The organism is Sphingomonas spermidinifaciens, from assembly GCF_002351485.1.
Taxonomy (GTDB): domain Bacteria; phylum Pseudomonadota; class Alphaproteobacteria; order Sphingomonadales; family Sphingomonadaceae; genus Sphingomonas; species Sphingomonas spermidinifaciens.
This window is the reverse complement of sequence record NZ_NWMW01000001.1, coordinates 281,376-393,751: the sequence shown is the minus strand read 5'-3', so window position 1 is coordinate 393,751 and position 112,376 is coordinate 281,376. Positions and strand designations below refer to the sequence as shown.

Below are 112,376 nucleotides of genomic sequence, written 5' to 3'. Positions count from 1 at the left end.
AAGGCCGGAGCATGAGTGGCGTCATGCAATGATCGGAGCAGGTTGACGTCAATGGTGCCCGCGGTCGGCTTCGAATCGTCTCGGGAATCATCGCCTGCGGGGATTGTCGCTGTGAACGCGCATCTGAAAGCGTCACGGCGACGCGCGCCGCGGACGAAGCGGCGGCGGCGGATCGCCTGTGCCGGTCGCGCGCGGCTCGCCGCGATGCACGGCACAGGGCATGCAAAGGTTCGGCCGCTCTACGCGCTCTGCGCCAAAGCCGGGCTTTGAGGATGGGGGCGGCTCGATAGCCGAACTCGGTTGCGAGCGTCCGATCGAGGCGGCGCCGGCCAGGACGCCCCTTGCGTTTACCCCGCGCTCGCCACGACTAATCGTTCCGATTATCTCGTCTAAGCGTTTCGCGGAGCGCGCCGCGTGCTTTGCGATGCCACAACGCTGATCGGGAAAGACGATGACCATCGACCGCATCCATACCGGGCCGCTCGGCCCCATCGACCCCGCCGGCCGCGACGGGCGCAGCCCCGCCAGCGTCGGCGAGGCGAGCGTGCGCAGCGTCGCGCTGGCGGTGGTCGGGCGGATTGTCGACGAACTGGGGATCGGGGTGGGCGGCCGAGCGCCCGCCGCCGACCCCTATCGCCTGCGCGAGGTCGCCGACATGGCAACGCGCGCCTTTCCCGGCAGCGCGCCGGCCGCGGAGGGCGAGCTGATGCGCGCGATCGAGGCGCTCGCGGGCACGATCGCCGCACATATGGCGGCGCGCGTCGACGGGAGCACGCTGGAGCGCGTCGACGACGCCCTCGCGGGGCAAGCCCCCGCCCGCGAGGGCGTCGAAGGCGTGACCGAGTTTCTGGACCAAGTGACCATCCGGCTGGAAGCGTCGCGCTGACCAGCGCGTCGTCCCGGCCATTCGACTGCCAAGGGAACGGGACGATGATCGACAACAGCTTCAATGCCGCCTTCTCGATCGCCGCGGGTGCGCGGCTGGGTCAGGCGGCGGGACTGATGATGGGCGGGCGCATCGCCGCCAGCTTCGCTGACCGGCTGGAGGCGAGCGCATATGCCTTTCGTGAGCTGGCCTCGCTCTATCAGGTGCAGGCCGGACTGCTCGCGGGTGGCGAATTCGCGCCGCTTCCCGAGGCGAAGTGGGAAGCCAAGCTGACCGGCGAGCATGGCGGCGATATCGACCTGGGCGACGGCTACACCCTCCAGCTCGACGAGCGCAATTCGGAGATCACTATCCGCAACGCCGCGACCGGCGAGACCACGCGCATCTGGGGCGACCCGCATGTCGAGGTCGACGGCCAGCATGTCTATGACTTCTGGGGCACGACGACCTTCACGCTCGAGAACGGGACCAAGATCACGATCGGGACCGAGCCGTTCGGTGACAATCCCAATGCCTATGTCGCGAGCTCGCTGACGATCACCAAGGACGACCGCGCGATCCTGGTCGAGGGGATCAGCCAGAACCAGCTCGGCGACCTCAGCATCTCGATGTCGAACGATGGCGAGGCGCTAGACGCGGCGACGCGCGACGGGTTCGTGCTCAACGAGAATGCGACCGGTTCGGGCTGGCGCTCGGAACTGACGGGCGAGGTCGCGACGCAGGCAGATCTCGACGCCACCCGGCCCGGCGCGCTCTATGGACCCGACAGCACGATGCCGAGCCTGGGCGAGCTCGGCCAGCTGTTCGGCGCGTTCCTGCTGTTCGGCTTCGCGATCGACCTGGCGGCGGCGACGAGCACGCCGGTGCGCACCGTCCCGGCCGATCGGCCGCCGCTGTTCGCCTGAGCAGTCAGCGGGCGGGCGCGCGCTGCGCCCGTTCGCGGATCAGGTCGAGGACGTGGGGCGGAATGGGCGCGGCGCCATTCGCTCCCGTCGGGGGCCAGGCGCCTTCCAGCGCGAGCTTACGGATGGCGCGCGGATCGGGGGCGGGGCGGGGCCAGCCGAGCGCCTCGACGCGGGCCAGCAGCCGCCTCTGTGCCTTCGCTTCAGCTTCGTCCTTGGTCAGCATCGGCGTCGCGGCCGACGTGGCGAGATTGGCACCGCCCGCATCGATCGCCCAGGGATCGGCGCCGCGGTCGAGCAGCAGCTCGGCGATACGAAACCGCTCCATGTCGAGCGCCTGATGCAGCGGCCGATTGCCCGTATCGTGCGCGGTGTCGCGCTGGCGCGGGCCGTCGGGCGACGCACCGGCGTCGAGGAGCATCGCGACGCGATCGGGCTGGTTGAGGCCGATCACGGTCGACATCGGGATCGTGGGGTTGCCGCGCGGCTCGGGCGAGGCGCCCGCCTTGAGCAAACGCTCGGCGAACCAGGTGTCGCGGGCGCGAAGGGCGAGGATCAGCGGCATGCCGTCGTCGCCGCCGTTCACCGGCGCGCCGGCGGCGAGCAGCGCATCGACCGCGCCGCGCCGACAGCTGGCCACCGCGAAGCTCAGCATATCGTAACGCTTGCCGAGCGGCTGGCGCGCCAGCTGCGGATCGGCGTTGAGCAGGCTCGCAACTTGCGCTTCGTCGCCCGCGGCGAGTGCCTCAATCAGCGACCGGGCGCTGTCTCCGACCCCCGCCGAGCGTATGGCGGCGCCGGGATCGGGCAATTGGGTCTCGGGATAGAAGCAACCCGCCGCCGGAGCCGCTGCGCACCCCATCAGAAGCGACGCGGCCATGGGCGGAAAGATGGCACGACGCACATCACGCACTCCCGTCGGGGTGCCGCGCCGGGTCAGCGCAGGCCGGTGGTTCCCGCGACCACCCAGTCCATGCCGTGCCGATCGACCGGGTTCAACCCGTCGAAGAAGCCCTTACCCTCGGGTCGGATGTCGGGAAGCGCGCGCTGCGTGCCATAGGCTTCCGGCGCGTCGGCGACCAGCGCGCCGGGAATGCCGCCGAGCAGCCCGCCCAGCGCGCGGTCGCCGCCATTCTGGACGAGATGCAGGATCTCTCCGGGCACATACCAGGCATCGACCGACGCGGTGCCGCGCCCCGAACTCGCCGCGATGCCGCGTGCGGCGGCGATCGTGTCGTCATGAAGGCCGGCCGCGTTGAAGGTGTCGGCGGTCCGCCCGCTGGCGACCGCCGCAGCCGAGGCGAGCCCGCCGCCGAGCGAGTGGCCGGTGAAGCTCACCTGCTCGTCGCTTCGCGCGATCTGGCGGCCGATCTGCAGCGCCTTCGCATAGCTTTCCGAATTGAGGCCAAGCGCCTGCTGCGCATTGTTCGCCCAGTCCTCGCCCGCCGAAGATCCGCGAAAGGCGACGACATATTCGGTGCCGCTGATCGTGTCCGTGGCATAGACCCGCGCCCGGAACGACGAGCCGGGCATTTCGAGCATCGCCGGGGTCAGCCCCAGCGCCTGAAGGTCGTCGGCGGACGCCACGCGATAGCCCGCGGGCGGCGTCGGTTCTGCGCGGTAGACGTCTTCGGAGAGGAGCGCATTGGTGCGCACGTCGTCGGCGGTCGAGACGTCGTTGGCGGCGATGCGCGGGATCGCGGGCGCGGCTGTGGGCTGGATCGACAATGTTGCGGCAGAGGAAGCGCCGACGAACGGCACGACGCTAATTGAGTTTTGGACGGGCAGGCTGCGCGCGGCGGCTTCGATCATGACGGTCGCTCCCTGATACTGGGGCGACGCTACGCGCCGCGGCGGGCGACCGACATAAGCGTTTCGATTAGGCCGGTTTCAGGCCGCGGCGCGTTCACCCTCGCGCAGGGTCAGCACCTCGACGCCCGTCGCCGTCACCGCGACGGTGTGCTCGAACTGCGCGGACAGACGGCCGTCGCCCGTTACCACGGTCCATCCGTCCTCAAGCGTGGCGGTCCGCCGCGTACCCTGGTTGAGCATCGGCTCGATCGTGAAGGTCATGCCCTCGCGCAGCAGCACGCCGGTGCCAGGCCTGCCGAAGCCGGGGACCGAGGGCGGCTCGTGCATCTCGCGCCCGATGCCGTGGCCGCAATAGTCGCGCACCACCGCATAGCCGTGGCGCTTGGCGTGGCGCTCGATCGCATGCCCGACATCGCCGATCCGCGCGCCCGGCCGGACCGCGCCGATCCCTTTCCACATCGCCTCCTGTGCGACCCGCACCAGCCGCCGCGCCCCAGTGCTGGCATTGCCGATGACATACGTCTTGCTCGAATCGGCGATGAACCCGTCCTTCTCAAGAGTGATGTCGAGATTGACGATATCGCCGTCCTTCAGGATCGCCCCGGCATCGGGCACGCCGTGACAGACGACATGGTTGATCGAGCAGTTGAGGACGTGGGCATAGCCATACTGTCCCTTGCTGGCGGGACGCGCGCTGAGGTTGTCGACGATGAAGCGCTCGACGATGGCGTCGATCTCGAGCGTCGATTTGCCGGCAAAATCCTGCTCGTCGAGCATCTCGAAGACGCGCGCCAGCAGCCGCCCGGCGGTGCGCATCCTCGCCAGCTCGTCGCGAGTCTTGACCATCGTCAGGCGGCGGCGAGGTCGGGCAGGTCGATATCGGCCGCGGCGAGCTGGATCCGAACGATCTCGTTGAAGGAGAGCGTAGGGTTGGCTTCCGCCAACATACCCATCTTCATCCAGAACTCGGCCTGCGCGTTGATCGAGCGGCACATGACGGCGCTAGCCCGCCGGATCTCCGCGTGGAGCGTTTCGTCGATCTTCACGATGCCCACCGGCGTTCCTCGTCGCGGCCTGTATATGCAGCGTATATGGAACGTATATAGCCTGGTCAATCGGCCTCGAAGCGAAAACTCCCGCAAAGGCGGAGCCCAGAGCCCCAAGCGCCATCGACTGCCGCCCTGGGCTCCCCCTTTAGCGGGAGCGCGTTTTTCGAGTTTGTATCCCGGCGGAGGCCGGGGCAGCTATGGCGCCGCTGATGTCGCGCCATCCATCGCAGCCGTAATCCCGGCCCTCGCCGGGTTACGGCCGGCTCACTGGTCGAGGAAGGAGCGCATCTTGCGCGACCGCGACGGATGCTTGAGCTTGCGCAGCGCCTTCGCCTCGATCTGGCGGATGCGTTCGCGTGTGACGCTGAACTGCTGGCCGACCTCTTCGAGCGTGTGGTCGGTGTTCATGCCGATGCCGAAGCGCATGCGCAGCACGCGCTCCTCGCGCGGCGTCAGCGATGCCAAGACGCGCGTCACGGTCTCCTTCAGGTTCGCCTGAATCGCGGCGTCCACCGGAATGATCGCGTTCTTGTCTTCGATGAAGTCGCCGAGGTGCGAATCCTCCTCGTCGCCGATCGGCGTTTCGAGGCTGATCGGCTCCTTGGCGATCTTCATCACCTTGCGAACCTTCTCGAGCGGCATCGACAGGCGCTCGGCCATTTCCTCGGGCGTGGGCTCGCGGCCCTGTTCGTGGAGGAACTGGCGGCTGGTCCGAACGAGCTTGTTGATCGTCTCGATCATATGGACGGGGATGCGGATCGTCCGCGCCTGATCCGCGATCGAGCGGGTGATCGCCTGACGAATCCACCACGTCGCATAGGTCGAGAACTTGTAGCCGCGGCGATACTCGAACTTGTCCACCGCCTTCATCAGGCCGATATTGCCTTCCTGGATGAGGTCGAGGAACTGCAGCCCGCGGTTGGTGTATTTCTTCGCGATCGAGATGACGAGGCGAAGGTTCGCCTCCACCATCTCCTTCTTGGCAATGCGCGCCTCGCGCTCGCCCTTTTGGACCATGTTGACGATGCGGCGGAACTCGCCGAGCGCCATGCCCGTCGACTGAGCGATTTCCGCGATCTCGACGCGGATGCGGTCAACCGCGCCCGCTTCGTTGTCGGCGAACGCCTTCCACTTCTTGTCGAGCCCGCCGACGCTTCCCAGCCACTGCTCGTCGAGCTCATGGCCCATATAGCGGTCGAGGAAGTCCTTGCGGTTGACCTTGTGCCGCTCGGCCAGGCGCAGCATCTGGCCGCCCAGCGCGGTCAGGCGCCGATTGAAGCTGTAGAGCTGATCGACGAGATATTCGATCTTCGCCTGATGGAACTGGACGCTCTCGACCTCGGCGGTCAGGTCCTCGCGGAGCTTCTGGTACTTCTTCTCGTCGGCCGCGCTAAGCTCGCCGCCCACCGCCATCGCGTCGAGGCGCTTGGCCTGCATCTTGGCGAAGGTCTTGTAGAGCGCGGTGATGTTGGCGAACTTCTCGAGCGCCTGCGGCTTGAGCGTTTCCTCCATCTGCGCGAGGCTGAGCGTATTGTCCTCATCGTCGTCGTCCGACGGGCGCGGGGTGCGCCGCTCGGTCATCGACTCCTCGTCCTCGTCGGCAGACGCCTCCTCGGGCTCCTCCTCTTCCTTGAAGGAGGGGCCGGCGTTCTTCTCCGAGATTTCGCCATCGTCCTCGCCGTCCTCGGACAGCGATTCGGGCGCAGGATCCTTCGACAGCATCGCATCGAGATCGAGGATCTCGCGCAGCTGCATCGTGCCTTCGTTGAGCGCGGTCGACCAGTTGATGATGGCGTTGAACGTGATCGGGCTCTCGCACAGCCCCAGGATCATCGTGTCGCGGCCCGCCTCGATCCGCTTGGCGATCGCAATCTCGCCCTCGCGGCTCAGGAGCTCGACGGCTCCCATCTCGCGCAGATACATGCGGACGGGATCGTCGGTGCGATCGACCGTCTCCTTCTTCTTGGGCGCTTCGAAGGCGGGGGCGCTGTCGTCCTGACTGTCAGCAGTCTCGGCATCGTCGGCGCTGTCGTCGTCGGGCTCGGAATCCTCGCCGGCTTCCTCGTTCTCGACAACGTTCACGCCCATGTCGTTGAGCGCGGCCATGATGTCCTCGATCTGCTCGCTGGACATCTGGTCCTGCGGCAGCATCTCGTTCAGCTGATCGACGGTGATGTAGCCGCGCTTCTTGGCGCGGGCGATCAGCTTCTTCATCGACCCTTCGTTGAGGTCGATCAGCGGCGCGTCGCCTACCTCGATCGTGTCGTCGCCGCCGCCACCGTTCGCCTTCGCCATCAACTGCCCTCGATTACCCGATGGCGCATTATACAAGGGAATGCGCCCCTACATGCCGATTGATATGGATTTTGCAACTCGCATGAGCGCGCCGCTCCACGATTGTGACAGCGATATGGGGATTGGGCCACAGGGATCAAGCGGCTTCCCTGAACTGCTCCAGCCATGTCGAGAGGCGCTGATGCACGCTGTTGGTTTCTAGGACGGCCGCACGTTGAGCGGCGAAGCTCGCCTCGGTCATCTCGCGAACAGCCTCGGCGTTCCGTAGCGCAGCCGCCCGCCGCGCAACATGCTCCTCGATGAGCAATTCCAGCAGCCTTCGCAGATCGTCGGCCGGTTCTGTCGACTCCGAGCGCTCGAAGTAGAAGCTGAACGCCAGGTCCTTGCGATAGCAGCGCCTCTCGATCTCGAGCCCGAAATCACTTCCGAGCATCTCATGAGTGAGTTCAGCCAGTTCCGGCGCTGGCCATTGCAGCGCCCATTCGACGAGAATGTCACGCCACTCCCGAAGTTTCCTGTGAACGATAGGAAGACTCGAGACCTCGTCGCTTCGCTCAACAAGCACTTCAGGGTAGCGCATCAAGCCCAAGAGCACTGCGCGATGCAGCGTGAATTGCAGGCCACGACGCTCCTCGTGAACGGGACCGTCCGCCGCGGCCTGCACGACCGACATGCGCTGCGCCCGGCTGCCGAAGACGCCGTAGAAGCGCTCGCGTAGCGCGCTGCGATACTGATCTCTGATGATCGGCTCGCGGATCGTGTCGGCCGCTTGCTGAAGCCGGTGAAGCAACGCCGCACGCTCGTCTGGCCCAGCTTGCGGTGGAAGCGTCCCGAACTCGCTCGTCCAGATATGGTCATCGAGTGAGCGCGCGCGCTTGATGATGCTTTCAAAAGCCTTTGCGCCGCCAGCACCGACGATATCATCGGGATCGAGGCCGTCGGGCAGCGTCGCAATCTCAAGGCTCTTGCCCGGCGCCAGCATCGGCAGCGCGCGCTCGGCGGCGCGGATGGCGGCCTTCTGGCCCGCGGCGTCACCGTCGAAGCAGAGGATGGGCACGTCGGCCATCCGCCACAGCCGTTCGAGCTGCGCCTCGGTCAGCGCGGTGCCGAGCGGGGCAACCGCCTCGCCAAAGCCCGACTGGGCGAGGGCGATGACGTCCATATAGCCCTCGACCGCGATCACGCGGCCGGCCTTGCGCGACGCGGCGCCGGCGCGGTCGAGATTGTAGAGCGTGCGGCCCTTGTCGAAGAGCGGTGTCTCGGGCGAGTTCAGATATTTGGGCTCACCCGCGCCGATGATGCGGCCGCCAAAGGCGATCACCCGGCCGCGCGCGTTGCGGATCGGGATCATCAGCCGGCCGCGGAACCGGTCATAGGGCTCCTTGCCGTCGACCTGGATCAGCAGGCCGCATTCGACGAGCATCGCGTCGCCGAACTCGGCAAGCGCCTTGCGCAGCTGTCCGCGGCTGTCGGGCGCGAAGCCGAGGCCGAAGGCGCGCGCCGTGTCCGGCCGCACGCCGCGCCGGTCGAGGAGCGCGCGCGCCTCCTCGCCGCCGAGGCCCCAGAGCTGGTCCTCGTACCACTTGGCCGCCGCTGCCATTGCATCGTGCAGCGACCTGGCGCGCTCGGCCTTCTGCGCGGCGCGGCGGTCCTGTTCGGGCATGTCGAGCCCGGCCGCCTGCGCCAATTCCTTGACCGCGTCAATGAAGGGCAGGCCCTGCTGCTCGGTCATCCAGCGGATCGCATCGCCATGCGCGCCGCAGCCAAAGCAGTGATAGAAGCCCTTGTCGTCGTTGACGTAGAAGCTCGGGCTCTTCTCGTTATGGAAGGGGCAGCAGGCGCGATACTCGCGGCCCGCGCGCTGAAGTTTTACGGTGCGACCGACCAGCGCAGACAGGGTGGTCCGTGCGCGGAGCTCGTCAAGGAAGGCGGGCGTGAGGCTCATGACCGGCCCGCCATGCCGGGCCGGCGCATCAGCGCGCCACCAACGCGAAAATTGAACGAGTCGGCCATCGGTTTCTCATGGCAGAACCCGCCGGAGGATCGAAGCCGAAATGCCGGCCCCGACGCCGGCGAGGACCTCAGTAGCGACGCAGCAAGCCCGCGAGCCGGCCCTGTACGCGCACCTGATCGGGCCGATAGCGCTGGGGATCGTAGCTGCGGTTGGCGGGATCGAGGCGAACCATCCCGCCCTCATGCCGGAAAAATTTGAGCGTCGCTTCACTGTCGTCGATCAACGCCACGACGATCTCGCCGTCGCGCGCGACTTCCTGGCGGCGGATCAGCGCATAGTCGCCGTCGAGGATCCCTGCCTCGACCATCGAATCGCCCGACACTTCGAGCGCATAATGCTCGCCCGAGCCGAGCAGCGCCGCAGGGACAGGGAGCATCGTCGCGCCCTCCATCGCCTCGATTGGCACACCGGCGGCGATGCGGCCGTGCAACGGGATCTCGATGACGTCGTTGGCGGGGGTGGGCAGGGGGGCGGAGACGCTCGGTGCGACCGTGGGCGCGGCCTTCTTCGCGGCGGCCTTCACCTCGGGCATCTTGAGCACTTCGAGCGCGCGGGCGCGGTTGGGGAGGCGGCGCAGGAACCCGCGCTCCTCGAGCGCGCTGATCAGGCGGTGAACCCCCGACTTCGACTTGAGTTCGAGCGCGTCCTTCATTTCCTCGAACGAGGGCGAGACGCCGGTTTCGGCCAGTCGGTCGGCGATGAAGCAGATGAGTTCGTGCTGCTTGCGCGTGAGCATCGCGCCTCTCCTATGGGAACAGACGCTGAACGTTTATGTCTTGTTCCTCTTGCTGTCAAGCGAGGTCGAGGATCTCCACCGAGTCGCCCGCGGCCGCGGCCGGTTCATGCGCCTGACGCAATACTAGGCAGTCGGCGCGCGCGAGCGTTCGCAACATCGAGCTGTCCTGGATCGCGGCGATGTGGACGCGCCCGTCGATGCGTCGACCCCGCAGATAATCGGTGCGCTCGCCATTGGCGGGCAGCGGCTCCCCGAGGACGGCGGGCGCCGTGGCGGGGAACGGATCGGCGGCGCCCGAGAGATGGGCGATCAGCGGGCGAACGAACAGCGTCGCCGTGACGAAGGCGGAGACCGGATTGCCCGGCAGGCCCACGACGACGCCGTCGCCCAACCGGCCCGCGAGCATCGGTTTGCCGGGCCGGAGCGCGACGCGCCAGAAGTCGATCGCCGCGCCCGCGGCCTCCAATGCCGGTCGCACGAGGTCGTGGTCACCCACCGATGCGCCGCCGGTGGTGACGAGCACGTCTGGCCTCGCGCCCGCAAAGGCGTCGCGCAGCACCTCGAGCCGATCGGGCAGGATACCGAGGTCGAGGAGATCGACCGGCAGGTCGGCGAGCAACGCCGACAGCATGACGCCATTACTCTCGGGCAGGTCACCGTCACCGAGCGGCGCACCTGCGGGGCGAAGCTCGTCCCCGGTCGCGGCGATCGCGACGCGGACGCGGCGGCGAACGGGCAGCGTGGCATGACCCGCGACCGCGGCGAGCGCGATCCGCGCTGGGGTCAGGCGTTCGCCCGCGGCGATCAGCCCGTCGCCCTCGCTGAAATCGAGTCCGGCGGGGCGGACGTTGCGGCCGGGATGGCCTGGTCCTTCACCCGCAAGGTGGACGAGGGTGCCCTCGACACGCGCTTCCTCCTGCACTAGCACACAGTTCGCGCCTGCGGGCATCGCCGCGCCGGTGAAGATACGCACCGTCTCAATCGCGCCGACGCGGCCCGCAAAAGGGCGTCCGGCCGCGCTCTCGCCGATCATTCGGAACGGGCCGGGCAGGTCGGCATGGGCAATTGCAAAGCCGTCCATGGCCGACAGGTCGCGTGCGGGCTGAGTCCGCTTCGCCGTCACCGCCGACGCGGCCCAGCGGCCCGCCGCGAGGCCGAGCGGCGCGTCCTCGATCGAGAGCGGCGGCGCCAGCGCGAGCAGGCGCGCCTGCGCCTCGGCAACCGGCAGCAGCCCCATCAGGCGGGGGCGTGCCAGTCGCCGGACTTGCCGCCCGCCTTCGACAGCAGGCGAATGTCCTGAAGAATCATGGCTTTATCGATGGCCTTTGCCATGTCGTACAAGGTGAGGAGCGCGGTGCTCGCGGCGATCATCGCCTCCATCTCGACGCCGGTCTGGCCCGTCGTCGCCGCCGTGGCGGTAACGGTGACGCCGTCGTCCTCGACCGCGAGCGCCACCTCGACGCTGGTGAGCGGGAGCGGGTGGCAGAGCGGGATCAGGTCGGCGGTGCGCTTCGCCGCCATGATGCCGGCGACGCGCGCCACGGCAAGCACGTCGCCCTTGGCCACCGCCCCGTTGCGGATTGCGCTGGCCGCCTCGCGTGACATGGCGATGCGGCCGGCGGCGACCGCGCGGCGTTCGGTCGCTGACTTGTGTCCGACGTCTACCATCCGCGCCGCGCCCGCCTCGTCGAGGTGCGTGAGGCCGCTCATCCGACCAGCGCGCGGGTTGCCGCCTCGACATCGGCCTGCCGCATCAGCGCCTCGCCGACCAGGAAGCAGCGGATGCCGCGCTCGGCCATCGCGTCAAGCTCGACGCGGGTGTTTAGCCCGCTTTCTGCGACGAAGGTGCACCCCTCGGGCGCCAAGCCGACGAGCTCGTAGGTCTTGTTGAAATCGACGTCGAACGTCTTGAGATTTCGGTTGTTGACGCCGATCAGGCGGGAGCGGAGGCGGGCGGCGCGTTCCATCTCGGCGGCGTCGTGGACCTCGACCAGCACGTCCATGTCGCGCTCGAACGCCGCCGCCTCGATCTCGGCCATCGCGCCGTCGTCAATCGCCGCGACGATGATGAGCACCGCGTCCGCGCCCATCGCGCGCGCTTCGGCCACCTGCCAGGGGTCGACCATGAAATCCTTGCGCAGGACGGGTAGGTCGCAAGCGGCGCGGGCGGCGATCAGGTAATCGGCATGACCTTGAAACCCCGGCCCGTCCGTCAGTACCGAAAGGCAGGTCGCACCGCCCGCTTCATATGCGCGGGCATGAGCGGGCGGATCGAAATCGGCGCGGATCAGGCCCTTGGAGGGGCTGGCCTTCTTGATCTCGGCGATCAGCGCGTGGCGGCCCGACGCGGCGCGTGCGTCGAGCGCGGCTTTGAAACCGCGCGGCGGGCTCTGCTCGGCGGCGCGGGCGTCGAGATCGGCGAGCGAGGCGCGGGTCCGCCGTTCGATCACCTCATCATATTTGCGATCGATGATCGCGGTCAGCATGTCGCTCATACGCGCTCGATCCAGCGGCGGAGCAGCGCGGCGGCGCGGGCGCTGTCGATCGCCTCGGCTGCCTGTGCCGCGCCGCCAGCGAGCGTCTCGACCCGGCCCGCGACGATCAGTGCGGCGGCGGCATTTAGCAGCACCGCGTCGCGATATGCGCCGGTGCCGCCGGCGAGCAGGTCCTTGAGCGCTTCGGCGTTTTCCGCCGCCTCGCCGCCGCGGATCTTGGCGAGCGGGTGGCGGGGCAGGCCCGCATCCTCGGGAATGATGGCCTCTGGCAGAGTGGCGCTGCCGACATTCGCCGCGACGCTCGGGCCGGCGCAGGAAAGTTCGTCGAGCCCCTCTTCGCCCGCGACCACGGCGGCGGCGTCGGCGCCCAGCAGGGTCAGCGCCTCGGCATAGACGGGCACGTAATCCGGCCGTGCGATCCCGACGAGCTGGCGCCGCACCCGCGCCGGATTGGCGAGCGGCCCCATCAGGTTGAAGATCGTCCGCCGTCCGATCCGGCGCCTCAGCGGCGCGAGCCGCGCGAGCGCCGGATGGTGGTTGGCGGCGAACAGGAAGGCGATGCCGAGCTCGCCCAAAGTCGCCTCCGCACTCGCGGTTGCGGCGTCGAGGTCGAGGCCCAGCGCCTCGAGCGTGTCGGCGGCTCCCGCTTTCGAAGAGGCGGCACGGTTGCCATGCTTGGCGACCGGTACTCCGCATGCCGCGACGACGATCGCAACTGCGGTCGAGACGTTGAGCGTGTGATGCCCGTCGCCGCCGGTGCCGCACACGTCGATGGCATTGTCGGGCGCGTCGAGCCCGATCATTCGCTCGCGCAGCGCGCCGGCCGCGGCGGCGATCTCGACCGAAGTCTCGCCGCGTTCGGTCAGCGCGATCAGGAACCCCTCGATCGCGGCATCGTCGGCACGCCCGTCGAGGATGTCCGCGAACGCGCGTGCGGCGCTGTCATTCGACAGCGGAGTCGAAGGATCGGGAAGGAGGGTGGTTACGCTCATGCCGCCAGCCCCCTCGGCAGATTTGCCGGCATCGTCGCGGGCAGGCCGGCGTCGCGCAGGAAATTTGCGAGCATCGCATGGCCATGCTCGGTGGCGATGCTTTCCGGATGGAACTGGACGCCGTGGATCGGCAGGTCGCGATGGCGAAAGCCCATGACGCTGGCGTCGGCGGCGGTGGCATTGACCACCAGCTCGGACGGCACATCGGTGACGATCAGCGAGTGGTAGCGCGTTGCCGTGAAGGGCGAGGGGAGGCCCGCAAACAGCCCGGTGCCATCATGCTCGACCGGACAGGTCTTGCCGTGCATCAGCCCGCCGCGCACCACCTTGCCGCCGAAATGCTGGCCGATCGCCTGATGGCCAAGGCAGACGCCGAGCAGCGGCTTCTTCAGCTCGGCACAGGCGGCGACGAGGTCGAGGCTGATCCCCGCTTCGGTCGGCGTGCAGGGGCCCGGCGAGATCAGAAAGGCCTGCGCGTTCGTCTCAATCGCGTCGCGTGCGGTCAGGGCGTCGTTGCGCTCGACCCGCACCTCGACCCCCAGCTCCATCAGATAGTGGACGAGGTTCCAGGTGAAGCTGTCGTAATTATCGATGACCAGAAGCATATCCTGTCATCTAGCCCTCGTTCAGCCGCGCGCAAGCTTGGGCAGCGGATGAGCGGACTAACTGCCGGAGAATTGCCATGCGTCGCCTCACCCTGGGCCTGCTCCTCTTGCCCCTGCTGGCGACGCCCGCGCTATCGCTGGCGCAGGAGGCGCGGCAGGGCGGGACGCCGAACCGCATCCGCAATATCATGCTGAAACAGGGTGAGAAATGCCCCGAGGCGACAGGCGACGAGGTCGTCGTCTGCGGCAGGATCGACCCCGAGGAGCAGTATCGCATCCCCAAGGAGTTCCGCGATCAGCCCGTGGTCGCGGGCAACCAGTCGTGGACCAACCGCGCGCAGACGATGATGGAGGTCAACCGCGCGGGCCTGCCCAACAGCTGCTCGCCGGTCGGCACGGGCGGCCAGACGGGCTGCAACCAGCAGATGATCGACCAATGGTTCGAATGGCGCCGCGCCCAGCGGGCCGAAGCGGCGAAGCTGCCATAGGGCTTTGGTCACCCGGATCAGGTCCGGGGTGACGGTTGAGTGAGGAAACGTCCGAGGACCTGCCCGGAACGGGGCGGTGTCTTCACCCTATTGTCCGAACCCGGCCTCGCCGGCTCTCGCCACCGCCTCGCGTGCGGCGGCCAGCAGCGCGCCGGCCTTCGCCTCGCATTCGCGCTGTTCATAGGCAGGGTCGCTGTCGGCGACGATGCCGGCACCCGCCTGGACGTGCATGACACCGTCCTTGACGATGCCGGTGCGCAGCACGATGCACGAATCCATCGACCCGTCGGGCGAGAAATAGCCGACACCGCCGGCATAGGCGCCGCGCGCCTCGGGCTCGAGTTCGGCGATGATCTGGCAGGCGCGGACCTTGGGCGCGCCGCTGACCGTCCCCGCCGGGAAGCCCGCGAACAGCGCGTCGATCGCGTCACGCTCGGGGTGCAGCCGCCCGACCACGTTCGAGACGATGTGCATGACGTGGCTGTAGAGCTCGACCGTATAGCTGTCGGTCACGCGCACGCTGCCCGCCGCCGCCACGCGGCCCACGTCGTTCCGGCCGAGATCGAGAAGCATCAAGTGCTCGGCGCGCTCCTTGGGATCGGCGAGCAGGCTCTCGCGATTGGCGGCATCGGCCTCGGGCGTGGCCCCGCGCGGCCTCGTGCCGGCGATCGGGCGGATCGTCACTTCGCCGTCGCGCACGCGTACGAGGATCTCGGGACTCGATCCCGTCAGCGAAAAGCCAGGCAGGTCGAGATGGTAGAGGAACGGCGAGGGATTGATCCGGCGAAGCGCGCGGTAAAGCTCGATCGGCGGTAGCGCGAAGGGCGCGGTAAAGCGCTGCGCCAGCACGACCTGAAAGATGTCGCCAGCGGCGATATAGTCCTTCGCCGCCGCGACCATCTCGCCATAGCGGCCGGGTTCGAGGACCGGGGTGAAGACCGGTGGCTCCGCCTCGCTGCGCGCCGGCGCGGGGAGCGGTGCGGCGGCAAGGCGGGCGCTCGTCGCCTCGATCGCCTCGCACGCGTGATCGACGGCCTGCGCCCCATGCTCGGGCCAGGCCGGGGCGACGACGAACAGTGCGTCGGCCAGCCGGTCGAAGACGAGCAGGACGCTCGGCCGCACGAACAGCATGTCAGGAATGTCGAGCGCGCGCGATTTAGGCGCCGGCAGCTTTTCGACCAGCCCGATCGTCTCGTAACCGAAATAGCCGACGAGGCAGGCGAGCGCGCGGGGCAGTGCGGCGGGCACGTCGGCCCGGCACGCCTCGACCAGCGAGCGGAGCGCGGCGAGGCTGCCGGCTTCGCACGGCTCGAACGCCGCGCGGTCGGTCAGCCAGTGGCGGTTGACCTCCGCGCGCTCGCGAACCGCGCGAAAGACGAGGTCTGGTGCGAGGCCGATCAGGCTGTGCCGGCCGCGCACCGCGCCGCCCTCAACCGACTCGAGCAGGAAGTCGCCGCGGCCGGGCTCGATCAGCTTGAGCGCGGCGGCGACGGGCGTCTCGGTATCGGCAAGCTGGCGGCGCCAGACGAGCGCCGGCCGCCCGGCGGCGAGCGCAGCGCGAGCGGCGTCGATCCCCTCGATCACTCGGCGACAGCGCCCTGGCCGGCGAGGTCGGCCTTGAGCTTGGCGAGGCCCGCGGCGTTGCGCGTGGCGCCGAGCTGCTTCTTGGCGGCGTTGGTGAACTGCTCGGCATATTCGCGACCGACGACCGAGCCGAGGCCGGCGCGCGTCGACTGGACCGCGCCCGGCGCCTTGCGGGCGTCGCCGGGGGTGATGCCGGTCACCGTGACGACGAACCAGCCGCCATTGTTCGGCGCCTCGAGCAGCTTGGCGGTCCCCTGCTTCAGTTTGAACATCAGCTCGACGGGCGGCGGCAGCTGGATCTGGCGCGCCGCCAGCTCGGCGCGCGAGACGTCGACCGTCTGCACCGCCGGCGCGCCGGTCACGCCGGCCGCACCCAGCGCCTGCCGGAGCGCGGTGCCGCGGCCGACGTTGGCGACGACCGCATCGGCGATGCGCCGGGCGGCGAGCTTGGCCTGCTGGCGGCGCCAGTCCTCCACGACCGCCGCGCGGATCGACTGGAGCGGGCGCGCGGCGGCCGGAACGATGCGGCCGAGCGCGACGATGGCGAAGGTGCCGTCCTGGCCCACCGGCACGATCTGCGGCGCATCGCCGTCCTGCGCGGCGAAGCCCGCCTGCATGATCGTCGCCAGCCGCGGATCGGGCGCTTGGCCCGGCGCATCGGGATTGATGCCCTGTGCGGTGAGGGCCGGCGTCGTCTGCGCCTGAAGCTTCTGGTCGGCGATCAGCTCGTCGAACGTCGCGCCATCGGCGATGCCGGTGTCGAGCTCCTGCTGCGCATCGGCCAGCGCCTCCGCCTCCTTGCGCTTGCGCACCTCGGCGGTCAGTTCGTCGCGAACGGCCGCGAGCGGACGTCCCGCCGACTGGCTGATGCCCGTGACCTTGATGATGTGGAAGCCGAGCGGCGAGCGCACCGGGCCGACGACGCCACCCTGCGGCGCGGCGAAGGCCGCCTTTGCGACATCGGCCGAGGTTTGCGTCGCGAAGGCCGACTGCCTGATGTCGGTCGCAGTCGTCGCCTCAAGCCCCGCGGCGCGCGCAGCGGCGGCGACGGCGGTGCCGCCCTTCACCTGACCCGCGATCTTCGATGCAAGCGCCTGATCGAGGACGACGACCTGCTCCAGCGTGCGCGTTGCCGACGGGGCGTATTTGTCGCCCGCCGCCTTGTACGCTGCTTGAAGGTCGGCGTCGGTCACCTGCACCCGCGCCGCATAGGCGGCGGGCGTGACGACCGCGTAGCGGACCACGCGCCGCTCGGGCACGGTATAGCGCTGGCGGTTGTTGCCGTAGAAGGTCGAGAGCTGCTGGTCGGTCGGGTTGGCCGAAGCATCGACGCGCGTCGGCACCAGCGCGATCTGGCCCTTGCGCCGCTCGAGCAGCAGGTTGGCATAGGGGAGGGCCAGCTGGTCGCCGACCTGGCTCGCGCCGATCGTCGGCGTCAGCAGCCACTGGGCATAGGTTTCGCGCGCGATATCGGTGCGCAGCTGCTCGGGCGTGATCTGCCGCTGGGCGAGCGCGCGCTCGAAGTTGGTCTGGCTGAACTTGCCGTCGAAGCCCTGAAAGGCGGGGATGCTGGCGATCTGGCCGTCGACCAGCGCTTTCGACGCGACCATGCCGCTTTCCTCGGCGAAGCGTTCGAGGGCGAGGCCGTTCTCGACCCGCGCGACGACGCTCTCGAACCCGCCGGCGTTGAGGAAGCCGGGCATGTCGAGCCCTTCCTGCTGCTGCCGCACCGCATCGAGGGCGAGGCGCGTGCGCTGGCGCAGGTCGTTCTCGCCGACGCCCTCGCCCGCGACCTCGATCAGGGTGGCGCCGCGCGCGCCGCCCGGCTGGCTCAGGCCGTTGATGTCGGCCAGGCCGAAGCTGATCGCGATGATCGCCAGCGCCGCGAGCGTGAACAGCACGCCGAACTTCGACTTGACCATCCGGCGGAAGAAATTGAGCATCGAAGCGTCCGTTCGTTCGCGAAGCACTGAAATCAGGAATGGCGCGCTTTAGGGGGCGATGCCGGCCGCGACAAGCTTGTGCGCGCGCGGCCATGCTGGCATCGGCTGCATACGAATGCAGTTCAAGAGGAGTTCGGATGACGAGGCGCAAGCTGGTGGCGGGCAACTGGAAGATGCACGGCCTTCGCGATGCCGTGCGCGAGGTCGAGGCGATCGCCGCCGCCGCCGCCGCGCATCCGGATGTCGATGTCGCGCTCTACGTGCCGACCACGTTGCTGGCGCTGGCGGCCGAGCATGCCGGTACCCTCGCGATCGGCGCGCAGGACGTGCACGAGCGCGATTCGGGCGCGCATACCGGCTGCATCTCCGCCCCGATGCTGCGCGAGGCGGGGGCGACGACGGTAATCGTTGGGCATAGCGAGCGGCGCGCCGACCAGAACGAGACCAGCCACGACGCCTGGGCCAAGGCCGCCGCGGCGCGCCGCCACGGCCTGTCGGTCATCCTCTGCTGCGGCGAGACCGAGGCCGAGCGCGACGCCGGCCGCGCCGAGCGCGTCGTCCAGGCGCAGATCGAGAAATCGGTCCCCGAGGATGCGAGCGGCGACTGGTTCACGCTCGCCTATGAGCCGCGCTGGGCGATCGGTACCGGCCGCACGCCCACGGTCGAGGAGATCGCCGCGATCCATGCGATCGCGCGCGCCAAGATGCGCCAGATGGTGGGGGAGGCCGCGGACGGCATCCGTATCCTCTATGGCGGGTCGGTGACGGGCGCGAACGCGGGCACGATCCTCGCAGCACCGCATGTCGACGGCGCCCTCGTGGGCGGCGCCAGCCTGACGGCCGAGAAGTTCGTGCCGATCATCGAGGCGGCGGCTGCGCTTTGAGGCGGCGAGCGGTCCTGGCCTTTACGGCTGCGCTGCTCACGGCGGGGTGTGCGGGCACGCCCGCGCCGCAGACGATCTACGTCATCCGGCACCTCGACACGCCCGAGGGGGTGAAGGACGCGCGGCTGACCTCGACAGGTGAGGCGCGGGCGCAGGCGCTCGTGCGCTGGTTCGGTGGCAAGAAGCTGGCGGCGATCTACGCCACGCCCTTTGCCCGCACGCGCCAGACCGCGGCGCCGCTGGCGCGCGAGCGGGGGCTTCAGCCGATCGACTATGATTGGACCGACGCGGCCCGACTGGTCGAGGCGGTGAGGGTGCAGCCCGGCGATGTGCTGATCGTCGGCCACAGCAACACCGTGCCCGAGATCGTCGAACGCTTTGGCGGCCAGCGACCGGCGCCGCTGGTCCACGTCGATTTCGGCGACCTCTGGCTCGTTCGAGAGGGTAGGAGCGAGCGGGTGAAGATCGAGCCCTAAGCCATAACGTCATGCCAGCAAAGGCTGAGATCGCCCGGTGGCAGGCCCCCGGCCCGCGCTGGGGCGCCGGTCGAGATCAGGGCCGGACCGGCGTCGCCGCCAGCGCACCCACGACCGTCGTCCAGGGCTTCAGCGTCCAGTCGAGCACCAGCCCCGCCGCCACATAGGGGTCGGCGCCAGCGAACGCCTCCGCCGCCTCGCGCGTCGTGAAGACCAGCAACCCCTCGTCCGGCGGATCGCCCGCCGCTCCGCCGAGGATCAGCGTGCCCGCATCCGCCGCTTCCCACGCGATGCCCAGATGCTCGGCGCGAAACGTCGCCCGCCGCTCGAGATAGTCGGGCGCGAAGCGGTAGCGGAGCAGCCAGTGGGTCATTCGCCGTACCGCGACTTGAGCATCGCCCATGCCGCACGCAGCCCGACGGCGTCGCCCCCCTTGGGCCGGCCCGGGCGAGTCGCCGGACGCCAGGCGAACACGTCCAGATGCGCCCAAGGCACATCGGCAGGGACGAACCGGCGCAGGAACAGTGCCGCGGTGATCGCGCCCGCGAACGCCCCCTCGGCTGCGTTCACCATGTCGGCGACATCGGACTTCAGCATCTCGTCATACCCGTCCCACAGCGGCATCCGCCACAGGGCGTCCTCCACCCGCTCGCCCGCAGCGAGGAGGTCTGCCGCCAGCGCCTCGTCATTGGCGAACAGGGGTGGCAGGTCGGGGCCGAGCGCCACGCGCGCCGCGCCGGTCAGGGTCGCATAGTCGAGGATCATCCCCGGCTTGCCCTCGACCGCGCGGGTCAGGGCATCGCACAGGATCAGCCGTCCCTCGGCATCGGTATTGGTATTCTCGACCGTCAGGCCCTTGCGCGTCCTCAGCACGTCGCCGGGGCGGAAGGCAGCACCCGACACGGCATTCTCGACGGCGGGGATGAGGAGGTGCAGCCGCACCGGCAGGCGCGCCGCCATGACAAGCTCAGCAAGCGCCAGCGCGTGTGCCGCGCCGCCCATGTCCTTCTTCATCAGCCGCATCGCCGCCGACGGCTTGAGGTCGAGCCCGCCGGTGTCGAAGCACACCCCCTTGCCAATGATGGCGACGCGTGGATCGTCGTCGCGACCCCAATCGAGCTCGATCAGCCGCGGCGCGCGCTGCGCCGTCGCGGCCGCGCCCACGGTATGGATCATCGGATAGCCGCGCTCGAGGTCGACGCCCTTGGTCACTGTCAGACGCGCACCGTGGGCCGCGCCCACGTCCACTACCTCGGCCTCGAGTTCGGCGGGGCCGAGGTCGCCGGCGCCGGTGTTGACGAGGTCGCGAACGCGCATCGTCGCCAGCGCCTCGCGCAGCACCGGCTCGATCCGTTGTGGCTCGCCGGTCAGCAGCGTGCGGACGCCCGACGCCTCCTCCTTGCGATAACGATCGAAGCGGTAATGGGCGAGCGCCCAGCCGAGCATCGCCTCGGCCGGCTCGCGCCCGTCGAGGCGATAGCTGCCCTCGGGCAGCATCTCCGCCGCGCGGGCAAGGCACCAGGGCGTCAGCACCCCGGCGTCCTTGACGCCGAGCACCGCCGACCATGCCTCCGCCGCATCGCCGGGCAGGATCGCGAATGCGCCCGGCGTCGGCTTGAACCGCTGGGCGATCAGCGCGGCACGGTGGCGGGGCGGCTGCTGGCGGAGCCAGTCGTCATGGCCCGCTGCATCGACGAGGTGGAGGGCGCGCGCGGGCTGGCCGCGATCAGGGGCGAGAATAGTCTTGAAATCGATCATCACGCGCGACGCTAGGGGCTCGTGCGACCCCGCGCCAGCGCCTCTCGCTTTTTGGACCTAAAGACCTTATCTGCGCGGCCGATCATGGCAACGCGACTTCCCGACTCCCCCAAGGTGGGGATGGTGTCGCTCGGCTGTCCCAAGAACCTGGTGGACAGCGAGCGCATCCTGACCAAATTGCGATCCGAGGGTTATCGGATGTCGGCTGACTATGCCGGCGCCGACGTCGTGCTCGTGAACACATGCGGCTTCCTCGACAGCGCCAAGGAAGAGTCGCTGGAGGCGATCGGCGAGGCGATCGCCGAAAATGGCCGCGTCATCGTCACTGGCTGCATGGGCAAGGAAGCCGAGGCGATTCGTACCCGCTTTCCGCAGGTCCTCGCAATCACCGGCGCGCACGAATACGAGCAGGTGGTCGAGGCGGTGCATGAGGCTGCGCCGCCGATCCCGTCGCCCTTCGTCGATCTGGTGCCCGAAGCCGGCCTCAAGCTCACGCCGCGCCACTACAGCTATTTGAAGATCTCGGAAGGCTGCAACCACCGGTGCAGCTTCTGCATCATCCCGTCGCTGCGCGGCGACCTCGTCAGCCGCCGTCCCGACGCGATCCTGCGCGAGGCGGAGAAGCTGGTCGCGGCGGGCACGCGTGAGCTGCTGGTCATCAGCCAGGATACTTCCGCCTACGGTATCGACATCCGCCGTGAGCCGCGGATGTGGAAGGGGCGCGAGGTCGTGCCGCACATGACCGATCTCGCCCGTGAACTGGGGCAACTCGGGGCGTGGGTACGGCTCCACTATGTGTACCCGTACCCGCACGTCGATCAGGTCATCCCGCTGATGGCCGAGGGGCTGATTCTCCCCTATCTCGACATCCCGTTCCAGCATGCCGCGCCCAACGTGCTGAAGCGGATGAAGCGCCCCGCCAACGAGGCCAAGGTGCTCGAACGGCTGAAGGCGTGGCGCGCGATCGCGCCCGATATCGCCATCCGCTCGACCTTCGTCGTCGGCTTTCCCGGCGAGACCGACGCCGATTTCGAATATCTGCTCGACTGGCTCGACGAAGCGCAGCTCGACCGCGTCGGCGCGTTCCGCTTCGAACCCGTCGAGGGCGCGGCGGCGAACGATCTGGACGGCGCGGTGCCCGAGGCGGTCAAGGAAGAGCGCTATGCCCGGATCATGGAGCGGACCGCCGCGATCTCCGCCGCCAAGCTGCAGGCCAAGGTCGGGCGCGAGATCGACGTCATCCTTGATGCCGTCGACGACGAAGGCGGCGCGACTGGCCGCTCGATGGCTGACGCACCCGAGATCGACGGCGAAGTCTTCCTGCGCGACGTGATCGGCCGCGAGCTCGGCGACATCATCCGCGTGCGCGTGGAGGACGCCGACGAGCACGACCTGTACGGAGCGCCGGTCGGCTGACCGCTGCCACTCTTTCCCGTTGGTTTTGAGCGAAGTCGAGAACCGCTGGCGAGCGCAGCCGAGGCGTTCTCGACAAGCTCGAACCAAACCGGGAAGGGCGGTGGGGTCCCTTACCAACCTGTCACCCAGACTTGATCTGGGGGTCCCCTTCTAGGTTCGGCCGGGCAAAGCAGCGGGATCTCGGATCAGGTTCGGGATGGGGTAAATCGTGGGGCGTTTGCTGTGGATAACCCGCTCGTCTGCCTTTCCCCTCGGCCCTGCAACGCCTAGCCTCATCCCATGCCGCACGCCGAATACGTCCCGCTTCGCGTCTTCTCCTGCTATACGATGCTCGATGGCGCGATTGAGCCGAAGGCGATCGCCAAGCAGGCACGCAAGCTGGGCTTCCCCGCGGTCGCGCTGACCGACCGCAACGGGCTCTATGCGGCGATGGCCTTTTCCGACGCGTGCAAGGCGGAGGGGGTGCAGCCGATCATTGGCACGATGCTGTCGGTTGCTCGCCCCGGCACCGCGGACGGGCGCGCGCCGACGCTCGACTGGCTGGCGCTCTATGCACAGGACGAGCGCGGCTACGACAATCTTTGTGCGCTGGTGTCGGAGGCGCATCTCGGCCGCCCGGTCGAACTCGACGCGCACGTGCCCATCGAGGCGCTGGAGGGGCGCACCGACGGCCTGCTCTGCCTGACCGCGGGCGGCGAGGGCGGGCTCACGCGCCTGCTGGCGGAGGAGCAGGCGGGCGAAGCGGCGGCCTATCTCGACCGGCTCCAGCATCTGTTCCCCGACCGCCTCTACATCGAACTCGCCCGCCGCGGCGATGCGGTCGAGACGGCGGCAGAGGCGGCGCTGATCGACCTCGCCTATGCCAACGACCTGCCGCTCGTCGCCACCAACCCAAGCTGCTTCGCCGAGGCCGATTTCCACGACGCGCACGACGCCATGCTGTGCATCGCGCATTCGAGCTATGTCATGTCGGAGGACCGCAAGCGCTCCTCGCCCGAGGCGTGGATCAAGCCCGCGCCTGTCATGAAGGCCGACTTCGCCGACCTGCCGGAGGCGATCGCCAACACCCTCGTCGTCGCCCAGCGCTGCGCCGTCGCCGCGCCCAAGCGCAAGCCGATCCTGCCCAGCCTCGCCGGCGATCGCGAGGGCGAGGCACGCATGCTGCGCGAAACCGCGCGCGAGGGCCTCAAGGCGCGTCTCCGCCGCATCGCCGAGCTGGAGGGGCGCGAACTCGCCCCCGGCTGGGACCGCCCGCACCATGGCGACGTGTCGCCCGATCAGGTGGCGCCGACGCCCGAAGAACTGGCGAATGCCGAGGACTGGACCGCGATCTACTGGACGCGGCTCGACTATGAGCTCGACATCATCATCAAGATGGGGTTCCCGGGCTATTTCCTGATCGTCGCCGACTTCATCAAATGGGCCAAGGACCACGACATCCCGGTGGGGCCGGGGCGCGGTTCGGGCGCGGGCTCGGCTGTCGCCTGGGCGCTGACCATCACCGATCTCGATCCGATCCGGCTGGGCCTCCTCTTCGAGCGCTTCCTCAATCCCGAGCGCGTGTCGATGCCCGACTTCGACATCGACTTTTGCGAAACCCGGCGCGGCGAAGTGATCCGCTACGTTCAGGCCAAATACGGCCACGACACGGTGGCGCAGATCATCACCTTCGGAAAGCTGAAGGCGCGCGCGGTGCTGAAGGACACCGGCCGTGTGCTCCAGATGAGCTATGGCCAGGTCGACCGCCTCGCCAAGCTCGTCCCCAACCACCCGACCGATCCCTGGACGCTGGACCGCGCGATCAACGGCGTCAGCGAGCTCCACCAGATGTACGAGCGCGAGGACGACGTTCGCCGCCTGCTCGACCTCGCCATGAAGCTGGAGGGGCTGCCGCGCCACTCCTCGACGCACGCGGCGGGCGTGGTGATCGGCGACCGGCCGCTGGCGCAGCTCGTGCCGCTCTATCGCGACCCGAGATCGGACATGCCGGTCACCCAGTTCGACATGAAATATGTCGAGGGCGCGGGCCTCGTGAAGTTCGACTTTCTCGGCCTCAAGACGCTGAGCGTCCTGCGCAAGGCGGTCGATCTGCTCGCCAAGCGCGGCATCTCGATCGACCTCGACGGTCTCGCCTGGGACGACGAGGAAACCTACGCCCTTCTCCAGCGCGGCGACACGGTCGGCGTGTTTCAGCTGGAATCGGAGGGGATGCGTCGCACGCTGTCCGCCGTCCGCCCGTCGAACTTCGGCGACATCATCGCGCTCGTCTCGCTCTATCGGCCGGGTCCGATGGACAACATCCCGAGCTTTGGCGCGCGCAAGAACGGGCGCGAGGCGGTGACGTACCCGCATCCGCTGCTCGAAGGCATCCTGTCCGAGACCTACGGCATCTTCGTCTATCAGGAACAGGTGATGCAGGCGGCGCAGATCCTGGCGGGCTACTCGCTCGGCGGCGCCGACCTGCTCCGCCGCGCGATGGGCAAGAAGGTGAAGGCCGAGATGGACGCGCAGCGCGCGATCTTTGTCGCCGGCTGTGCCGAGCACAACGCGATCCCGGCGGCCAAGGCCAATGAGCTGTTCGACTTGATCGACAAGTTCGCGGGCTATGGCTTCAACAAGTCGCACGCCGCCGCCTATGCGCTTCTCGCCTATCAGACCGCATGGCTGAAGGCGCATTACCCGCACGAGTTTTTCGCCGCGTCGATGTGCTTCGACCTCGCGCTCACCGACAAGCTGGCGATCTTCGTCGACGACATGAAGCGGCTGAACATCCCGTGCCTGCCCGCCGACCTCAACGCTAGCGAGGCCGAGTTCGACGTGCAGCCGCACGAGGGCGGGTTCGCAGTCCGCTATGCGCTCGGCGCGCTCAAGGGCGTGGGCGAGCGGGCGATGGAGCAGGTGGTCGACGAGCGGAAGGCCAAGGGGCCGTTCAAGAGCCTCGACGACTTCGCCCGGCGCGTCGACCCGCGCCTCCTCAACAAGCGGCAGGTCGAGACGCTGGCGGCCGCGGGCGCGTTCGACGCGATGAATGACAACCGCCCCGGCGTCCACGCCGCGGCCGAGACGATCCTCGCCACCGCACAGCGTATCCATGCCGGGCGCGCGAGCGGGCAGGGCGGCCTGTTCGGCGACGGCGAGGCGAGCGAGCCGCCGATCCGCCTGCCGTCGAGCGCGAGCTGGACGCTGGCCGAGCGCATCAATGCCGAGAAGGAGGCGTTCGGCTTCTACTTCTCGGCCCATCCGCTCGATCGCTACGCCCACCTCGCCAAGGTCCATGCCGCCAGGCCGATCGCGGCGCTGGGCGAGGTTCAGGTTGCCGAGGGCGCGCGGGCGGGCGCGACGATCGCCGCGCTGGTCGAGGATGCGCGCTGGCGCACCTCCGCCCGCGGCAAGCGCTACATGATGGCGACGCTGTCGGACGCCAGCGGGCAGGTGGTCGCCACCTGTTTCGAGGACATGACCGCCGATGCGCTGGAGGAGGCGGCGCGGGCCGGCGGCTGCGGCCTGATGCAGGTCGAGCTCGACCGCCGGCCGGGCGAGGACACGGCGCGCGTCACGGTCAAGACGATCCAGCCGTTCGAGACGCTCTCCAACAATGCGCGCCTCGTCCTCACCATCTGGGTCGACGATCCCGCGGCGATCGCACCGCTCGCGGGGTTGCTGCGCGACGAGCGCGGCGGGCGCGCGCGGGTCCGCATCGTCACCCCGATCGAGGGCGGTGAGGCCGAGGTGTCGCTGGGCGAGGATTTCCTGATCGACGGCGAGCGCGTCGATGCCATCCGCGCCATCCCCGGTATTCGCGAGGCCGAGCTGATGGCGCCGAAGCTGCAGCTCGCTGGTTAGCCGCTGCGGCCGGCCGTTCCTTCTCACCGTCGGAAGGACACGGGCGTGACCCGAGGAGGCGGACGCATGGCGCGTTGGCGGCAAGGTACATAATGGGGCCGCGCTCGTGATGCTGGGCATTCTCCCGGCAGGGTGCGACGCGGTGGACGCGAACAGCGGCGCAATGGCGACACCCGATCGCGCGGCGGCGCTGTTCGCGCTGCTCGATCTGGCGAGCGAAGCCGATCCGCTGGCGGCGCTGGCCGACTCCTGTTCGAGGTGCCGGGCGTCGCAGGATTGGGGGCGACGGTTGGCGGCGCTACCGGGACAAGGGTGGCGCATCGAGGATCGGACGGGGGATTGGCGGACGATTGTCACCTATTCGGCGTCCCCCCGATCCCACCAGCGCCCTCGTCCGGATCGAGCGGCGCACGAACTGACCTTGAACCGCGGGCCTCGCTTGCGCATCATCGGCTTCGAAGATCGGGCATGGAACTGACCCGACGCATTGGAGACGATGATGCTGGGCAAGATGCAGGAGTTCGAGTTACGGGTACCGCACCTGGTCGAGCACGCCGAGCGCGAGTATCCGCACCGCGAGATCGTCACGCGCTGGTTCGATGGCAGCGAGACGCGGACCAACTGGGCGCAGATCGGCCGGGACTCGCGGCGGCTGGCGCAGGCGCTCGAGCGTGCGGGGCTGAGGCCCGGCGACCGTGTCGCGACACTGGCGATGAACCATTCGCGCCACTTGGTCGCCTGGTACGGGACGATGGGGATGGGCGGCATCCTCCACACAATCAACCCGCGGCTTTTCCCCGACCAGCTCGCATTCATCGCCAATCACGCGAACGATCGCGTGATGCTCTACGACCGGATGTTCGCGCCCGTCGTCGAAAAGATGAAGCCGCACTGGACGACGATCGAGCACTATATCTGCTTCGATCCCGCGCCCGGCGAGAAGGGGTTCGAGGACTGGATTGGCCGCGAAACCGGCGACTATGCCTGGGTCGAGGGGAGCGAGCGCGAGCCGTGCATGCTATGCTATACCAGCGGGACGACGGGTAATCCGAAGGGCGTGCTCTACTCCCACCGCTCTTCGCTGATCCACGCGATGTCGGAGGTGCAGCCCTCGGTCTTCGACCTGTCCACGCGGGCGGTCGGCATGCCGATCGTGCCGATGTTCCATGCAGTAGGCTGGGGCATTCCCTTCTCCGCGCCGATGGTGGGAATGAAGCTGGTCTTCTCCTGCGTCAACGAGCCCAGCGTCCTGTGCGAGCTGATGAACCGCGAGAAGGTGACGCATTCCGCTGGTGTGCCGACGGTCTGGTTCGCGATGTTCCAGCATATGGACGCGACCGGAGCGGCGCCCGAGCACCTCGAGCTTGTGACGATCGGCGGATCGGCGGCGCCGCGATCGATGATCGAGCGGCTGATGAAGATGGGCATCCGCGTCAACCATGCCTGGGGCATGACCGAGACCTCGCCGATCGGCACCGTGGGCGCGCGCAGCCCCGACTGGGACGAGCTGACCTTCGAGCAGCAGGTCGATCAGGTCTGTCGCCAGGGCCGCGCGCCGTTCGGCATCGACATGCGAATTGTCGACGACGCGGGCAACGTCCTGCCCCGCGACGGGGAAACGTCGGGCCGGCTGATGGTGAAGGGGCCGTGGGTCGTAGATCAATATTTCGAAGAGGCCGAGCGCTGTGTCGATGCGGATGGCTATTTCGATACCGGTGACGTCGCGATGATCCATCCCGACGGCACGATGCAGATCACCGATCGAGCCAAGGACGTCATCAAGTCGGGCGGCGAGTGGATCAGCTCGGTCGACCTCGAGAATGCCGCGGTCGGCTGTCCCGGCGTGGCAGAGGCGGCGGCGATCGGCGTCCATCATCCGCGCTGGGAGGAGCGGCCGATCCTGCTCGTCGTTCGCAAGCCCGGCGCCGACGTGACCGCCGACGCGATCCTCGCGCATCTGGCGAAGCATGTGGCAAAGTGGTGGCTGCCCGACGAGGTGCATTTCGTCGAGGAACTGCCGCATACCGCGACAGGCAAGCTCCTCAAGACGGCGATCCGCGAGCGGTTCCGGGGCTACAGCCTCAAGGCCGCTTGAAGGCGAGAGTGGCGATCACCGGGAAGTGGTCGGAGGGATAGCGCCCGCCGACTTTCTGCCGGTCGATCGTGGCGCGCTTGTTTTCGAACCCGCGGCTGAGCACCCAGTCGATCCGCCTTTCGGCCATGCCGGCGAAGCCGTGAAAGGTGCCTGCCTCGGGTCGGCCCAGCGCAGTCCAGCTGTCGGAGAGCGTGGCGGTGAGGGTGCGGTACGCGGCGCTGCCCGGCACGTCGTTGAAGTCGCCGGTCACGACCACCGGCTCATCCTCGGGCAGCGCCGCGACGAAAGCAGCGACCCTGGCAGCGGCCTTGACGCGCGCGGCGCCGTCTTCTGCCCGGTAGGGGAAATGCGTGTTGACGAGGGTGAAGCGCCGGCCGTCGGTCAGGCGCTCGAACCGCCCCCATGTGACCATCCGCGGGAAGGGGTGGCCCCAGCTGATGCTGCCCGGCAGCTCGGGCGTGTCCGAAAGCCAGAAGTCGCCCTGTTCGATCAGCTTCAGCCGGTCGCGGCGATAGAAGACGCCCATATGCTCGTCGGCGTGCCCGCCGCGCCGGTCGCGCCCGAACCAGGCGTAGCGCGGGTCGGCGGCAACGATGGCGTCGCCCTGATGCTGGAACAGCTCCTGCGTGCCGACGATATCGGCGCCGATCCGCCGCCACGTCGAGGTGAGGCGCGCGGCGCGGCTGTCCCACTTGTCCGGACCGTCGCCCTCGGCCGGATAGCGGACGTTGAAGCTCATGACGGTGAGTGGGGTAGGGCTCTGCGCCAATGACGGAACGGCGAGCAGAAGCGCGATGAGGGCGATCAGGCGGCGCATGGTTCCGCCTTGCCGGGACGGGGCGGTCAGAACAACTCCCCCTGCGCCCCGGCCGGTCGCCGAAACAGGTCGGTTCGCAGCTCGATCCGCTCGCCCTCCAGCCCGTATTTGCGGCACGCCTTGTGAAAGCGGGTGCGCAGCAAATCGGCCCACGGGCCTTGCCCCTGCATCCGCGTGAAGAAGCCGGGATCGTTGTCGCGCCCGCCGCGCAGCGACTGGACGATCGCCATCACCTTGCCCGCGCGCTCCGGATAATGGGTGTCAAGCCAGTCGCGGAACAGCGGCGCGATCTCGTGCGGCAGGCGGACGGGGATGAAGAAGGCGCGGCGCGCGCCCGCTTCCGCCGCGAGTTCGAGGATATGCTCCATCTCGTGATCGGTGATCGCGGGAATGACGGGTGAGATCGAGACGAAGGCCGGCACTCCCGCTGCCGCCAGCTCGCGTATCGCGCGCAGCCGCCGGATGGGTGCCGCCGCGCGCGGCTCGAGAGACATCGCGATCTTCGGATCGAGCGTCGTGACCGAGATCATCACCGCCGCCAGCCCCTTGGCCGCCATCGGCGCGATCAGGTCGAGGTCGCGCAGCACCCGGTCGGACTTGGTGGTGATCGTGATCGGGTGGTTCGTCTCGGCCAGCACCTCGATACAGCTGCGCGTGATGCGCCAGTCGCGTTCGATCGGCTGATAGGGATCGGTGTTGGTCCCGAATGCGATCGGGCGAGGGACGTAGCCGGGCTTGGACAACTCGGCGCGGAGCAGGGCAGCGGCATCGGGTTTGGCGAACAGCCGCGTCTCGAAATCGAGGCCGGGCGACAGGTCGTGGAACGCATGCGTCGGCCGCGCGAAGCAATAGATGCAGCCATGCTCGCAGCCGCGATAGGGGTTGATCGATCGGTCGAAGGGCACGTCGGGCGACTGGTTGCGCGCGATGATCGTGCGCGGCTGCTCGATGGTGACGGTGGTGCGCAGCGGCGGCAGTTCGCCATCGACGGCCTCGCGCGCGTCGAGCCAGTCGCCGTCCGCCTCCCTCGCGGGCAGGTTGAAGCGCGCGCTCGCGTCGTTGCGCGTGGCGCCGCGGACCGGGCGGGTGGCTGGCATGACACTGACATAGCAACTGTGCAAGAACAAATAAAGAACGAACTTGCCTCGCCGTTTCAGTCGGCTAGGTTTGGATCGGGGACAAGATGGGGGCCGACATGAAGAAGACGATCGCTTTGTTCGCGCTCGGACTGGGAACGCCGGCGGCGGCGCAGGATGTGCTGATCGACGCGACCGATCCCGCCGTGATCGCACGCGCGATGCAGGCCGAGGGCTACAAGGCCGAGCTGACCACGAACAAGCAGGGCGAGCCGGTCATCAAGAGCGGCGCCAACGGCGACAATTTCACCGTCGAGTTTTATGGTTGCAAGGGTGTCACGGGCTGCACCTCGTTCCAGTTCTTCAGCTGGTACAAGAAGGAAGCGAACTTCACCCCCACGCTCGCCAACGAATGGAATGCGAGCAAGCGCTTCATCAAGGCGGCGATCGACAAGGACGGCGACCTGTCGATTTACATGGACGTGACCGGCGTGGGGAAGATGACGCAAGCCAATTTCGCCGATGCACTCGACTGGTTCGCGGTCATGCAGGGCGAAGTGCAGAAGTTCCTGGCGGCGCGCCGAACGCAGGCAGCGAGCGGCAGCTGATCGTGCGACTCATTTGACGGCAGGACGGCGTGCGCATATGCGGAGTGGGTTCTGCATACGTATGCGGCGGCGCAGCATCCGCCCCGAAGGAGACCGACGTGACCGATCGCACCCCCCTCCACGGCCTGGACGCGCAGGGCATCACGACGCGCGCGACGCTCCACTGGAATCTCGGCACCGCGCCGTTGGTCGAGCAGGCGGTGGCGCGCGGCGAAGGTCGGCTGGCCAAGGACGGGCCGCTGGTGGTCGAGACGGGGCGCCACACCGGCCGATCGGCGCAGGACAAGTTCATGGTCCGCGATGCCGAGACCGAGACGAGCGTCTGGTGGGGCAAGTCGAACAAGCCGATGACGCCCGAGGCCTTCGCGGCGCTCAAGGCCGACTTCCTGGCTGAGGTGGGCGAGGCCGACACGCTGTTCGTCCAGGACCTCTACGGCGGCTCGCAGCCCGAGCACCGCGTCAACGTGCGCGTCATCAACACGCTCGCCTGGCACAACCTGTTCATCCGCACGATGCTGGTGCGGCCGGAGGTCGACGAGCTGGCCGGCTTCGTCCCGGACTTCACGATCATCGACCTGCCCGACTTCCGCGCCGATCCCGCGCGCCACGGCTGCCGGACCGAGACGGTGATCGCGGTCAGCATCACCGAGAAGCTGATCCTGATCGGCGGCACCAAATATGCCGGCGAGATGAAGAAGTCGGTGTTCGGCCTTTTGAACTACCTCCTCCCCGAAAAGGGCGTGATGCCGATGCATTGCTCGGCCAATATCGGCCCCGATGGCGGCACGGCGGTGTTCTTCGGCTTGTCGGGCACGGGCAAGACGACGCTGTCGGCAGATGCCAGTCGCACGCTGATCGGCGATGACGAGCATGGCTGGTCGGACACCCACGTCTTCAATTTCGAGGGCGGCTGCTATGCCAAGATGATCCGTCTGTCCGAAGAGGCGGAGCCCGAGATCTTCGCGACGACGAAGCGCTTCGGCACGGTGCTCGAGAACGTCGTGATGGACGCAGGCACGCGCGAACTCGACCTCGACGACGCCACGCTGGCCGAGAACAGCCGCGGCGCCTATCCGATCGACTTCATCCCCAATGCCAGCGCCGACAATCTCGGGCCGGTGCCGCGCAACATCGTGATGCTGACCGCCGATGCGTTCGGCGTGCTCCCGCCGATCGCGCGGCTGACGCCCGAGCAGGCGATGTACCACTTCCTGTCGGGCTATACCTCGAAGGTGGCGGGGACCGAGATCGGGGTGACCGAGCCCGAGCCCGTCTTCTCGACCTGCTTCGGTGCGCCGTTCATGCCGCGCCACCCCTCGGTCTACGGCAATCTCCTGAAGGAGCGGATCGCGCGCGGCGGGGTCGATTGCTGGTTGGTCAATACCGGCTGGACCGGCGGCAAGTACGGCGTCGGCAAGCGGATGCCGATCAGGGCGACGCGCGCGCTCCTCAACGCCGCGCTCGACGGCAGCCTGAAGGATGCGGCGTTCCGCCGCGATCCGAACTTCGGCTTCGACGTGCCCGTGGAGGTGCCGGGCGTCGATCCCGCGATCCTCGATCCGCGGTCGACCTGGGCAAACCCGGCTGAATATGACGCGGCCGCTGCGCGCCTCGTCGACCTGTTCGTCGAGAATTTCGCGCCGTTCGAGGATCATGTGGACGACGGCGTACGCCAGGCGGCACCCGCGCGCCTCGCCGAAGCAGCCGAGTAACGATCGACCCAGGATCCACGCGCTTCCGCAAATCGAATAGCCGGCAGCGGCTTTCGATTTGTTGGGGACGCAAACGACCGGCAAGGTCGGGCGCATGGTCGAGAGGATCGCCACGATCGGGTTCGGGGAAGCGGCGGGCGCGTTCGCGGGCGCTTGGGCGGTCGCCGCGTCCGCCTACGACCTCAAGCTCGACGATCCGGCCACGCGTGAGGGGATGGTCGCGCGGTTCGCCAGCCATGGCGTCGCCGCCGCTGCCGATGTGCGTACGGCTATCGACGGCGCGGATCTGATCCTCTCGCTCGTCACCGCCGGCAGCGCCATGGACGCGGCGCGTGCGGCGGCCGTTGCGATCGCGCCGGGCCAGCTCTTCTGCGACATGAACAGCGTCGCGCCCGATACCAAGCGCGCCGCGCAGGCGGCGATCGAGCGGGCAGGGGGGCGCTATGTCGATGTCGCCGTGCTCGCGCCCGTCTTTCCCAAGCGCCTCGCGGTTCCGCTGCTGCTGAGCGGTGCACATGCCGCGGACGCCGCTGCGGCGGTGCGGGAGGCTGGCTTCACCGACGTCTCGGTCCTCGATGGCCCGGTCGGCGCGGCCTCCTCGGTCAAGATGATCCGTTCGGTGATGGTCAAGGGGATCGAGGCGCTGACCGCCGAATGCGTGCTCGCCGCTGCGAGCGCCGGCGTGCTGGACGAAGTGCTCGCGTCGCTCGACGCCAGCCCGCCGCCGCGCGGATGGGCAGCGATCGCCGACTATAATCTCGACCGGATGATGCTCCACGGCCGCCGCCGCGCCGAGGAAATGCGCGAGGTGGTGAAGACGCTCGACGCGCTCGGCACCGGCAGCGTGATGACGCGCGGCACGGTCGAGCGCCAGGACGCGCTCGCCCGGCCCGGCGCACCGGTGCCGGAGGGCCTGCCCACGAAACTCGATACGCTGCTCGGCCGCGTGCGCGCCGAAGCCGCCGAATAGAAGAGGAGAGGACCGTGACTCAGCCGCGTGACATCCACGCCTATCTCGCCGAGTTCGAGGACATTCCCGGCACGCGCGTCTTCACCGCTGCCCGCGCGCGTCAGGGCTATCACATGAACCAGTTCGCGATGAGCCTGATGAAGGCCGAGAATCGCGAGCGGTTCAAGGCCGACGAGCGGGCGTATATGGACGAATGGCCGCTCACCGAGGAGCAGAAACAGGCGCTGCTCGACCGCGATTACAATCGCTGCCTCGATCTTGGCGGCAACGTCTATTTCCTGTCCAAGCTGTTCTCGACCGATGGCCTGCCCTTCGCAAAGGCGGTGGCGACGATGACCGACATGGATTTCGACCAGTACACCCAAATGATGCTCGCGGGCGGTCGCTCGCCCGAGGGTAATCGCAGCATCAAGGAGGGCCGCTGATATGGCACGAATCACCGCAGGCGTCGCCTCCAGCCATGTGCCGCTGCTCGGCGTCGCATCCGACCAGAACAAGGACGCGGACGGCTATTTCGGCCCGATCTTCGAGGGCTATGAGTGGACGCGCGAGTGGGAGAAGGCGGAGAAGCCCGACGTTGTCATCCTCGTCTACAACGACCATGCGTCGGCTTTCGACATGAAGATCATCCCGACCTTCGCGATCGGCTGCGGCGAGCGCTACAAGCCCGCCGACGAGGGCTGGGGACCGCGCCAGGTGCCTGATGTCGAGGGGCATCCCGACCTTGCCTGGCACATCGCGCAGAGCCTGATCCTCGACGAATTCGACATGACGATCATCAACGAGATGGACGTCGATCACGGCCTGACCGTCCCGCTGACGATGATGTACGGCAAGGTCGACAAATGGCCGGTCAAGGTCATCCCGCTCGCGGTCAACGTCGTTACCTATCCGCCGCCCTCGGGCAATCGATGCTGGGCGCTGGGCGAGGCGATCCGCCGCGCGGTCGAGAGCTTCGATGGCGACCTCAACGTGCAGATCTGGGGGACGGGCGGCATGAGCCACCAGCTCCAGGGCCCGCGCGCGGGGCTCATCAACAAGGAATGGGACAACCGCTTCATCGACGGGCTGATCGGCGACAGCGACCATCTGCGCCGCATCCCGCACATCGAATATCTGCGCGAGACCGGCTCGGAGGGGATCGAGATGGTCATGTGGCTGGTGATGCGCGGGGCGCTGGGGCGGAACACCCGGCTGCTTCATCGCCACTATCACGTGCCCTGCTCGAACACCGCGATCGGCCATGCGGTTCTGCGCCCCGACAATGGCGAGGGGTTCGACATGACCGGCAGCGACGCCGTCCACGCGGTGGCGGCGGAGTAGCGCTGCTCCCCTGACACCAACCCCACACACCCAAACCCTCCCGGGCAAGGAGGGGCTTTGTTTGGAGCCTCCCATGAAAATCGCACTCGCCGGCGCCGGTGCCTTTGGCGAAAAGCACCTCGATGCCCTCCGCCAGATCGACGATGTCGAGGTCATCTCGATCGTCGGCCGCAATCTTGAGCCGACGCAGGCCGTCGCGGCGAAGTATGGCATTGGCCACGCCTGCACCGACCTGGCCGAGGCGCTCGAGCAGCCCGGCCTCGATGCCGTCATCCTCGCCACCCCGACGCAGATGCACGCGGCCCAGGCGATCCAGTGCATGGAAGCGGGGAAGCATGTCGAGGTCGAGATACCGCTCGCCGACAGCTGGGCCGATGCCGAGGCGGTGATGGCCAAGCAGGTTGAAACTGGCCTCGTCTGCATGGTCGGTCACACGAGGCGCTTCAATCCGTCGCATCAATATGTGCACCAGCGGATCAGGGCGGGCGAGTTCGCCGTCCAGCAGATGGACGTCCAGACCTATTTCTTTCGCCGTCGCAACATCAATGCCAAGGGAGAGCCGCGGTCGTGGACCGACCACCTCCTCTGGCACCACGCCGCGCACACGGTCGACCTGTTCGCCTATCAGGCGGGGCCGATCGTCGCCGCGCACGCGATGCAGGGGCCTATCCATCCCGAACTCGGCATCGCGATGGACATGTCGATCCAGTTGAAGGCGGAGAGCGGCGCGATCTGCACCTTGTCCTTGAGCTTCAACAACGACGGCCCGCTCGGCACCTTCTTCCGCTACATCGGCGACACCGCGACCTATATTGCGCGCTACGACGACCTCGTGACGGGCAAGGAAGAGCCGATCGACGTCAGCGGCGTTTCGGTGTCCACCAACGGCATCGAGCTTCAGGACCGCGAGTTCGTCGCCGCGATCCGCGAGGGACGCGAGCCCAACGCCAGCGTCGCGCAGGTGCTGCCATGCTACCAGGTGCTGGGCGACCTGGAGCGGCAGCTGGCTACGTGATGGGGAAATGGCGCCCGTTCACGCGCACGTAAACGGGCCATCGCCACCTTAGCGGACGCGCTTCACCTTAACCCCGCGGCCGGCACCGGTCACGCGGGCGTTGTAGCTGCCGAGGATCCCGGCTTCGATCTTGATCGCCTGATCCTTTCGCGGGGCGAAGTTCACGCGGCCCTCGGTCGTCTGCCACTGTGACCCGTCGGCAAGGGTCAGGATATACAGCCCGCCGCCGATCGGCGTGACGCGCGCCAGGGTCGATTCGATTTCCTTGACCTCGGGCTCGCCGCGCCCGTCCGCCTCGTCGCCATCCCCGAACAGGCCGAGCTTGGGCAGCTGGAAACCGAATACCTTGCGTTTGGCGCGCCGCATTCCCTCCCGGTCGAGGATGACCACCTGCCCGGCGTCGCGCGCTGACAGCAATGCCGACGATGCTTTGTCCAGGCAGGCCAGGCGCGGCGCGTCGGCAGCGATGGTGGCGCATCGCGCAAGGTCGCTCGCCAGGTCGTCAGCGCGCGCCTGCATCGAGCGATCCTGGGCGTGCGCGGTCGCCATCGGTGCGGTTGCCATGGTGATGCCCAAAATCAACGCCCGCTTCATGTCGCCCCCTCGTGCTCAAGCTCTGCAAGTCGCCATAGCCGAACGCGTGGCGTGACAGAACTGTGACTATAATGACACCCTTCTGTTCGAAACCGCACTGCACCATGAAATGTCGTTGCTCGCGGAACGATGCTGGCCTTAGATTTTAAGCATGTCGGTTTCAGGGACCGGCAGTACGCGCCGTGTCGGACCACGGTGCGACTTGAAAAGGGAACGCGCAACTCATGAAGAAGCTGACTCGCCAGAGGCTCCTCGCCTCGACGCTGCTCATCGGCTCGACCTTCGCCGCCGCGCCTGCCTTCGCGCAGGCCGTGGCCCCGACAACCGAGTCTGTCGAAACCTCGCAGGAATCGCCGACGGCCGGCGGCCAGTCGGAAGACATCGTCGTCACCGGCACGCTGGTCCGTAACCCCAACCTGATCGCGTCGAACCCCGTGGGTGTCGTCACCGCAGAGGAACTCGACCTGCAGCAGGTCAATGTCGCCGAAGAGTTCCTGCGCGAGTTGCCTGGTGCCGTCCCCAGCATCGGTTCGGCCGTCAACAACGGCAACGGCGGTGCTTCGTTCGTCAACCTTCGCGGCTTGGGCACCAACCGTAACATCGTGCTGCTCGACGGCACGCGCCTTGTGCCGGCCGGCCTGGGCGGCGTGGTAGACCTTAACAACATTCCGGTCGCGCTGATCGAGCGGACGGACATCCTGACCGGCGGCGCCGTGACCACCTATGGTGCGGACGCGATCGCGGGCGTGGTGAACTTCATCACCAAGAAGGACTTCGCCGGCATCGACCTGAACCTGTCGAACCAGATCACCGAGCGCGGCGATGGCCACACCATCCGTGCCGACCTGACCGTGGGCGCGAACTTCGCCGACGGCCGTGGCAACGCGGTGTTCAGCGTGGGCTATCAGCAGGCCGACCCCGTCTATCAGGGTGATCGCGATTTCTCGGTGAGCAACATCTCGTCGAGCACCGGTCGCCCCAGTGGTTCGGCGACTGCGGTTCCGACGGTGTTCAACGGCGTTCCCGGTCTTGGCCTAGTGCAGCTCAATCCTGCCGGCAACGCGCTGGTTCCCTATTACGCGCCGTTCAACTTCAATCCGCAGAACATCTTCCAGACGCCGTTCGAGCGTTACAACCTGTTCGGCCAGGCGAACTACGAAGTCGCGCCCGGCATCGAAATTTATAACCAGGGCATGTTCTCGAAGAACCGGGTGTCGACGATCATCGCGTCGTCGGGCACGTTCGGCAACGGGCTGGAAATCCCGTACAGCAACCCGTATCTGCCCGCCAACGTTCGGTCGCAGTTCTGCACCGCCGGCGGCCTGACCGCCGCCCAGTGCGATGCCGCCGCGGCAGCGACCGATCCAAGCGATCCGGCGTTCGACACGTTCAACTACGCGACCTTCCGCCGCTTTGTCGAAGCCGGCCCGCGTCTGAGCGAGTACACCACGACGATGTTCCAGTATAAAGCTGGCGTTCGTGGTGATATCACCAGCAACATCGGCTTCGACATCTTCGGCACCTATGGCGAGAGCGAGAATGTCCAGCGCCAGAGCGGCAATGGTCTCTTGTCGCGTCTGCAGCAGGCGGCGTTCGCCAGCAGCACCGACGCCTGCTTGAATGCCACCGACTCGGATTGCGTTCCGATCAACCTGTTCGGTCCCGCCGGCAGCATCACGGCCGACATGCTGAACTATGTGACCGGGCCGACCACCAGCAGCACCACGCAGACCACGCTCGGCACGGTTCGCGCGCTCATCAATGGCGACGTCGGCTTCGCGCTGCCCTGGGCATCCGAGCGGATCGGTTTCGCGATTGGTGGCGAATATCGCGACTATACCGCAGCCAGCGTGTCGGATCTAGCGACGCAGACGCCGGGCGAGGTCCTGGGCAACGGTGCGGCAGCGCCGGATGTCTTCGGCAGCTACAACGTCAAGGAAGCGTTCGGCGAGCTCGTCATTCCGATCGCCGCGCAGCAGCCGTTCTTCGAATCGCTCACGATCGAGCTGGGCGCCCGGTACTCGGACTACTCGCTGTCGGGCAGCAACTGGACGTGGAAGGCCGGCGGCAGCTGGGAGCCGTTCCGCGGCCTACGTATCCGCGGCAACTACAACAAGGCGACGCGGGCGCCGAACATCGGCGAGCTGTTCTCGCCGGCGGTTACCGGCCTCGACAACCTTGAGGTCGATCCGTGTTCGGGCAACAAGCCGGTCGGCGATGCGCGTCTGACCGCTATCTGTACGGCACAGGGCGGCGGTGCATTCATCGGCAGCATTATCGATCCGGTGGCCGCCCAGGTGAATGTCACGACTGGCGGCAACCTTGATCTGGACGTCGAGAAGGCGGAAACTTGGACGATCGGCGGTGTCTTCCAGCCCAACTTCGTGCCGGGGCTGGCTATCACGGTCGATTACTACAACATCGTCGTGACCGACGCGATCACCACGCCGACCATCGACGACGTGCTTGACGCCTGCTTTGTCAGCGGTTCGGCGACCGACGTTGCTTGTACCTCAATCCGTCGTGACCCGGCCACGGGCGCCCTGTCGGGTCCGGTTGCCACCACCTTTGGTCTGCCGCTGGTTCTTTCGAACCTTGGCCGCATCGAAACCTCGGGTATCGACTTCACGTTCAACTACCGTCGCGACCTCGGTTTCGCCGGCCTGAACCTGGTGATGAACGGCAACTGGACCGAAAAGTCGGTGTTCCAGGCGACCCCGACCAGCTTCGCTCGCGATTGCACCGGCTACTACAGCGTCAACTGCGCCTCGATCCAGCCGGAGTGGACGCTGAACTCGCGTGCGACGCTGACAGTTGATGATGTCGATGTCTCTCTGCAGTGGCGTTATATCGATGGCGTCGAGGTGGAGCCTGATGTTGGCACCTATCTGCCTGAGTTCTCGTCGATCGGTGCGAAGAGCTACTTCGACCTGACGACGCGCTTCCAGGCGACCGACGAGATGACGTTCACGTTCGGTGTGCAGAACCTGCTCGATCAGCAGCCGCCCGTAGTCGGCTCGACGATCGGCTCAACCGCCTACAACAGCGGCAATACCTATCCTTCGACCTATGACGCACTGGGCCGGCGCTTCGTCGCCGCGACCCGCCTGCGTTTCTGATCGGAAACACCGCTAGTCTTCGGGGCCCCGGAAATCATTTTCCGGGGCCTTGTTGCATCTGACGGACAAGGACGGCACTCTGCGATCGAAATGATCTCCGGGAGATTGTGATGAAAATTCTGCTATCCGGGCTGGCGGTGCTTTCGCTAGCGGCGACCTTGGCGCCTGCATCGGCGGGCCAGAGGGAAGAGGGCAAGCATGCCGCCGCGGCGGACAAGCGGGTCTGCAAGTCGTCGGCGCGCACAGGGTCGCTCGTCCGGCGCACGCGCGTGTGCCTGACCAAGCGGGAATGGGCCGAAACTGAAGAGCGTTCGCAGTCGGTCGGCCGGTCGATGCAGGATCAACTGTTCATCCCGCCGTCCAGCTGACGCCTGATGATGGCGGTGGCCCGCGCGATCGTCCATCACGGTCAATTTTTTGACCTGTAAGGCTCGTCTTCGACTGGCTCAGGCGGCGTGCGCGGAGCCGCAGGATACACGAGGAGCAGGCGATGCACGCGACCCACGACCCCGCCGCGCCGCCTGCGCCGACGATCGGCTTCGATGATTTTCTCGAGGTCGATATCCGCGTCGGCACGATCGTCGCGGCCGAGCCGTTCCCGGAGGCGCGCAAGCCGGCCTACAAGCTGACGATCGATTTCGGTCCGACGATCGGGCGAAAGCGGTCTTCCGCGCAGATCACCGAGCATTATACGATCGAAGCGCTCGTAGGTCGTCAGGTCGCCGCGGTCGTTAACTTTCCTCCGCGCCAGATCGGGCCGATGATGTCGGAGGTGCTGACGCTCGGCTTCCCCGACGCCGACGGCCGCGTGGTCCTGGTGGCGCCATCGGAGCCGGTGCCCGATGGCGGGCGGCTGTTCTGAACCTCAGGCGGCGCGGGCAGTCAGCAGATAGTTGAGGCGGCGATCCTCGCCGAGCGTGAAGCCGCGGGCGGGAAAGAAGGCGAGTCCGGTCACGTCGGTGACGATCAGGCCCGCCGCCTCGACATGCGCGGTGAGTTCTTCGGGCGTCAGAAACTTGTCCCAATCGTGTGTGCCGCGCGGGATGAGCCCCATCGCTTCGGCCGCGCCGACCAGCGCCAGCTTCGACATCGGCGTGCGATTGGGCGTCGACATGACGAGCAGCCCGCCCGGTGCCAGCGCGGCGGCGAGACCGCTGACGAAGCCCGTCGGGTCGGTCACGTGCTCGACCACCTCCATCGCGGTGACGAGGTCGAAGCGCTCGCCGTCCAGTGTCTCCAGCTCACCCGCCAGATAGCGGATGTCGAGACCGGTACTTTTGGCATGCGCGGCGGCGGCGGCGGCGTTCTCGGGCGCGGCGTCGATGCCCGTCGCCTTCGCACCGAGCCTTGCCAGCGGCTCCGTCAGCAGCCCTGCGCCGCAACCGACGTCGAGCGCGGTCTTGCCCGCGAGGGGCGTGAAGGCGGCACCGTCGCCATCCCAATGACGGTCGATCGCCTCCCGCACGTAGCGCAGGCGCACCGGGTTCAGCCGATGAAGCATCGCCGAACTGCCGCGCGGGTCCCACCACTCGGCGGCCATCCGCCCGAAATGCGCCGCCTCGGCCGGGTCGATCGTCGTTGCCTTTGCCATGCGCTCCCCCTATCAGCGCCCCCCAGCGGACCCAAGGGGGGATTAGGGCACCATGGCGCGCATCGTGATGAAGTTCGGCGGCACCTCGATGGCTGGCATCGAGCGCATCCGGACCGTCGCGAAACTGGTCAAGCGCGAGTGGGAGGCGGGCAACCAGGTCGCGGTCGTCGTTTCGGCCATGGCGGGGGACACCGACCGGCTGGTCGGCTTCTGCCGCGAGGCCTCCTCGCTCTACGACCCGCGCGAATATGACGTGGTAGTTTCCTCGGGCGAGCAGGTGACGAGTGGCTTGCTGGCGATCGCGCTGCAGGCGGCGGGCGTGCCCGCGCGCAGCTGGCTCGGCTGGCAGCTGCCGATCAAGACGAGCGACGTCCATGCCTCGGCGCGGATTGAAGATATCGACACCAGGGCGCTCGACGAGAGCCTGGCGAACGGCGACGTCGCGGTGATCCCCGGCTTTCAGGGCGCGACCGAAGCGGGCCGCGTGACGACGCTCGGCCGCGGTGGATCGGATACGTCGGCAGTGGCGATGGCGGCGGCGATGAAGGCCGACCGCTGCGACATCTATACCGATGTCGACGGCGTATACACGACCGATCCGCGCATCGTGCCGCGCGCACGCAAGCTTCAGAAGGTAACGTACGAGGAAATGCTCGAGCTGGCGAGCGTCGGGGCCAAGGTGCTCCAGACGCGCTCGGTCGGGCTTGCCATGAAAGAAGGGGTGCGCGTGCAGGTGCTCTCCTCCTTCGTGGGAGAGGACGGTGTGGTGCGCCCCGGCACGCTGATCGTGGGCGAGGAGGAGATCGACGACATGGAACGCCAGCTCATCACCGGCATTGCGCACGACAAGAACGAGGCGAAGGTGACGCTCGTGGAGGTGCCCGACCGACCCGGCGCGGTGGCGGCGATCTTCGGCCCGCTCGCCTCGGGCGGCATCAACGTCGACATGATCGTTCAGAACATCGCCCACGCCACCGGCTCGACCGATGTGACGTTCACGGTGCCGAAGGCCGACCTCGCGCGCGCGATCGATCTGCTCGAAAAGGCGCGGGCAGTGATCGGCTATACCAAGCTCATCCACGACACGCGGATCGCCAAAATCACCGTCGTCGGCGTCGGCATGCGCAGCCATGCGGGTGTCGCGGCCACGATGTTCAACACGCTCGGTGCGCGCGGCATCAACATCCTCGCGATCACGACGAGCGAGATCAAGGTGAGCGTGCTGATCGAGGAGGACTATACCGAGCTAGCGGTGCGCGTCCTGCATACGGCGTACGGGCTGGACGCGGCTGAGGAGCCGGAGGCGGCCTGATCAAGACCGCTCGCGTCGAGCGAAGCCGAGACACATCGCCTAGCGCAGCGAGGCTAACGAGGCGTGCCTCGCTTCGCTCGGTCATGCCCTAGACTTTGCTCGGGACGAACCGGGGGTTCTATGCCGCTTCCCCACGCCGGAAGGTGGCAACGCGGTACACATAGTAGAGCGCAATCGCGGCCATGATCGCGGTGCTGGCCGGGCCCATGTAGCGCTCGACGCTGTCGAACTTCGAGCCGAGCACCCAGCCTGCCATCCCCAGCGCGCTCGTCCACGCGCCGGCGCCAAGCGTCGTCAGCAGGATGAAGGGCACCGGCTTCATTCCGAACAGTCCCGCGGGGATCGAGATCAGCGTGCGAATGCCGGGGACGAGGTGGCCGGCGGGCACTGCCCAGCGGCTGTGGCGGTCGAACCAGTTATCGATCCGGTCGATCTCGCGCGGGTGGAGCGTGATCCAGCGGCCGTGACGATCAGCCCAGCGCTTCAGCCGCTCCTCGCCCAGCCAGCGCGCGACGACATACCAGAACAGCGCGCCGAGCACCGTGCCCGCCGTGCCCGCAGCGAGGACACCGATGATACTCAGCTCGCCGCGGCTGGCGGTGAAGCCTGCCATCGGCATGATGACCTCCGATGGCAGCGGCGGGAAAAGGTTTTCGAGGAACATCAGCAGCATGATGCCGAGATAGCCGGTACCCTCGATGAGATCGGTGATCCAGTCCGTCATGCCAACTCCGCAAAAGCGCCGAGAGATGGGAACCAGCGAGCCGCTGAAGGTTTCCCTCATGGGGCGACGAAGGGGGACGACAAGCGAATGCGGCAAGCGGCGGTGAGTGTCGGTCTGCTGGCGTTCCTGTCCGGCTGCAACCGCCACCAGTCCGCGCTCGCGACCTTCGGGGCTGAGGCCGAGGGTATTCGGACCATCACGATCGCGCTGGTCGTCGGCGCAGTCTTCATCATCGCGATCATGGTCGGCATCTATTGGCGTGCCGTCCGCGCGCCTGAGGGGCAGCTGACGCACAAGCAGGGCATGCGCCTTGTCCTCTGGCTCGGCGGTATCGGGCCGACGATCCTCCTGACCGTCATCCTGATCTTCGCGCTGCCCGCGATGCGACCGCGGGTGACCGCACCGGGCGATCTCACCATCCATGTCGAGGGCGAGCAGTTCTGGTGGCGCGTCGGGTACGAGCGGCCGGGCGGCGGCGTGCTCGTGGCGGCCAACGAAGTGCGCGTGCCCGTCGGGCGGACCGTCGCGTTCGAGCTGACCGGGCGCGACGTGATCCACAGCTTCTGGATCCCGGGGCTGGCCGGCAAGATGGACATGATCCCCGGCCGCACCAACAGCCTGGTCGCGCGCGCCGACAAGCCGGGACGCTATCGGGGGGTCTGCACCGAGTTCTGCGGGTTGAGCCACGCGCTGATGGCGTTCGACGTGATCGCGATGGAGCCCGCGGCATTCTACGCCTGGCTTGCCGATCAGTCGCGACCCGCCGCCGGAGCCCGGCAGGGGCAGGGCGCGCAGCTGTTCGCCGCCAATGGCTGCGGCGGGTGTCATGCGATACGCGGGACCGAGCATGACGCGCGCATCGGCCCCGACCTCAGCCGCTATGGCGATCGCCTGACCCTGGGTGCCGGCATCCTGCCGCCGACGATCGAGCGCACCGCCGACTTCATCCGCGCGCCGCAGGACGCCAAGCCCGGCGTGCGCATGCCCGCCTATCCGCAGCTTTCGCACCAAGAGGCCCGTGCCATCGCCGTCTATCTCAAGGGCCTGAAATGAGCCTCCACGCGCAGGACGATCCCGAACTTCGCGCCGCACAGGAGGCGCGGCTGCGCGAGGTGTGGAAGCCGCCGCAGGGCCTGTTCCTGCGCTGGACCGACACCAACAACGACCGGGTGGGGGTGTGGTACACGCTGACGGCGTTCGGCTTCATGCTGTTCGCGGGCGTGCTCGCGCTGATCATGCGCACGCAGCTGGCGGTGCCCGACAACGATCTGGTCAGCGCCAACAGCTTCAACCAGCTGTTCACGCTGCACGGCTCGATGATGATGTTCCTCTTCGCCGTGCCGATGTTCGAGGCGGTGTCGATCCTGATCCTGCCGCAGCTGCTCGGCGCGCGCGACCTGCCGTTCCCGCGGCTGTCGGCGTTCGGATACTGGTCGTTCCTGCTGGGCGGCGTGTTCGTCGCCGGATCGATCTTCTTCAACGAGGCGCCCGACGGCGGCTGGTTCATGTACCCGCCGCTCACGACGCGCACCGACCTGTCCGGGCTGGGTGCCGACATCTGGATGCTAGGGCTCTCCTTTATCGAGGTGTCGTCGGTCGCCGCCGCGGTCGAGCTCATCGTCGGCGTGCTCAAGTGCCGGCCGCCGGGGATGCGGCTCAATCTGATGCCGCTCTATGCCTGGTACATCCTGGTCGTCGCGGTGATGATCCTGTTCGCCTTCCCGCCCCTGATCGCGGGCGATCTGCTGTTCGAGATGGAGCGGCTGCTGAACTGGCCGTTCTTCGACTCATCGCGCGGTGGCGATCCGCTGCTCTGGCAGCACCTGTTCTGGATCTTCGGGCATCCGGAGGTCTACATCATCTTCCTTCCTTCGATTGCGCTGTTTGCGATGCTGGTGCCGACCTTCGCGCGGCGGCATCTGCTCGGCTATCCGTGGATCGTGCTGGCGGCGGTGGGGACGGCGTTCCTGAGCTTCGGTCTATGGGTCCACCACATGTTCACGACGGGGCTGCCCAAAATCAGCCTCGCCTTCTTCTCCGCCGCGTCGGAGGCGGTGGTGATCCCGACCGGGGTGCAGATCTTCGTGTTCATTGCGACATTGTGGGCTGGTCGTGTGACCTGGTCCACGCCGCTCCTCTATGCGACGGGCAGCCTCGCCATCTTCGTCATCGGTGGCCTCACCGGCGTGATGGTCGCGGTCGCGCCGTTCGACTGGCAGGCGCACGACACCTATTTCGTCGTCGCGCACCTGCATTACGTGCTGATCGGTGGCACGCTGATGCCGTTGTTCGCGGGCCTTTACTATTACTGGCCGCTCATCACGGGGAAGAAGCTGTCGGACCGGCTCGGGCGGATCGCCTTCTGGATGCTGTTCGCGGGCGCCAACATCACCTTCTTTCCCATGCACTTCTCGGGGCTTGAGGGGATGCCGCGGCGGGTTTTCACCTATCCCGCCGAGCTCGGGATCGGTGGCCTCAACCTCGTCTCGACGCTGGGGGCCTATCTGTTCGCCGCTGGAGTGGCGGTCGTCTGTCTCGACCTCGCGCTCTCTCCGCGGCGCAGGCCCGGCGCGCGCAATCCCTGGGGAGCGGGGACGCTCGAATGGCTGGAGGACCCGGCCGACGACGCGCATTGGGGCGTGCGGTGCGTGCCGCTGATCTCTTCGCGCTATCCGATCTGGGACCAGAAGGACTTCGTGAAGAAAGTCGATGAAGGCCGCTTCTTCCTGCCCGATGCCGAGGAGGGGCGGCGCGAGACGATCATCACCACCGTGCTCGACGCGCGGCCCCTGTCGGTGGTCCGCCTCGGCACGCCGAGCTTCAAGCCGATGCTGACCGCGGTCGCGCTCGGCGGTGTCTTCATCCTCACGACCTTCCACCTCTACTGGGCGGCGCTCGTCTGTGCCTTTGCGACACTGTTCATGGTGCTGTGGTGGCTGTGGACGGGGACCGCCGAAATCCCAGAGAAGGAATGCAAGCCGATCGGGCACGGGATGAAGCTGCCGCTCTATATCTCGGGCGCGGCGGCGCCGGGGTGGTGGGCGATGTTCATTACGATGATGGCCGATGCGACGGCGTTCTCGGGCCTCGTTTTCGGCTATTACTTCTTCTGGACGCGCCATGCCGATTTCCCGCCCGAGGGTATGGACGCGGCGCCCGGCGCCTTCTGGCCGATGGTGGCGCTGGCGGTCGCGCTGGTGAGCTGGGCGCTGACGGTCGCGGCGCGGCAGCTCAACGCCGCGGGCGCGGTCGGGGTGGCGCGCGCGGCGCTGGCGGCCGGGGCGGCGTTCAGCGCTTACGGCGTCTATGCGGGGCTGGCCGGGCCGTGGCTGTCGGGCATGGACCCGGAGGCGCACGTCTATCCGGCGATCGTCTGGACGCTCGCCGTCTGGACCGCGGCGCATTCGGGCGTGGCGGTCATCATGCAGGGTTATGCGCTGGCGCGCAGCATCGCAGGGCGGATGACGCCCAAATACGACGCCGATGTGCGCAACATCACCGTCTACATGCACTTCTTCGCGCTGACCGCACTCGTCACCTACGCGACGATCGGTCTGTTTCCGGGGGTGTCGTGAAGCGCGGGCTGCCCGGCTGGGCGCAGCGGCTGCGCGTCACCTTGTGGACGCTGATCGTCCCGCCGGCGACATGGGCGGTGCATTTCCTGTTCGCGTATCTGTGGGCGGCGATCAACTGCGCCAAGGTCGGCCGGTTTGCGACGTTCCCGACTCTGTTCGTCGCGGGGACGGTGGCGGCGCTCCTCGTCATCCTCGCGTCGGGGTGGATCGCGTGGCAGCAATCGCGAGTGCCCGGCGACCCGGCACCGCACGAAGAGTCGACCGACATCGATCGGCTGCGGTTCCTCGCCAAGTCGACGCTGCTGCTCTCGGGCCTCAGCTTCGTCGCGGTGATCTTCACCGCGTTGCCGGTGGTGTTCATCGGGGATTGCCGGTGAGGCGCGGGCTGCTCGGGCTGGGCGCCGCGGCGCTGCCGTTCGGCTGGTGGCTGGCAGCTGGCGACTTCGGCATGACGGGGCACATGGCGGGGCACATGCTGGCGGTCGCCGTCGCAGCTCCGCTGATCGCTGCGGGACTGTCGGGCACGCGGGCCGATCCGGCGCGGCGCTGGCCCCGGCTCCTCACGCCGATGGGGGCGATGCTCGCCGAGCTCGTGATCGTGTGGAGCTGGCATCTGCCCGCCGCGCGCGAATGGGCGGCGGCGTCGCGAGGAGCGATGGTGGCCGAACAGGCGATGTATCTGGTTGCGGGCTTCGCGCTCTGGAGCGCCGCCTTCGCCGCGGCCAACCGGGCCAGCGGGATCGGCGCGCTGCTGCTCACCTCGATGCATATGACGCTGCTCGGCGCGCTGATCGGCCTCGCGCCGCGGCCGCTTTACGAAGGGATGGCGATGCATCACGGCCTCGATCCACTGGCCGATCAGCAACTGGGCGGCGTGGTGATGCTGATGATCGGCGCGGCAAGCTATCTGGCAGGCGGCCTCGCGTTGCTCGCCAAGCTCCTGATGGGGCGGGAGGCGTCGGCATGACGATCCGCATCACGTGGAAGCGGGTGCTGCTTGCGCTGCTGGCGATCTTCGCGGCGGGGATGGCATTCGCCTGGTCGGGGCTGTTCCAGGTCGCGGCGTCGTCGGGGCACTGGAAGGTGACCGAGTGGTTCCTCCACTGGGTGATGCGCAACTCGGTCAAGACGTACAGCGCGCTGCAGACGCCGGAGGTGGTGCGCGACGATCGCGGCCTCGTCAGCGCGGCGGGGCATTTCAAGCAGGCCTGTGCCAGCTGTCACGGTGCGCCCGGGCAGCGGCCGAACCCTGTCATGCAGAAGGCGACGCCGCCGGCGCCGGATCTGACGGTCAACGCGCGGCAATGGACCGACCGGCAGCTGTTCTGGATCCTCGAGCATGGCGTCAAATATTCGGGGATGCCCGCCTGGGGTGCCGAGAAGCGGCCCGACGAAGTGCGTCGAATGGTCGCCTTCGTCCGCCGATTGCCGACGATGACGACGGCACAGTATCGCGCGCTGACCGAGACGACGACGGTGCCGCCCGTCACTGGGCTGCGGCCGGGGCTGATCGAGAGCTGTGCGGGATGCCACGGTGTGGATGGTCGTGGACGCGGGCCGGACGTGCCGGTGCTCGCCGGGCAGAAGGTGGCGTATCTGGAAGGCGCATTGCGGCGCTATGCCGCGGGGCACCGGGCGAGCGCGGTGATGCGCGTGGCCGCCGCCGCGCTCTCGCCGATGGAAATGCGGGTGCTCGCACGACATTATGCGGCGATGCCGGGCCTGCGCGACGTGGCGCTGCCCGCGACGCACCCGATCCTGACCGAAGGGCGGCGCGATGACCAGCTCCCGGCGTGCGCCAGCTGCCATGCGCCTAACAAGGCTTATCCGCTGATCGCCGGGCAGAAGGCGACCTATGTCGCGGATCGCCTGACCCATTGGCGCGGGGACGAGAAGATCGTCGATGCGCGTAAGCCGTCTGCGACGATGCCGGTCATCGCAAGGCGGATTCCGGAGGAGCAGATCGAGCCGCTGGCGCGCGCGTTGGCGGGGGCGGAGTAACGGTCATCCCAGCAATGGCTGGGATCGTCTCCTACAAACAGAGCCCCTGCGGCGAGCGATCTTAGCTTTCGCTCAGATGGCGGACGATCTCCTCGGGTAGGCAGTTTGTCGGTGCAGCGATCGGCCTGCTCCACTCCGTTGTGCCCGCGGCGTTCGCAGGGTACTGTTCGCGCCGCGGTTAAGTGCAGATCGGCCGCAGGATCGCCGCCCTGATACCGGTCACGCCACGATCCGAACCGGCACCGACTTGGCCGCAAGGACGTGGCTGACCTCGGCATGGTGGTCGATCGGGATCAGCACATTCGCCTCGGGGTAATAGGCACCAAGGCAGCCGCGCGGGATGTCGTAGGGCGTCACCAGTAGATTATCGAGCCGCCGCTCGACCCCGTCGCCATAGTCGGTCGAAAGCGCGACCCGCTGGCCTTCGGCAAGGCCCTGCGCCGCCATGTCCTCACGGTTCATCATCAGCACCTCCCGTGTGCCTTTGATGCCGCGGAAGCGGTCGTGATAGCCGTAGACGGTGGTGTTGAACTGGTCGTTCGAACGGAGAGTCATCAGGCGAAACCGGCCCTCGGCATCGTCGAAGCCCGCGGCGTTGAGCGTCGTCGGCACGAAGAACTCGGCCTTGCCACTCTCGGTCTGCCAGACCCGCTCGGCCGCCTTGTTCCCCTTCCAGAAGCCTCCCGGCGTCCACATGCGTTCGTTGAAGTTCTTAAACTTCTCCGGATAGGTTCGCTCGATTGCATCGCGCACCAGCGAATAGTCGGCCACCCATGCGTCCCAATCGACCGCCGGGTTCGGCGGCAGCAGCCGCTTGGCAATGGCGCCCACGATGTAGGGCTCGGATTTGAGGTGCTCACTCGCCGGATCGACGCGGCCGTAGGAGCCGTGGATACAGCTGGTTGAATCCTCGACGCTGACCGACTGCGCGCCCGATGCCTGCACATCGCGTTCGATCCGGCCGAGGCAGGGGAGGAGGTAGGTGACCTCACCGGGAAACAGGTGGTTGCGGTTGAGCTTGGTCGCGATCTGCACCGACAGACGCAGCTTGTGCCACGCCGCCTCGATCGGGCCGGTGTCGGCGACCGCGCGCAGGAAATTGCCGCCAAGGCCGACAAAGGCCTTCACCGATCCGTCGATGATGCCCTTTACCGTCTCAACGGTATCGAGCCCTTTCTCGGTCGGCGGGTCGAAGCCGTAGAGTTCCTTCAACTTCTCGACCGGCGCGAGCTCGGTCTTTTCAGTGATGCCCACGGTCCGCTGGCCCTGAACATTGGAATGGCCGCGCACGGGTGTCGGGCCGGCGCCGGGCTTGCCGATATTGCCGCGCAGGAGGAGCAGATTGACGACCATGCGGACGTTGTCGACGCCCTTCACATGCTGGGTCAGTCCCATGCCATAGACGACCATCACCGCCTTTGACCGGGCATAGACCTTTGCCGCTTCCTCGATCGCCCATTTGTCGAGGCCGCTTTCGTGAACGATCTCATCCCAGTCGGCGGCGCGCACGGCGTCGAGAAAGGGTTCGACATCGTGGCAATGCTGATCGAGGAAGGGCCAGTCGAGCACTGCCTCGCCGCCCGAGGCCTTGGCGGCATCGTCCCACTCGACCAGCAGCTTGGCGATACCCGTCATCGCCGCGATGTCGCCGCCGGCGCGCAGCTGATGGTACTGGGTGGCGATGCGCGTCTCGTCGCGCATCAGCATCTCGCGCGGGTTCTGCGGGTCGGTGAAGCGCTCCAGTCCGCGCTCGCGCAGCGGATTAAAGACGACGATCTCGCAGCCGCGTTTGCGCGCGTCGCGCAAGGGGTGGAGCATGCGCGGTGCGTTCGAGCCGACATTCTGGCCGAAAAAGAAGATCGCGTCGGCGTGCTCGAAATCGTCGAGCCGGGTGGTGCCGACGGGCTCGCCGATCGCCGCCTTCAACCCGACCGAGGTCGATTCGTGGCACATGTTCGAGCTGTCGGGCAGGTTCTGGTTGCCGTACATGCGCGCCATCAGCGCCCACATGTACGAGGTCTCAAGGCTCGCCCGGCCCGAGGCGTAGAAGACCGCCGACTTGGGTTCGATTGCCTTCAGCTCGGCGGCGATATGGTCGAACGCCTCGTCCCAGTCGCACGCGACGTAGCGATCGGTGGCGGGGTCGTAGCGGAGCGGGTGGGTCAGGCGGCCATGCTGTTCGAGCTCGTAGTCGGTCCAGCTGCGCAGATCGCTCAGGCTGTGCTCGCGAAAGAAGTCGGGTGTGGTGCGCAGGGTGGTCAGCTCCCACGCGGTCGCCTTTCCGCCCTCCTCGCAGAACTCGAAGGTCAGCGGCTTGGCCGATTTGGCCCAGGCGCAGCTGACACAGGCGAACCCTTCGGGCTTGTTCTGCCGCGCGAGTTCGGCGAGCGCTGAGGGCTTTACCCGTTCGCGCGGTAGGATGTCGGCCAGGCTGCGCACCGACCCCCAACCACCGGCCGGCCCTTCGAACGGCTCGATCCGAGGCTTGTCGTCGCGCTGCTTCATCGGCCGGATTCCTTAACCTGTCTGTCCCTTGGACAACGGTCGGTCTAGCCGATGGTTCAGGCGGCGCGAGTCCGAAACGCCCAGCGCAGTGCCCCTGCGACCGCATCGACGCCCCCTGCCACGATCGGCCGCGCCAATCCCGAGCGTCGAAGGCCGTGCATCGCGCGTGCCCAGTCGGGTAGCAGATCGATTGCGGCCTGTGTGGCGAGGCGTTGCACCGATCGCTCACCGATGGTGCGCGCGGGTGCCTCGATCACGCGGCGCGCGACGTCGCGGGTGCGATGATCGACGCGCAGCGCCGGGCGCATCGCCTGTACATAGGCGATCGTGTCGGCGCGGGTGGTGGGCACCGGATCGGCACCGAGCGCACGGGGGACCACAGCCGCTTCCTCGAAATAGCGCTCCTGATCGGCGACGCTCATGTCGGGCTCGCCATGCGCGATCCAGGCGTCGAGGAAGCACAGCGCCTCGCACGCATGGACCCAGGCGAGGCTGGCCGGATCGTCGGCGCGATAGGGGGTGCCATCAGGGAGGGTGCCGGTGACCGCCGAGTGGATACGCCGTACGCGCGCGATTGCCGCCTCGGCCGATCCGGCATCGGCGTAGGTCGTGATCGCGATGAAGCGCGCGGTGCGGCGCAGCCGACCGAGCATATCGGTGCGGAAGTTCGAATGGTCCCACACCCCCGCGAGTGTCGCCGGATGCAGCATCTGCATCAGCAATGCGGCGATCCCGCCGACCATCATCGTCGTGACGTCACCATGCACGCGCGCGATGACGCTGTCGGCGGGGAAGAGCGCGTGCTCGCTGCGCATCACCGGCTTTTCCCCGCGCGACTGGTCGTTGAAGGTCGCGCGGACGCGGCCGATCAACGCGGTGCGGGCGGCGTCGGCGATGGGGCGGGGCAGGACGGGCATCGCGTCCGACATCGGCATCGCCCCGCCCGAACGCAAGACGGCCCGGCGATCCGTGGACCGCCGGGCCATCGATGCGGCAAGGCGCCGGCGCGGACTTACTTCAGGTGTGCGCTCAGGTGCTTGTTCATCTCGAACATGCTGGCCTTCTTCTTGCCGAAGATCTTCTCCAGCTTGTCGTCGGCCAGGATTTCGCGCTTGTCCTGCGGGTTCTGCAGGTCGTGCTTCTTGATATATTCCCAGATCTTGCTGACGACTTCGCTGCGCGGCAGCGGGCCCTTGCCGACGATTTCGGCGAGTTCGGGCGACGGCGTCACCGGCGTCGCGATACCTCCGCGCGCGCCACCCTTCGATGCAGTTGCTTCCTTGGCCATACGCCCCCCATTTTCACGCTACGTCCCGCGACAGTGCGGTCGTCACCCGTGCGACTGTTCCGGGCTATTTGCCCAAGATCAAGCGGTTTTCGATGCGGCGAAGGCGGGCGGACCCGCCGTCGCCGCGACGTTGTTGCCGAGACGCAACAGCTTCGCTCAAAAACCGAAGCGGGCGCGCACGCCGTAGAAGCGCGGGAAGCCCGGATAGCCTGCATAGGTCCCGGTCTGCTCGGGCACCGCAAAGCCGGTAATGTAATAGAATTGGTTGGTCAGGTTCTCGACGAAGACCTCGACGCTTTTCGACCGGTCGTCCGTCTGGATGCCGGCGCGCGCGGAGATCAGCGGATAGCCCTGATTGTAGAGCGCCGTGCGGCCGGTGATCGGGTCCGGCGGACCCGACGGGATGCTGACCTCGCTGTTGTAGCGCATGTCGACATGGAACAGCGCATTGAGCCGCTCGGTCAGCTTGGGCGTCCACGTGGTGGCGATACTGACGGTGTGGCGGGGCTGGTTCTGGACCTGAAGCCCTTCTTGACCCTGGAGCGGGGTGCCGGTGAAGTCGTTGCTGTCGGCATAGGCCGCATCGATATAGCTGTAGCCGAGCCGCATCGTCAGCTCTCGCACCGGCTGGATGATCGATTCGAGTTCGACGCCCTTGCTGATCGTTTCGGGCACGTTCTGGACGACGAAGTTGTTGCCCGCGAAGACCAGCGACTGAAGATCGTAGAACTTCTGGTAGAAGGCCGCGACGTTGAAGGTGAACTGGCGGGTGATGCTGGTCTTAAGGCCGATCTCGAATGCGTCCACGGTTTCGCCGCCGAAGGCGAGGTCGGATCCTTGGGCGCCGTTGCCGCCGAGCGTCACCGAATCGAAGGTCGCCTGGTCGAGATTGTAGCCCCCCGACTTGTAGCCCCGATCGTAGCTGGCATAGCCGAGGGTATCCCGGCTGAACTTGTAAGCGATCTTGGCGGTGCCGGTGACGCGGCTTTCCGACCGGTCGTCGGCGTAGTTCCCGTTGAACTCGGGGTTCACCGCCGGATTGCAGCTCAAAAGGAACAGGTTTGTGAAGAGCGTCGGGCTCGACTGGCGGATCGCGTTGCGCAGCGTGACGGCGCGCGGATCGCTCGAGGAATAGAGTCCGCAAGCGGCGATGTTGTTGTTGATCGACGCGGTCAGCTCTTTCTTTTCGTAATTGTAGCGCGCGCCGAGAGTGAGCGACAGCTTGTCGGTCACATTGATGATGTTGTGGGTGAAGACGGCGAAGGCGTTCGTCTTCACCTCGAAATTGTCGTCGTTGTTGCCCTGGCCCGAGGCGTTGCCGGTCAGCGGCGTGTTGAAATAGGCGAGCAGCGCGGGGTTGGCCTGCGCCGCGGCGAGCAGCTGCGGGCTCTGCAACAGGAGGAGCTGGCTGAACAGCGGTACCGATCCCGCGGGGATGGGCGGCCCGCCCTGGAACGAGCCGGCGAGCTGCGCGAAGGTCGGAATCGGCGAGGTGCCGAAGAACTGCGCGCGCCGGCCGATGCCGCCCGCCGAAGGAGGGGCTGCTAGCGCACCGCCGAGCAGTGTATCGACGAACAGATTGGCGTCGTCGCCGACGCGCACCGTATCGCGCAGCCTGTTCGATTCGTTGAGGTAGAAGCCGCCGATCAGCCAGTCGAGCTTGCCCTCGAACGCCGATCCCTGAAGCCGCAGCTCCTGCGTGAAATCTTTGAGTTGGGTGCGGTACCCCTCGCGGTACGCGCGGTCGATGCCTGAGAAGTCGATGTCCTGGTTCCTGAGCGCGCGCCACTGGCGATAGGCGGTGATCGAGGTGAACTTGGCGTCGCCGATCTCGGTATTGAGCTCGCCCGACACGCCCCAGTCGCGCACCCTCTCCGAATAATCACGGTTGGGGCTGATCGCCTGGATGCGGTCCGACGGCGCGCCGGTGTAGAGGCCGACGCGACCGCGCGCGGCGGCGATGCCTTGAATCGCGGCGGCAGTCGGCCCGCGCACGACGCTGATCGCACCGCAACAATTCTCGTCGGTTTCGTAATAGTCGCCGATCAGGCGGAAGGTGGTCGCGCCGCCGTCGAACAGCGCCTGGCCGCGGGCGTACCAGCGGTCGACGTCGTTGATCGCGCGATCGCTGTTGGCGTCGCGGATGAAGCCGTCGCGCTTGCGATAGCCGCCGTCGAGCCGCAGCGCGATCTTGTCGGAGACGGGGCCGGTCAGCCCGCCGCGCAGCTCGACCGCGTCGTAATTGCCGTAGACGCCCTCGACATAGCCCTTGAGGTCGAATTGCGGCTGGGCGGTGAAGATGCTGAGCGCGCCGGCCGAGGTGTTGCGGCCGAACAGTGTGCCCTGCGGTCCGCGCAGGATCTCGACACGCTCGAGTTCGGGCAGTTCGGCGACGGCGATGCCGGCGCGCGCACGGAACACACCGTCGATGAACACGCCGACCGCGGGCTCGAATCCCGGATTGTCGCCGCCCGTCGTGATGCCGCGAATGTAGATCGTCGTGCCCGTCGCCGAAGACTGGCCGGTTGAGGTCTGAAGCGAGGGCGCGAGCTGTTCAAGGCCGCGGATATCGACGACGCCGGCATTGTCGAGCAGCTCGCTGCCCACCGCCGTCACCGCGATCGGCACGTCCTGCACCGTCTCGTTGCGTCGGGTGGCGGTGATGACAATGTCGTTGGCCGAGCTGTAGTCGTCGGCCTGCACCTGATCGACCGAGGCAGCGCCGGTCGCGTCGCTGGCAGCCTGATCGCCCGATTGGGTAGTCTGCGCCAGCGCCGGCGCAGCGGACAGCAAAGCGATCGCGCTGGCCGCGAGCAAACGAGCCTTCATGCTCAATCCCCTCCTTTTTCGGACTACCGGCTTTTGCCGACCGGCTTTTTGTCCATATTGTTTCACGAGCGTAGAGCGCCGATTTCGCGGCGGTCAATGGCGCATCGTCTGGTTTCCGCAGCTTACGGGGGCTTTTCGAAGAACGGGTCCGTTCTGTGGCCCAGCGGTGACACGCTTGCCGTAGCGTTTGCGGCGCCCACCGCCTAAGGACCCGACATGATCCACGACCACGATGCCGCCGCGGACGGCGACCTCATCGCCGGCCTGCCCGAGGTCGAAGTACCGGGCGACGTCGCCGACGCGATTCGCACATTGATCCGCTGGGCCGGCGACGATCCCACCCGCGAGGGGCTGATCGATACGCCGCGCCGCGTCGCCAAGGCGTGGCGCGAATATTGCGCAGGCTATGCCGACGATCCTGGGCAGCACCTGGCGCGGGTGTTCGAGGAAGTCGGCGGATACGACGACATCGTGCTGCTGCGCGACATCCCGTTCCAGTCGCATTGCGAGCACCACATGGCGCCGATCACCGGGCGCGCGCACATCGCCTACCTGCCCAAGGACCATGTCGTCGGCATCTCGAAGCTGGCGCGGGTACTGCATGCCTTCGCCCGGCGGCTGCAGGTGCAGGAGCGACTGACCGCGGAGGTCGCCGACTGCATATGGAGCCATCTCAAGCCCCGCGGCGTGGCGGTGGTGATCGAGGCGACGCATGGCTGCATGACTTCGCGCGGGGTGCGCACGCCCGGCGTCACGATGACGACGAGCCGGATGATGGGCGTGTTTCGCGACGACGAGCGCAGCCGCAAGGAAGTGCTGGCGCTGATCGGAAAGAAGTGAAGGGTCGCGCTCCGCCCCCGTGAACGGGGGAGGATAGCCGAGCTTGCCGCTTCAGCGGTCAGCGCAGCTTGGGGAGGGTGAGCGGCGCGAACGCCGCGCGTTCACCTACCCCTCTCCGCCTTCGACTAGGCGTGCGCCGCCAAGTCTTCGTATCCTCCCCCTTCGCGGGCGGAGGGTTTCGCGCGTTCATCCCCGCGCCGCGTTTGCGGCAGACAGCACCGCCCGCACGCTCGCGGTCGCCACATCCTCGTCGATGCCGACGCCCCAGTGCGTGCGCCCATCGCCATCGCGGCATTCGACATAGGCGGCGGCGCGCGCATCCGAGCCGGTGCCGATTGCATGCTCGCTGTAATCGACGACCTCGAGCGCGATGCCGAGCCCGCCACCGAGCGCATCGAGGACACTGGAAATGAGCCCGTTGCCGCGTCCGCTGATCGAGCGTGCCTCGCCGCCGGCGTCGACATGGCCGGCGAACAGGCGGTCGCCATTGGGCGCGCGCGTCTCCTCATATGCCCGGAGCGTGAAATGCTGGTCGCCGGTCAGCCGATAGGCACGCTCGAACGCGCCCCAGATGTCGGCGGCGTCGAGTTCGCGGCTGGTGGCATCCGCCAGCGCCTGCACATGCCGGCTGAAATCGGCCTGGAGCCGCTTGGGCAGCTTCAGCCCCTTGTCCTGCTCGATCACCCAGGCGACGCCGCCCTTGCCCGACTGCGAATTAACGCGGATCACCGCCTCGTAACTGCGGCCGAGATCGGCGGGGTCGATGGGAAGATAGGGAACCTCCCACAGATCGTCGTTGCGCGCCGCCTGCGCCGCGAACCCCTTCTTTATCGCGTCCTGATGGCTGCCCGAAAAGGCAGTGAACACCAGCTCGCCGGCATAGGGGTGGCGCGGATGAACGGGCAGCGCGTTGCAATACTCCACCGTCTTGATGACGCGGTCGATGTCGGAAAAGTCGAGGCCCGGATCGACCCCTTGCGTGTATAGGTTGAGGCCGAGTGTGACGAGATCGACGTTGCCCGTGCGCTCGCCATTGCCGAACAGGCAGCCCTCGACCCGATCGGCTCCCGCCAGCAGCCCCAGTTCCGACGCGGCGACGCCGGTGCCGCGGTCATTGTGGGTGTGAAGGCTGACGATTACCGCCTCGCGGTTCGGCACATTGCGGCAGAAATACTCGATCTGGTCGGCATAGACGTTGGGCGTCGCTGCCTCGACCGTCGCGGGCAGGTTGAAGATGATCGGGTCCGCCGCGGTGGGGCGCAGCACGTCCATGACCGCGGCGCAGACCTCGAGGCTGAAATCGAGTTCGGCGGTCGAGAAGGTCTCCGGGCTGTATTCGAAGCGCCAGTGCGTGTCCGGGCGCTTGCCCGCCTCGTCGCGCAGGATCCTGGCACCGGTGATCGCGATCTCTCGCACCTCGTCGCGGCTCATGCCGAACACGATCTTGCGCCAGGCCGGGCTGACGGCGTTGTAAAGGTGAACGATCGCGGTGCGCGCGCCCTCGAGGCTCTCGAAGCTCCGTTCGATCAGGTCGCGGCGCGATTGCGTCAGGACCTGCACGGTCACGTCGTCGGGAATGCGGCCCGAGCGGACGAGGCCCGAGATGAAGTCGAACTCGGTCGCTCCGGCGGACGGGAAGCCGACCTCGATCTCCTTCAGCCCCACCTCGACGAGCAGGTCGAAGAAGCGGTGCTTCTTTTCGGCGTCCATCGGGTCGATCAGCGCCTGATTGCCGTCGCGCATATCGGTGGACAGCCAGATCGGCGCGTGGTCGATCGTTTGCGAAGGCCATTGTCGGTCGGGCAGGGCGACAGGCGGGAAGGGGCGGTATTTGGTCGAAGGATCGCGCAGCATCACTCGGGTCTCGCATCGCTCGCCGGCGCCGGGCGGCGCAGGCGGGAAGGCCGTTCGGGGTTCGGATGTCACCCTTAGGGGCGGATGCGCAAGCGCGGATCGCCCCTAAGGGCGGATAAGTCGCGGGAAGGGGGCGCTGAGCGAGAACATCGTTGGGCCATGCCATGGGCAATGCGGCGCGTCCAGTAGGCTTCCTCGCCATCACGGCCTTGTACCGGGATCCCGCTTCCTTTTGCTTTTGATCGTCAATCAGGCGGGATCGGAGCCGGATCACGTCCAGGGTGACGAAGGTGCGCGAGTGATAAGTTCTGGCACGGCCGCACATCGCCCGGGGACGGCAACTATGACGAAATTGGTAAGGGTTTGCGATTATGCGCTTCTGCGCGCCGGGGGGTGCCAATGAAGGAAGCGGTCGATGTTTCAGCTCGTCTATGTCAGCAGCGTCGCGGCCGGACAGCCGATCGACATCGACGCCATCCTGTCGATTTCGCGGCGCAACAACCGCATCGCCGGGCTTACGGGCATGCTATATGCCGATGCGCGACGCTTCCTTCAGGTGCTCGAGGGCGAGGAGGTCGACGTGATCGCGACATTTGAGCGGATCAAGGCCGATCCGCGCCACCGCGCCGTCGTTGTCCTGTCGCGCCGCCACATCGCCGCGCGCGAGTTCGGAGCGTGGGAGATGGCGCATGCCGCACCCGGCCACGACGCCGACGCGCTGCTCGCCCGCGTCGAGGCGCTGTCGGCCGGTGCCTCGCCGACCGTCCGCGCCACCTTCGCCGGCTTCGTCGAAGCGCGCCGCGCGGCCTGAACCGACGCGGCGCGCTCGCGCATTACTGCTTTTCGAAGGCGACGGTGACGTCGATGCTCACCTCGTCCGACACCATCGGCACGGCATAGCCGATGCCGAACTCGCTGCGCTTGATCGTCGCCTCGCCGTGGAAGCCGACGGTTTCCTTCTTGCTCATCGGGTTGGCGCCGGCGCCGACGAACTCCGCCTCGACCGTCACGGGCTTGGTCACGCCGTTGAGCGTCAGGTTGCCGTGGATCGTCGCCTCGGTGCCCTTCACGATGATGTGCTGTGAGACATAGCGTGCGTCGGCGGGGTTGGGACCGAAGAAGTCTGGCTTGCCGCCATCCTTGCCCGCGCGGAGCAGGTGGTCGTTGAGGCCGGCGCTGGCGGTCACCACCTTCGAGACAGGGATGGTCACGTCGAGCTTGGCCGCGGCGGGGTTCTTGGGGTCGAGCACCAACGTGCCGCCCACGTCGCCGAACAGGCCGAAATAGTCGTTGAAGCCGAAGTGATTGACCTCCCATTCGATCAGCGAGTGGCCGGGATCGGTCTTGTAAGTGCCGGCGGTGACCCGCGACGGATCCTTCTGACCCGGCAGCTGCGGTGCCGCCGACTGGGCCGCGAGCGGCGCGGCGATGGCGACGGCAACGATGGCGAGCGTCTTGCGCATTGAACTTCCCCTTTTGTGGACTGGGCGAAACGTCGGCGCGGGAGAGCGCGAAGTCAAATGCGCGCGCCGGGAACGATGCGTTTCCGAAACGCACCGTTCCCGTGCGGAGCTTAGTTCTTGGTCTGATCGACCAGCTTGTTCGCGCCGATCCACGGCATCATCGCGCGCAGTTCGCTGCCGACCTGTTCGATCTGGTGGCGCTTCGCTGCGCCGCGGCTGGCCTTGAGCTCGGGCTGGCCGGCGCGGTTGTCGAGCACGAAGTCGCGGACGAACCGGCCCGACTGGATATCGGCGAGGACGCGCTTCATCTCCTTCTTCGTCTCCTCGGTGATGATGCGCGGGCCGGTGCGGATGTCGCCGAACTCGGCGGTGTTCGAGATCGAGTAGCGCATGTTGGCGATGCCGCCCTCGTACATCAGATCGACGATGAGCTTCAGCTCATGGAGGCACTCGAAATAGGCCATTTCGGGGGCGTAGCCCGCCTCGACCAGCGTCTCGAACCCGGCCTGCACGAGCGCGGTGGTGCCGCCGCAGAGCACGGCCTGCTCGCCGAACAGATCGGTTTCGCATTCCTCGCGGAAGTTGGTCTCGATGATGCCCGAGCGGCCGCCGCCCACGCCGCTGGCATAGGCGAGCGCGACGTCATGCGCATTGCCGCTGGCGTCCTGATGGATCGCGATCAGGCAGGGGACGCCGCCGCCGCGGAGATATTCGGAGCGGACGGTGTGGCCCGGCCCCTTGGGCGCGATCATGATGACGTCGATGTCGGCGGGCGGCTCGATCAGGCCGAAATGGACATTAAGGCCGTGCGCAAAGGCAAGCGCGCTGCCGGGGCGCATATTCCCCTTGATGTCGTTCTCATAGATCGCCGCCTGATGCTCGTCAGGCGCGAGGATCATCAGGATGTCCGCCCACTGAGCCGCTTCCTTGTTCGGTAGCACCTTGAAGCCTGCCGCTTCCGCCTTCGCCGCCGAGGCCGAGCCGGGACGGAGCGCGATCGCGACGTCCTTCACGCCCGAATCGCGCAGATTCTGCGCATGGGCATGACCCTGCGACCCGTAGCCGAGGATAGCGATCTTCTTGCCCGTGACGAGGTTCAGGTCGGCATCGCGATCGTAATAGACACGCATTTTCTAAGGTCCCTCTTCATGCGTCATCCCAGCGAAAGCTGGGATCGTTGGCCGCGAGCGCGGCAGTGATGGAAAGCGACCCCAGCGTTCGCTGGGGTTGGGGTTTGTCTCAGGCCGCCTCGGTCCCGCGGGCGATGGCGACGATGCCGGTGCGCGCGACCTCGATCAGGCCGACTTCGCGCATCAGTTCGACAAACTTGTCGATCTTGTCGGTGCCGCCGGTCACTTCGAAGACGAAGCTGGTCGTCGTCGCGTCGACGACGCGCGCGCGATACACGTCGGCGAGGCGCAGCGCCTCGATCCGGTGATCGCCGGTGCCCTTGACCTTCACCAGCGCCAGCTCGCGCTCGACATGCGGGCCGGCGGCGGTCAGGTCGACGACCTTGTGGACGGGCACCAGCCGGTCGAGTTGGGCGATGACCTGCTCCAGCGTCGCGGGGCTGGCCGAGGTGACGATGGTGATGCGGCTGACGCTCTCGTCCTCCGACACATCGGTCACGGTCAGGCTTTCGATATTGTAGCCGCGGCCCGAGAACAGGCCGGCGATGCGCGCCAGGATGCCGGGTTCGTTGTCGACCAGAACCGCCAGCGTATGGCGTTCGCGTTGTTCCTCGCGGATGTGCATGTTCGTTCGTCATCCCGGTCAGGCCGGGATCTCCCTGTTATCGAGCGGGCGGCGGGGCGGGCCTGTTCAAACCAGCGCCTTGGCCTCGTCGTCCATCGTCCCGGAGACCTCGTTGGCCTGGAGAATCATGTCGGTGTGCGCCGCCCCCGACGGGATCATCGGGAAGCAGTTGGCAAGCTTCGCCACCATGCAGTCGACGATCACCGGGCCGTCATGCGCCAGCATGTCGGCGATCCCGGCATCGAGCTGGTCGGGCCGCTCGATGCGGATGCCCTTCCACCCGTAGGCCTCGCCAAGCTTCACGAAGTCGGGCAGGCTGTCCGAATAGCTTTCGGCATAGCGGCTCTCATAGGTCAGCTCCTGCCACTGGCGCACCATACCCATATATTCGTTGTTGAGGATGAAGATCTTGACCGGCAGCCGGTACTGCGTCGCGGTCGCCAGTTCCTGGATGTTCATCTGGATCGACGCTTCGCCAGCGATGTCGATGACGAGCGCGCCGGGATTGCCGATCTGCGCGCCGATCGCGGCGGGCAGGCCATAGCCCATCGTGCCGAGGCCGCCGCTGGTCAGCCACTTGTTCGGCGCCTCGAACCCGAAATGCTGCGCGGCCCACATCTGGTGCTGGCCGACCTCGGTCGTGATGATCGGCGCGCGCGCCTTCGTCGCCTCGTACAGCGCGCGGATCGCGCGCTGCGGCATGATCTCGGCGCCGCTCTCGGGGAAGTCGAGGCAGCGGACGGCCCGCCAGCCGTCGATGCGCCGCCACCATTCGGACAAGTCGGGCTTCGGATGCTGACGCGACTTCCAGACGAGCACCATGTCCTCGATCGCGCGGCCGGCATCGGCGACGATCGACAGGTCGGCGCGGACGATCTTGTTGATGCTCGAACGGTCGATGTCGATGTGAATCTTGCGCGCGTTGGGCGCGAAGGCGTCGAGCCGGCCGGTCACGCGATCGTCGAAGCGCGCCCCGATCGCGACGATCAGGTCGGCCTGGTTCATCGCGTGATTGGCCTCGTAAGTGCCGTGCATCCCCAGCATCCCCAGCCATTGCGGGCTGGAGGCGGGGAGGGCGCCGAGGCCCATCAGCGTCGAGGTGACGGGCGCGCCGGTGATGCGGGCAAGCTCGCGCAGCATCTGCGACGCCGCCGGCCCCGCATTGATGATGCCGCCGCCGGTATAGAGGATCGGTCGCTCGGCCGCGGCGAGCATGTCCACCGCCGCCTCGATCAGCGAGCGCTCGGCCTTCACCTGCGGGCGATAGGTCTTGTGCTGGATCGGGCCGGGCTTGCGGTACTTCGCGGTCGCGACCTGAACGTCCTTGGGAATGTCGATCACCACCGGACCGGGGCGGCCCGAGGTGGCGATATGAAACGCCTCGTGCACCACGTCGCCGAGGCGTGCGGGGTCCTTCACAAGATAGTTGTGCTTGGTGCAGTGGCGGGTGATGCCGACGGTATCGGCTTCCTGAAACGCATCCGAGCCGATCAGTGTCGTCGGCACCTGTCCGGTGATGACGACCATCGGGATCGAGTCCATCAGCGCGTCGGTGATGCCGGTGACAGCATTGGTCGCGCCGGGGCCGCTGGTCACGAGAACCACGCCAGGCTTGCCCGTGGCGCGCGCATAGCCCTCTGCCGCGTGGGTCGCGGCCTGTTCATGGCGGACGAGGATGTGGCGGATCGCGCGGTCGCCGCGTGCCGCGCCGTTCTTGAACAGCGCGTCATAGATCGGCAGCACCGCGCCGCCCGGATAGCCGAAGACGACCTCCACGCCGAGGTCGGTCAGCGCCTCGACAAGGATATCGGCTCCACTCTTCTCGGTCACGTCGCGTCTCCACTCATGCTGCGCCGCGATACCATCGCGAGAGCGGCGCTGCTACCCGCATGAAAAATGCGCGTCAACCAGAAAAAGGGAAATAATCTAACAACTCGATCGTGGGGCTGCGGGTTTCGCGCGGCCAGTCGGCGGGCGGCTGGTTGCGGAACCAGGTATACTGGCGCTTGGCATATTGGCGCGTGGCGAGGCGGGCGCGCGTGAGCGCCTCGTCTCGGTCGATCTCGCCGGCGAGCAGGGCGGAGACTTCGGGCACGCCGATCGCGCGGCGGATGGGGGCGTCTGCGGGCACGTCAGTGCGGGTGAGGAGCACGCGGACCTCCTCGATCCCGCCTTCGTCGAACATCTTTGCGAGCCGCGCGTCGCAGCGGGCGACCAGCCATTCGCGGTCGGGTAGCAGGATCAGCGGGGCGAGCGCCACGCAATCGCCGATCCCGCCCTCGCGCGCGGCCTGCCAAACGGCGAGCGGGCGGCCGGTTGAGCGGACGACCTCAAGCGCGCGGGCGACGCGGGTGGTGTCCGCGGGGGCGAGGCGGCGGGCGGCGTCGGGGTCCTCGCGGGTGAGCGCGGCGTGCGCCTCGGCCACGGGCAGCGCGCGCGCCGCCTCGCGCACCGCGGGGTCGATCGGCGGGACGGGGGCGATCCCGTCGAGGAGCGTGCGGATATAGAGTCCGGTGCCGCCGACGAGGATCGGGAGCGATCCGGCGGCGTGCGCCGCCTCGATCTCGGCGCGCGCGTCGGCGGCCCAGCGCGCGGCGGAGCAGCTTTCAGCGCCGTCGATATAGCCGAACAGGCGGTGCGGTGCGCGCGCCTCTTCCTCGGGCGAGGGGCGCGCGGAGAGGATGCGGAGGTCACGATAGACCTGCGCCGAATCGGCGTTGATGACGGTGCCGCCCGTCCGCTCGGCCAGCGCGATCGCCAGCGCGGACTTGCCGCTGGCGGTGGGGCCTGCAATGAGCGCGAGCTTCATTCTGGAAATCACATCCGCACCGATCGCCCTGAGCTTGTCGAAGGGCTGCCAGTCTTCTTCTGGAGAAAGGACGGTGCGTCGACAGGCTCAGCACGAACGGGGGTAAGGGTGTTCATCGCCACACTGGTAGCATCGGATCACCTGAAGGAAGAGGTGGTTTCCGCCGCCTGCGCCCGGATCGGCTGTCTGGGCGAGCCTGAATGGCTCGATGACGGCTTGGCCGCCGATATCGCTTTCGCCGGCGATCCTGCTGTGGCCCGTAAGGCGCTGGAGGGTGCGTTCGAGGGCGTCGACATCTTCGTCCAGCCCGCCGCCAACCGCGAAAAGCGCCTGATCGTCGCCGACATGGATTCGACGATGATCCCGGTCGAGTGCATCGACGAGCTGGCCGACTATGCCGGGATCAAGCCGCAGATCGCCGAAGTGACCGAGCGGGCGATGCGCGGCGAGCTCGACTTCGCCGCGGCGCTCGACGCGCGGGTGGCGCTGCTCAAGGGGCTTGAGGAAAGCGCGATCGACCGGTGTTTGGCGGAGCGGGTGACGCTGATGCCCGGCGCGCGGACGCTGATCCGCACGATGCGCGCGCGCGGCGGCCATGCCGTGCTGGTGTCGGGCGGGTTCACGCGCTTTGCCGAGCCGGTCGGGGCGGAGATCGGTTTCGATCGAGTGATCGCCAACCGCTTGCTGATTGAGGACGGCGCGCTGACGGGTTTGGTCGAGAAGCCGATCGTCGATTCGGCCACCAAGGAAGCGACGCTGCGGGCGGTTTCGGGCGAATTCGGGCTGTCGCTCGAGCAGACGATGGCGGTGGGTGACGGCGCCAACGACCTGCCGATGATCCGCGCGGCGGGGCTGGGCGTCGCCTATCACGCCAAGCCGATTGTCGCCGCGGCGGCAGGGGCGCGGGTTGATCATGGCGACCTGACTGCGCTGCTTTATGCCCAGGGCATTGCGCGCGCCGATTGGGTGAATGGCTAAGCACACCTTCACTGTCGCCCCGGATCACTTCCGGGGGGATAAAGAAGATCTCAGCCCTTTACCGGCAGGCAGGCGATGCCTGCGCGCTTGACCGCAGCGCAGGCCTTGGCCGCCTCGGCGCTCGAGCCATAGGGGCCAGCGAGGAGGCGGGTGATCGCGCCGGCCTTGACGTAAAAGGGCTGGGCGCCGGGCAGGCTGCGAGCGGCCTTGCCCCACTGATCACGGGCATTGCCTGCGTCACGGAAGGCGCCGAGCTGCACGCGCCAACCACCGTCGCGGCGCGCCGGCACCGCCTTGGGCTCGGCGCGCACGGCGGCGGGCTTGGGAGCGGCAGGTCGCGGTACCGGTGCAGGACGCTCGGCCACCGGCTGGGCGTTGCGCGCGGGCGGCAGGTCGGCGCTAGCGACCGTCGTAGCCGCGGGCGGCGTGGGCGCTGCGGCGAGCGCCGGGCGACCGGCTTCGCTCTCATATCGCTTCGCGAGCGCGAGACCCTGCTGCCGTTCCTGAAGCCCCACATAGCGATCCATCTGCGCCAGCGACGATGCCGCCTGTGGCAAGCCAGTGGCATTGGCGCGGACCATCAGCGCATAGGCGCGGACCCAGTCCTTTTGCACAACATCGCCGTTGAACAGCATTGTGCCGAGCACGAATTGCGCGCGCGGTTCGCCGCGGGCGACGGACTTTTCGAGCCACTTCACCGCTTCGGAGCGCTTGTTGTTCTGGAAAAGGGCAAGGCCGTAATTGTCCTCAGCCTGACGATGGCCCTGAAGCGCGGCCTTGCGATACCAGTCCTCTGCGAGGCCGAGGTCGGTGGGCACGCCGCGGCCGAGCTTGTACGCCTGGCCGAGGTTGAACTGCGCATCGGCGTCGCCGGCGACCGCGGGCGCGCGCCACAGTTCGACCGCCTTGCGGTATTCGCCGCGCGACCACGCATCGACACCCGACTTGACGACGTTTGCAGGCGCCTGTCGGGGCATTGGCGCGGCGACGGCAAGCGGCGCGAAAAGAAGAGCGGCAACGAACAACGGCTTGCGCATAACGACGGACCCCACCCTCAACGGCATATGGATAACGCCCATCAACCATCGTTGGCAAAGCTTTCCTGACCTTTAACCCGTGCGCCATGCATCTCAGGGGGCGGGCGTTAACCGCTTCTTATCCCTCCGATGGCATCCACGATACTGAACTGGTGGGCAATTCAGGGGATCACATGCGCGTTCTGGCGATGGCGTCGCAGAAGGGCGGCTCGGGCAAGACCACGCTGTCGGGGCATCTGGCGGTGCAGGCGCAGCGCAGCGGTGCTGGGCCGGTGGTGCTGATCGACATCGACCCGCAGGGCAGCCTTGCCGACTGGTGGAACGAACGCGAGGCGGAGTATCCCGCCTTTGCCCAGACCACCGTTGCGCGGCTCGCCGCCGACCTCGAGGTTCTGCGCCAGCAGGGCTTCAAGATCGCCGTCATCGACACGCCGCCCGCCATCACCATGGCGATCCAGAGCGTGATCCAGGTCGCCGAGCTGATCGTCATCCCCACGCGGCCAAGTCCGCATGACCTGCGCGCGGTCGGCGCCACCGTCGACCTGTGCGACCGCGCGGGCAAGCCGCTGATCTTTGTCGTCAACGCCGCCACGCCCAAGGCGCGGATCACCAGCGAGGCGGCGGTCGCGCTGTCGCAGCACGGCACCGTCGCGCCGATCACGATTCACCACCGCACCGACTTTGCCGCGTCGATGATCGATGGCCGCACGGTGATGGAGGTCGATGCAAAAAGCCGTTCGAGCGCCGAGGTCGAGGCGCTGTGGACCTATGTCTCCGACCGGCTCGAGAAGAATTTTCGCCGCACCGTCTTTGCCGCGCCGACGATCAACGGCGCGGGGTTCGCGCCGCGCCCCGCGGGCGGCTTCGGCCGCCGCGTGGTGAGCTGAGGGAGAGGACCATGTTCGGCAATTCCAAACCGCTCGCCTCGCTGTCCTCGGGCCTCCTCGCCCGCAAGGGACAGGCGCGGCCGGCGATGCGACCGCAAGGTTTCGTCGGCATCAACTCGCCGCTGGAAGATCTAGGCTGGAACGACCTGGGTGAGGCACAGCCGCGCGCGACGATCGCGCCGCTGACGCCCGAGACGCCGGTGCCCGACACCGCGCCCGAGCCGGCGGTCATCGCCGAGCGCGAGGCGCTGTCGCGCGAGGTCAAGGCAAGCTTGCCCGACGTCGCGGCATCTGTGGTCGAAGCGCCGCAACTCGCCGCGGCGCTGTCGCCCCGAAAGGGGAGGGCGGCGTTCACGCTGCGTCTCGATGCCGAACGGCACCTGAAGCTTCGCCTGGCGAGCGCGATCGAGGGGCGTTCGGCCCAGCTGATCGTGACGCAGGCGCTGGACGCGTATTTGGACAAACTGGCCGAGGTGGAGGCGCTGAGCGCGCAGATCCGCCCCGGCGACGGCAATCGCTGAACCGGGGGACGGGACAATGCATTGGGGCAAGCGGATCGGGCTCGGGATGGCGGCGGCGTCGGTGATCGGCGGCGCGGTCGTCGGCGGCGTTGCGCTGCAATCGTCGGCGGCGGTCGCGGGCGACCGCGACGCCGCAGCACAGGCGCGCGCGGCGGACAAGCAGGCGAAGCTCGCCGAGCGGGCGCTGAAGGCACGCAAACATGACGAGGCGATCGGCCGCGCCGAACAGGCCGTGCTGCTGGCGCCCGACAGCGCCGCGCACCGCGCGCTGCTCGGACGCACCTATCTTGGCGCTGGCCGCTTCGCTTCGGCCGCGCAGGCGTTCGAGGATGCGCTGGCCCTGAATGGCGCCGATGGTCGCGCGGCGCTCAACCTGGCGCTGGCCAAGGTAGCGCTGGGCGACTGGGCGGGCGCGCGCAAGCTGCTCGACGCCCACGGCGCAGATATTCAGCCCGCAGATCGCGGGCTTGCGATCGCCCTTGCCGGCGACCCGATGGCTGCGGTGGCGGTGCTGGGTGAGGCCGCGCGCGACCCTGCTGCAACCGCAAAGGTTCGCCAGAACCTCGCCCTCTCGCTCGCGCTGGCGGGCAAGTGGCAGGAGGCGCGGACGATCGCGGGCATCGACCTGGCCCCGGCCGAGGCGGACAAGCGCATCATGCAATGGGCGCAGTTCGCCCGGCCGAACAAGGCATCGGACCAGGTTGCCTCCCTCCTCGGCGTGAGTGCGGTCGAGGACGGGGGCATGCCGGTCCAACTTGCGCTGCGGGGCCGCGGCGAAGCAGTTGCGATGGCCGCCGCGCCGACCCCGCTTGAGGCTTTCGCGCCTTCGCTTCCCGCCGAGGTGTCACCGCCAGCGGCTGAGCCTGCTGCCATCGGGACCGAAATGCCGCGCGCGGCGGGGATCGTCTTTGCCGAGCGCCGTGAGATCGTCCAGGCGATTCCCGACTCGCGTCTCCGGCCCGTGCGGACCGCGACCGCAATGTCTGCCGCGCCCGCGCGCGTCCGCGCCGCGGCTGCCGATCTGACACCGGGCAGCTATTTCGTTCAGCTCGGCGCGTTCGAGAATGCCAGTGTCGCCCGCGACGCCTGGGGACGGATCAGCCGCCGGGTGCCGGCTCTAGGCGGCCAGACGCCTCGCGGCATGGCGGCGACGGTCGGGTCGGCCAGCTACTACCGACTTTCGGTAGGAGGCTATTCGCGAGGCGATGCGGTTGCCCTGTGTGGCAGCGTCCGGGCCAAGGGTGGACGCTGCTTCGTCCGGCCCGCGCTCGGCGAGCAGGTGGCCAGCTGGGCGCGCGGCACGCAGCTGGCCTCGCGCTGATCGTCGACGGATAAGAAGAGCGGGGCGGCGTCAGGCGGATAGCCGGACGCCGCCCTTGATCGTCCGCAGAACCCGGCCCTCGACAGGTAGGCCGTCGAACGGCGTGTTGCCCGCGCGCGCGACCATCGTGTCGGCGACGATCTGCCATGGCGAATGCGCGTCGAACAGGACGAGGTCGGCCGGCGCTCCGATGGCGAGGGTGCCGCAATCGAGCCCCATCAGCGTTGCCGGTTGACGCGACAGGCGGTCGAACAACTGCGGCAACGACAGTTCGGCTGTGCGCGCGGCGGTCAGCGACAGCGCGAGCAGCGTCTCCGCCCCCGACATGCCGGGCGCGGCATCGACGAAGGGCAGACGCTTCTCCTCCGGCCCGCGCGGATCGTGGCCCGAACACAGGATGTCGATCGTACCGTCGGCGAGCGCCGCCAGCGCCGCCACACGGTCCGCCTCGTCGCGGAGCGGCGGCGACAGGCGAGTGAAGGTGCGAAAGTCGCTCACCGCCTTGTCCGACAGGAGCAGATGAGCGGGGGTGATGCCACAGGTGACGGCGACCCCGCGCACCTTTGCCCGGCGGATCAGGTCGAAGCCGGCAGCGGTCGTTACCTGCCTGAAATGCAGCCGCGCGCCCGATTGCTCGGCCAGCATCAGGTCGCGGGCGATCGCGAGCGCCTCGGCCATGGCGGGCGCGGCGGGCAGGCCCAGGCGCGTCGCCGTCTCGCCCGCGGTGGCAATCGCACCGGCGGTGAGGCCGCCATCCTCGGCATGGGTGACGACGGCGAGGTCGAGGTCGCGGGCATAGCCAAGCACGCGGGCCATGACGCCCGAGTCGGCGATCCAATGGCGGCCGGTGGCGACAGCACGTGCGCCTGCTTCGGCATTGATCGCCATTTCGGCGAGGTCCACGCCCCTAAGGTCGCGCGTTGCGGCGGCAATGGGGTGGACCCACAGCTCGGGCTTGCCGCTGGCGGCCGCGCGCTGGACGATGCCGGGATCGTCGAGGATCGGTGACTGGTCGGGCATCAGGCCGACGCGGGCGATGCCGCCGGCGATGCACGCCGCCTTGTCGACCGCGAAGACCCCGAGATCGACGATCGCAGGGGCGAGCCACTTGCCGTTGCAATCGACGATTGCAGCATCCTCGGGGGCTTCGACGATCCCGGTCGCGACGATGCGGTCGCCCTCGACCAGCAGGCTGCCCTCACGCTCCCCAGCTTCGGGACAGACGAGGCGTGCGTTGCGATAGAGCGTCCTCATGCCCAGCCCTCCACGCCGCGCTCGCGCCGGGTCAGCACGTCGAGGCAGGCCATGCGGACCGCCACCCCCATCTCGACCTGCTCGGTGATGGCCGAGCGGCCGGCGAGGTCGGCGACCGATGATGTGATCTCGACCCCGCGGTTCATCGGGCCGGGGTGCATGACGAGCGCGTCGGGCTTCGCACGCGCAAGCCGCTCGGGCGTCAGGCCGTAGCGACGGTGATATTCGCGCGTCGAGGGGATGTACGCGCCCGACATCCGCTCGTTCTGAAGGCGGAGCATCATCACGACGTCAGCGCCTTCCAATGCGGCGTCGAAGTCGGTGAAGGGGGTGACGTGCATCGCCTCGATCGCCGGGGGCATCAGCGTCGTGGGGGCGACGACCCGCACCTCGGCGGCGAGCGCGGTGAGCGCGAGGATGTTCGAGCGGGCGACGCGGCTGTGCAGAATATCGCCGCAGATGACGACGCGCTGGCCCTGGATGCCCCCGCGCCGCCGCCGGATGGTAAGCGCGTCGAGCAGCGCCTGGGTCGGATGCTCGTGCGCGCCGTCGCCGGCGTTGAGAACGGGGCAATCGACCTTGTCGGCGATCAGCCCCACCGCGCCGGAGGCCATGTGGCGAATGACGATGACGTCGGCGCGCATCGCGTTGAGCGTGACCGCGGTGTCGATCAGCGTCTCGCCCTTCTTCACGCTGGAGGCGGCGACGGTCATGTTCACGACGTCTGCGCCCAGCCGCTTGCCCGCGATCTCGAAGGAGAGGAGCGTGCGGGTCGAGTTCTCGAAAAAGGCGTTGATCTGGGTCACGCCCTCCAGCCGGCGGTCGGATTTGGCGCGGCTGCGGTTCGCCTCGATCCACTGCTCGGCTTCGTCGAGGAGGAAGGTGATCTCGTGCGGTTGCAGCCCGGCGATGCCGGTCAGGTGCCGATGCGGGAACACGGCGCCGCCGGGCAGCAGCGTGGCGGGGCGGTGATCGGAAGCTGGCATCGGAGGCGCGGACTATCGGGGTGGAGGTGCATTTACAACACCCCCGTCACCCCGGACTTGATCCGGCGTAACGGAAGCGGGATCAATCGTCTTCAGCCTCGCGCCACTCGCGCTCCTCGCGCTTGCGGCGGCGTTCCTCCTCGCGCAGGCGGCGGCCTTCCTCGGCCTCCTTCTTGCGCATCTTGCGGCCGTAGTTGCGGTCGGCCTCTTCCTGGCTGGTGGTCGCCCAATCGACCGCCTGACCGCCCGCCTTGACCGGCAACGTCGCCACGTCCCAAGCGGTCTTGGCAATGCACCCGCCGCTCAACAGCGGGAGCGACAGCGCCGCCAGCACCAGTCCGATACGCATATCAACTACTTCCCCGTCCCCGCAAACGCATCGCGCGCCGCCACGCCATCATAGGGGAAGTCGGTGAAAAAACCATCGGCTCCGGCGGCGAGCTGGCGCGCGATCTCGTCGCGCAGCCGCCCGTGCGCGCGCGGGTCGGCGCCGGCGCGGTCGATCGGGGGCAGGAAATAGTTTTCGGCGCGGATCGTCCAGGGATGAACCTTAAGGCCCGCGCGGTGCGCGTCGACGACCAGCGTCGTCGCCTTGCCGTCATCGCCGACGACGAGCTTCTTCTCCGGGCCGATGCCGTCGGCATAGTCCGCGATCGCCTTCAGCCCGGCGGGTGTCAGCATCGCCGCATAGCTGGGCTGCGCGCCGTCCGCCGGTCCGCCCTCGCTCGCGACGAGCTGGATCAGGCGGACCTGGGTCATCTTGCGCAGTGCCTTGAGGTTCTTGACCTCGAACGACTGGATGAACACCGGCGCGGCGGCCGAATCCCAGCCGGCGGCGTGCAGCTGGTCGACGAGGCGACGCTCCATCGGTTTGCCGATCGAGGCGAAGTAGGTCGGGTGCTTGGTTTCGGGATAGATGCCGATCGTGCGGCCAGTGTCCTTCGAGCGGCGCTTCGCCAGCGCGATCACCTCGGCCAGCGTCGGCACCTCGAACTTGCCGTCATAGGCGGCGTTCTGCGGGCGCAGCTGCGGCAGGCGTTCCTTGGCGCGCAGGGTCTTCAGCTCGGCCAGGGTGAAGTCCTCGGTGAACCAGCCCTCGTGCCGCGCGCCGTCGATCGTCTTGATGGTCTTGCGGCTCGCGAACTCGGGATGGGCGGCAACATCGGTGGTGTCGGTGATGTCGTTCTCGTGCCGGGCGACGAGGACGTCGTCCTTCGTCAGCACAAGGTCGGGCTCGATGAAGTCAGCGCCCACCTCGATCGCGCGCTCATAGGCGGCGAGGGTATGTTCGGGCCGCTCGCCCGAGGCGCCGCGATGGGCGATGACGATCGGGCGGTCAGAGGGGGGCATCGCGACCGCCAAGGCAATCATCGTCAGGAGCAACATCCAGCCTCGTCATCATCAAGGGTTAGCAAGCGCGCACCCCCGTGCCTATGTGATCCGCGCATGACGGCGAGGTGACAGCGTGAGCGACAATGACGGCGTCCTCGAAAAGGCGCGCGAATGGGCCGGCGCGCCGCTGGCGCTGGCGACGGTGGTGTCGACCTGGGGATCTGCGCCGCGGCCGCGGGGGAGCCACATGCTCGTCCATGGCGACGGGCGGTTCGAGGGGTCGGTGTCAGGCGGCTGCGTCGAGAACGACATCCTCGCCACCGCCGCGGAGGTGATCGGCGGCGCGCCCGCGGTGCTCAAGCGCTACGGCGTCGCTGACGCGGCGGCGTGGGAAGTGGGGCTGCCCTGCGGCGGCGAGATCGCGGTGCTGGTCCAGCCCGTCGCCGCCCACGGTTTCGACCCCGAACTGTTCGAGCGGATCGCCGAGGCGCGGGGGCGGGGCGAGAGCGTGCTCGTGTCGACCGACCTCGACAGTGGCCAGTCGTCGCTGCGCCCGGTCGAGGGGGCGGCGTTCGTCAACCGCTACGACCCGCCACGACGTCTGATCATCGTTGGCGCGGTACAGATCGCGCAGGCGCTTGTCGGGCTGGCGCGACCGCTCGGGATCGAGACGGTGGTCGTCGATCCACGCGCGCGCTTCTTGACCGAGGAGCGGTTTCCCGGCGTCACCCTCGACGATCGCTGGCCTGATGAGGCGATAGAGGCGCTGGCCCCCGGCCGCACGAGCGCCGTAGTGACGCTGAGCCACGATCCCAAGATCGACGACCCCGCGCTCGCGGCGGCGCTGTCGCGGCCGACGGGTTATGTGGCCGCGCTGGGCAGCAAGCGCAGTCATGCCGCGCGGCGCGATCGGCTGGCGGCGGCGGGCGTCGCGGCGAGTGACCTCGACCGGATCGACGGGCCGGCGGGCCTCTCGATCGGCGCGGTCGGGCCGGCCGAGATCGCGCTGTCGATCGCCGCAGCAATGGTCCAGGCGTGGCGCGGGGGGTCGGCATGATCGCGGCGGCGGACACCGCGCTCGTCCTGCTGGCGGCGGGCCGTTCCGAGCGGTTCGGTGACCTCGACAAGCTTGAGCAGCCCTATCTTGCCGAACCGGTGGGGATGCACGTCGTCACCGCACTCGCGGCAGTGCCGTTCCGCACGCGGATCGCGGTCGTGTCGGGCACCTGCCTCGATTACGGCGCGCGAGGGTATCGCGTGGTGCAGAACCCGCGGCCCGAGGAGGGGCAGGGGCGGTCGCTGGCGCTCTGCCTGCCCGCAGTGCGCGAGAGCGGGGCGCGCGCCGTGCTGATCGCGCTCGCTGACATGCCGCGGGTGACGGCGGCGCACATCTATCGCCTGCTCGACACCGCCGATGGCGAGGCGGCGGTGGTCGCCTCGAGCAACGGCGAGCATCCGACCCCGCCCGCGCTGTTCGGGGCGGCACATTTCGATTTTCTAGCCGCGCTGACCGGTGACGAGGGCGCGCGGCGGCTCGTGATGGGCGGGCGGCATGTGGTGACGAGCCCCGCGGAGCTTGTCGACGTCGACACCCCCGAGCAGCTGGCGGCGCTGACCGAAACGGTGATGCGCAACGCTAGAACTTGACGTCACCCCGGCTCAGTGGCCGGGGTGACGAATAGCGGTTAACGGAAGCTTCTCGGCGCGGGGCTGACCGTTACCGTCGTGCCGCCTCGCACTTCCTTCACCTCAAGCGCGCGCTCCGCGATGCCGTCGCGGCCGAAGCGGAAGGCCCCGTCGAGGCCGGCGAAGCCGTCGCGGTCGGTCAGGCGGCTCGCGGGAAAGGGCGACCCCACGCGCCAGTCGCGGGCGATGCGTATCGTCAGCAGCACCGCATCATAGCCCATCGACGACAATCGATAGGGCGCGGCGCCGAAGCGCGTCCGGTACTTGCCGGCGTACTGCGTGTAGAGGTTGTTGGCGACGCTGGCATACCAGGCACCCGAGAGCGCGGCATTGGCACCGACATTCGAATCGCTGTTCCAGAGTTCGGTGCCGAGCACGCGCGCGGCCTTGCCCGCGGCGCTGCGGCGGATGACGGGGACGGCGCCCGCCGCGGTCTGTGCGCCATCGGCGATCAGCACCGCGTCGTAGGGCACCGTCAGCCGGCCGACCGCCGAGGCGACGGCGCGGGGCGCACGATCGAAGGTCTGGAGCGCGACGACGCGGCCCCCTGCGGCCTCGACCGCGCGCAGGAAGCTGGTCGATGCACGCTCGCCGTAGAGCCCCGTCGGGACGAGGCCGGCAAAGTCGCTGACGCCGCTGCGCCGCGCGTGATCGACGACGCGCTCGATCGACTGGGCCGGGGTGTAGCCCATGATGAACACGCCGTCGCCCGCGACGCTGGTATCGTTCGAGAAGCTGATCACGGGCACGCCGGCGCGCCGGGCGATCGGCGCGATCTCGCGCGCGTCCTCGGACAGCAGCGGTCCGAGGATCAGGCGGTTGCCGTCGCGGATCGCCGCCTGGGCCGCAGCGGCGGCACCGCGTGCCGTGTCGTAATTGGTGATGCGCACGGCTTCGCTGCGGGTGTCGAGGAGTGCGAGTTGCGTCGCGTTGGCAAGGCTCTGGCCGACGCGCGCATTGGAGCCGGTCAGCGGCACCAGCAGCGCGACGCGGTGGCGCGCCTGATCCTGCGGCAGGCCGGGGCCGATCGGCGCTGGCCCGGGCTCGGGACGGGTCGCCGGCGGCGGGGCCTCGCCCGGCGGCGCACCGCGCGGGACCAGCGTCGAACAGGCGCTGAGCGCCATGGCGAGGACCACGGCCGCAAGGCGGCGCATGTGCCTTCCCGCCAAGCGCGGAGCGCGCATTCCCGGTTGCGGTATCGCGTACGCCTCTGCCATGGCTCTCCCCTGATGAACGCCGAACTGTCGCCCGGTCTCTATATCGTCGCCACCCCGATCGGCAATCTCGGTGATTTGTCGCCTCGCGCGGCGCATGTGCTTGCAAACGCGGACGTTGTCGCGGTCGAGGACAGCCGCGTCACGGCCGGACTTCTCCGACATATCGGCGCCCGGCGGCCGATGACGCCCTATCACGATCACAATGCCGATGCCGTCCGCCCCGGCCTGATCGCACGAATGGGGGGCGAGGTGGTAGCGCTAGTGAGCGATGCGGGCACCCCGCTGATCTCGGACCCCGGCTACAAGCTGGTGCGCGACGCGCGCGCGGCGGGGCATCAGGTGGTGACGGTGCCGGGGCCGTGCGCGGCGGTGGCGGCGCTGACGCTGGCAGGACTGCCGACCGACCGCTTCCTGTTCGTGGGATTCCTCCCGTCCAGGCAACACGCACGCGCCGAAGCGATCGCCGAGATCGCAGGAATCCGTGCGACGCTCATCCTCTACGAATCGGGGCCGCGGCTGTCGGCGTGCCTTACCGCGCTGGCCGAGGGGCTGGGCGACCGAGAGGCCGGCGTGGCGCGTGAGATCACCAAGAAGTTCGAGGAATGCGTGACCGGCCGCCTCTCCGTGCTCGCCGAACGCTATGCCGACGCGCCGCCCAAGGGCGAGATCGTTGTCGTCATCGCACCGCCGGACGCGCCGCCACCCGCCAGCGCCGACGATCGCGACGCGGCGCTGGCCGAAGCGCTGACCCGCCTGCCGCCCGCCAAGGCCGCCGGAGAGGTCGCAAAGCGCCTCGGCCTCGACCGCAAGGCGCTCTACGCGCGGGCGATGGAGATGAAGGGCGGGCAATGAGGGATCGCCACGCCGCCGAGGCTCGCGGCCGGCGCGGCGAGGAACAAGCAGCCTGGTATCTGCGGCTCAAGGGCTGGACGATCGTCGCCAGCCGCGTGCGGACCAAGGCGGGCGAGGTCGACCTGATCGCGCGGCGGCGCGGCGTGGTCGCCTTTGTCGAGGTCAAGGCGAGGGCGACCGCCGAGGAACTCGACCATGCGATCGACGAGCGCAGACTGGTGCGCGTGGCGGCAGCCGCCGAAATCCTCGCGCCCGAACACGCGATGGCGGGAGAGGCGATTCGCATCGACGTGGTGCTGCTCGCGCCCGGATGCCTGCCGCGACATATCGAGAATGCTTGGATCGGGTGACACGCGGTTGCAGCATCCCTAAGTCCCGGCTTCACTCAGGGAGAAGTTCATGTCGCTGACCGTCGCCGTGCAGATGGACCCGATCGCCGGCATCAACATCGCGGGCGATTCGACCTTTGCGCTGATGCTGGCCGGGCAGGCGCGCGGGCACCGGCTGTTCTATTATACCGCCGACCAGCTCAACTGGTCCGGCGGACGGCTTTGGGTGAATGCGCGCCCGGTCGAGGTGCGGCCCATTCCCGGCGATCACTTCACGCAGGGCGAGCCGCAGCCGCTCGATCTCGGCGACGAGGCCGATGTCGTGCTGATGCGGCAAGATCCGCCTTTCGACCTCGGCTACATCACCGCGACGCATCTGCTCGAGCGGGTCAAGGACCGGACGCTGATCGTCAACGATCCGACGAGCGTCCGCAACGCGCCCGAGAAGGTCTGGGTGCTCGATTATGCCCGGTTCATGCCGCCGACGCTGGTGACGCGCGATCTGGACGAGGCGCGAGCGTTCCTGGCCACCCACGGCTCGGTCGTGGTCAAGCCGCTGCACGGCAATGGCGGCAAGGCGATCTTCAAGATCGACGAAGGCGGGCAGAACCTTTCCTCGCTGGTCGAGGTGTTCAACATGACCTGGCGCGAGCCGCACATGGTGCAGGCCTTCCTCCCCGGCGTGGCGAAGGGCGACAAGCGCATCGTCCTGGTCGACGGCGAGGTCGCGGGGGCGATCAACCGGCTTCCCGGGGAGGGCGAGATTCGCTCGAACCTCGCCGTCGGGGGACGCGCCGAGGCTGCGGAGCTGACGCCGCGCGAGCGCGAGATCTGCGCGGCGCTGGGCCCCGAGCTCAAGGCGCGCGGGCTGATCTTCGTCGGGATCGACGTGATCGGCGGCGAGTGGCTGACCGAGATCAACGTGACCTCACCGACCGGCATCCTCGCGATCGACCGGTTCAATGGGACCGACACGGCGGGCGCGATCTGGGATGCGATCGACGCGCGGCTGAGTGCGCGGAACGCTCGCTGAACGCCACCCTGAACAACTCAGGGGTGAGGCAAGGCGAGCGGGGGGCGCATTGCCAGCTTCCCCCGACCCGCCTAGAGCGCGCGGCGCTGCAGCAAGGAATGCGTGAATGACCGACCGCCTGATCGAACTCGTCGGCGCCTGGGGCTATCTCGGCATCGCGATCGCGATGTTCCTGGAGAACGTATTCCCGCCGATCCCGTCGGAAGTCATCATGGGCCTGACCGGTATGGCGGTCGCCGACGGCAAGCTCGGCTTCGTAGAGGCGGTAACGGCGGGGACGATAGGCGCGGTGCTGGGCAACTGGGTCTGGTACTGGATCGGGCGCGTCGTCGGCTATGCGCGTTTCAAGCCGCTGATCGATCGGTTCGGCCGCTGGCTGACGCTCGACTGGGCAGAAGTCGAGAAGATCGTCGGCATCTTCACCCGCTACGACCGCGCGATCGTGTTCTGGGCGCGTTTCCTGCCAACCGTACGCACGATGATCTCGCTGCCCGCGGGCATGCTGCGGATGAGCCAGGTCAAGTTCCTGTTCTGGACGACGCTGGGTACCGCGATCTGGAACGCGGTGCTGATCGGCGCTGGCTATATCCTCAAGAACGAGTTCGGGCAGTTCGAGCGTTACTATGGCCCGGTCGCGATCGTGCTGATGGTCGCGGTGGTGATCCTTTATCTCTACCGCGTCTTCACTTGGAAGCCGCAGGCCTGACGCGCCGGGCCGTAAGGCCCCGTTCGGCAAGCGCGCGCTGGACGGTGTCGCTGCCGGTCAGATGGCCGACGCCCACCGCCATGAAGACGGTGCCGGGGCGCTTGAGCCGATTGACGATCCAGCCAGCCCAGCGGCGGTTGCGGTCGGAGAGAATCGCCTTGCCAAACGCGGCCGAACTGGCGCGCTGATCGGCATCGACGATGCGGCCGAGTGCGGCGGCGTCGCCCGCAATCCAGGCGGCGAGCACCGCGTCGGTCGAGTCGCCGGTCTGGTCCATGTTGTCGAGCTGGCGCTTGAGCATCGCCAGCTGCGCTTCCTCCGGCAGCGTGTCGAAATAGCCGAGCTGCTGCGTCCGCGGTTCGAGGCCAACGATCGGCTTGCCCGCGGCTCGCGCCGCGCCGGTCAGGACCGCCTCGACCCCCGCCGACACGTCGTAGCCGCGTCGCTTGAGCGGCAGCACCGACAGCGTGGTCGCGGCGAGCCACGGCTTCACGCGGTCGAAGGCACCCGCAGGATAGCCGAGTTCGGCAAGCGCGGCAGCGAGTTTCGGCCGATAGCCCGCGGGCAGGCGCTCGGGGAGCGTCGGGCCGTCCTTCGTCTTGCCGACCGCGTCCTGCACCCGCTGCGCCTCGGCGGTGTCGACGGGCGGCGTTTCGAGGACCAGCGTGTCGGCACGATCGAAGGCAGCGCGGACATCGTCGTCGAACCAGCCGAGATTGGGCTTGAGCCAATGCACGCTGCCGAAGAGGTAGATGGTCGTATCGGCGTCGCGTACCATCCAGAGCGGCGGATCGGCCGGAACGGGCGGCGGCGGCGTCGCCGGCCCGGCAAGGACGAGCGCGAGCGCGGCGAGGAGGAGGCGCAGAGGCATTGTTTTGGGCATAGGCTGCGCTGGCCGCGATCTGAAGCCCCTCACGATCCTCCCCTGCAATGGGAGGGGAACCGTGCGAAGCATGGTGGAGGGTCAGGGCCGCAAGTGTGGCGTCGGTGGCGAGCCCCCTCCACCAGCCTGCGGGTGGTCCCTCTCCCAGTACCGGGGAGGATCCAGGCTGTCCCGAATTGCGCGCGTTCGCCGGCACTTTAACCATTGCGAAAGCTGGCGTGCGCGAGGAAGAGTGGGACCATGAGCGAGGATACGCCCGACGCCCCGACGCCTGCGACGCCCGGCCCCGAACTCGGCCGTCGCGCGCTGATGCTCGGTGCAGTGGGCGCCTCGGCGGTGATGTCGATCCGCCCGGCGCTGGCGCAGACCGCCGCCTCGATCTCGAACTGCCAGATTCCCGTGCCTGACCCGGCACGCGCGGGGCAGTATGTCGCGGCCGATGGCAAGCTCGTGCCCGCTGGCACGCAGGGCGCGTTTCCGCCTGCCGGGCGGCCGTTTACCGGCGAGGAAGTGAAGCGCGCGCTCAATGGCGGAACGCTCCCTGGCGCCGATTATCAGCGTAGCAAGGCTTACACCAACTATATCCGCCGGTTGCAGCAGGGGACGAGCGGCTTCACCTGCTTCGCCTCGCTGCAGATGCCCCGCGCCTGACGCGCCACGCGATGCGCTATCGTGCCGCCGACCGGGCGAGCCTGCGCATCGTGCCGCTCGACGTGCTCACCGCCATCTATCACCGCGCGTCGGGCCAGACGCATATCGTCGAGGCACCGGTTCCCGAGATTCTCGCGGCGCTGGGGGATGACGCTCTTGACGTCGGAGCGATCCTCGACAGGCTCGCCCGCGACTATGCGCTGATCGATCCCGATCCCGCCGCGCTCGCCGACCGGCTCGAGGAGCTTGCCGCCGCCGGCCTGGTGATACGGACGTGAGGCACGTGTTTTCGGTACGGATCGGGCCGGCGGGATTCCGCGTCGGCAGCGACTGGCGCCGGCCGGTCGCCGAGCTAGAGGATTTGTACCGCGACTATCCGAAGCCCGAGGACGGCGTGCCCGACTTCACCGTGCGCCTGTTCGCGGCGCGGCCGTGGCGGCGCGTCGTGCGGCCGGCCGTGATGATCGGCGGCGATTTCACCATTCCCGACGCCGCCCCCCTGCCGCTCGACCTCGGCCTGCTGGCGGCGGAGATGGGAATGAACCTGCAGATGGCGCTCGCCCAGCGGCGCTACCTGCTGCTACACGCGAGCTGCGTCGAGCGCGGCGGGCGGGCGGTGCTGATGACGGGGGAGAGCGGGGCGGGCAAGTCGACGCTCGCCGCGCTCCTGATGGCGCGCGGCTGGCGGCTGATGGGCGACGAGTTCGCGCTGGTCGATCCCGCGACCGGCCTGATCCACGGCTTCCCGCGGCTCATCAGTCTCAAGAATGAGAGCGTGGGGGTGATGCAGGCGGCGCTGCCCGACGGGCGGTTCGGCCCGCCGCAGCTGGCGACGCCCAAGGGCGATATTCGCCACCTCGTACCCGATGCCCGCTCGATCGAGGCGATGGCCGAGCCGGCGGTGGCGGCGCATATCGTCTTCCCGCGCTTCGGTCTGGAGCGGGCCGAGCGCGAGGTGCCGCCGGCTGAAACCTTCGTGCGGCTGACGCAGGCATCGACCAACTATGTCGCCTTGGGCGAGCGCGGGTTCGACGCGCTGACCCGGCTGGTGCGGAGCGTGCCCGCGACGGCAATCGACTATCCCGACGCGGCGACCGCAATCGCGCAGGTGGAGGCGCTGGCATGAGCGCTCGGCTTCTCGTCGCGGCGCTGCGCGATCCCGCCTGCACCGGAGAGTTCAATGCGGCGGGCTGGACGGCGCTGATCTCGGCGGCGCGCGCCGAGCAGATGATCGGCACGCTGGCGGTTCGTGTCGCGGGGCTGCCGATGCCGGCGGCGGTGGCGCGCATCCTGGAGGACGCCCGCGCTTCGGCCGAGCAGGGGCGGATCGCGGCGCTGTGGGAGGCGGAGATGGCGCGGCGGGCGCTGGCGGCGATCGGGGTACCGGTGATCCTCCTCAAGGGCACCGCCTTCGTCGCGGCGGGGCTGAAGGCGGGGCAGGGGCGGCATATCGGCGATCTCGACATCCTCGTGCCGCGCAACCGGCTGGAGGAGGTGGAAGCGGCGCTGCTGGCGGCGGGATGGGAGTGGGTGAAGCCCGACCCCTATGATGACGCCTATTACCGGCGCTGGATGCACGAGCTGCCGCCGCTCATCCATCGCGAGCGCGACCGGATGATCGACGTTCACCACACGATCCTGCCGCTCACCGCGGCGCCGAAGCCTGATGCGGCGGCCTTGGTGGCCGGTGCGGTCGAAATCGGCGGCGGGCTGTCGATGCTAAGCCAAGAGGACGTGGTGATCCATGCCGCCGCGCATCTGTTTGCCGATGGCGAGCTGGCGGGCGGGCTTCGCAACCTGTGGGATATCCACTGCCTGATCGGTGAGTATGACACGCCGGGCTATGTCGAGGGGCTGCGGGCGCGGGCGCGGGTGCACGGGCTGCTGCCGGCAGTCGATCGCGCGCTCCGGCTCAGCCAGTGGCTGTATGGCGCGGGGGCGCCGCTGACGCTCACCGATCGGCTGTTCGTGCGGCGCCTGCTCGGGCGTGACGGGTGGGGGCGGCAGCGGCGCAAGGCGATCGAGTTCGGCTTCTACCTGCGCGGGCATCTGCTGCGGATGCCGCCTGCGATGCTCGCGCGGCACCTTTGGACCAAGTGGCGCAAGGGATATCGGCCGGTTCACTAGCATCTCCCCGCTCCGAGGGGAGGTGCTTGGGGTTAGAGCAGCTTCCCCATGCTGATCCGCGGTTCGATCGTGTAGCCGAGGCGTTCGTAGAAGGCCGTGACCGCGGCATTGCCTTTGCGCACCTGGAGGTTGACCTTGAGGCAGCCGCGCGCGGCCAGCGCCGCCTCCGCCGCGCGGACCAGCGCGGCGCCGAGACCCTGACCGCGGTGCGAAGGCGCGACCGCGACGCCCCACAGCCAGCCGCGATGGCCATCATAGCCGTGCATGATGCTGCCGACGATCCGCCCCGCATCCTCGGCGACGAGGACCGAGCCGGGTTCGACGCGCAGCTTCTCGGGCACCGAGACGGGCGCGGCGTTACGGGGCGGGTCGTCGGGGAAGCAGGTGCGCCACAGCGCGTCGAGGCCCGCCATGTCGCCCGCCTCGAACGGCCGGATCATCCGAGCCGCTCAAGGGTGGGCACCAACTCGTCGAAATGGTGGATGATCGCGTCGGCGCCGAGCTCGTCGACGGGCTGCATCAGGAAGCCGAAGCTCACGGCGATCGCCGGTATGCCCGCCGCGTGAGCGGCGCCGACGTCGTAGATCGAATCGCCGACGAACGCCGCACGTCCGCCGCCCAGCCGCTCGATCATCGCGTGGATCAGCGCGGGGCTCGGCTTGGCCTGACCGGGGCCGAGTGAATCGCCGCCCAGCAGCACCTCGAACCGGTGCGACAGGCCGAGTTCGCGGACCAGCTTGTCAGCGAGACTATGGAGCTTGTTGGTGACGATGCCGATCCGGACGCCCCGCGCGGCCAACGCGTCGAGCGCGTCGAGCATCCCCGGATAGGGCACCGTGCCTTCGGAGATGTTCGCTTCGTAGAAGGCGAGCAGTTCGGGCAGCAGTTCGGCCAGCGCCGCCTCGTCGCAGCCGCCCGAGACGCGCAGTCCCTCGGCCAGCATGTGGCGCGAGCCGCGGCCGACCATTGGCTTGACGGTCTCGACATGCAGCGGTGGGCGGCCAGCGAGCGAGAGCGCGTGATTGACCGCGCGCGTGAGGTCGGCCGAGGTGTCGAACAGCGTGCCGTCGAGGTCGAAGCCAACGATATCGAATGAAAAATCGGTCATGTCGGGGCCGATGCCCGCGCCGCTATGGAAATGGCAAGGCTTTCATGGCACCGCGCCGGCAATGATCGAGCAAACGAAACCCGCGCGGCCGATCGCCGCGATCGTGCTCGCCGCCGGGCGCGGCACGCGGATGAAGTCGGAGCTGCACAAGGTGCTGCACCCGATCGCGGGCAAGCCGATGCTGCTTCATCTGCTGGACAGCGTCGAGGTGCTCGGGGCCGAGCGGCAGGTGGTCGTCGTCGGCGACCGGCGCGAGCAGGTCGAGGCGGCGGTCGCGGGCCGCGCCGACACCGCGCAGCAGGCCAAGCAGCTCGGCACCGGACATGCCGTGGCACAGGCGGAGGCGGCGCTGGCGGGCTTCGCGGGCGACGTGCTGATCCTCTATGGCGACGTGCCGCTGGTCCGGCCGGAGACGATGCGGCGGATGCTCGATCGGCTGCATGGGCCAGATGCGCCCGCCTGCGTCGTGCTCGGCTTCCGCCCCGACGATCCCGGTGCCTATGGCCGGGTGATCGCCGATGCGGACGGGCGGATCGACCGGATGGTCGAGTTCAAGGACGCCTCGGCTCAGGAGCGGGCGGTGACGCTCTGCAATTCGGGGCTGATGGCGGTGCGGGCCGAGGATCTGTTCGCGCTGCTCTCGCGCGTCGGCAACGACAATGCGGCGGGCGAATATTACCTGCCCGACATCGTGATGCTGGCGGGGCAGGACGGCCGCGCCTCCGCGGTGATCGAGACTGCGGCGGACGAGGTCGACGGCGTCAACAGCCGCGGCGAGCTCGCCCGGCTGGAGGCGAAGTGGCAGGCGGCGCGGCGGGCACGGGCGATGGCCGACGGGGCAACGCTGATCGCGCCGGAGACGGTCTGGTTCTCGCACGACACAGTGCTCGGCCGCGACGTGACGGTAGAGCCGAACGTCTGGTTCGGGCCGGGTGTATCGGTGGCCGATGACGTGGTCATCCACGGCTTCTCGCACCTCGAGGGCTGCTCGATCGCCAGCGGGGCTGAGATCGGCCCCTATGCGCGGCTGCGACCCGGTGCCGACATTCGAGAAGGCGCCAAGGTCGGCAACTTCGTCGAGCTGAAAAAGGCGGTGCTCGGCGCAGGCGCCAAGGCGAACCACCTGAGCTACATCGGCGATGCCGAGGTGGGATCGGGTGCGAATATCGGCGCGGGCACCATCACGTGCAATTACGACGGCTATCTCAAGTACCGCACCGTGATCGGCGAGGGCGCATTCGTCGGCTCGAACAGCGCGCTGGTCGCGCCGGTGACGATCGGCGCGGGCGCGATCGTCGGGGCAGGTTCGGTAGTGACCGCCGACGTGCCTTCCGATTCCTTGGCACTGGCGCGCGGACGACAGGAAGTGCGCGAAGGGTGGGCGGCCCGGTTCCGTTCGGTGATGAAGGCGCGAAAGGCGGCGAAGTAACATGTGCGGCATCGTAGGCATTCTCGGCACCAGCGACGTGGCCGATCGGCTGTTCGACGGGCTCAAGCGGCTCGAATATCGCGGCTATGACTCGGCCGGCATCGCGACGCTGCACGGCGGCGCGATCGAGCGCCGACGCGCCCAGGGCAAGCTCGCCAATCTCGGCAAGCGCCTGCACGAGGAGCCGCTGCCGGGCCATGTCGGTATCGCCCATACGCGCTGGGCGACGCACGGCGCCCCGACCGAGGACAATGCCCACCCGCACGTCGCAGGGTCGGTCACCGTCGTCCACAACGGCATCATCGAGAACTTCAAGCCGCTGCGCGACGAGCTTATGGCCCGCGGCCGCACCTTCCGCAGCCAGACCGATACTGAGGTCGTCGCGCACCTGATTGACGAGGCGTTGCAGGCGACCGGCGATCCGGTCGAGGCGGTGCGAACCGCGCTTCCGCGCCTGCACGGGGCGTTTGCGCTCGCGATCCTGTTTGCGGATCATCCCGACCTGTTGATCGGCGCGCGGCTCGGGTCGCCGCTGGTCATCGGCTATGGCGAGGGCGAGACGTATCTCGGCTCCGACGCGCTGGCGCTGGCGCCGCTGACGCAGCGCATCGCCTATCTCGACGAGGGCGACTGGGTCGTCATCGAGCGCAACGGCGCGCAGGTCTATGACCGCGACAACAACCCGGTCGAGCGGCCAGTCACGATCAGCGGCGTCACCGGCGCGCTGATCGACAAAGGCAATCATCGGCATTTCATGCAGAAGGAGATCTTCGAGCAGCCGATCGTCGTCGCCCAGACGCTTCGCTCGTACCTCCAGCGGCTCGAGGGGCAGATCGTGCTGCCGATCCCCGAGTTCGACCTGTCGGGCATCCGCCGTGTGACGATCGTCGCGTGCGGGACGAGCTACTATGCAGGGATGGTCGCCAAATACTGGTTCGAACAGTTCGCGCGCGTACCGGTCGACATCGATGTGGCGTCCGAGTTCCGCTATCGCGCCCCGGTAATGGAGCCGGGCGGGCTGATGATCGTCATCAGCCAGTCGGGCGAGACTGCCGACACGCTCGCGGCGCTGCGCCATGCCAAGGCGGAGGGGCAGACGATCGCCGCGGTCGTCAACGTGCCCACCAGCACGATGGCGCGAGAGGCCGACCTGCTGCTCCCCACCCATGCGGGACCGGAGATCGGCGTCGCTTCGACCAAGGCGTTCACCTGCCAGCTGTCGGTACTCGCTGCGCTTGCCGCCAATCTGGCCAAGGCCAAGGGTCGCCTTTCGGCCGAAGAGGAGCGCGCGCTCGTCCGTCATCTCGCCGAGGCGCCCGCGGCGATCAACGGCGCGCTTGCCTATGACGAGGCAATCGAGGCGATGGCGCCGCTGATCGCGGGCGCTCGCGACGTGCTGTATCTGGGTCGCGGCACCGACTATCCGCTGGCGCTGGAGGGCGCGCTCAAGCTCAAGGAAATCAGCTATATCCATGCCGAAGGTTATGCCGCGGGCGAGATGAAGCACGGGCCGATCGCGCTGATCGACGATGCCGTCCCCGTCATCGTCATCGCGCCGTCGGGCCCGCTGTTCGAGAAGACGGTCTCGAACATGCAGGAAGTGCAGGCGCGCGGCGGCAAGGTGGTGCTGATCTCCGACTATGACGGGATCGAGGCGGCCGGCGAGGGGTGTCTGGCGACCATCACGATGCCCAAGGTCCACCCGCTGATCGCGCCGATCGTCTATGCGGTGCCCGTGCAGTTGCTCGCCTATCACGTGGCGGTGGCGAAGGGCACCGACGTCGACCAGCCGCGCAACCTGGCGAAGAGCGTGACGGTCGAATAGCGCGCAAAAGGTCAGGAGTGGCTTGGTAGCGATAACTCCGACAAATAACTGTTGCTCAGGCCCAGTTAACGCTCTTTAGTATGACAAGTCGTCACAGGTGGCGACGGGAGAGCGTGATGTCTGCCCGATTATCGGTTCGTGCCGTACTGCTGGCGCTGACGCTCGTCGGCGCCGCCCCGGCCAGCGCGCAGGTGCCAGAGGGTGACGTGAGTCCCGTTCACGACCCGGTCCTGCTCCGCGAGGGCGGGGTCTGGCACGTCTTCTCGACCGGCATCGGGAAGGATGGGCAGGGCGTCCTCGCCGAGCGCACGTCGGACGATCTGGTCCAGTGGCGGGCGGGAACGCCGCCCTTCACCAAGCTGCCCGACTGGGCGGTGCGGGCAATCCCTGGAGCGCGCAACCTTTGGGCGCCCGATATCAGCTATGTGAACGGGCGGTACCGGCTCTACTATTCGGTCTCGACCTTCGGGTCGAACCGCTCGGCGATCGGGCTGGCGATGAGCGCGACGCTTGACCCCCGGGCGCCGGGCTATGGCTGGCGCGATGAGGGGGTGGTGCTCGAGTCCAGGCCGGCCGACGATTTCAATGCGATCGACCCAGCCTTCATCGCCGATCGAGAAGGCAGGCACTGGCTGGCGTTCGGCAGCTTCTGGAGCGGGTTGAAGCTGGTCGAGCTCGACCGCCGCACGGGCAAGCCGCTAAGGCCCGGCGCGAGGCCGCTGGTACTTGCCCGGCGCCCCGTGCCGCAAGGCGCACCCTCGATCATCGAGGCACCGTACATCTTCGAGCGGGGCGGCTGGTACTGGCTGATCGCCAGCTACGACTATTGCTGCAAGGGGGCGGCGAGCACCTATTACACCGTCATCGGCCGCTCGAAGTCGATCACCGGCCCCTATCGGGGCAAGGATGGAAGTTCGATGCTGGCGGGCGGTGGCACGGTGCTGCTGCGCGCCGATCTCGAAGAGAAGGGGCGGTTCCGCGGACCGGGCCATGCGGGGCATTTCCGCGGGGCCGACGGCGTCGATCGGCTCGTCTATCACGCTTATGACAAGGAAAACAAAGGCGCGCCGACGCTGCGCATCGCGACGCTCGACTGGGGCGCCGATGGCTGGCCGGTGATCGCCGCGAGGGGAGAGAAGCCATGACGACGAAGATCTCACGCCGGTTGCTGATCGGCGGCCTGGCGACGAGCGCGGCGTTGCCCGCGTTGGCGCAGCGGCGGCGGGCGGGCACGCGCATCGTCAATCCGCTGGTGAAGAACCGCGCCGACGCGCAGGTCTTTCGGCACGAGGACGGCTGGTACTACATGACCGGATCGGTGCCCGAGTACGACCGGCTGGTGCTGCGGCGGTCGCGGACGATCGCGGGCTTGACGACGGCAACCGAGCGGGTGCTGTGGCGGCACGAGGCGAATGGGCCGATGTCGGGCTTCCTCTGGGCGCCCGAGCTGCACCGGATCGACGATCGCTGGATCATGTACTTCGCCGCGGGTCCGAGCGGCGGCGGCGAGGACGTGTTCCGCATCCGCACCTATGCCGTCGTCTGCGACGGACCCGATCCGATGACGGGCAGCTGGTCGGTGCTGGGACAGCTCCAGACGCCGTGGGACAGCTTCAATCTCGACTCGACGGTCTTCACGCATCGCGGCACGCGCTACATGGCCTGGGCGCAGCGCGAGCCGGGGATCGAGACCAACTCCAACCTATATCTTGCGCCCCTCGCCACGCCGCTGACGCTCGGGGCGAAGCCGGCACGGCTCACCGTCCCCGAACTGCCGTGGGAAGTCAGGGGCTTCAAGGTGGCGGAGGCGCCCGCGGTCCTGGCGCGCAATGGGCGGCTGTTCATGACCTATTCGGCTAGCGCAACCGATGCGCGCTATTGCCTGGGTATGCTGACCGCGCGCGACGATGCCGACATCATGGACCCGGCAGTCTGGTCCAAGTCACCGGTGCCGGTGATGCAGACCTCGGCCGCGCGGCGCATCTATGGTCCCGGCCACAACAGCTTCACCACCGACGAGCGGGGGCGCGACATGCTCGTCTTCCACGCGCGCGACTACGAGAAGATCGAGGGCGATCCGCTGTTCGACCCCAATCGCCACACGCGCGTGCAGCCGATCCGCTACGACGCCGCAGGGGTGCCGGTCTTCGATCCGCCGGTCGCCAATGGGCCGCTCGCCTGAACGAAAGCGACCCGGCAGCGTGGAGCTGCCGGGTCGGTCGAGGTTGGGCGGGCTTTTTTGGGGGAGAAGCGCCCGCCCCGTTTATGCCTTACCGCCCCGCCGTCAGCGTCGGCGCGGCCTTGCCGTTGGTCATGCGGATCGGTCGAATACTACCGTCGGGGGCGTAGTTCACGCGGTCGATCGCGATCTGGCGCTCGCCCTTGTACGGCTCTGGCCCCTGCGGATTTTCCCAGCGGTGATAGACGATCAGCGTCTCGCCTTTTGGGGTCACGACGAAGCTGTGGTGCCCCGGTCCCTTGCGTGTCGCGTCGCTTTTCAGGATCGCACCGCGATAGGTGAACGGACCGGTGGGCGAGGGGCCGGTGGCGTAGTGGACCGAATAGCTCTCGCCGTTGAACCGGCCATGGCTGTAGGACAGGTAATAGGTGCCGCGCCGCTCGTGCATGAACGCGCCCTCGGTGAACTGTGGCGGGTTGGCCACGGCGATCTCGCGCTTGATCGAGACCATGTCACGATTGAGCTCGAACACGCGCAGCGTCGATCCCGCGCTGCCGCCCGCGTAGAAATAGGGCGTACCGGTTTTCGGATCTACGTAGACCATCGGGTCGATCGCCTCGAACCCCTGCCGCCCGGTGAGCAGCGGCTTGCCGCTGTCGCGGTAGGGTCCCTCGGGCCGGTCTGCGACGGCGACGCCGATATGGCTGAACTTCGGCGTGTTGGGGCCGAGCGAGTAGTAGAGATACCATTTGCCGTTCGCGCGGGCGACGCCGGGCGCCCACAGGAAACGCTCGGGCGCGCCGTCGTCGCGCACCCACTTGATCGACTTGCGGTTGAGAAGCTGGCCGCGGTCGCGCCACGACTTCAGATCGCGTGAGGAGAAGGCGTGGAAGCGGTCGGCGTCCCACGCCCCCACCGGCCCGCCGGTGGGGAACACCCACAACTCCCCGCCGATCATCAGCGCGTGCGGATCGGCGCCCTGGAACTGGGGATTGCCCTGGGGCGCCGGTGCGGCGGCCCCCAGGGTCAGGACGAGGGAGAGGAGGGCGAGGCGCTTCATCAGAAGCGGAACCGCACGCCGACCGAATAGGTCCGCTCCAGATACAGGATCTGGCGGGCATATTCGTCGCCCGCATCGTTGAACTCGCGATACCGGCGTAGCGGATTGCCGAGCACGTTGACGACATCGAATGCGAAGGTGACGTTCGGCACCGGCGTGACGGTGGTCGAGAAGTCGAGCTGACCGCGACCCTTCTCCACGACGCCACGGGTGCGCGGGCTGCCGTCGGGGCCGACGTCGAGCGCCTCCTGGCTATAGAACTGCACGAAGTCCGAGCGGTAGTTATAGGCGAGACGAGCCGAGAAGAAGGGCTTCTCGTAAAGGCCGACCAGGTTGCCGGCCCATTCGGACACGCCGTTGAAGCGAACCTGCTGCCCCGCGATGTTCGGCGCGCTGGCGAGCGTCGAGCTGAGATCGCCCTTCGAGTCGATGTAGGTCGCGTTCGCCTGAATGCCGAAGCCCCGCGCCCATTCCGGAATCCCCTCGAAATCGAGGAAGCTCGTGAAGCCGATCTCGGCCCCCTGGAAGCGGGTCTGGCCGGTATTCTCGGGAAGGTCGAGGCGCGAGGGGCCGTAGCCGACATCCACCGGCGCCAGCTGGATGCGACTGATGAAGCCGTTGGCGTCGCGGCGGAACAGCGCGCCGGTGAGCGACCCCGAGCGTGAGAAATACCATTCGAGGCTGATGTCGTAATTGTCCGACGTCAGCGGGCGGAGATTGGGGTTGCCGCCGCTAATGAAACGAAGATTGCTGTTCGGATCGTTGGGGTTGGGCGGATTGTTCGGGTCGATCGTCGGGGGCGGGCCGACCGTGAGCGTCGGGTTGAGATCGAAGAAGTTCGGTCGGGTCCGCGTCTGGGTATAGTTGAGGCGCAGTTGCACCTCGCTGCCGATGCCGAAACGGGCGCTCGCGTTCGGCAGATAGTCGGTATAGTCGTTCTCCGCAGTAATCGGCGAGAAGGTCGGGGTCGCGCCCGAATTGTCCTGCACGAAGCCCGAGATCGTCGTTTCGGTCTTCACCGCTCGCAGGCCGATGAGGCCGTCGAGCGTGATGTTGCTGCTGATGTCGAAGCCGTATTTGACCTGCGCATAGGCGGCGTAGGACTTTTCGTTGGCGACGAAGTTCTCGGTCGGGTTAAACGCGGGCTGTCCTTCGGGCGCGCCGTAGAAGGCGCGCAGTTCCGCGAGGTTATCGCGGATGCTCTCCGACGGGATCGCCGCGAAGGTACGCAATGGCCAAGCGCGGTTATAGTCAAAGCCCGGCCGCGTCGATTCGATCGAGACCGGCAGCGCCGTCAGCGGAATGCCCGCGGGCAGGTTGAAGATATAGGCCGAGCCGCGGTCGCGCGTCGCGTCGCGGTCGTTGAAGCGAACGCCCGCCTGGATGCGCTTGATGAAGCCGCTGTCGAAATCATACTGGGCGTCGGCGCGGGCCTGAATGTCCTTGCCGGTGACGACGAGGTTTTCCTGAAAGAAGCCGCGGCTGAGGAAATTGTTGGGATCGGTGACATCGAAATCGCGGAAGCTGAGGCTCGGCCCGCCATCGTTGCCCTCCACCTCGAAGACCACGTCACGTACCGGCGAGCTGGCGAACGCATGGTCGATGTTCACGAGGTCGAAGGTGTATTTGCTGTCGGTATAGGCGACGTCCGCCGACAACTGGAGCCCACCCTTCTTCCAGGTTAGGCCGCCGCCGATCTGATAAGTATCGGTCTTGCCTTCGGCCGACCCGTAATAGCCGTCGGGCGCGTTGGCCCCCGTCACGGTCGCGCTCTGCATGATGTTGGTGCCGGGGCGCGTCGTCACGTTGGTGAGCTGGAAATCGGGGCCGCCGAAGATCGGGAAGAACAGGAACCGGTTCTCGTCGCTGCCGCGATACCCCTGGAACAGTCCGTCGACATAGATTTCGAGCTCGGGCGTCGGCTTCCACTGGAAGGCGGCGTTGGCCGAGGGGCGGAAGCGGTCGCCATAGCCGTAGAACAGGCCCTGCGCGTCGGGGAAGCGGACATTGGCGTTGCCGGGCGCGTTCGCCTCGCTCGTGGTGCCGATCACCAGCGACTGCTCGCGCGTCGCGTCGAGGAAGTTGATGCCGACATAGCTCGCGTTGACGAGCAGGCCCATCTCGCCGATGCCGGTATCCCAACGATTGCTGACGAGCAGATTGCCGTTCCACGACAGCTCGCCCGACTGTTCCCACGATACGCCGTTGAGCGAGCCCGAGAGCTCGAACCCGTTGAAGTCGAAGGGGCGGCGGCCGCGCACGTTGATCTGGCCGCCGATGCCACCCTCGATCAGGTTGGCGGTGCCGGACTTGTAGACCTCGAGCGCGGCCACGGTGCCGGCGGGGAAGTCCTGGATCTGGACGAAGCGACCCTCGGCGGTGAAGATCTCGCGTCCGTTATAGGTTGTGCTGATGTCGGGCAGGCCGCGGACCTGCACGCCCGCCGCCTCGCCACCACCGCGCGTCACCTGCACGCCGGTCACGCGCGCGAGCGCTGCGGAGGCGAAGGTATCAGGTAGTTTACCGATATCCTCGGCGACGATCGCATCGACGATGCCGTCGGAATTGCGCTTCACCGCCTGCGCCGATTCGAGGCTGCGGCGAAGGCCGGTGACGACGATCTCGCCATCCTCTGCCGCGCCTTCCTGCGTCGAGGGGCCGGGCGTGGCGGGGTTAGCGGTCTGGTCGGAGGCGGTTTCGGGCTTGGGCGTTTCCTGCGCGCCGCTCTGGGCCAGCGCCGGTGCCGCGGTGCCGATGGCGATCAGCAGCGAAGCCGATCCCAGAAGAAATGTTTTGGCGTTCATTGTCTCTCCCCGTGTGGCCCATCCACGTCTGCCGCGTGGATAACTCCGACATATCGCTGCGGAACGGCCGCTGCAATACACATTTATCTGATATATTCGATTTTGATAGCTTGTGGAAGCGTTTCGCGGCGCGTTAGGGTCGATGACAGAGGCGGTAATCCCGCCTGCAACATCGGACGAACGCGGCGCACGACAGATGCCGGTCGCGCAATATGGGGAGAGTGAGATGAAGGCGATTGTTGCGGGTCTGCTGGCGTCGATCAGCCTGTTCGCCGCGCCGGCGGCGGCGCGCGAGCGCTGGACCGAGGCCGAAGCCAAGGCTTGGTACGACCGGCAGCCGTGGCTGGTCGGCGCCAACTATGCGCCCGCGAGCGCGATCAACCAGCTCGAGATGTGGCAGGCCGATACCTGGAACCCGGCCGAGATCGACCGCGAGCTGGCGCTCGCCGAGGGGATCGGCATGAACACGATGCGCGTGTTCCTGCACGATCAGCTCTGGGAACAGGATGCCGAGGGCTTCAAGCGCCGGATCGACGAGTTCCTGACGATCGCCGCGCGGCACAGGATCAAGCCGCTGTTCGTGCTGTTCGACAGTTGCTGGGACCCGAACCCGAAGCTCGGGCCGCAGCATCCGCCGATTCCCGGCGTCCACAATTCGGGCTGGGTGCAGGGGCCGGGCATGGCTGGGCTGCGCGACAAGCGGCGCTATCCGGCGTACAAGGCCTATGTGCAGGGCGTGATCGGCGCGTTTGCGAACGATCAGCGCGTGCTCGGCTGGGACCTGTGGAACGAGCCCGACAACGGGGCCGACCAGTACAAGGGGCAGGAGGGCAAGGAGCCCCTAGTCCGCGCGCTTCTGGCGCAGGTGTTCGAATGGGCGCGCGACGCCGACCCCAGCCAGCCGGTGACCTCGGGCGTGTGGATCGGCGAGGATTGGACGCCGGGCGGCAAGGGATCGCCGATGGAGAAGCTCCAGCTCTCGCAGTCCGACGTCATCACCTTCCACGACTATAACTGGCCCGAGACGTTCGAGCGGCGCATCCGCCAGCTATTGCCCTACAACCGCCCGATCCTGTGCACAGAGTATATGGCGCGCGGCAACGGATCGACCTTCGACGGGTCGCTGCCGATCGCCAAGCGGTACAATGTGGCGATGATGAACTGGGGCTTTGTCGACGGGAAGACACAGACGCGCTTCCCCTGGGACAGCTGGCAGAAGCCCTATGTGATGGCTGAGCCGACGATCTGGTTCCACGAAGTGTTCCGCGCCGACGGCACCCCATACCGGCAGGCCGAGGTCGATCTCATCAAGCGGCTGGCCGCGGCGCCCAAGGGAGTGGTGCCGGCAGCGCCGATCGCGATGGTGCAGCCGGCGCGGCGGCGGCGCTGATCGCGTCAGGGGGCGGGCGCAGGGCCGGCGGCGGGGCGAGGGAAGATCGGCTGACCGTCCCGCGCCCACGTCACTTGCTGGACATGGGGCGCGCGGTCCTTGCCGCAACCGAGCCCCGCCCGGTTGTTGGCGTGATAGACGATCCAGCTGCGCCCGCCCGCGGTGAAGAAGCCGTTGTGGCCCGGCGCCCAGATGTTCGTGGAGGGTGACTTGGCGAGCACCGGCGTCCGCGCCTTTTGCCAGCTTGCCGGGCGCATCGGATCGCTGCCGGGCGCGGCGCTGAGCAGGCCGAGCGCGTAGTCGTCGGACCAGCAGGCGCTGCCCGAATAGGCGAGGTGGAGCCCGCCGTCAGGACCGCGCAGGAACGCCGGCCCCTCAAGGATCTGGCGGCCGCCCTGCCGCTCCCACGCCCGGTCGGGCCGGGCGATGATCGCTTCCTCGCCCGCGAGCTTCCAGGGATCGGTCATGCGTACGATGGCGATGACACTGTCGGGGCCGACATAGGGCGAATAGGCGAAATAGCGCCGGCCGCCGGCGGTCAAGGTGGTGCCGTCGATGCCGGGCCGGGCGGTGTTGATGCGGCCGCGGTCGATCCACTTGCCCTTCAGCGGATCGGCCGAGCGGTTCTCGAGCACCCAGATGCCGCGATGTGCGTCGTCGTCGGCCGCCTTGTCGCTGGCGGTGTAGTAGAGGAACCAGCTTCGCCCGATGCGGTGCAGTTCGGGCGCCCAGATCGACGCGCTGTTGGGGCCGCTTGCGGGCGCGCGCCAGACGACGTGCTCGGGCGCGTCCGCGAGCCGTGCGAGGTCGCGGGTCGCGCGGATCGCCAGCCGGTCGCCGCGCGTCGCCATGAAGTAAAAGATGCCGTCCGCCTCGACGATCCACGGATCGGCGCCCGAGGGGAGGATGGGGTTGGTGAGCGTCCGCGCGTCCGAGGCGGCGACCAGCGTGGCTGCCGCAAGCGCCAGTATCGCGTGCATCATCCCTCGTGCCAGGCTTTGACGAAGGCGCGTGCCGCAACCCCGACCTCAGCTGCGGTGGCGCCGCGCTTGTAGAGGGCGGAGCCGAGGCCAAAACCGTCTGCCCCCGCCGCCCGCCATGGCGCCATCGTGTCCGGGCCGATCCCCCCGACCGCCAGCACGGGCACCTGCTTCGGCAGGACCGCACGCTGCGCCTTGAGCACGGTCGGCGTCGCGGCCTCGGCAGGGAACAGTTTGAGCGCGGTCGCGCCCGCCTGAAGCGCGGCGAACGCCTCGGAGGGCGTGAAATAGCCGGGAAGCGACGCCATGCCGCGCCGCGCGGTCTCGGCGATGACGCTAACGTCGGTGTTGGGGGAGACCACCATCCGCCCGCCCGCATCGGCGACGCGGCCGACATCCCCGGGCGTCAGCACCGTACCCGCGCCGATCATCGCCCGGTCGCCATGCGCGCGCGCCAGCGCCTCGATACTCGCAAAGGGATCGGGCGAGTTCAGCGGTACCTCGATCAGGGTGAACCCCGCCTCGACCAGCGCGTCGCCGATCGCGACGACTTCGTGCGGCTCGACCCCGCGCAGGATCGCGACGAGCGGCATGGCGGCGAAGGCGGCGGCGAAGTCGGTCATGCTTGAAGCTCCCGGATGCGGATGATGCCCGCGAGGAACGCGGCGTGGCTGTCGACGAGGATCGCACGCGCGCCCAGCGCCTCGATCGCGGCGGTATAGAGCGCGCCGAGCGCGGGGTCGGCGAGCAGGTGGACGGTCTCGCCGACGCGGACCTGTGCCCGGCAATCGCTGCCGATCAGCAGGCCGCTGACATAGGCGGCGGCATCGGCATCGTCACGCAGGCCCAGCACGCTCGCGGCGCGCACCCCGAACAGCGCAGCGGTGAGGTCGCCTTCGCCGCTTCGGGCCACGCCCTCGCGAAAGGCCGGGCCGTCGATGACCGTGCCTTTCATCGTCGCACCGATCAGCGCATGGTCGCGCAGCAGCGCGAACAGCTCGCCGGTCATCGCCGTCGCGAAGGAGACGAGCGCGCCGCGCTCGATCCGTGCCCATTTGCAGTGGGTGCCCGGCTGGCACATCAGCGCGTCGGCGGGGGCGAGCCCAGCGGCGACGGCACCGAGCAGCTGAACCTCCTCGCCGCGCATGACGTCGCCGCGGCTGCCCTCGGCGGTCGAGACGCCGGGCACGATCCAGGCGTCGTCGGCGACCTGACGAAGCCCGGCCGCCAGCGCATCGAGCGTCGCCGGGCACGGGACATAGCCGGCATCGGCCCAGCCGCGGTTCGAGCCCACCATCCCGGCCATCAGCATCGGCAGAGAGCCCAGCCGCGCGCGGACGGCCGCTGCCGCTTCGACGAAGCCACCCGCCGGCACCGCAAGGATGCCGTGACCGTCATGCATCATGTCTGCGACGCGCCCATCCTCGACGCGCCAAGCGCGGCGATTGGTCGTTCCCCAATCAACGGCGATGAAGTCGCTCATCGGCTGCGTTCCGATTTCGGACGTACCATCGCAGACAGTTCCTCGGCGGTTTTTTATAATATCAATCGTTCTTGTCGATCTCACACTGATCTGCAACAGTCTTTCGCCGGGAAAAGAGAGCAGGGGTGCGTAAAGATGGCCGACGATCCGCTGGTCCGCGGCGAGCTGGGCCGGAACCTGACCTTCGGGCTGCTCGAGGTGCTCGGCCGCGCGATCGTGACCGGCGAATATCGTGACAAGCCGTTCCCGATCGAGGCTGACATCGTCAAACGCCACGGCGTCAGCCGGTCGGTCACGCGCGAGGCGGTGAAGATGCTGGCCGCCAAGGGACTGCTGGCGGCACGGCCCAAGCAGGGCACTTTCCTCCGGCCCGAAGAGGCGTGGAACCTGTTCGATACCGACGTGCTGCGCTGGCTGCTCGAGCGGCGGTCGAGCCTGACGCTGCTGCGGCGGTTCAGCGAGTTGCGCATCGCCGTCGAGCCCGCCGCGGCGGCGCTGGCCGCGCGTCACGCGACCGAAGAACAGATGGCCGCGATCACTGCCGGGCTTGACCGGATGCGCTCGGCCGAGATTGGCGACGACGATGCGCTCGAGGCCGACATCGCTTTTCACGTCGCGGTGCTGCGCGCATCGAACAATCCCTTCTTCGCGCAGTTTCGCGACGTCGTGGCGACGGCGCTGCGCACCTCGATTCGCTTCACCAACCGGCTGGCGGGGCGCACAGCCAGCATCGCCGACCACGCCGCGGTCGCCGATGCGATCCTCGCCCGCGACGGCGGCGCGGCGCATGCCGCAATGGAGCTGCTGATCGCCAAGGTGCTCGACCTGATCGTCGCCTCGGTCGAGGGAGAGGGCGCGCAGCGGCAGTAACGCGCGCAACCGCTTGCGGCGGCGTCGTTCCGAGCACTACAAGTCGGTGTTCCCGATAGCCTGAAGGATCGCCGATGCCGCGTCTGAAGCCGTTGTTCCTTGCTGCCACGATCCTCGCCGCGCCGGTGGCGGCGCAGCAGCAGCCAGCCGCCCCGGCGGCCGCCTCGACCCGGCAGGTCGGCACCGCGACGCTCCAGAACGTGCCCGAGATCCCGGCCGACGTGCGCGCGGCCGTGCAGCGCTATCAGAACAGCCGCTCGGCCGAATTCCAGGACTGGCTGCCCGACGGGACGATGCTGATCGCCACCCGTTTCGGCGCGACTGCACAGCTGCACCACGTCGCGGCGCCCGGCGCTGACCGGCGCCAGATCACCTTCTATGCTAGCCCGGTCGCGGGCGCCGACGCACTGCCCGGACAGGGCAACCGCTTCATCCTGACGCGCGACACCGACGGCGACGAGTGGTTCCAGCTGGCTGTGAAGGGGCTGAGCGGCCCCGAGGCCCTGCTGACGGAGCCCGGCACGCGCAATGGCTCGCTTGTCCTTGCAAAGGACGGCAGCCTCGCCGTCTGGGCGCGTGCAACCAAGGGTGCGGCGACCTACACGATCCTCTCGGCCGATCCCCGGCAGCCGGGCACGCGGCGCGAGCTCTACAAGGCCGATGGGGCCGTCGCGCCCGCCGACCTTAGCGAGGACAAGTCGAAGCTCGTCTTCCTGCGGTCTATCTCGAACCGCGAAAGCCAGATTTTCGTACTCGACCTTGCGAGCGGGCAGGCGAGCCGGATCGCGCCAACCGCGCCTGCCGCCCGCTACGAGGATCCGCGCTTCCTGCCGGGCGGCAAGAGCCTGATCGCCATTTCCGACCGCGACAGCGACGTGCGCCGGCTGGTCGAGATCGACCTGGCGACGGGTGCCGAGCGGGTGCTGACGCCGGGATTGAAGTGGGATGTGGAGAGCTACGACCTGTCGGGTGACGGCCGCATCCTTGCCTATGCGATCAACGAGGACGGGTTCAGCCGCGTGGTGGTGCAGGATCGCGTCACGCGCCGCGCGCTGCCGCAGCCGACCCTGCCCAAGGGCGTGCTGTCGGCGCTGAAGTTCGCGCCCGACAATCGGCGTCTCGCGATCGGGCTGTCGACGGCGACCTCGGCAGGCGACGTCTGGACCTATGATGCCGTGGCCGGCGGTCAGCTCACCCGCTGGACCAACAGCGAACTCGGCGACCTCGATCCCGCGAAGCTCGCCGAGCCGAGCCTCATCCGCTTCAAGTCGTTCGATGGCCTGTCGGTCCCGGCCTTCGTCTACCGGCCCACGGGCGTGCCCGCGGGCACGCGCACGCCGGTCATCATCGACATCCATGGCGGGCCGGAGGCGCAGACGCGGCCGAGCTGGAACTACGGCGCGCAGTATTTCGCGGATGTGCTCGGTGCGACGGTGATCCTGCCCAACGTCCGCGGCTCCGACGGCTATGGCAAGCGCTACCTCAACCTCGACAATGCCGAGAAGCGCGAGGATTCGGTCAAGGACATCGGCGCGCTGCTCGACTGGGTGAAAGCGCAGCCGAACCTCGATGCGGGCAAGGTCGCGGTCTATGGCCAGTCCTATGGCGGCTATATGAGCCTTGCCGTGATGACCCATTACAGCGACCGGCTGGTCGGCGGGGTCGAACGCTATGGCATCAGCGACTTCCGCACGTTCCTCGAACGGACCGAGGCCTATCGCCGCGACAATCGCCGCGCCGAATATGGTGACGAGCGCGATCCCGAGATGGCGAAGGTATTCGCGCGGATCGCGCCGATGGCCAACCTGCCGAAGATCACCAAGCCGATGCTGGTGATGCAGGGGGCGCAGGACCCGCGCGTGCCGCAGTTCGAGAGCGACCAGGTGGTCGCCAAGCTGCGCGGGCAGGGCGTCGAGACCTGGTACGTCCTGTTCAGCGACGAGGGCCACGGTTTCCAGAAAAAGGGCAACAACGACCTTCGCCGCGAAGTCGAGACGATGTTCCTGCGTAAATTGTTCGCTCAGACGCCCGCGAAGTAGGCGTCCGTTAACCCTGTCCGCTTACTCCGTCGAAAGGCCGATCGCGGGGGAGCGGGACAGGTGCGCATTCTGATTGTCGATGACGAAGCGGCAATGCACGACAGCTATCGCCATTGCCTGTCGCCAAATGCGCACGGCGAGGCCGCTTTGCGGGCGATGGCCGACGAGCTGTTCGGTACCGCGGCGCCCGTGGCGGATGCGCCGCACTTCGAACTGGTGCATGCGCATCAGGGGCAGGAAGCGGTCGATCTGGTCGCCGCGGCAGGCGAGAATCGCTTCGCCGTCGCCTTTGTCGACATATGCATGCCGCCCGGAATTGACGGGCGCGAGACCGCGCGCCGCATCCGCGCGATCGATCCCGACATCAACCTCGTCGTCGTCACCGGCTTCTCGGACTATGCTCCGATCGAGATCGGTCGCGTCGCGGGGCCGGTCGACAAGCTTTCCTACATCGCCAAGCCGTTTGAGGTCGAGGAGGTGGTGCAGACCGCCACTGCGCTCGCCCGGCGCTGGCAGGTCGATCGGGAATTGGCGGCGGTGCGCGCCCAGCTCGCCGAGAAGGTCGAGCTCCTCGAGGAGCAGACGCGCGAGCTGGCCGTCAACGAGATGAAGGCACTGCACCTCGCCAACCACGATCCGCTGACCGATGCGCCCAACCGTCTGGCCTTCATCCGCTCGCTGTCGGGCTGGGTGCGGGCGGACGAATGCTTCGCGATGGTGATGCTCGATCTCGACCGCTTCAAGCTGGTCAACGACACGCTCGGCCATCTGGCGGGCGACGAGATGCTCCGGTCGATCTGCGACATCCTGTCGGCGCAAGTGCCCGAGGGCGGCATGGTTGCGCGTCTTGGCGGCGACGAGTTTGCACTGCTGTTTCCCACCCCCGGCGTCGAAGCCGCGGTGATGGAAGCCGAGCGCATGATCCACGCCTGTGCCGCCAATTTTCGCATCTTCGGCCATACGCTGCAGGGAAGCGCCTCGGCCGGCCTGGTCGTGATCGAGCCCGGCGCCGATGCCGATCCGACGGATGTTATGCGCCGGGCCGATCTGGCACTCAACGATGCCAAGAAGAATGCGCGCGGAGGCGTGCGCCTGTTCGACGAGCGGATGGACGAATCGGTCCGCTTCCGGCGCCTGATCGAGAGCGGCCTGTCCAGGGCGATCGAACAGGGCGAGCTTCGCCTCGTCTATCAGCCGATCGTCTCGCACGACACGCTGGAGGTTGTCGCATTTGAGGCGCTGATGCGCTGGGACAGCGGCGAGTACGGCACGATCAGCCCGGCGATGTTCATCCCGATCGCCGAGGAATCGAACCTGATCCATGAGCTGGGCGATTGGGTGCTGGGCGAGGCGCTCAAGACGCTGGAGCACTGGCCGGGGCAGTATGTCTCGGTCAATTTCAGCCCGCGCCAGTTCCGCCGACCCAATTTCGTCGGCCACATCGTCGAGCGGGTTGATCGCGCGGGCATCGCCCCTTCACGCCTCCAGATCGAGATCACCGAGACGGCGATCTTCGACGATGCCGAGCGTGCAGCGGAGACGCTCTATCGCCTGCGCCAGATGGGCTTCCGCATTGCCCTTGACGATTTCGGCACCGGTTATTCGAGCCTGTACAATATCCGCAAGTTCGCGCTCGACTGTCTCAAGATCGACCGAAGTTTCATCGACAGCATGGGCCGCGAGCGCGAATCGGCGGCGATCGTCCATTCGATCATCCATCTGGGCCGCGCGCTCGGTCTCGAGGTGGTTGCCGAGGGGGTCGAGACCGAGGCACAGGTCCAGTCGCTGCGCATCGCTGGATGCAGCCACCTGCAAGGCTTCCACCTCGCCCGACCGCTCGAGGCCGATCGCACATTCGAGATTGCCGAGGCGGGACACGTCGCGACCAGCGCGGTGATCGCCGACGCGCCGCGCGGAAGCGGGACGCACGGGTGATGCCCGCGCGCATCGCGCGCGGCATATCGGGGGTAGCACGTTCCGCGCGGGGGTGGATCGACCGCTCGCTCGGCGCGCAACTCGTCGCGATCCTGACCGGCGTTGGCCTGCTCGGATCGGTGGCGATCACGCTGCTGCTGGCGATCGTCATTACGCCGGGCTTCGACCGTCTGGAGATCGAGGCGGCGGCGGCACAGCGGGACCGCGTGGCGGCGACGCTGGCGGAGATCGGCGAGCGCACCGTGGCGGCCGCGGCGAGGGCCCGTGGTCGGTCGGCGGCAACCGGCGTCGATGCGATTTACCCGGCGGGCGCGCGTCGCCTGCCCGCCTGGCTGCCGGCGGGAACCGCGCGGCTGGCCTATGTCGTGGGCGATGGTCGGCTGGCCATCGTGGCGCGTGCCGAAGGATCGGTCGCGGTCCGCTTTATCGACGAGCCGATGCTCATGGAGAGGATCGGATTCCCGGTCGAGATCGTGGCCGGGCTCGCGGGTGCAGATGCGGTGCGCGACGGCAGTCTTATACGCGTGGCGATACCGCTCACCGATAGCGACGGGGGGACTGCCGGATCGCTGCGCCTTTCGATGCCACGTGACCTTTCGAAACTGGGTCAGCGGATGCTGATGCTGGCGGTGGGCGGGTCGACCCTGCTGCTCCTCATCGTGCTGGCGGTGCTGCGCCGGTCGATCACCGCGCTGGTACTCGGGCCGCTCGGCCGGCTCGAGGCGCAGATGCAGGCGGTACGCGCGACCGGCACGCTGGCAGCGCTGCCGACAGAGCCGCGCGGTGACGAAATCGGCGGCGTGACAGCCAGTTTCAACGCGATGATCGCACAGCTGGCGGACCTCAGCGAGCAGTTGAAGGCCCAGTCCTATCGCCTCGGCCAGTCCGAGAGCGCGGTGGCGATGATTCACAATGTACGCAACGCGCTGACGCCGGTCAGCACGATCCTGTCGCAGGGGCTGGCGCAGCCGCCGCCCGTCGAGCTCGAGCTGATTGCGCGCGCGCTGTCGGAGCTGGCCGACGATGCGGTGCCGGCGGCGCGGCGACGCAAGCTGACGGCCTTTGTGGCGGCGGCATTCGAACAGGAGCAGGCCGCACGGACCGAGCGGGTCGAGCGACTGGAGGTCGCGCGCGACTCGATGCGCCACGCGCTCGCGATCATCGGCCGGCAACAGGCCGACGCGCAGGCGCGTCCGCACCTCGCCCCCTGTGACCTTGGCGAGATCGTCGCGGCCAATGCGGCGATCGCCCGGTTCGCGGGCGCGCTGCCGGTAACGCTCGACCTGCCCGAGGATATGGGCTGGGCAATCGCCAGTCGCGTGGTGCTGAGCCAGGTGGTCGGCAATCTGCTCGCCAACGCGGTCGAGGCCATCGCGGCGACGGGACGGGCGGGACGGATCGGCGTGACCATCGACGCGCACGGCGATCGGCTGAAGCTGACGATCGCCGACAATGGCGAGGGGTTTGACGAGGCGCGGGCCGGTCGGCTGTTCCAGCGCGGCTTTTCGACCCGCACGGACAAGGCCGGCGGGCTCGGCCTTCACTGGTGCGCGAATGCGGTCAACGCGATGGGTGGATCGCTGACGCTCGAGAGCGACGGGCCAGGGCTCGGCGCGCGCGCGATCCTGACGCTACGCGCGGCCCCGCTCGATCAGGCGGGCTCGCGCGCCGCTGCATAAGCCTGGGTGCCGCGGTGGATCACGCGATCGCCCTCGACCAGCTGCGCGACCGGGATCGAGGGCCGAGGCAGGATGCGTTCGTAGAGCGGGGCGAAGTCGGTTTCGACCGTTACGCGCAGCAGTTCGTCGAAGCTCGGCACCACGAAGTAGTTCTGCTGGAAATCGTCGATCCGGTACTCGGTGCGCATCACCCGTTCGAGGTCGAAGCCGATCCGATGCGGGCTCGGATCGTCGAGCGCGAATACGCTCTCGGCGGATGACGATACGATCCCTGCACCGAAGATGCGCAGCCCCTCGTCCTCCTCGACCAACCCGAACTCGACCGTGTACCAGTAGAGTCGCGCCAGCTGCGGCAGCGCGCCGAGCTCGAGCGCGCGCAGCCCGCCGCGGCCATAAGCGGCGAGATAGTCGGCGAACACCGGGTCCGCGAGCATCGGCACGTGGCCGAACACGTCGTGGAAAACGTCGGGCTCCTGAAGATAGTCGAGCTGGTCCGCGCGGCGAATGAAGTTGCCCGATACGAAGCGGCGATTGGCCATATGCTCGAAGAACACGTCGTCGGGGACGAGGCCGGGGACGGCGACCACCTGCCACCCGGTCAGCTTCATCAGTCGCTCCGACAGGTCGTCGAAATTGGGGATGCCGCCGTCGGAGAGGCGAAGCGCGTCGAGGCCGCGCAGGAACGCCGTGGACGCGCGGCCGGGCAGCAGCTTTGCCTGCCGCTCGAACAGCGTATCCCAAACGGCGTGCTCTTCGCGCGTGAACGCATCCCAATTTTGTGGGATGGTCCAGTCGGCGGCAGCACCTTCGGGCGGGGCGGCGTGGATGTGCAGGTCGGCGGTCATCAGCGAGATATAGGCAGTTGCGGGCGAAACTGAACAGGTTGAAAGGTTCGCTGGTCGCGGCCGTGCTGCTGATCGCGATCGTCGTGCAGGGCTATTGGGCAGCGGGCTGGCTCGGCGCTTCGTTCAAGGCGCCGGGCGCGGAGGCGCGGTCGGCCGAGGGCGTGCCGATCTTTGTCGAGGACAATGGCATTCACACCGGCATCGTGCTGCCCAAGGCGCTGCTTACCCGGCGGTTGGCGGCGCGGTTCAAGCCCGCCGACCTCGCCGACCCACGCTATGGCCGCCATGAGTGGCTGGCGGTGGGTTGGGGCGACCGCGCCTTCTATATCGGCACACCGACCTGGGCCGACCTGAGCCTCTCGACGGTCGCCGCGGCGGCGATGGGCAGCGACTCGACGGTGCTGCATGTCGAGCATGTGCCCGCGCCGCGACAGGGTGGATCGGTGCGCCGCCTTTTCCTGCGGCCCGATCAGGCGGCGCGGCTGGTGGCGTTCATCGACGCGAGCCTGGGCGACGGCGCGCCGTTGCGTGGCTATGGCGGCTGGGACGTCTTCTATCCTGCGCGAGGGCGTTACAGCGCCATCCGCACCTGCAACGCCTGGACGGGAGAGGCGCTGAAGGCGGCGGGCGTGCCGATGGGGCGCTGGACGCCCTTTTCGGGGACGGTGATGTGGTGGCTCTGAACCCGCCGCCCTGGCGCTACACGCTGACCGAGGTGCCGCGCGGCGCAGCCGGGATGCTTCGACTGGCGGCGGACTGGCGGGCGATGGGCGAGCTGCCGCGCGGGCGCGGCGAGCCGGTGATGGTATTGCCGGGGCTGTTCAACTCGGACCGGGCGAACGCGGTGCTGCGGCGGCACTTGCGACGACTGGGCTACCACGTCGAGGGCTGGGGGCTCGGCCGCAATCTGGGGCAGCGGGCGATCGGGGCCGACGGGGAGCGCCTGTTCGATCGGATCGAGGCGATGGCGGAGCGGCGCGGCGCGCCGGTGGCGCTGGTGGGGATCAGCCTGGGCGGACTGATGGCGCGGATCGCGGCGCAGCGCCTGCCGGGCCGCGTGGCGCGGGTGGTGACGATCAGCTCTCCCTTCGCGGGTCCGCCCGATGCGACCCGTGTCTGGCGCGCCTATCAGGCGCTGTCGGGTGCACGGATCGACGACCCGGAGGTGCGCGCGTTGGTCGAGGAGGCGGGTCGGCCGCTCGGCGTGCCGACGACGGCGATCTGGAGCGCGAGCGACGGACTGGTCGGCGGCCCAATCTGCCGCGGCGAGGGCTGTGACGCGGTGCAGGTGCGGTCGAGCCATATCTGGGTGCAGTTCAATCCCGACGTGCTGCGGGCGGTGGCGATGGCGCTTGCCGCTTAGAAGGGCGGGGCCCCGACCGTGGTCTGCGTCGACGGACCTGAGACTAATCCTGGTTCCGCTTGCGCTGAGCTTGTCGAAGCGCTGATCTTCAATGCGCGACGTTCGCCAGCGCATCGATCGCGCCCTGGAGGATGTGCGCCGCCGCCAGCGAGTCGACGCGTTCGGCGCGCTTGGCGCGGCTCAAATCCTGTTCGATCATCAGCCGCTCGACCGCGACGGTGGACCAGCGCTCGTCCCAGAGGAGGATCGGCAGGCCCATATCGATCAAGTTGCGGGCGAAGGCGCGCGTCGATTGGGTGCGCGGGCTGTCGCTGCCGTCCATGTTGAGGGGCAGGCCGATGACGATGCCCTTGACCGACTGCGCCGCGATCAGGTCGGCGAGCGCTGCCCTGTCGGCGGTGAATTTGGTGCGGCGGATCAGCGGCGCGGCGCTGGCGAAGCTCCAGCCGGCATCGCAGAGCGCGGTGCCGATCGTCTTCGTCCCGACATCGAGGCCAAGCAGCCGGCCCCCATCGGGGAGCGCAGCGGCGAAGTCGGCGGCCAGTGTCGCGATCAACCGCCGAACGCCTTCAGCCGCCGCCCGGCATCGGCGCGAGCATTGCCCCAGAACAGGCTGTAGTCGAACACGTGATAGTTGTTGCCCGGCAGCACATAGTTGCCGAGGTTCGGACCCGCCCCGATCATCAGCAGGCCGCGCCCCTCGCACCGGGCCGGCACCATGCCCCGCTCCAGCGTCGCGCTGGTCAGGTCGGCCGAGGGGACCAGCGTGCCCAGGTTCGCTTCCGCCGGCGCAGCGTCGCCGGCATTGCCGGTGATCGGATTGGTGCAGACCATCGGGGTGCCCGCGCGGCGTATGCCGTTGAAGCCAGTGGTCGCGTCGAAGGTGTCGAGGATGAGCGAGGGGTCGGCGGGCTCGGCGAAGCTCTGCCACGACAGGATGCAGCCCGCCTGCTCGGCGCGCTGGCACTCGGGCAGGCCCATCTCGGGCAGGTCGGCGGTGCGTGAGATCGGCCAGCCGACGACATAGGCCGCGACGATCCGCCGCGCGAGCGGCTGTCCCGCCACGCGATCCTTGAGCAGGCGAGAGAGGTGCAGTGCCCCCTGGCTGTGCCCGGCAAGTATGATCGGCCGATCACCCGCCTCCATGAGAAAGCGGTCGAACGCGGCGAGCACGTCGCCATAAGCGAGGTCAAGCGCCTGCGTCGCCGCGTCCGCATTGGTCAGGAACGCCCCGAAGGTCGCCTGGCGGTAACGCGGTGCCCAGATCGCGCCGACGCCGTTGAACGCCGACGCCTGCCCTCGAAGGAAGAGCGCCGCACGGTCGTTGGCGTCGCGATTGTCGAGCGGCGCGTTCCAGGCCGCACGGTCAAGGAACGAGGTGGGGTGGATGAAGAAGACCGCAGCTTGCGGATCGCGCGCTGGCTGCACCCCCGGCGGCGTCCAGAGCGCAGGGTTGCCCGGCCGCGTCGGGTGCGCGATCCACATCTCGCGCCGGGCATAGGCATCAGCCGGTGGCGGGGGCAGCGCCCTGAACGCGGCGGTCGGCACCATCGTCTGGCGCAGCAGCTGCACTCCGAAAAGGCGATAGGCGAACATGGCGGCGATGGCGAGCACAGTCAGGATGGCTACCAGATAGAGGAATTTGCGGGCCACTATGGGCCTCCATTGTGCAATGCAGCATGAACGGGCGGGCGGCAATTCCGATCCGATGCCGCGTGTTTGCGAAACGTGCAACCATGTGCGGTGCTTGAAGCATGCCGACCCGGATGCTAGCCGCGCGCTCATGTCCGTAGACACCCCAACCGTCAAACGCATCGCCGGGCTCGCCCGCATCGCGATCACCGATGAAGAGGCCGCGCGCCTCGCACCCGAGCTCGGCAACATTCTCGGCTGGATCGAGCAACTCGGCGAGGTCGATACGTCCTCGGTCGAGCCGATGACTGCGGTCATCCCCAACAAGCTGCGCCTGCGCGACGACGTCGTCACCGATGGCGGCGTGCGGGAGGCGGTGCTGGCCAATGCCCCGCAGGCCGAGCACGGCTTCTTCGCGGTGCCCAAGGTGATCGAATGACCGAGCTGACCGATCTGACCGTCGCGGGCCTGCGCGACGGGTTCCGCGCCGGTGACTTCTCGGCGCGTGAGGCGGCCGAGGCGTTCAACGCCGCGGTCGCGGGGGCGAAGGTGCTCAACGCCTTCATCGTCGAGACACCCGAGCATGCGCTCGCCGCCGCTGACGCTGCCGATGCGGCGCGCGCCGCTGGGGAGGCGTCGAAGCCGCTGGCGGGCGTGCCGATCGGCATGAAGGACCTGTTCGCGACGAAGGGCGTGCAGACCACCGCGGCGAGCCACATCCTGGAGGGGTTCACGCCCACCTACGAATCCACCGTCTCCCAGAAACTGTGGGATGCGGGTGCGGGGATGCTGGGCAAGCTCAACCTCGACCAGTTCGCGATGGGGTCGTCGAACGAGACGAGCGCGTTCGGCAACGTCATCTCGCCCTGGCGGCGCAAGGATGGGGCCAATGCCGCGCTCACCCCTGGCGGATCCTCCGGCGGCAGCGCATCGGCGATCGCGGCGCGGCTTTGCCCGGCGGCGACGGGGACCGACACCGGCGGCTCGATCCGCCAGCCCGCGGCGTTCGTCGGCATCTCGGGCATCAAGCCCACCTATGGCCGCTGCTCGCGCTGGGGCACCGTCGCCTTCGCCTCCTCGCTCGATCAGGCGGGGCCGATGGCGCGCGACGTGCGCGACTGCGCAATCATGCTGGAGGCGATGTCGGGCTTCGATCCCAAGGACGCGACCTCGCTCGACCTGCCCGTGCCCGCCTGGGAAGCGGGGCTGTCGCCCGACATGAAGGGCAAGCGGATCGGTATCCCGAAGGAGTACCGCGTCGACGGCATGCCGGCGGAGATCGAGGCGCTGTGGCAGAAGGGCATCGAATGGATGCGTGATGCCGGGGCCGAGATCGTCGAGGTCTCGCTACCGCACACCCGATACGCGCTGCCCGCCTACTACATCGTCGCGCCGGCGGAGGCGTCGTCGAACCTCGCGCGCTATGATGGCGTGCGGTTCGGCCAGCGCGAGCTGCCCGATGGCGCGAACCTTCAGGAGATGTACGCGGCGACGCGCGCGGCGGGCTTCGGCGACGAGGTGAAGCGGCGCATCCTGATCGGCACCTATGTGCTGTCGGCGGGCTTCTACGACGCCTATTACACGCAGGCGCAGAAGGTCCGCACGCTGATCGCGCAGGATTTCGAGAAGGCTTGGGAGGTCTGCGACCTGCTCCTCACCCCGACTGCGCCGTCGGCGGCATTTGCGCTGGGCGAGAAGCAGGCCGATCCGCTGGCGATGTACCTGAACGACGTGTTCACGGTGCCCGCGTCACTTGCCGGGCTGCCCGCGATGAGCGTGCCGGGCGGGCTCGACGGCGCCGGCCTGCCGCTGGGGCTGCAGGTGATCGGCAAGCCGCTCGACGAGCAGGGCGTTCTGAACGCCGGGTTGGCGATCGAACAGCGCGCGGGCTTCATGGCGCGCGCGGACAAGTGGTGGTAAGATGAGCGATTATCGCATTCACGGCGCGACCGGGGACTGGGAAGTCGTCATTGGCCTAGAGGTCCACGCGCAGGTCACGTCGAAGGCCAAGCTGTTCTCGGGCGCGGCGACGGCGTTCGGCGCGGAGCCGAACACGCAGGTCAGCCTGGTCGACGCGGCGATGCCGGGGATGCTGCCCGTGCCCAACCGCGAGTGCATCCGTCAGGCGGTGCGAACCGGCATGGCGATCGACGCGGCGATCAACAAATGGTCGCGCTTCGACCGCAAGAACTATTTTTACGCCGACCTGCCGCAGGGCTACCAGATCAGCCAGCTCTATCACCCGCTGGTGGGCGAAGGGCGGATCGAGATCGCGCTGGACGAGAAGAACCCCGATGCTGGCACCAAGGCGATCGGCGTCGAGCGGATCCATGTCGAGCAGGATGCGGGCAAGCTGATGCACGACCAGCATCCGACGCGCTCGTACGTCGACCTCAACCGATCGGGCGTCGCGTTGATGGAGATCGTGTCGAAGCCCGACATGCGCTCGCCGGCGGAGGCGGGGGCCTATGTCCGCAAGCTGCGTACGATCCTGCGCTATGTCGGCTCGTGCGACGGCAACATGGAAGAAGGCTCGATGCGCGCCGACGTCAATGTCAGCGTGCGCAAGCCGGGTGAGCCGTTCGGGACGCGGACCGAGACGAAGAACGTCAATTCGGTGCGCTTCGTCATGGCGGCGATCGAATACGAAGCGCAGCGGCAAGTCGACGTGCTCGAGAGCGGTGGAACGATCGTGCAGGAAACGCGGCTGTTCGACCCCGACAAGGGCGTCACGCGGTCGATGCGGTCGAAGGAGGATGCGCACGACTATCGCTACTTCCCCGACCCCGACCTGCTGCCGCTCGAACTCGACGATGCGTTCCTCGAGGAATGCCGCGCGAGCCTGCCGGAGTTGCCAGACGCCAAGCGCACGCGGTACGAGGCCGAGCTGGGACTGTCGCCCTACAACGCCGCGGTGCTGACCGCAGAGGCGGAGACGGCGCGCTGGTTCGAGGCGCTGCTCGCCGCGGGCGGTGACAAGGTGACGGCGAAGGCGGCGTCGAACTGGGTCATCTCCGACCTGTTCGGGGCGCTCAACAGGATCGGCAAGGACATCGAGAGCTCGCCGGTGACGCCGGCGCAGGGCGCCGAACTGCTGCGCCTGATCGCGGACGGCACCATCTCGAACACGCTGGGCAAGCAGGTGTTCGAGATCATGCTCGAGACCGGCGAGGGGGCCGAAGCGATCGTCGAGGCGCGCGGCCTCAAGCAGACCAGCGACACCGGCGCGATCGAGGCCGAGATCGCGAAGGTGCTGGCGGCGAACGAAGACAAGGTCGCCGATTATCGCGGCGGCAAGGACAAGCTGTTCGGCTTCTTCGTCGGCCAGACGATGAAGGCGATGGCGGGTAAGGCCAATCCCGGCATCGTCAACGAGCTGCTGAAGAAGGCGCTCAACGGCTGAAGCATTTCGCGGCGCGAGGCCGGAGTCGAGAGGGAAGGTGCCATTGATCGGCGCTGCCCGCGCTTTCGATGGCCCTTCCACCCGGACCCCAGCCTTTGCCGGGGACACGTCGCTTACTGCGCGTCGTCGTCCTGATTGCGCACCACGCCGCCCGCACCCCCGGCAGTATCGGGCGAGACTGTCGGCTCGAGCGGCGTCTCCTCGTCTTCCTGCACATTGGTGATGTCGCGATTGCCGCGATCCTCGCTCACCGCGCGCTCGATATCGGAGGGGCGGTCGGCAGGCGGGCTGTCGGGATTGCGGTCGGGATCGGTCATGGCGGTTCCTTTCGATCGCTCAACGCGCCGCAGGACGATCGGGTCGCTTCCTGTTGAGCTTTTTGCCTTGCGGGCTTGACGGCTCGGCACGAACGGTCGGTCTAGACGACCGCGGCGACCCCATGACGGCGTGGATTGCCCGTCCGGCCGCACCCAAAAGGAAAGGGCCGGGAAGTCGCCCTCCCGGCCCTGTCCTACAAACGTCGATCTGTGCTTAGACCGCCGACACGTCCGCGACATCGACCTTGATGCCCGGGCCCATCGAGGAGCTGACCGCGATCTTGCGCAGATACTTGCCCTTGGCACCCGACGGCTTGGCCTTGACCACCGCATCGACCAGCGCGTCGAAGTTCGCGCGCAGGTCCTCGGCGGGGAACGACGCCTTGCCGATGCCCGAGTGGATGATGCCGGCCTTTTCGACGCGGTATTCGACCTGGCCGCCTTTGGCCGCCTCGACCGCCGCGGCGACGTTCATCGTCACGGTGCCGAGCTTGGGGTTGGGCATCAGGCCCTTGGGACCCAGGATCTTGCCCAGACGACCGACGACGCCCATCATGTCGGGAGTCGCGATGCAGCGATCGAAGTCGATCTTGCCGCCCTGAACGATCTCCATCAGGTCCTCGGCCCCGACGACGTCGGCACCAGCCTCACGAGCCTCGTCCGCCTTCGCGCCCTTGGCGAACACGCCGACGCGGACGGTTTTGCCGGTGCCCTTGGGCAGGGTGACGACGCCGCGGACCATCTGGTCGGCGTGGCGGGGGTCGACGCCGAGGTTGAGGGCGACTTCGATCGTCTCGTCGAACTTGGCGGTCGCGTTGGTGCGAGCGAGGGCGATCGCCTCGTCCACGCCGTAGAGCTTCTCGCGGTCGACGGCGGCGGCGAGGGCCTTTGCCTTCTTGGTCAGCTTGGCCATGATCTCAGCCCTCCACCACTTCGAGGCCCATCGCGCGGGCCGAACCTTCGATGATCTTCGTCGCGGCGTCGATGTCGTTCGCGTTCAGGTCCTTCATCTTGGCCTGGGCGATTTCCGACAGCGCCGAGCGCTTGATCTTGCCCGCCGACACCTTGCCCGGCTCCTTCGAGCCCGACTTCAGGTTCGCGGCCTTCTTGATGAGATAGGTCGCCGGCGGCGTCTTGGTCTCGAACGAGAACGAACGGTCCGCATAGACGGTGATGACGGTGGGCAGCGGGGTGCCGACCTCCTGATCGCCCGTCGAGGCGTTGAACGCCTTGCAGAATTCCATGATGTTGACGCCGCGCTGACCCAGCGCCGGGCCGATCGGCGGCGACGGGTTGGCCTTGCCGGCCGGCACCTGCAGCTTGATATAGCCGGTGATCTTCTTTGCCATGTCTCTTCACTCTGTTGCCGAGACGCCGGAAGCGCCGCGGATCAAGTTGAGCGGTGAAAGCGGCCGGGCCGAAACCCGAGCCTCCCGCATGTTCCCGTCGATGTCTCGATGGAAGCCGCGCGCCTAGCGCAAAGCGGGCGCACTTGCAATGTAGGATTTCATGTGAACATATCCGGAACATGGCCCGATTGTTCACCGCCGCACAGGCAGACGAGAACCGCCGCTTCCTGACCGAACTCGCGCGCACGGGCAATGTCCGGCTGGCGGCGCGGACGGTCGGCAAAGCCTATTCGACGATGCAGCACCGGCGCGCGCAGCACCCGGTGTTCGCGACCAAGTGGGACGCGGCGATCGTCGCGGCACAGGCGCGGCTGGCACGGAAAGGCGCGTCCGGGCCCGAGGCGCGGCAGCCCGGCGCACGGGCCAAGCGCGCCGCGCCCGAGCTTCGCACCGCGGGCGGCGAGCCGGTGATCCTGCCGCTCAGGAACGGCAAGCTTCAGCTGCGCGCCGCCCAGCCCGGCAAGCTGACGCGCGCGGCCGAGCAGGCGTTCCTGATGGCGCTGGCGGCGACGTGCAATGTCACCCTGTCGGCGGCGGCGGCGGGCGCGGCAGAGGCCGCCTTCTATCGCCGCCGCCGCCGCGACCCCGGCTTCGCCCGCGAATGGGAGGACGCGCTGAAGATGGGATATGAGCGGTTGGAGGCGGCGCTGATCGAGGGGTTCAATCCCTGGAGCCACGAGCATGACGGCTGGCGCGACAACGAGCCGCTGCCGATCCCGGCGATGACCACCTATCAGGCGATGGCGCTCCTCTATCACCACGACAAGCGCATC

The 112,376-nt window shown here is 68.0% G+C and carries 105 protein-coding genes and 1 pseudogene (1 of these 106 only partly in view); 55 read left to right on the top strand and 51 right to left on the bottom strand.

Annotation, left to right across the window (positions count from 1 at the left end; translation table 11 throughout):
* Positions 1-451: 451 nt before the first annotated feature.
* Positions 452-886, top strand: a complete 435-nt coding sequence (locus COC42_RS01880; protein ID WP_096341595.1) for a hypothetical protein — start codon at positions 452-454, stop codon at positions 884-886.
* 44 nt (positions 887-930) lie between these two features.
* Entirely contained in the window at positions 931-1,791 is an 861-nt protein-coding gene (locus COC42_RS01875; protein WP_096341594.1) for a DUF1521 domain-containing protein, read from the top strand.
* 4 nt (positions 1,792-1,795) lie between these two features.
* Here COC42_RS01875 and COC42_RS01870 read toward each other — a convergent pair whose 3' ends face one another.
* The 12 genes from COC42_RS01870 to COC42_RS01815 all read right to left on the bottom strand — a co-directional run bounded on the left by COC42_RS01870 (position 1,796) and on the right by COC42_RS01815 (position 13,786).
* Positions 1,796-2,692 (bottom strand): ankyrin repeat domain-containing protein, encoded by an 897-nt coding sequence (locus COC42_RS01870; RefSeq protein ID WP_141395760.1) that lies wholly within the window; start codon positions 2,690-2,692, stop codon positions 1,796-1,798.
* Between the two features lie 32 nt (positions 2,693-2,724).
* On the bottom strand, positions 2,725-3,600 hold the full coding sequence (locus tag COC42_RS01865) for a Tle-like phospholipase domain-containing protein (RefSeq protein ID WP_141395759.1): 876 nt from the start codon (positions 3,598-3,600) through the stop codon (positions 2,725-2,727).
* Positions 3,601-3,678: 78 nt separating this feature from the next.
* Entirely contained in the window at positions 3,679-4,446 is a 768-nt protein-coding gene (gene map / locus COC42_RS01860; RefSeq protein WP_096341591.1) for a type I methionyl aminopeptidase, read from the bottom strand.
* A 2-nt stretch (positions 4,447-4,448) separates the two neighbouring features.
* Positions 4,449-4,655, bottom strand: a complete 207-nt coding sequence (locus tag COC42_RS01855; protein ID WP_096341590.1) for a ParD-like family protein — start codon at positions 4,653-4,655, stop codon at positions 4,449-4,451.
* Between the two features lie 258 nt (positions 4,656-4,913).
* Positions 4,914-6,944, bottom strand: coding sequence for an RNA polymerase sigma factor RpoD (gene rpoD / locus COC42_RS01850; RefSeq protein ID WP_096341589.1), 2,031 nt, complete (start codon positions 6,942-6,944; stop codon positions 4,914-4,916).
* 136 nt (positions 6,945-7,080) lie between these two features.
* On the bottom strand, positions 7,081-8,889 hold the full coding sequence (dnaG, locus tag COC42_RS01845) for a DNA primase (protein WP_096341588.1): 1,809 nt from the start codon (positions 8,887-8,889) through the stop codon (positions 7,081-7,083).
* A 136-nt stretch (positions 8,890-9,025) separates the two neighbouring features.
* Positions 9,026-9,694, bottom strand: a complete 669-nt coding sequence (lexA, locus tag COC42_RS01840; RefSeq protein ID WP_096341587.1) for a transcriptional repressor LexA — start codon at positions 9,692-9,694, stop codon at positions 9,026-9,028.
* A 55-nt stretch (positions 9,695-9,749) separates the two neighbouring features.
* Positions 9,750-10,931: a molybdopterin molybdotransferase MoeA gene (locus COC42_RS01835; protein WP_096341586.1), complete on the bottom strand. Its 1,182-nt coding sequence runs from the start codon at positions 10,929-10,931 to the stop codon at positions 9,750-9,752.
* A complete protein-coding gene (gene moaC, locus COC42_RS01830) occupies positions 10,931-11,404 on the bottom strand; it encodes a cyclic pyranopterin monophosphate synthase MoaC (RefSeq protein ID WP_096341585.1) in 474 nt (157 codons plus the stop codon). The genes COC42_RS01835 and moaC overlap by 1 nt, the downstream gene beginning before the upstream one ends.
* Positions 11,401-12,189: an indole-3-glycerol phosphate synthase TrpC gene (gene trpC, locus COC42_RS01825; protein WP_096341584.1), complete on the bottom strand. Its 789-nt coding sequence runs from the start codon at positions 12,187-12,189 to the stop codon at positions 11,401-11,403. The genes moaC and trpC overlap by 4 nt, the downstream gene beginning before the upstream one ends.
* Positions 12,186-13,181 (bottom strand): anthranilate phosphoribosyltransferase, encoded by a 996-nt coding sequence (gene trpD / locus COC42_RS01820; RefSeq protein ID WP_096341583.1) that lies wholly within the window; start codon positions 13,179-13,181, stop codon positions 12,186-12,188. The genes trpC and trpD overlap by 4 nt, the downstream gene beginning before the upstream one ends.
* Positions 13,178-13,786, bottom strand: coding sequence for an anthranilate synthase component II (locus COC42_RS01815; protein ID WP_096341582.1), 609 nt, complete (start codon positions 13,784-13,786; stop codon positions 13,178-13,180). Before COC42_RS01815 ends, trpD begins: the two co-directional genes overlap by 4 nt.
* Positions 13,787-13,863: 77 nt before the next feature.
* On the opposite strand from COC42_RS01815, the gene COC42_RS01810 reads away from it, so the two are divergent.
* Positions 13,864-14,274, top strand: coding sequence for a hypothetical protein (locus COC42_RS01810; protein ID WP_096341581.1), 411 nt, complete (start codon positions 13,864-13,866; stop codon positions 14,272-14,274).
* A gap of 87 nt (positions 14,275-14,361) precedes the next feature.
* Here COC42_RS01810 and trpE read toward each other — a convergent pair whose 3' ends face one another.
* Both trpE and COC42_RS01800 read right to left on the bottom strand, forming a co-directional pair.
* Positions 14,362-15,858 carry an anthranilate synthase component I gene (trpE, locus tag COC42_RS01805; protein ID WP_096341580.1) on the bottom strand — a complete coding sequence of 499 codons (1,497 nt, stop codon included), beginning with the start codon at positions 15,856-15,858 and terminating at the stop codon, positions 14,362-14,364.
* A complete protein-coding gene (locus COC42_RS01800; protein WP_096341579.1) occupies positions 15,855-17,801 on the bottom strand; it encodes a peptidylprolyl isomerase in 1,947 nt (648 codons plus the stop codon). Before COC42_RS01800 ends, trpE begins: the two co-directional genes overlap by 4 nt.
* A gap of 137 nt (positions 17,802-17,938) precedes the next feature.
* On the opposite strand from COC42_RS01800, the gene tpiA reads away from it, so the two are divergent.
* Positions 17,939-18,685 (top strand): triose-phosphate isomerase, encoded by a 747-nt coding sequence (tpiA, locus tag COC42_RS01795; RefSeq protein ID WP_096341578.1) that lies wholly within the window; start codon positions 17,939-17,941, stop codon positions 18,683-18,685.
* Positions 18,682-19,161, top strand: a complete 480-nt coding sequence (locus COC42_RS01790) for a phosphoglycerate mutase family protein (protein WP_096341577.1) — start codon at positions 18,682-18,684, stop codon at positions 19,159-19,161. The genes tpiA and COC42_RS01790 overlap by 4 nt, the downstream gene beginning before the upstream one ends.
* A gap of 76 nt (positions 19,162-19,237) precedes the next feature.
* Here COC42_RS01790 and COC42_RS01785 read toward each other — a convergent pair whose 3' ends face one another.
* Together COC42_RS01785 and COC42_RS01780 are read right to left on the bottom strand one after the other, a co-directional pair.
* Positions 19,238-19,534: a YciI-like protein gene (locus COC42_RS01785; RefSeq protein ID WP_096341576.1), complete on the bottom strand. Its 297-nt coding sequence runs from the start codon at positions 19,532-19,534 to the stop codon at positions 19,238-19,240.
* On the bottom strand, positions 19,531-20,919 hold the full coding sequence (locus tag COC42_RS01780; RefSeq protein ID WP_096341575.1) for a leucyl aminopeptidase family protein: 1,389 nt from the start codon (positions 20,917-20,919) through the stop codon (positions 19,531-19,533). Before COC42_RS01780 ends, COC42_RS01785 begins: the two co-directional genes overlap by 4 nt.
* 84 nt (positions 20,920-21,003) lie before the next feature.
* Here COC42_RS01780 and rimO point away from each other — a divergent pair, with 84 nt between their 5' ends.
* The 4 genes from rimO (at position 21,004) to COC42_RS01760 (ending at position 28,273) form a co-directional block, all read left to right on the top strand.
* Positions 21,004-22,335: a 30S ribosomal protein S12 methylthiotransferase RimO gene (gene rimO, locus COC42_RS01775; RefSeq protein WP_096341574.1), complete on the top strand. Its 1,332-nt coding sequence runs from the start codon at positions 21,004-21,006 to the stop codon at positions 22,333-22,335.
* A 279-nt stretch (positions 22,336-22,614) separates the two neighbouring features.
* Positions 22,615-26,178 (top strand): DNA polymerase III subunit alpha, encoded by a 3,564-nt coding sequence (dnaE, locus tag COC42_RS01770; protein WP_096341573.1) that lies wholly within the window; start codon positions 22,615-22,617, stop codon positions 26,176-26,178.
* A 109-nt stretch (positions 26,179-26,287) separates the two neighbouring features.
* Complete coding sequence (locus tag COC42_RS01765) at positions 26,288-26,656, top strand: hypothetical protein (RefSeq protein WP_096341572.1); 369 nt, start codon at positions 26,288-26,290, stop codon at positions 26,654-26,656.
* A gap of 21 nt (positions 26,657-26,677) precedes the next feature.
* Positions 26,678-28,273, top strand: coding sequence for a long-chain fatty acid--CoA ligase (locus COC42_RS01760; protein ID WP_176484530.1), 1,596 nt, complete (start codon positions 26,678-26,680; stop codon positions 28,271-28,273).
* Here COC42_RS01760 and COC42_RS01755 read toward each other — a convergent pair.
* Together COC42_RS01755 and COC42_RS01750 are read right to left on the bottom strand one after the other, a co-directional pair.
* Positions 28,260-29,090, bottom strand: coding sequence for an endonuclease/exonuclease/phosphatase family protein (locus COC42_RS01755; RefSeq protein ID WP_096341570.1), 831 nt, complete (start codon positions 29,088-29,090; stop codon positions 28,260-28,262). The genes COC42_RS01760 and COC42_RS01755 overlap by 14 nt on opposite strands.
* Before the next feature lie 26 nt (positions 29,091-29,116).
* A complete protein-coding gene (locus tag COC42_RS01750; RefSeq protein ID WP_096341569.1) occupies positions 29,117-30,187 on the bottom strand; it encodes a PA0069 family radical SAM protein in 1,071 nt (356 codons plus the stop codon).
* Between the two features lie 98 nt (positions 30,188-30,285).
* Here COC42_RS01750 and COC42_RS01745 point away from each other — a divergent pair, with 98 nt between their 5' ends.
* The 6 genes from COC42_RS01745 (at position 30,286) to COC42_RS01720 (ending at position 35,794) form a co-directional block, all read left to right on the top strand.
* Positions 30,286-30,774 carry a YbjN domain-containing protein gene (locus tag COC42_RS01745; RefSeq protein ID WP_176484529.1) on the top strand — a complete coding sequence of 163 codons (489 nt, stop codon included), beginning with the start codon at positions 30,286-30,288 and terminating at the stop codon, positions 30,772-30,774.
* 98 nt (positions 30,775-30,872) lie between these two features.
* On the top strand, positions 30,873-32,486 hold the full coding sequence (locus tag COC42_RS01740; protein WP_096341567.1) for a phosphoenolpyruvate carboxykinase: 1,614 nt from the start codon (positions 30,873-30,875) through the stop codon (positions 32,484-32,486).
* Positions 32,487-32,580: 94 nt separating this feature from the next.
* Positions 32,581-33,456, top strand: coding sequence for an NAD(P)-dependent oxidoreductase (locus COC42_RS01735; protein ID WP_096343019.1), 876 nt, complete (start codon positions 32,581-32,583; stop codon positions 33,454-33,456).
* Positions 33,457-33,470: 14 nt separating this feature from the next.
* Complete coding sequence (gene ligA / locus COC42_RS01730) at positions 33,471-33,881, top strand: protocatechuate 4,5-dioxygenase subunit alpha (RefSeq protein WP_096341566.1); 411 nt, start codon at positions 33,471-33,473, stop codon at positions 33,879-33,881.
* A gap of 1 nt (position 33,882) precedes the next feature.
* Positions 33,883-34,779 (top strand): class III extradiol dioxygenase subunit beta, encoded by an 897-nt coding sequence (locus COC42_RS01725; RefSeq protein WP_096341565.1) that lies wholly within the window; start codon positions 33,883-33,885, stop codon positions 34,777-34,779.
* A 73-nt stretch (positions 34,780-34,852) separates the two neighbouring features.
* Positions 34,853-35,794: a Gfo/Idh/MocA family oxidoreductase gene (locus tag COC42_RS01720; RefSeq protein ID WP_096341564.1), complete on the top strand. Its 942-nt coding sequence runs from the start codon at positions 34,853-34,855 to the stop codon at positions 35,792-35,794.
* A gap of 48 nt (positions 35,795-35,842) precedes the next feature.
* On the opposite strand, the gene COC42_RS01715 is transcribed toward COC42_RS01720, so the two are convergent.
* A complete protein-coding gene (locus COC42_RS01715) occupies positions 35,843-36,388 on the bottom strand; it encodes a hypothetical protein (RefSeq protein WP_096341563.1) in 546 nt (181 codons plus the stop codon).
* Positions 36,389-36,612: 224 nt separating this feature from the next.
* On the opposite strand from COC42_RS01715, the gene COC42_RS01710 reads away from it, so the two are divergent.
* From COC42_RS01710 to COC42_RS01700, 3 genes are all read left to right on the top strand, one after another.
* The gene (locus COC42_RS01710) at positions 36,613-39,507 is read left to right on the top strand and encodes a TonB-dependent receptor domain-containing protein (protein ID WP_096341562.1); all 2,895 of its coding nucleotides are present in this window, start codon (positions 36,613-36,615) and stop codon (positions 39,505-39,507) included.
* Positions 39,508-39,617: 110 nt separating this feature from the next.
* Positions 39,618-39,875 carry a hypothetical protein gene (locus tag COC42_RS01705; protein WP_096341561.1) on the top strand — a complete coding sequence of 86 codons (258 nt, stop codon included), beginning with the start codon at positions 39,618-39,620 and terminating at the stop codon, positions 39,873-39,875.
* A gap of 122 nt (positions 39,876-39,997) precedes the next feature.
* Positions 39,998-40,369, top strand: coding sequence for a tRNA-binding protein (locus tag COC42_RS01700; protein WP_096341560.1), 372 nt, complete (start codon positions 39,998-40,000; stop codon positions 40,367-40,369).
* A gap of 3 nt (positions 40,370-40,372) precedes the next feature.
* On the opposite strand, the gene ubiG is transcribed toward COC42_RS01700, so the two are convergent.
* Positions 40,373-41,098, bottom strand: coding sequence for a bifunctional 2-polyprenyl-6-hydroxyphenol methylase/3-demethylubiquinol 3-O-methyltransferase UbiG (gene ubiG, locus COC42_RS01695; protein WP_096341559.1), 726 nt, complete (start codon positions 41,096-41,098; stop codon positions 40,373-40,375).
* A 52-nt stretch (positions 41,099-41,150) separates the two neighbouring features.
* Between ubiG and COC42_RS01690 the strand changes: the two genes are divergently transcribed.
* Positions 41,151-42,410, top strand: a complete 1,260-nt coding sequence (locus COC42_RS01690; protein WP_096341558.1) for an aspartate kinase — start codon at positions 41,151-41,153, stop codon at positions 42,408-42,410.
* Between the two features lie 118 nt (positions 42,411-42,528).
* On the opposite strand, the gene COC42_RS01685 is transcribed toward COC42_RS01690, so the two are convergent.
* Positions 42,529-43,134 (bottom strand): DedA family protein, encoded by a 606-nt coding sequence (locus COC42_RS01685; protein ID WP_096341557.1) that lies wholly within the window; start codon positions 43,132-43,134, stop codon positions 42,529-42,531.
* Positions 43,135-43,221: 87 nt separating this feature from the next.
* On the opposite strand from COC42_RS01685, the gene coxB reads away from it, so the two are divergent.
* The 5 genes from coxB to COC42_RS01660 are packed head-to-tail and all read left to right on the top strand — an operon-like array spanning position 43,222 to position 48,710.
* Positions 43,222-44,187 carry a cytochrome c oxidase subunit II gene (gene coxB, locus COC42_RS01680; RefSeq protein ID WP_096341556.1) on the top strand — a complete coding sequence of 322 codons (966 nt, stop codon included), beginning with the start codon at positions 43,222-43,224 and terminating at the stop codon, positions 44,185-44,187.
* A complete protein-coding gene (gene ctaD / locus COC42_RS01675; RefSeq protein WP_096341555.1) occupies positions 44,184-46,709 on the top strand; it encodes a cytochrome c oxidase subunit I in 2,526 nt (841 codons plus the stop codon). Before coxB ends, ctaD begins: the two co-directional genes overlap by 4 nt.
* Complete coding sequence (locus COC42_RS01670; protein ID WP_096341554.1) at positions 46,706-47,086, top strand: hypothetical protein; 381 nt, start codon at positions 46,706-46,708, stop codon at positions 47,084-47,086. Before ctaD ends, COC42_RS01670 begins: the two co-directional genes overlap by 4 nt.
* Positions 47,083-47,676 (top strand): cytochrome c oxidase assembly protein, encoded by a 594-nt coding sequence (locus tag COC42_RS01665; protein WP_096341553.1) that lies wholly within the window; start codon positions 47,083-47,085, stop codon positions 47,674-47,676. Before COC42_RS01670 ends, COC42_RS01665 begins: the two co-directional genes overlap by 4 nt.
* Entirely contained in the window at positions 47,673-48,710 is a 1,038-nt protein-coding gene (locus tag COC42_RS01660; protein ID WP_096341552.1) for a c-type cytochrome, read from the top strand. Before COC42_RS01665 ends, COC42_RS01660 begins: the two co-directional genes overlap by 4 nt.
* A 219-nt stretch (positions 48,711-48,929) precedes the next feature.
* On the opposite strand, the gene COC42_RS01655 is transcribed toward COC42_RS01660, so the two are convergent.
* The 4 genes from COC42_RS01655 to COC42_RS01640 all read right to left on the bottom strand — a co-directional run bounded on the left by COC42_RS01655 (position 48,930) and on the right by COC42_RS01640 (position 55,332).
* Complete coding sequence (locus tag COC42_RS01655; RefSeq protein WP_096341551.1) at positions 48,930-51,215, bottom strand: FdhF/YdeP family oxidoreductase; 2,286 nt, start codon at positions 51,213-51,215, stop codon at positions 48,930-48,932.
* A gap of 56 nt (positions 51,216-51,271) precedes the next feature.
* Positions 51,272-52,150, bottom strand: a complete 879-nt coding sequence (locus tag COC42_RS01650; protein WP_425442786.1) for an oxygenase MpaB family protein — start codon at positions 52,148-52,150, stop codon at positions 51,272-51,274.
* Between the two features lie 77 nt (positions 52,151-52,227).
* Positions 52,228-52,503, bottom strand: a complete 276-nt coding sequence (locus tag COC42_RS01645) for an SWIB/MDM2 domain-containing protein (protein WP_096341550.1) — start codon at positions 52,501-52,503, stop codon at positions 52,228-52,230.
* A gap of 156 nt (positions 52,504-52,659) precedes the next feature.
* A complete protein-coding gene (locus COC42_RS01640) occupies positions 52,660-55,332 on the bottom strand; it encodes a TonB-dependent receptor (RefSeq protein ID WP_245843763.1) in 2,673 nt (890 codons plus the stop codon).
* 216 nt (positions 55,333-55,548) lie between these two features.
* On the opposite strand from COC42_RS01640, the gene folE reads away from it, so the two are divergent.
* On the top strand, positions 55,549-56,172 hold the full coding sequence (folE, locus tag COC42_RS01635) for a GTP cyclohydrolase I FolE (protein ID WP_096341548.1): 624 nt from the start codon (positions 55,549-55,551) through the stop codon (positions 56,170-56,172).
* 186 nt (positions 56,173-56,358) lie between these two features.
* Here folE and leuA read toward each other — a convergent pair whose 3' ends face one another.
* Positions 56,359-58,026, bottom strand: a complete 1,668-nt coding sequence (leuA, locus tag COC42_RS01630) for a 2-isopropylmalate synthase (RefSeq protein ID WP_096341547.1) — start codon at positions 58,024-58,026, stop codon at positions 56,359-56,361.
* Positions 58,027-58,441: 415 nt separating this feature from the next.
* Here leuA and COC42_RS01625 point away from each other — a divergent pair, with 415 nt between their 5' ends.
* Positions 58,442-58,837 carry a BLUF domain-containing protein gene (locus COC42_RS01625; protein ID WP_096341546.1) on the top strand — a complete coding sequence of 132 codons (396 nt, stop codon included), beginning with the start codon at positions 58,442-58,444 and terminating at the stop codon, positions 58,835-58,837.
* Positions 58,838-58,859: 22 nt separating this feature from the next.
* Here the strand turns inward: COC42_RS01625 and COC42_RS01620 are convergent, their stop codons facing one another.
* The 5 genes from COC42_RS01620 to miaA all read right to left on the bottom strand — a co-directional run bounded on the left by COC42_RS01620 (position 58,860) and on the right by miaA (position 64,053).
* Positions 58,860-59,489 (bottom strand): YceI family protein, encoded by a 630-nt coding sequence (locus tag COC42_RS01620; protein ID WP_096341545.1) that lies wholly within the window; start codon positions 59,487-59,489, stop codon positions 58,860-58,862.
* 110 nt (positions 59,490-59,599) lie between these two features.
* Positions 59,600-60,619 (bottom strand): ketol-acid reductoisomerase, encoded by a 1,020-nt coding sequence (gene ilvC / locus COC42_RS01615; protein ID WP_096341544.1) that lies wholly within the window; start codon positions 60,617-60,619, stop codon positions 59,600-59,602.
* A 109-nt stretch (positions 60,620-60,728) separates the two neighbouring features.
* Entirely contained in the window at positions 60,729-61,244 is a 516-nt protein-coding gene (gene ilvN, locus COC42_RS01610) for an acetolactate synthase small subunit (protein ID WP_096341543.1), read from the bottom strand.
* A 66-nt stretch (positions 61,245-61,310) separates the two neighbouring features.
* Positions 61,311-63,074 (bottom strand): biosynthetic-type acetolactate synthase large subunit, encoded by a 1,764-nt coding sequence (gene ilvB / locus COC42_RS01605; protein ID WP_096341542.1) that lies wholly within the window; start codon positions 63,072-63,074, stop codon positions 61,311-61,313.
* A 73-nt stretch (positions 63,075-63,147) separates the two neighbouring features.
* A complete protein-coding gene (gene miaA, locus COC42_RS01600; protein ID WP_096341541.1) occupies positions 63,148-64,053 on the bottom strand; it encodes a tRNA (adenosine(37)-N6)-dimethylallyltransferase MiaA in 906 nt (301 codons plus the stop codon).
* A 108-nt stretch (positions 64,054-64,161) separates the two neighbouring features.
* Between miaA and serB the strand changes: the two genes are divergently transcribed.
* Positions 64,162-65,031, top strand: a complete 870-nt coding sequence (serB, locus tag COC42_RS01595; protein ID WP_096341540.1) for a phosphoserine phosphatase SerB — start codon at positions 64,162-64,164, stop codon at positions 65,029-65,031.
* A gap of 50 nt (positions 65,032-65,081) precedes the next feature.
* Here the strand turns inward: serB and COC42_RS01590 are convergent, their stop codons facing one another.
* On the bottom strand, positions 65,082-66,068 hold the full coding sequence (locus COC42_RS01590) for an SPOR domain-containing protein (protein ID WP_096341539.1): 987 nt from the start codon (positions 66,066-66,068) through the stop codon (positions 65,082-65,084).
* 173 nt (positions 66,069-66,241) lie between these two features.
* On the opposite strand from COC42_RS01590, the gene COC42_RS01585 reads away from it, so the two are divergent.
* From COC42_RS01585 to COC42_RS01575, 3 genes are read left to right on the top strand one after another with little or no spacing between them, the layout of a single operon-like run.
* The gene (locus COC42_RS01585; RefSeq protein ID WP_096341538.1) at positions 66,242-66,955 is read left to right on the top strand and encodes a ParA family protein; all 714 of its coding nucleotides are present in this window, start codon (positions 66,242-66,244) and stop codon (positions 66,953-66,955) included.
* 11 nt (positions 66,956-66,966) lie between these two features.
* A complete protein-coding gene (locus COC42_RS01580) occupies positions 66,967-67,476 on the top strand; it encodes a hypothetical protein (RefSeq protein ID WP_096341537.1) in 510 nt (169 codons plus the stop codon).
* Between the two features lie 16 nt (positions 67,477-67,492).
* Positions 67,493-68,797 (top strand): SPOR domain-containing protein, encoded by a 1,305-nt coding sequence (locus COC42_RS01575; protein WP_096341536.1) that lies wholly within the window; start codon positions 67,493-67,495, stop codon positions 68,795-68,797.
* Positions 68,798-68,827: 30 nt separating this feature from the next.
* Here COC42_RS01575 and COC42_RS01570 read toward each other — a convergent pair whose 3' ends face one another.
* The 4 genes from COC42_RS01570 to COC42_RS01555 form a co-directional block, all read right to left on the bottom strand.
* Positions 68,828-70,051 (bottom strand): dihydroorotase, encoded by a 1,224-nt coding sequence (locus tag COC42_RS01570; RefSeq protein WP_096341535.1) that lies wholly within the window; start codon positions 70,049-70,051, stop codon positions 68,828-68,830.
* Positions 70,048-71,037 carry an aspartate carbamoyltransferase catalytic subunit gene (locus COC42_RS01565; protein WP_096341534.1) on the bottom strand — a complete coding sequence of 330 codons (990 nt, stop codon included), beginning with the start codon at positions 71,035-71,037 and terminating at the stop codon, positions 70,048-70,050. The genes COC42_RS01570 and COC42_RS01565 overlap by 4 nt, the downstream gene beginning before the upstream one ends.
* Positions 71,038-71,119: 82 nt before the next feature.
* Positions 71,120-71,386 (bottom strand): hypothetical protein, encoded by a 267-nt coding sequence (locus COC42_RS01560; protein WP_096341533.1) that lies wholly within the window; start codon positions 71,384-71,386, stop codon positions 71,120-71,122.
* Between the two features lie 5 nt (positions 71,387-71,391).
* Complete coding sequence (locus COC42_RS01555) at positions 71,392-72,423, bottom strand: glycerophosphodiester phosphodiesterase (RefSeq protein ID WP_096341532.1); 1,032 nt, start codon at positions 72,421-72,423, stop codon at positions 71,392-71,394.
* Positions 72,424-72,502: 79 nt separating this feature from the next.
* Here COC42_RS01555 and COC42_RS01550 point away from each other — a divergent pair, with 79 nt between their 5' ends.
* Complete coding sequence (locus COC42_RS01550) at positions 72,503-73,426, top strand: XdhC family protein (RefSeq protein ID WP_096341531.1); 924 nt, start codon at positions 72,503-72,505, stop codon at positions 73,424-73,426.
* Positions 73,423-74,016: a nucleotidyltransferase family protein gene (locus COC42_RS01545; RefSeq protein ID WP_096343017.1), complete on the top strand. Its 594-nt coding sequence runs from the start codon at positions 73,423-73,425 to the stop codon at positions 74,014-74,016. The genes COC42_RS01550 and COC42_RS01545 overlap by 4 nt, the downstream gene beginning before the upstream one ends.
* Before the next feature lie 38 nt (positions 74,017-74,054).
* Here the strand turns inward: COC42_RS01545 and COC42_RS01540 are convergent, their stop codons facing one another.
* Positions 74,055-75,209 carry a penicillin-binding protein activator gene (locus COC42_RS01540; protein WP_096341530.1) on the bottom strand — a complete coding sequence of 385 codons (1,155 nt, stop codon included), beginning with the start codon at positions 75,207-75,209 and terminating at the stop codon, positions 74,055-74,057.
* A gap of 75 nt (positions 75,210-75,284) precedes the next feature.
* On the opposite strand from COC42_RS01540, the gene rsmI reads away from it, so the two are divergent.
* The 4 genes from rsmI (at position 75,285) to COC42_RS01520 (ending at position 78,192) form a co-directional block, all read left to right on the top strand.
* A complete protein-coding gene (rsmI, locus tag COC42_RS01535; RefSeq protein WP_096341529.1) occupies positions 75,285-76,124 on the top strand; it encodes a 16S rRNA (cytidine(1402)-2'-O)-methyltransferase in 840 nt (279 codons plus the stop codon).
* The gene (locus tag COC42_RS01530; protein WP_096341528.1) at positions 76,121-76,474 is read left to right on the top strand and encodes a YraN family protein; all 354 of its coding nucleotides are present in this window, start codon (positions 76,121-76,123) and stop codon (positions 76,472-76,474) included. The genes rsmI and COC42_RS01530 overlap by 4 nt, the downstream gene beginning before the upstream one ends.
* Before the next feature lie 49 nt (positions 76,475-76,523).
* Positions 76,524-77,486: a glutathione synthase gene (gene gshB, locus COC42_RS01525; protein ID WP_096341527.1), complete on the top strand. Its 963-nt coding sequence runs from the start codon at positions 76,524-76,526 to the stop codon at positions 77,484-77,486.
* A 106-nt stretch (positions 77,487-77,592) separates the two neighbouring features.
* A complete protein-coding gene (locus tag COC42_RS01520; RefSeq protein WP_096341526.1) occupies positions 77,593-78,192 on the top strand; it encodes a DedA family protein in 600 nt (199 codons plus the stop codon).
* On the opposite strand, the gene COC42_RS01515 is transcribed toward COC42_RS01520, so the two are convergent.
* Positions 78,170-79,063, bottom strand: a complete 894-nt coding sequence (locus tag COC42_RS01515) for a TraB/GumN family protein (protein WP_096341525.1) — start codon at positions 79,061-79,063, stop codon at positions 78,170-78,172. The genes COC42_RS01520 and COC42_RS01515 overlap by 23 nt on opposite strands.
* A 252-nt stretch (positions 79,064-79,315) precedes the next feature.
* On the opposite strand from COC42_RS01515, the gene COC42_RS01510 reads away from it, so the two are divergent.
* Genes COC42_RS01510 through COC42_RS01495 form a run of 4 tightly spaced genes read left to right on the top strand, consistent with a single transcriptional unit; the run spans position 79,316 to position 81,853 of the window.
* Entirely contained in the window at positions 79,316-79,726 is a 411-nt protein-coding gene (locus tag COC42_RS01510; protein WP_096341524.1) for a hypothetical protein, read from the top strand.
* An 11-nt stretch (positions 79,727-79,737) separates the two neighbouring features.
* Positions 79,738-80,004 carry an HPr-rel-A system PqqD family peptide chaperone gene (locus tag COC42_RS01505; protein WP_096341523.1) on the top strand — a complete coding sequence of 89 codons (267 nt, stop codon included), beginning with the start codon at positions 79,738-79,740 and terminating at the stop codon, positions 80,002-80,004.
* Positions 80,001-80,852, top strand: coding sequence for an HprK-related kinase A (locus tag COC42_RS01500; RefSeq protein WP_096341522.1), 852 nt, complete (start codon positions 80,001-80,003; stop codon positions 80,850-80,852). Before COC42_RS01505 ends, COC42_RS01500 begins: the two co-directional genes overlap by 4 nt.
* Positions 80,849-81,853, top strand: coding sequence for a nucleotidyltransferase domain-containing protein (locus tag COC42_RS01495; RefSeq protein WP_096341521.1), 1,005 nt, complete (start codon positions 80,849-80,851; stop codon positions 81,851-81,853). Before COC42_RS01500 ends, COC42_RS01495 begins: the two co-directional genes overlap by 4 nt.
* A gap of 32 nt (positions 81,854-81,885) precedes the next feature.
* Here COC42_RS01495 and COC42_RS01490 read toward each other — a convergent pair whose 3' ends face one another.
* Together COC42_RS01490 and COC42_RS01485 are read right to left on the bottom strand one after the other, a co-directional pair.
* Positions 81,886-82,293, bottom strand: a complete 408-nt coding sequence (locus COC42_RS01490; protein WP_096341520.1) for a GNAT family acetyltransferase — start codon at positions 82,291-82,293, stop codon at positions 81,886-81,888.
* Positions 82,290-82,961 (bottom strand): HAD family hydrolase, encoded by a 672-nt coding sequence (locus COC42_RS01485; RefSeq protein ID WP_096341519.1) that lies wholly within the window; start codon positions 82,959-82,961, stop codon positions 82,290-82,292. The genes COC42_RS01490 and COC42_RS01485 overlap by 4 nt, the downstream gene beginning before the upstream one ends.
* Positions 82,962-83,022: 61 nt before the next feature.
* On the opposite strand from COC42_RS01485, the gene glmU reads away from it, so the two are divergent.
* The 4 genes and pseudogenes from glmU to COC42_RS01465 all read left to right on the top strand — a co-directional run.
* Positions 83,023-84,390: a bifunctional UDP-N-acetylglucosamine diphosphorylase/glucosamine-1-phosphate N-acetyltransferase GlmU gene (gene glmU / locus COC42_RS01480; protein WP_096343016.1), complete on the top strand. Its 1,368-nt coding sequence runs from the start codon at positions 83,023-83,025 to the stop codon at positions 84,388-84,390.
* Between the two features lies 1 nt (position 84,391).
* On the top strand, positions 84,392-86,215 hold the full coding sequence (glmS, locus tag COC42_RS01475; RefSeq protein ID WP_096341518.1) for a glutamine--fructose-6-phosphate transaminase (isomerizing): 1,824 nt from the start codon (positions 84,392-84,394) through the stop codon (positions 86,213-86,215).
* Positions 86,216-86,331: 116 nt separating this feature from the next.
* Positions 86,332-87,360, top strand: coding sequence for an arabinan endo-1,5-alpha-L-arabinosidase (locus COC42_RS01470; RefSeq protein ID WP_096341517.1), 1,029 nt, complete (start codon positions 86,332-86,334; stop codon positions 87,358-87,360).
* Positions 87,357-88,391, top strand: a pseudogene (locus tag COC42_RS01465) (glycoside hydrolase family 43 protein); the annotation flags it as partial. The gene COC42_RS01470 and the pseudogene COC42_RS01465, both read left to right, overlap by 4 nt.
* Positions 88,392-88,485: 94 nt before the next feature.
* Here the strand turns inward: COC42_RS01465 and COC42_RS01460 are convergent.
* Both COC42_RS01460 and COC42_RS01455 read right to left on the bottom strand, forming a co-directional pair.
* Positions 88,486-89,454, bottom strand: a complete 969-nt coding sequence (locus COC42_RS01460) for a family 43 glycosylhydrolase (protein WP_096341515.1) — start codon at positions 89,452-89,454, stop codon at positions 88,486-88,488.
* Positions 89,454-92,258, bottom strand: a complete 2,805-nt coding sequence (locus tag COC42_RS01455) for a TonB-dependent receptor (protein ID WP_096341514.1) — start codon at positions 92,256-92,258, stop codon at positions 89,454-89,456. The genes COC42_RS01460 and COC42_RS01455 overlap by 1 nt, the downstream gene beginning before the upstream one ends.
* Before the next feature lie 226 nt (positions 92,259-92,484).
* Between COC42_RS01455 and COC42_RS01450 the strand changes: the two genes are divergently transcribed.
* Entirely contained in the window at positions 92,485-93,648 is a 1,164-nt protein-coding gene (locus tag COC42_RS01450) for a glycoside hydrolase 5 family protein (RefSeq protein WP_096343015.1), read from the top strand.
* 5 nt (positions 93,649-93,653) lie between these two features.
* On the opposite strand, the gene COC42_RS01445 is transcribed toward COC42_RS01450, so the two are convergent.
* From COC42_RS01445 to COC42_RS01435, 3 genes are read right to left on the bottom strand one after another with little or no spacing between them, the layout of a single operon-like run.
* Positions 93,654-94,628: a glycoside hydrolase family 43 protein gene (locus COC42_RS01445; protein ID WP_245843762.1), complete on the bottom strand. Its 975-nt coding sequence runs from the start codon at positions 94,626-94,628 to the stop codon at positions 93,654-93,656.
* Complete coding sequence (locus COC42_RS01440) at positions 94,628-95,251, bottom strand: 2-dehydro-3-deoxy-6-phosphogalactonate aldolase (RefSeq protein ID WP_096341512.1); 624 nt, start codon at positions 95,249-95,251, stop codon at positions 94,628-94,630. Before COC42_RS01440 ends, COC42_RS01445 begins: the two co-directional genes overlap by 1 nt.
* Entirely contained in the window at positions 95,248-96,111 is an 864-nt protein-coding gene (locus COC42_RS01435; protein WP_096341511.1) for a 2-dehydro-3-deoxygalactonokinase, read from the bottom strand. Before COC42_RS01435 ends, COC42_RS01440 begins: the two co-directional genes overlap by 4 nt.
* A 135-nt stretch (positions 96,112-96,246) precedes the next feature.
* Between COC42_RS01435 and COC42_RS01430 the strand changes: the two genes are divergently transcribed.
* The 4 genes from COC42_RS01430 to COC42_RS01415 all read left to right on the top strand — a co-directional run bounded on the left by COC42_RS01430 (position 96,247) and on the right by COC42_RS01415 (position 102,634).
* Positions 96,247-96,981, top strand: a complete 735-nt coding sequence (locus tag COC42_RS01430) for a FadR/GntR family transcriptional regulator (RefSeq protein WP_096341510.1) — start codon at positions 96,247-96,249, stop codon at positions 96,979-96,981.
* A gap of 74 nt (positions 96,982-97,055) precedes the next feature.
* Positions 97,056-99,020, top strand: a complete 1,965-nt coding sequence (locus COC42_RS01425) for a S9 family peptidase (protein WP_096341509.1) — start codon at positions 97,056-97,058, stop codon at positions 99,018-99,020.
* A 60-nt stretch (positions 99,021-99,080) separates the two neighbouring features.
* Positions 99,081-100,955, top strand: coding sequence for a putative bifunctional diguanylate cyclase/phosphodiesterase (locus tag COC42_RS01420; protein ID WP_245843761.1), 1,875 nt, complete (start codon positions 99,081-99,083; stop codon positions 100,953-100,955).
* Positions 100,955-102,634, top strand: a complete 1,680-nt coding sequence (locus COC42_RS01415; RefSeq protein ID WP_096341508.1) for a sensor histidine kinase — start codon at positions 100,955-100,957, stop codon at positions 102,632-102,634. The genes COC42_RS01420 and COC42_RS01415 overlap by 1 nt, the downstream gene beginning before the upstream one ends.
* Here COC42_RS01415 and phhA read toward each other — a convergent pair.
* Positions 102,607-103,479 (bottom strand): phenylalanine 4-monooxygenase, encoded by an 873-nt coding sequence (gene phhA / locus COC42_RS01410; protein WP_096341507.1) that lies wholly within the window; start codon positions 103,477-103,479, stop codon positions 102,607-102,609. The two genes, COC42_RS01415 and phhA, sit on opposite strands and share 28 nt — an antisense overlap.
* 38 nt (positions 103,480-103,517) lie before the next feature.
* Here phhA and COC42_RS01405 point away from each other — a divergent pair, with 38 nt between their 5' ends.
* Both COC42_RS01405 and COC42_RS01400 read left to right on the top strand, forming a co-directional pair.
* Positions 103,518-104,162, top strand: a complete 645-nt coding sequence (locus tag COC42_RS01405) for a TIGR02117 family protein (RefSeq protein WP_245843760.1) — start codon at positions 103,518-103,520, stop codon at positions 104,160-104,162.
* Positions 104,153-104,842 (top strand): esterase/lipase family protein, encoded by a 690-nt coding sequence (locus tag COC42_RS01400; protein WP_245843759.1) that lies wholly within the window; start codon positions 104,153-104,155, stop codon positions 104,840-104,842. The genes COC42_RS01405 and COC42_RS01400 overlap by 10 nt, the downstream gene beginning before the upstream one ends.
* Before the next feature lie 88 nt (positions 104,843-104,930).
* Here the strand turns inward: COC42_RS01400 and ruvX are convergent, their stop codons facing one another.
* Together ruvX and COC42_RS01390 are read right to left on the bottom strand one after the other, a co-directional pair.
* Complete coding sequence (gene ruvX, locus COC42_RS01395; protein ID WP_096341506.1) at positions 104,931-105,398, bottom strand: Holliday junction resolvase RuvX; 468 nt, start codon at positions 105,396-105,398, stop codon at positions 104,931-104,933.
* A complete protein-coding gene (locus COC42_RS01390) occupies positions 105,395-106,495 on the bottom strand; it encodes a DUF3089 domain-containing protein (RefSeq protein WP_096341505.1) in 1,101 nt (366 codons plus the stop codon). The genes ruvX and COC42_RS01390 overlap by 4 nt, the downstream gene beginning before the upstream one ends.
* A gap of 130 nt (positions 106,496-106,625) precedes the next feature.
* Here COC42_RS01390 and gatC point away from each other — a divergent pair, with 130 nt between their 5' ends.
* From gatC to gatB, 3 genes are read left to right on the top strand one after another with little or no spacing between them, the layout of a single operon-like run.
* Entirely contained in the window at positions 106,626-106,913 is a 288-nt protein-coding gene (gatC, locus tag COC42_RS01385) for an Asp-tRNA(Asn)/Glu-tRNA(Gln) amidotransferase subunit GatC (protein ID WP_096343011.1), read from the top strand.
* The gene (gatA, locus tag COC42_RS01380) at positions 106,910-108,394 is read left to right on the top strand and encodes an Asp-tRNA(Asn)/Glu-tRNA(Gln) amidotransferase subunit GatA (RefSeq protein WP_096341504.1); all 1,485 of its coding nucleotides are present in this window, start codon (positions 106,910-106,912) and stop codon (positions 108,392-108,394) included. Before gatC ends, gatA begins: the two co-directional genes overlap by 4 nt.
* 1 nt (position 108,395) lies before the next feature.
* The gene (gene gatB / locus COC42_RS01375; protein WP_096341503.1) at positions 108,396-109,877 is read left to right on the top strand and encodes an Asp-tRNA(Asn)/Glu-tRNA(Gln) amidotransferase subunit GatB; all 1,482 of its coding nucleotides are present in this window, start codon (positions 108,396-108,398) and stop codon (positions 109,875-109,877) included.
* A gap of 113 nt (positions 109,878-109,990) precedes the next feature.
* Here gatB and COC42_RS01370 read toward each other — a convergent pair whose 3' ends face one another.
* The 3 genes from COC42_RS01370 to rplK all read right to left on the bottom strand — a co-directional run bounded on the left by COC42_RS01370 (position 109,991) and on the right by rplK (position 111,543).
* The gene (locus tag COC42_RS01370; protein ID WP_096341502.1) at positions 109,991-110,194 is read right to left on the bottom strand and encodes a hypothetical protein; all 204 of its coding nucleotides are present in this window, start codon (positions 110,192-110,194) and stop codon (positions 109,991-109,993) included.
* A 214-nt stretch (positions 110,195-110,408) separates the two neighbouring features.
* Complete coding sequence (rplA, locus tag COC42_RS01365; RefSeq protein ID WP_096341501.1) at positions 110,409-111,107, bottom strand: 50S ribosomal protein L1; 699 nt, start codon at positions 111,105-111,107, stop codon at positions 110,409-110,411.
* 4 nt (positions 111,108-111,111) lie between these two features.
* Positions 111,112-111,543: a 50S ribosomal protein L11 gene (rplK, locus tag COC42_RS01360; RefSeq protein ID WP_096341500.1), complete on the bottom strand. Its 432-nt coding sequence runs from the start codon at positions 111,541-111,543 to the stop codon at positions 111,112-111,114.
* A gap of 179 nt (positions 111,544-111,722) precedes the next feature.
* Here rplK and COC42_RS01355 point away from each other — a divergent pair, with 179 nt between their 5' ends.
* A protein-coding gene (locus COC42_RS01355) for a hypothetical protein (protein ID WP_096341499.1) crosses the window boundary here: on the top strand, positions 111,723-112,376 show its 5' portion. The gene runs 252 nt beyond the window's last position; 654 of the gene's 906 nt are visible here — the first part of the coding sequence; it begins with the start codon at positions 111,723-111,725; its stop codon lies beyond the right edge, outside the window.

Bases quoted from the DNA above. Each gene is read 5' to 3' on its own strand.
- COC42_RS01880 (WP_096341595.1), top strand. From the start codon at position 452: ATGACCATCGACCGCATCCATACCGGGCCGCTCGGCCCCATCGACCCC.
- COC42_RS01875 (WP_096341594.1), top strand. From the start codon at position 931: ATGATCGACAACAGCTTCAATGCCGCCTTCTCGATCGCCGCGGGTGCG.
- COC42_RS01865 (WP_141395759.1), bottom strand. From the start codon at position 3,600: ATGATCGAAGCCGCCGCGCGCAGCCTGCCCGTCCAAAACTCAATTAGC.
- map (WP_096341591.1), bottom strand. From the start codon at position 4,446: ATGGTCAAGACTCGCGACGAGCTGGCGAGGATGCGCACCGCCGGGCGG.
- rpoD (WP_096341589.1), bottom strand. From the start codon at position 6,944: ATGGCGAAGGCGAACGGTGGCGGCGGCGACGACACGATCGAGGTAGGC.
- dnaG (WP_096341588.1), bottom strand. From the start codon at position 8,889: ATGAGCCTCACGCCCGCCTTCCTTGACGAGCTCCGCGCACGGACCACC.
- lexA (WP_096341587.1), bottom strand. From the start codon at position 9,694: ATGCTCACGCGCAAGCAGCACGAACTCATCTGCTTCATCGCCGACCGA.
- COC42_RS01835 (WP_096341586.1), bottom strand. From the start codon at position 10,931: ATGGGGCTGCTGCCGGTTGCCGAGGCGCAGGCGCGCCTGCTCGCGCTG.
- moaC (WP_096341585.1), bottom strand. From the start codon at position 11,404: ATGAGCGGCCTCACGCACCTCGACGAGGCGGGCGCGGCGCGGATGGTA.
- trpC (WP_096341584.1), bottom strand. From the start codon at position 12,189: ATGAGCGACATGCTGACCGCGATCATCGATCGCAAATATGATGAGGTG.
- trpD (WP_096341583.1), bottom strand. From the start codon at position 13,181: ATGAGCGTAACCACCCTCCTTCCCGATCCTTCGACTCCGCTGTCGAAT.
- COC42_RS01815 (WP_096341582.1), bottom strand. From the start codon at position 13,786: ATGCTTCTGGTCATCGATAATTACGACAGCTTCACCTGGAACCTCGTC.
- COC42_RS01810 (WP_096341581.1), top strand. From the start codon at position 13,864: ATGCGTCGCCTCACCCTGGGCCTGCTCCTCTTGCCCCTGCTGGCGACG.
- COC42_RS01800 (WP_096341579.1), bottom strand. From the start codon at position 17,801: ATGCTCAATTTCTTCCGCCGGATGGTCAAGTCGAAGTTCGGCGTGCTG.
- tpiA (WP_096341578.1), top strand. From the start codon at position 17,939: ATGACGAGGCGCAAGCTGGTGGCGGGCAACTGGAAGATGCACGGCCTT.
- COC42_RS01785 (WP_096341576.1), bottom strand. From the start codon at position 19,534: ATGACCCACTGGCTGCTCCGCTACCGCTTCGCGCCCGACTATCTCGAG.
- COC42_RS01780 (WP_096341575.1), bottom strand. From the start codon at position 20,919: ATGATCGATTTCAAGACTATTCTCGCCCCTGATCGCGGCCAGCCCGCG.
- rimO (WP_096341574.1), top strand. From the start codon at position 21,004: ATGGCAACGCGACTTCCCGACTCCCCCAAGGTGGGGATGGTGTCGCTC.
- dnaE (WP_096341573.1), top strand. From the start codon at position 22,615: ATGCCGCACGCCGAATACGTCCCGCTTCGCGTCTTCTCCTGCTATACG.
- COC42_RS01765 (WP_096341572.1), top strand. From the start codon at position 26,288: ATGCTGGGCATTCTCCCGGCAGGGTGCGACGCGGTGGACGCGAACAGC.
- COC42_RS01760 (WP_176484530.1), top strand. From the start codon at position 26,678: ATGCTGGGCAAGATGCAGGAGTTCGAGTTACGGGTACCGCACCTGGTC.
- COC42_RS01755 (WP_096341570.1), bottom strand. From the start codon at position 29,090: ATGCGCCGCCTGATCGCCCTCATCGCGCTTCTGCTCGCCGTTCCGTCA.
- COC42_RS01750 (WP_096341569.1), bottom strand. From the start codon at position 30,187: ATGCCAGCCACCCGCCCGGTCCGCGGCGCCACGCGCAACGACGCGAGC.
- COC42_RS01745 (WP_176484529.1), top strand. From the start codon at position 30,286: ATGAAGAAGACGATCGCTTTGTTCGCGCTCGGACTGGGAACGCCGGCG.
- COC42_RS01735 (WP_096343019.1), top strand. From the start codon at position 32,581: ATGGTCGAGAGGATCGCCACGATCGGGTTCGGGGAAGCGGCGGGCGCG.
- COC42_RS01725 (WP_096341565.1), top strand. From the start codon at position 33,883: ATGGCACGAATCACCGCAGGCGTCGCCTCCAGCCATGTGCCGCTGCTC.
- COC42_RS01720 (WP_096341564.1), top strand. From the start codon at position 34,853: ATGAAAATCGCACTCGCCGGCGCCGGTGCCTTTGGCGAAAAGCACCTC.
- COC42_RS01715 (WP_096341563.1), bottom strand. From the start codon at position 36,388: ATGAAGCGGGCGTTGATTTTGGGCATCACCATGGCAACCGCACCGATG.
- COC42_RS01710 (WP_096341562.1), top strand. From the start codon at position 36,613: ATGAAGAAGCTGACTCGCCAGAGGCTCCTCGCCTCGACGCTGCTCATC.
- COC42_RS01705 (WP_096341561.1), top strand. From the start codon at position 39,618: ATGAAAATTCTGCTATCCGGGCTGGCGGTGCTTTCGCTAGCGGCGACC.
- COC42_RS01700 (WP_096341560.1), top strand. From the start codon at position 39,998: ATGCACGCGACCCACGACCCCGCCGCGCCGCCTGCGCCGACGATCGGC.
- ubiG (WP_096341559.1), bottom strand. From the start codon at position 41,098: ATGGCAAAGGCAACGACGATCGACCCGGCCGAGGCGGCGCATTTCGGG.
- COC42_RS01690 (WP_096341558.1), top strand. From the start codon at position 41,151: ATGGCGCGCATCGTGATGAAGTTCGGCGGCACCTCGATGGCTGGCATC.
- COC42_RS01685 (WP_096341557.1), bottom strand. From the start codon at position 43,134: ATGACGGACTGGATCACCGATCTCATCGAGGGTACCGGCTATCTCGGC.
- coxB (WP_096341556.1), top strand. From the start codon at position 43,222: ATGCGGCAAGCGGCGGTGAGTGTCGGTCTGCTGGCGTTCCTGTCCGGC.
- ctaD (WP_096341555.1), top strand. From the start codon at position 44,184: ATGAGCCTCCACGCGCAGGACGATCCCGAACTTCGCGCCGCACAGGAG.
- COC42_RS01660 (WP_096341552.1), top strand. From the start codon at position 47,673: ATGACGATCCGCATCACGTGGAAGCGGGTGCTGCTTGCGCTGCTGGCG.
- COC42_RS01655 (WP_096341551.1), bottom strand. From the start codon at position 51,215: ATGAAGCAGCGCGACGACAAGCCTCGGATCGAGCCGTTCGAAGGGCCG.
- COC42_RS01650 (WP_425442786.1), bottom strand. From the start codon at position 52,150: ATGCCGATGTCGGACGCGATGCCCGTCCTGCCCCGCCCCATCGCCGAC.
- COC42_RS01645 (WP_096341550.1), bottom strand. From the start codon at position 52,503: ATGGCCAAGGAAGCAACTGCATCGAAGGGTGGCGCGCGCGGAGGTATC.
- COC42_RS01640 (WP_245843763.1), bottom strand. From the start codon at position 55,332: ATGAAGGCTCGTTTGCTCGCGGCCAGCGCGATCGCTTTGCTGTCCGCT.
- folE (WP_096341548.1), top strand. From the start codon at position 55,549: ATGATCCACGACCACGATGCCGCCGCGGACGGCGACCTCATCGCCGGC.
- leuA (WP_096341547.1), bottom strand. From the start codon at position 58,026: ATGCTGCGCGATCCTTCGACCAAATACCGCCCCTTCCCGCCTGTCGCC.
- COC42_RS01625 (WP_096341546.1), top strand. From the start codon at position 58,442: ATGTTTCAGCTCGTCTATGTCAGCAGCGTCGCGGCCGGACAGCCGATC.
- COC42_RS01620 (WP_096341545.1), bottom strand. From the start codon at position 59,489: ATGCGCAAGACGCTCGCCATCGTTGCCGTCGCCATCGCCGCGCCGCTC.
- ilvC (WP_096341544.1), bottom strand. From the start codon at position 60,619: ATGCGTGTCTATTACGATCGCGATGCCGACCTGAACCTCGTCACGGGC.
- ilvN (WP_096341543.1), bottom strand. From the start codon at position 61,244: ATGCACATCCGCGAGGAACAACGCGAACGCCATACGCTGGCGGTTCTG.
- miaA (WP_096341541.1), bottom strand. From the start codon at position 64,053: ATGAAGCTCGCGCTCATTGCAGGCCCCACCGCCAGCGGCAAGTCCGCG.
- COC42_RS01590 (WP_096341539.1), bottom strand. From the start codon at position 66,068: ATGCGCAAGCCGTTGTTCGTTGCCGCTCTTCTTTTCGCGCCGCTTGCC.
- COC42_RS01585 (WP_096341538.1), top strand. From the start codon at position 66,242: ATGCGCGTTCTGGCGATGGCGTCGCAGAAGGGCGGCTCGGGCAAGACC.
- COC42_RS01580 (WP_096341537.1), top strand. From the start codon at position 66,967: ATGTTCGGCAATTCCAAACCGCTCGCCTCGCTGTCCTCGGGCCTCCTC.
- COC42_RS01575 (WP_096341536.1), top strand. From the start codon at position 67,493: ATGCATTGGGGCAAGCGGATCGGGCTCGGGATGGCGGCGGCGTCGGTG.
- COC42_RS01570 (WP_096341535.1), bottom strand. From the start codon at position 70,051: ATGAGGACGCTCTATCGCAACGCACGCCTCGTCTGTCCCGAAGCTGGG.
- COC42_RS01565 (WP_096341534.1), bottom strand. From the start codon at position 71,037: ATGCCAGCTTCCGATCACCGCCCCGCCACGCTGCTGCCCGGCGGCGCC.
- COC42_RS01560 (WP_096341533.1), bottom strand. From the start codon at position 71,386: ATGCGTATCGGACTGGTGCTGGCGGCGCTGTCGCTCCCGCTGTTGAGC.
- COC42_RS01555 (WP_096341532.1), bottom strand. From the start codon at position 72,423: ATGTTGCTCCTGACGATGATTGCCTTGGCGGTCGCGATGCCCCCCTCT.
- COC42_RS01545 (WP_096343017.1), top strand. From the start codon at position 73,423: ATGATCGCGGCGGCGGACACCGCGCTCGTCCTGCTGGCGGCGGGCCGT.
- COC42_RS01540 (WP_096341530.1), bottom strand. From the start codon at position 75,209: ATGCGCCGCCTTGCGGCCGTGGTCCTCGCCATGGCGCTCAGCGCCTGT.
- rsmI (WP_096341529.1), top strand. From the start codon at position 75,285: ATGAACGCCGAACTGTCGCCCGGTCTCTATATCGTCGCCACCCCGATC.
- COC42_RS01530 (WP_096341528.1), top strand. From the start codon at position 76,121: ATGAGGGATCGCCACGCCGCCGAGGCTCGCGGCCGGCGCGGCGAGGAA.
- gshB (WP_096341527.1), top strand. From the start codon at position 76,524: ATGTCGCTGACCGTCGCCGTGCAGATGGACCCGATCGCCGGCATCAAC.
- COC42_RS01520 (WP_096341526.1), top strand. From the start codon at position 77,593: ATGACCGACCGCCTGATCGAACTCGTCGGCGCCTGGGGCTATCTCGGC.
- COC42_RS01515 (WP_096341525.1), bottom strand. From the start codon at position 79,063: ATGCCTCTGCGCCTCCTCCTCGCCGCGCTCGCGCTCGTCCTTGCCGGG.
- COC42_RS01510 (WP_096341524.1), top strand. From the start codon at position 79,316: ATGAGCGAGGATACGCCCGACGCCCCGACGCCTGCGACGCCCGGCCCC.
- COC42_RS01505 (WP_096341523.1), top strand. From the start codon at position 79,738: ATGCGCTATCGTGCCGCCGACCGGGCGAGCCTGCGCATCGTGCCGCTC.
- COC42_RS01495 (WP_096341521.1), top strand. From the start codon at position 80,849: ATGAGCGCTCGGCTTCTCGTCGCGGCGCTGCGCGATCCCGCCTGCACC.
- COC42_RS01490 (WP_096341520.1), bottom strand. From the start codon at position 82,293: ATGATCCGGCCGTTCGAGGCGGGCGACATGGCGGGCCTCGACGCGCTG.
- COC42_RS01485 (WP_096341519.1), bottom strand. From the start codon at position 82,961: ATGACCGATTTTTCATTCGATATCGTTGGCTTCGACCTCGACGGCACG.
- glmU (WP_096343016.1), top strand. From the start codon at position 83,023: ATGATCGAGCAAACGAAACCCGCGCGGCCGATCGCCGCGATCGTGCTC.
- glmS (WP_096341518.1), top strand. From the start codon at position 84,392: ATGTGCGGCATCGTAGGCATTCTCGGCACCAGCGACGTGGCCGATCGG.
- COC42_RS01470 (WP_096341517.1), top strand. From the start codon at position 86,332: ATGTCTGCCCGATTATCGGTTCGTGCCGTACTGCTGGCGCTGACGCTC.
- COC42_RS01460 (WP_096341515.1), bottom strand. From the start codon at position 89,454: ATGAAGCGCCTCGCCCTCCTCTCCCTCGTCCTGACCCTGGGGGCCGCC.
- COC42_RS01455 (WP_096341514.1), bottom strand. From the start codon at position 92,258: ATGAACGCCAAAACATTTCTTCTGGGATCGGCTTCGCTGCTGATCGCC.
- COC42_RS01450 (WP_096343015.1), top strand. From the start codon at position 92,485: ATGAAGGCGATTGTTGCGGGTCTGCTGGCGTCGATCAGCCTGTTCGCC.
- COC42_RS01445 (WP_245843762.1), bottom strand. From the start codon at position 94,628: ATGCACGCGATACTGGCGCTTGCGGCAGCCACGCTGGTCGCCGCCTCG.
- COC42_RS01440 (WP_096341512.1), bottom strand. From the start codon at position 95,251: ATGACCGACTTCGCCGCCGCCTTCGCCGCCATGCCGCTCGTCGCGATC.
- COC42_RS01435 (WP_096341511.1), bottom strand. From the start codon at position 96,111: ATGAGCGACTTCATCGCCGTTGATTGGGGAACGACCAATCGCCGCGCT.
- COC42_RS01430 (WP_096341510.1), top strand. From the start codon at position 96,247: ATGGCCGACGATCCGCTGGTCCGCGGCGAGCTGGGCCGGAACCTGACC.
- COC42_RS01425 (WP_096341509.1), top strand. From the start codon at position 97,056: ATGCCGCGTCTGAAGCCGTTGTTCCTTGCTGCCACGATCCTCGCCGCG.
- COC42_RS01415 (WP_096341508.1), top strand. From the start codon at position 100,955: ATGCCCGCGCGCATCGCGCGCGGCATATCGGGGGTAGCACGTTCCGCG.
- phhA (WP_096341507.1), bottom strand. From the start codon at position 103,479: ATGACCGCCGACCTGCACATCCACGCCGCCCCGCCCGAAGGTGCTGCC.
- gatC (WP_096343011.1), top strand. From the start codon at position 106,626: ATGTCCGTAGACACCCCAACCGTCAAACGCATCGCCGGGCTCGCCCGC.
- gatA (WP_096341504.1), top strand. From the start codon at position 106,910: ATGACCGAGCTGACCGATCTGACCGTCGCGGGCCTGCGCGACGGGTTC.
- gatB (WP_096341503.1), top strand. From the start codon at position 108,396: ATGAGCGATTATCGCATTCACGGCGCGACCGGGGACTGGGAAGTCGTC.
- COC42_RS01370 (WP_096341502.1), bottom strand. From the start codon at position 110,194: ATGACCGATCCCGACCGCAATCCCGACAGCCCGCCTGCCGACCGCCCC.
- rplA (WP_096341501.1), bottom strand. From the start codon at position 111,107: ATGGCCAAGCTGACCAAGAAGGCAAAGGCCCTCGCCGCCGCCGTCGAC.
- rplK (WP_096341500.1), bottom strand. From the start codon at position 111,543: ATGGCAAAGAAGATCACCGGCTATATCAAGCTGCAGGTGCCGGCCGGC.